Origin of the sequence: Prevotella lacticifex, assembly GCF_019973375.1 — a bacterium.
Lineage (GTDB): Bacteria > Bacteroidota > Bacteroidia > Bacteroidales > Bacteroidaceae > Prevotella > Prevotella lacticifex.
Window position 1 is genome coordinate 352,899 of sequence record NZ_BPTV01000002.1, and the last position, 115,343, is coordinate 468,241.

The 115,343-nt window shown below is 48.0% G+C and carries 88 protein-coding genes, 2 tRNA genes and 1 pseudogene (2 of these 91 cut by a window edge); 44 read left to right on the top strand and 47 right to left on the bottom strand.

Annotated features, from left to right (window positions below; all coding sequences use genetic code 11):
* The 11 genes from LDN30_RS11905 to LDN30_RS11955 all read left to right on the top strand — a co-directional run.
* On the top strand, positions 1–716 hold the 3' portion of the coding sequence (locus LDN30_RS11905) for an anti-sigma factor family protein (RefSeq protein WP_223929611.1). The gene continues 22 nt to the left of window position 1, outside the view; only the last 716 of its 738 coding nucleotides appear in the window; its start codon lies beyond the left edge, outside the window; its stop codon occupies positions 714–716.
* 1 nt (position 717) lies between these two features.
* Complete coding sequence (locus LDN30_RS11910) at positions 718–1,461, top strand: DUF2971 domain-containing protein (protein ID WP_223929612.1); 744 nt, start codon at positions 718–720, stop codon at positions 1,459–1,461.
* Between the two features lie 104 nt (positions 1,462–1,565).
* Complete coding sequence (locus LDN30_RS11915) at positions 1,566–2,198, top strand: hypothetical protein (protein ID WP_223929613.1); 633 nt, start codon at positions 1,566–1,568, stop codon at positions 2,196–2,198.
* Positions 2,185–5,571 (top strand): CHAT domain-containing tetratricopeptide repeat protein, encoded by a 3,387-nt coding sequence (locus LDN30_RS11920; RefSeq protein WP_223929614.1) that lies wholly within the window; start codon positions 2,185–2,187, stop codon positions 5,569–5,571. The genes LDN30_RS11915 and LDN30_RS11920 overlap by 14 nt, the downstream gene beginning before the upstream one ends.
* 6 nt (positions 5,572–5,577) lie before the next feature.
* Entirely contained in the window at positions 5,578–5,880 is a 303-nt protein-coding gene (hxsD, locus tag LDN30_RS11925) for a His-Xaa-Ser system protein HxsD (protein ID WP_223929615.1), read from the top strand.
* Positions 5,877–7,277 (top strand): His-Xaa-Ser system radical SAM maturase HxsB, encoded by a 1,401-nt coding sequence (gene hxsB, locus LDN30_RS11930; protein ID WP_223929616.1) that lies wholly within the window; start codon positions 5,877–5,879, stop codon positions 7,275–7,277. The genes hxsD and hxsB overlap by 4 nt, the downstream gene beginning before the upstream one ends.
* Positions 7,274–8,143, top strand: a complete 870-nt coding sequence (hxsC, locus tag LDN30_RS11935) for a His-Xaa-Ser system radical SAM maturase HxsC (protein WP_223929617.1) — start codon at positions 7,274–7,276, stop codon at positions 8,141–8,143. Before hxsB ends, hxsC begins: the two co-directional genes overlap by 4 nt.
* Before the next feature lie 287 nt (positions 8,144–8,430).
* Positions 8,431–8,961, top strand: a complete 531-nt coding sequence (locus LDN30_RS11940; RefSeq protein WP_223929618.1) for a hypothetical protein — start codon at positions 8,431–8,433, stop codon at positions 8,959–8,961.
* Positions 8,962–9,029: 68 nt separating this feature from the next.
* The gene (locus tag LDN30_RS11945; RefSeq protein WP_223929619.1) at positions 9,030–9,641 is read left to right on the top strand and encodes a hypothetical protein; all 612 of its coding nucleotides are present in this window, start codon (positions 9,030–9,032) and stop codon (positions 9,639–9,641) included.
* 31 nt (positions 9,642–9,672) lie between these two features.
* The gene (locus LDN30_RS11950; protein ID WP_223929620.1) at positions 9,673–11,112 is read left to right on the top strand and encodes a zinc-ribbon domain-containing protein; all 1,440 of its coding nucleotides are present in this window, start codon (positions 9,673–9,675) and stop codon (positions 11,110–11,112) included.
* Entirely contained in the window at positions 11,105–12,223 is a 1,119-nt protein-coding gene (locus LDN30_RS11955; RefSeq protein ID WP_223929621.1) for a DNA polymerase beta superfamily protein, read from the top strand. The genes LDN30_RS11950 and LDN30_RS11955 overlap by 8 nt, the downstream gene beginning before the upstream one ends.
* On the opposite strand, the gene LDN30_RS11960 is transcribed toward LDN30_RS11955, so the two are convergent.
* The gene (locus tag LDN30_RS11960) at positions 12,220–15,312 is read right to left on the bottom strand and encodes a CHAT domain-containing protein (RefSeq protein WP_223929622.1); all 3,093 of its coding nucleotides are present in this window, start codon (positions 15,310–15,312) and stop codon (positions 12,220–12,222) included. The two genes, LDN30_RS11955 and LDN30_RS11960, sit on opposite strands and share 4 nt — an antisense overlap.
* Positions 15,313–15,636: 324 nt before the next feature.
* On the opposite strand from LDN30_RS11960, the gene LDN30_RS11965 reads away from it, so the two are divergent.
* From LDN30_RS11965 to LDN30_RS12005, 9 genes are all read left to right on the top strand, one after another.
* Positions 15,637–15,825 carry a hypothetical protein gene (locus LDN30_RS11965; protein WP_223929623.1) on the top strand — a complete coding sequence of 63 codons (189 nt, stop codon included), beginning with the start codon at positions 15,637–15,639 and terminating at the stop codon, positions 15,823–15,825.
* 89 nt (positions 15,826–15,914) lie between these two features.
* The gene (locus LDN30_RS11970; RefSeq protein ID WP_223929624.1) at positions 15,915–16,148 is read left to right on the top strand and encodes a hypothetical protein; all 234 of its coding nucleotides are present in this window, start codon (positions 15,915–15,917) and stop codon (positions 16,146–16,148) included.
* Positions 16,132–16,998, top strand: coding sequence for a hypothetical protein (locus LDN30_RS11975; protein WP_223929625.1), 867 nt, complete (start codon positions 16,132–16,134; stop codon positions 16,996–16,998). Before LDN30_RS11970 ends, LDN30_RS11975 begins: the two co-directional genes overlap by 17 nt.
* An 8-nt stretch (positions 16,999–17,006) precedes the next feature.
* Positions 17,007–17,480 (top strand): hypothetical protein, encoded by a 474-nt coding sequence (locus LDN30_RS11980; RefSeq protein ID WP_223929626.1) that lies wholly within the window; start codon positions 17,007–17,009, stop codon positions 17,478–17,480.
* Between the two features lie 59 nt (positions 17,481–17,539).
* The gene (locus LDN30_RS11985; protein ID WP_223929627.1) at positions 17,540–18,148 is read left to right on the top strand and encodes a hypothetical protein; all 609 of its coding nucleotides are present in this window, start codon (positions 17,540–17,542) and stop codon (positions 18,146–18,148) included.
* A gap of 11 nt (positions 18,149–18,159) precedes the next feature.
* Positions 18,160–19,146, top strand: coding sequence for a DUF4407 domain-containing protein (locus LDN30_RS11990; RefSeq protein ID WP_223929628.1), 987 nt, complete (start codon positions 18,160–18,162; stop codon positions 19,144–19,146).
* A gap of 213 nt (positions 19,147–19,359) precedes the next feature.
* Complete coding sequence (locus LDN30_RS11995) at positions 19,360–19,830, top strand: hypothetical protein (protein ID WP_223929629.1); 471 nt, start codon at positions 19,360–19,362, stop codon at positions 19,828–19,830.
* A gap of 25 nt (positions 19,831–19,855) precedes the next feature.
* Positions 19,856–21,127 carry an A1S_2505 family phage non-structural protein gene (locus tag LDN30_RS16465; RefSeq protein ID WP_306421522.1) on the top strand — a complete coding sequence of 424 codons (1,272 nt, stop codon included), beginning with the start codon at positions 19,856–19,858 and terminating at the stop codon, positions 21,125–21,127.
* A gap of 83 nt (positions 21,128–21,210) precedes the next feature.
* Positions 21,211–23,799 (top strand): TonB family protein, encoded by a 2,589-nt coding sequence (locus LDN30_RS12005; protein ID WP_223929630.1) that lies wholly within the window; start codon positions 21,211–21,213, stop codon positions 23,797–23,799.
* Positions 23,800–24,031: 232 nt separating this feature from the next.
* Here the strand turns inward: LDN30_RS12005 and LDN30_RS12010 are convergent, their stop codons facing one another.
* The 13 genes and pseudogenes from LDN30_RS12010 to LDN30_RS12070 all read right to left on the bottom strand — a co-directional run bounded on the left by LDN30_RS12010 (position 24,032) and on the right by LDN30_RS12070 (position 35,743).
* On the bottom strand, positions 24,032–24,424 hold the full coding sequence (locus LDN30_RS12010; RefSeq protein ID WP_223929631.1) for a plasmid mobilization protein: 393 nt from the start codon (positions 24,422–24,424) through the stop codon (positions 24,032–24,034).
* 985 nt (positions 24,425–25,409) lie between these two features.
* Positions 25,410–25,805, bottom strand: coding sequence for a helix-turn-helix domain-containing protein (locus LDN30_RS12015; protein WP_223929632.1), 396 nt, complete (start codon positions 25,803–25,805; stop codon positions 25,410–25,412).
* Between the two features lie 145 nt (positions 25,806–25,950).
* Positions 25,951–27,060, bottom strand: coding sequence for a site-specific integrase (locus tag LDN30_RS12020; protein ID WP_223929633.1), 1,110 nt, complete (start codon positions 27,058–27,060; stop codon positions 25,951–25,953).
* Positions 27,061–27,314: 254 nt separating this feature from the next.
* Positions 27,315–28,172 carry a helix-turn-helix transcriptional regulator gene (locus tag LDN30_RS12025; protein WP_223929634.1) on the bottom strand — a complete coding sequence of 286 codons (858 nt, stop codon included), beginning with the start codon at positions 28,170–28,172 and terminating at the stop codon, positions 27,315–27,317.
* A gap of 134 nt (positions 28,173–28,306) precedes the next feature.
* Positions 28,307–29,641, bottom strand: a pseudogene (locus LDN30_RS12030) (TraG/VirB4 family ATPase); the annotation flags it as partial.
* Positions 29,642–29,712: 71 nt separating this feature from the next.
* Entirely contained in the window at positions 29,713–30,000 is a 288-nt protein-coding gene (locus LDN30_RS12035) for a DUF4133 domain-containing protein (RefSeq protein ID WP_223927708.1), read from the bottom strand.
* Between the two features lie 127 nt (positions 30,001–30,127).
* Positions 30,128–30,490 carry a DUF4134 domain-containing protein gene (locus tag LDN30_RS12040; RefSeq protein ID WP_154533216.1) on the bottom strand — a complete coding sequence of 121 codons (363 nt, stop codon included), beginning with the start codon at positions 30,488–30,490 and terminating at the stop codon, positions 30,128–30,130.
* A gap of 191 nt (positions 30,491–30,681) precedes the next feature.
* On the bottom strand, positions 30,682–31,752 hold the full coding sequence (locus tag LDN30_RS12045) for a hypothetical protein (RefSeq protein WP_223927706.1): 1,071 nt from the start codon (positions 31,750–31,752) through the stop codon (positions 30,682–30,684).
* 3 nt (positions 31,753–31,755) lie between these two features.
* Positions 31,756–32,040: a DUF3127 domain-containing protein gene (locus tag LDN30_RS12050; protein ID WP_223927704.1), complete on the bottom strand. Its 285-nt coding sequence runs from the start codon at positions 32,038–32,040 to the stop codon at positions 31,756–31,758.
* Positions 32,041–32,067: 27 nt separating this feature from the next.
* Positions 32,068–32,724: a DNA-binding protein gene (locus tag LDN30_RS12055; protein ID WP_223927702.1), complete on the bottom strand. Its 657-nt coding sequence runs from the start codon at positions 32,722–32,724 to the stop codon at positions 32,068–32,070.
* Between the two features lie 60 nt (positions 32,725–32,784).
* Positions 32,785–33,393 carry a DNA topoisomerase 2-like domain-containing protein gene (locus tag LDN30_RS12060; RefSeq protein ID WP_223927700.1) on the bottom strand — a complete coding sequence of 203 codons (609 nt, stop codon included), beginning with the start codon at positions 33,391–33,393 and terminating at the stop codon, positions 32,785–32,787.
* Complete coding sequence (locus tag LDN30_RS12065) at positions 33,390–34,124, bottom strand: ParA family protein (protein WP_028910151.1); 735 nt, start codon at positions 34,122–34,124, stop codon at positions 33,390–33,392. The genes LDN30_RS12060 and LDN30_RS12065 overlap by 4 nt, the downstream gene beginning before the upstream one ends.
* Positions 34,125–34,630: 506 nt before the next feature.
* Complete coding sequence (locus tag LDN30_RS12070; RefSeq protein WP_223930054.1) at positions 34,631–35,743, bottom strand: transposase; 1,113 nt, start codon at positions 35,741–35,743, stop codon at positions 34,631–34,633.
* A gap of 311 nt (positions 35,744–36,054) precedes the next feature.
* Between LDN30_RS12070 and LDN30_RS12075 the strand changes: the two genes are divergently transcribed.
* Entirely contained in the window at positions 36,055–36,402 is a 348-nt protein-coding gene (locus tag LDN30_RS12075) for an MmcQ/YjbR family DNA-binding protein (RefSeq protein ID WP_223927698.1), read from the top strand.
* 38 nt (positions 36,403–36,440) lie between these two features.
* On the opposite strand, the gene LDN30_RS12080 is transcribed toward LDN30_RS12075, so the two are convergent.
* On the bottom strand, positions 36,441–37,676 hold the full coding sequence (locus LDN30_RS12080) for a peptidoglycan DD-metalloendopeptidase family protein (RefSeq protein WP_223929635.1): 1,236 nt from the start codon (positions 37,674–37,676) through the stop codon (positions 36,441–36,443).
* Positions 37,677–37,729: 53 nt separating this feature from the next.
* Between LDN30_RS12080 and LDN30_RS12085 the strand changes: the two genes are divergently transcribed.
* Complete coding sequence (locus LDN30_RS12085) at positions 37,730–38,137, top strand: DUF4099 domain-containing protein (protein WP_223929637.1); 408 nt, start codon at positions 37,730–37,732, stop codon at positions 38,135–38,137.
* Positions 38,138–38,157: 20 nt separating this feature from the next.
* On the opposite strand, the gene LDN30_RS12090 is transcribed toward LDN30_RS12085, so the two are convergent.
* On the bottom strand, positions 38,158–39,576 hold the full coding sequence (locus tag LDN30_RS12090) for a transposase (RefSeq protein ID WP_223929639.1): 1,419 nt from the start codon (positions 39,574–39,576) through the stop codon (positions 38,158–38,160).
* 204 nt (positions 39,577–39,780) lie between these two features.
* On the opposite strand from LDN30_RS12090, the gene LDN30_RS12095 reads away from it, so the two are divergent.
* From LDN30_RS12095 to LDN30_RS12145, 11 genes are all read left to right on the top strand, one after another.
* Positions 39,781–40,164, top strand: a complete 384-nt coding sequence (locus tag LDN30_RS12095) for a hypothetical protein (RefSeq protein ID WP_373316557.1) — start codon at positions 39,781–39,783, stop codon at positions 40,162–40,164.
* 52 nt (positions 40,165–40,216) lie between these two features.
* Positions 40,217–41,989, top strand: a complete 1,773-nt coding sequence (locus tag LDN30_RS12100; protein ID WP_223927692.1) for a MutS N-terminal domain-containing protein — start codon at positions 40,217–40,219, stop codon at positions 41,987–41,989.
* A gap of 105 nt (positions 41,990–42,094) precedes the next feature.
* Positions 42,095–42,325 carry a hypothetical protein gene (locus tag LDN30_RS12105; RefSeq protein ID WP_223927690.1) on the top strand — a complete coding sequence of 77 codons (231 nt, stop codon included), beginning with the start codon at positions 42,095–42,097 and terminating at the stop codon, positions 42,323–42,325.
* 108 nt (positions 42,326–42,433) lie between these two features.
* Entirely contained in the window at positions 42,434–43,831 is a 1,398-nt protein-coding gene (locus LDN30_RS12110; RefSeq protein WP_223929641.1) for an ArdC family protein, read from the top strand.
* Between the two features lie 69 nt (positions 43,832–43,900).
* Positions 43,901–45,127, top strand: a complete 1,227-nt coding sequence (locus LDN30_RS12115) for a toprim domain-containing protein (protein WP_223927686.1) — start codon at positions 43,901–43,903, stop codon at positions 45,125–45,127.
* A 117-nt stretch (positions 45,128–45,244) separates the two neighbouring features.
* On the top strand, positions 45,245–45,955 hold the full coding sequence (locus LDN30_RS12120; protein WP_223929642.1) for a hypothetical protein: 711 nt from the start codon (positions 45,245–45,247) through the stop codon (positions 45,953–45,955).
* 145 nt (positions 45,956–46,100) lie between these two features.
* The gene (locus LDN30_RS12125; protein ID WP_223929643.1) at positions 46,101–46,817 is read left to right on the top strand and encodes a hypothetical protein; all 717 of its coding nucleotides are present in this window, start codon (positions 46,101–46,103) and stop codon (positions 46,815–46,817) included.
* Between the two features lie 54 nt (positions 46,818–46,871).
* On the top strand, positions 46,872–47,165 hold the full coding sequence (locus LDN30_RS12130) for an HU family DNA-binding protein (RefSeq protein WP_223929644.1): 294 nt from the start codon (positions 46,872–46,874) through the stop codon (positions 47,163–47,165).
* Positions 47,166–47,177: 12 nt separating this feature from the next.
* The gene (locus LDN30_RS12135; RefSeq protein WP_223929645.1) at positions 47,178–47,675 is read left to right on the top strand and encodes a hypothetical protein; all 498 of its coding nucleotides are present in this window, start codon (positions 47,178–47,180) and stop codon (positions 47,673–47,675) included.
* A gap of 50 nt (positions 47,676–47,725) precedes the next feature.
* Positions 47,726–48,643: a hypothetical protein gene (locus LDN30_RS12140; RefSeq protein ID WP_223927676.1), complete on the top strand. Its 918-nt coding sequence runs from the start codon at positions 47,726–47,728 to the stop codon at positions 48,641–48,643.
* Between the two features lie 258 nt (positions 48,644–48,901).
* Positions 48,902–49,186, top strand: a complete 285-nt coding sequence (locus LDN30_RS12145; protein WP_223927674.1) for a GNAT family N-acetyltransferase — start codon at positions 48,902–48,904, stop codon at positions 49,184–49,186.
* A gap of 24 nt (positions 49,187–49,210) precedes the next feature.
* Here the strand turns inward: LDN30_RS12145 and LDN30_RS12150 are convergent, their stop codons facing one another.
* From LDN30_RS12150 to LDN30_RS12230, 17 genes are all read right to left on the bottom strand, one after another.
* Positions 49,211–49,684, bottom strand: a complete 474-nt coding sequence (locus LDN30_RS12150; RefSeq protein WP_223929647.1) for a hypothetical protein — start codon at positions 49,682–49,684, stop codon at positions 49,211–49,213.
* An 8-nt stretch (positions 49,685–49,692) separates the two neighbouring features.
* On the bottom strand, positions 49,693–51,111 hold the full coding sequence (locus LDN30_RS12155; protein ID WP_223925700.1) for a transposase: 1,419 nt from the start codon (positions 51,109–51,111) through the stop codon (positions 49,693–49,695).
* 1,147 nt (positions 51,112–52,258) lie between these two features.
* Positions 52,259–53,566 (bottom strand): site-specific integrase, encoded by a 1,308-nt coding sequence (locus LDN30_RS12160; RefSeq protein ID WP_223927671.1) that lies wholly within the window; start codon positions 53,564–53,566, stop codon positions 52,259–52,261.
* A 392-nt stretch (positions 53,567–53,958) separates the two neighbouring features.
* Positions 53,959–54,043, bottom strand: a tRNA-Ser gene (locus LDN30_RS12165).
* A gap of 573 nt (positions 54,044–54,616) precedes the next feature.
* Entirely contained in the window at positions 54,617–56,521 is a 1,905-nt protein-coding gene (locus LDN30_RS12170; protein WP_223925336.1) for an IS1634 family transposase, read from the bottom strand.
* 997 nt (positions 56,522–57,518) lie between these two features.
* Positions 57,519–58,871: a PP2C family serine/threonine-protein phosphatase gene (locus tag LDN30_RS12175; protein ID WP_223929649.1), complete on the bottom strand. Its 1,353-nt coding sequence runs from the start codon at positions 58,869–58,871 to the stop codon at positions 57,519–57,521.
* A 35-nt stretch (positions 58,872–58,906) separates the two neighbouring features.
* Positions 58,907–59,155 (bottom strand): hypothetical protein, encoded by a 249-nt coding sequence (locus LDN30_RS12180; protein WP_223929651.1) that lies wholly within the window; start codon positions 59,153–59,155, stop codon positions 58,907–58,909.
* Positions 59,156–59,184: 29 nt separating this feature from the next.
* Entirely contained in the window at positions 59,185–60,393 is a 1,209-nt protein-coding gene (locus LDN30_RS12185) for a GDP-L-fucose synthase family protein (protein ID WP_223929653.1), read from the bottom strand.
* Between the two features lie 264 nt (positions 60,394–60,657).
* Positions 60,658–61,050 (bottom strand): endonuclease domain-containing protein, encoded by a 393-nt coding sequence (locus tag LDN30_RS12190; RefSeq protein ID WP_223927665.1) that lies wholly within the window; start codon positions 61,048–61,050, stop codon positions 60,658–60,660.
* 91 nt (positions 61,051–61,141) lie between these two features.
* A complete protein-coding gene (gene gmd / locus LDN30_RS12195; protein ID WP_223927663.1) occupies positions 61,142–62,236 on the bottom strand; it encodes a GDP-mannose 4,6-dehydratase in 1,095 nt (364 codons plus the stop codon).
* A 60-nt stretch (positions 62,237–62,296) separates the two neighbouring features.
* A complete protein-coding gene (locus LDN30_RS12200; RefSeq protein ID WP_223929654.1) occupies positions 62,297–63,352 on the bottom strand; it encodes a mannose-1-phosphate guanylyltransferase in 1,056 nt (351 codons plus the stop codon).
* A 105-nt stretch (positions 63,353–63,457) separates the two neighbouring features.
* A complete protein-coding gene (locus LDN30_RS12205; RefSeq protein ID WP_223927659.1) occupies positions 63,458–64,954 on the bottom strand; it encodes a xylulokinase in 1,497 nt (498 codons plus the stop codon).
* A gap of 120 nt (positions 64,955–65,074) precedes the next feature.
* Entirely contained in the window at positions 65,075–65,395 is a 321-nt protein-coding gene (locus tag LDN30_RS12210) for a hypothetical protein (protein WP_223927657.1), read from the bottom strand.
* Between the two features lie 97 nt (positions 65,396–65,492).
* Entirely contained in the window at positions 65,493–65,777 is a 285-nt protein-coding gene (locus tag LDN30_RS12215) for a winged helix-turn-helix domain-containing protein (protein ID WP_223927655.1), read from the bottom strand.
* Positions 65,778–65,918: 141 nt separating this feature from the next.
* Positions 65,919–67,685 carry an aspartate--tRNA ligase gene (gene aspS, locus LDN30_RS12220; RefSeq protein WP_223927653.1) on the bottom strand — a complete coding sequence of 589 codons (1,767 nt, stop codon included), beginning with the start codon at positions 67,683–67,685 and terminating at the stop codon, positions 65,919–65,921.
* Positions 67,686–67,835: 150 nt separating this feature from the next.
* Positions 67,836–68,540 carry a DnaJ domain-containing protein gene (locus LDN30_RS12225; protein ID WP_223927651.1) on the bottom strand — a complete coding sequence of 235 codons (705 nt, stop codon included), beginning with the start codon at positions 68,538–68,540 and terminating at the stop codon, positions 67,836–67,838.
* Between the two features lie 389 nt (positions 68,541–68,929).
* The gene (locus LDN30_RS12230; protein WP_223927636.1) at positions 68,930–69,550 is read right to left on the bottom strand and encodes a cation diffusion facilitator family transporter; all 621 of its coding nucleotides are present in this window, start codon (positions 69,548–69,550) and stop codon (positions 68,930–68,932) included.
* A gap of 262 nt (positions 69,551–69,812) precedes the next feature.
* Between LDN30_RS12230 and LDN30_RS12235 the strand changes: the two genes are divergently transcribed.
* On the top strand, positions 69,813–70,874 hold the full coding sequence (locus LDN30_RS12235; protein ID WP_223929655.1) for an FMN-binding protein: 1,062 nt from the start codon (positions 69,813–69,815) through the stop codon (positions 70,872–70,874).
* A 724-nt stretch (positions 70,875–71,598) separates the two neighbouring features.
* Here the strand turns inward: LDN30_RS12235 and LDN30_RS12240 are convergent.
* Positions 71,599–72,528: a glucosaminidase domain-containing protein gene (locus LDN30_RS12240; protein WP_223929657.1), complete on the bottom strand. Its 930-nt coding sequence runs from the start codon at positions 72,526–72,528 to the stop codon at positions 71,599–71,601.
* A 26-nt stretch (positions 72,529–72,554) separates the two neighbouring features.
* The gene (locus LDN30_RS12245; protein ID WP_223929659.1) at positions 72,555–73,940 is read right to left on the bottom strand and encodes an IS110 family RNA-guided transposase; all 1,386 of its coding nucleotides are present in this window, start codon (positions 73,938–73,940) and stop codon (positions 72,555–72,557) included.
* A 424-nt stretch (positions 73,941–74,364) separates the two neighbouring features.
* On the opposite strand from LDN30_RS12245, the gene LDN30_RS12250 reads away from it, so the two are divergent.
* From LDN30_RS12250 to LDN30_RS12265, 4 genes are all read left to right on the top strand, one after another.
* Entirely contained in the window at positions 74,365–74,706 is a 342-nt protein-coding gene (locus LDN30_RS12250) for a 2-amino-4-hydroxy-6-hydroxymethyldihydropteridine diphosphokinase (protein WP_223929661.1), read from the top strand.
* 18 nt (positions 74,707–74,724) lie between these two features.
* Positions 74,725–75,420 carry a tetratricopeptide repeat protein gene (locus LDN30_RS12255; protein ID WP_223929663.1) on the top strand — a complete coding sequence of 232 codons (696 nt, stop codon included), beginning with the start codon at positions 74,725–74,727 and terminating at the stop codon, positions 75,418–75,420.
* A 268-nt stretch (positions 75,421–75,688) separates the two neighbouring features.
* Positions 75,689–77,038, top strand: coding sequence for an ATP-binding protein (locus tag LDN30_RS12260; RefSeq protein WP_223929664.1), 1,350 nt, complete (start codon positions 75,689–75,691; stop codon positions 77,036–77,038).
* Between the two features lie 111 nt (positions 77,039–77,149).
* Complete coding sequence (locus LDN30_RS12265) at positions 77,150–77,788, top strand: lactate utilization protein (protein WP_223929665.1); 639 nt, start codon at positions 77,150–77,152, stop codon at positions 77,786–77,788.
* Between the two features lie 62 nt (positions 77,789–77,850).
* Here the strand turns inward: LDN30_RS12265 and LDN30_RS12270 are convergent, their stop codons facing one another.
* From LDN30_RS12270 to LDN30_RS12290, 5 genes are all read right to left on the bottom strand, one after another.
* Complete coding sequence (locus LDN30_RS12270; RefSeq protein WP_223929667.1) at positions 77,851–78,879, bottom strand: Rid family hydrolase; 1,029 nt, start codon at positions 78,877–78,879, stop codon at positions 77,851–77,853.
* A 23-nt stretch (positions 78,880–78,902) separates the two neighbouring features.
* Positions 78,903–81,170, bottom strand: a complete 2,268-nt coding sequence (locus LDN30_RS12275; protein WP_223928316.1) for a cytochrome c biogenesis protein CcsA — start codon at positions 81,168–81,170, stop codon at positions 78,903–78,905.
* A 142-nt stretch (positions 81,171–81,312) separates the two neighbouring features.
* Positions 81,313–83,019, bottom strand: coding sequence for a di-heme oxidoredictase family protein (locus LDN30_RS12280; protein WP_373316556.1), 1,707 nt, complete (start codon positions 83,017–83,019; stop codon positions 81,313–81,315).
* Positions 83,020–83,073: 54 nt separating this feature from the next.
* Entirely contained in the window at positions 83,074–84,318 is a 1,245-nt protein-coding gene (locus LDN30_RS12285) for an imelysin family protein (RefSeq protein WP_223927613.1), read from the bottom strand.
* 35 nt (positions 84,319–84,353) lie between these two features.
* Positions 84,354–85,685, bottom strand: coding sequence for a TonB-dependent receptor (locus LDN30_RS12290; protein WP_223927611.1), 1,332 nt, complete (start codon positions 85,683–85,685; stop codon positions 84,354–84,356).
* 792 nt (positions 85,686–86,477) lie between these two features.
* Between LDN30_RS12290 and LDN30_RS12295 the strand changes: the two genes are divergently transcribed.
* Both LDN30_RS12295 and LDN30_RS12300 read left to right on the top strand, forming a co-directional pair.
* On the top strand, positions 86,478–86,684 hold the full coding sequence (locus LDN30_RS12295; RefSeq protein ID WP_223927609.1) for a hypothetical protein: 207 nt from the start codon (positions 86,478–86,480) through the stop codon (positions 86,682–86,684).
* Between the two features lie 870 nt (positions 86,685–87,554).
* Positions 87,555–87,629 (top strand) — tRNA-Arg (locus LDN30_RS12300).
* Between the two features lie 139 nt (positions 87,630–87,768).
* Here LDN30_RS12300 and LDN30_RS12305 read toward each other — a convergent pair.
* From LDN30_RS12305 to LDN30_RS12330, 6 genes are all read right to left on the bottom strand, one after another.
* A complete protein-coding gene (locus LDN30_RS12305; RefSeq protein ID WP_223928315.1) occupies positions 87,769–88,320 on the bottom strand; it encodes a glutathione peroxidase in 552 nt (183 codons plus the stop codon).
* Positions 88,321–88,742: 422 nt separating this feature from the next.
* Positions 88,743–100,904, bottom strand: a complete 12,162-nt coding sequence (locus LDN30_RS12310) for a right-handed parallel beta-helix repeat-containing protein (RefSeq protein ID WP_223929668.1) — start codon at positions 100,902–100,904, stop codon at positions 88,743–88,745.
* Between the two features lie 51 nt (positions 100,905–100,955).
* Positions 100,956–102,017, bottom strand: a complete 1,062-nt coding sequence (locus tag LDN30_RS12315) for a hypothetical protein (protein WP_223927605.1) — start codon at positions 102,015–102,017, stop codon at positions 100,956–100,958.
* A gap of 63 nt (positions 102,018–102,080) precedes the next feature.
* The gene (locus tag LDN30_RS12320) at positions 102,081–103,091 is read right to left on the bottom strand and encodes a Rossmann-fold NAD(P)-binding domain-containing protein (protein WP_223927603.1); all 1,011 of its coding nucleotides are present in this window, start codon (positions 103,089–103,091) and stop codon (positions 102,081–102,083) included.
* Positions 103,092–103,185: 94 nt separating this feature from the next.
* Positions 103,186–105,045 carry a hypothetical protein gene (locus LDN30_RS12325; RefSeq protein ID WP_223929670.1) on the bottom strand — a complete coding sequence of 620 codons (1,860 nt, stop codon included), beginning with the start codon at positions 105,043–105,045 and terminating at the stop codon, positions 103,186–103,188.
* Between the two features lie 87 nt (positions 105,046–105,132).
* Positions 105,133–105,765, bottom strand: a complete 633-nt coding sequence (locus tag LDN30_RS12330; RefSeq protein ID WP_223927599.1) for a DUF3575 domain-containing protein — start codon at positions 105,763–105,765, stop codon at positions 105,133–105,135.
* 489 nt (positions 105,766–106,254) lie between these two features.
* Between LDN30_RS12330 and LDN30_RS12335 the strand changes: the two genes are divergently transcribed.
* On the top strand, positions 106,255–107,400 hold the full coding sequence (locus LDN30_RS12335) for an ISAs1 family transposase (protein ID WP_223925317.1): 1,146 nt from the start codon (positions 106,255–106,257) through the stop codon (positions 107,398–107,400).
* Positions 107,401–107,604: 204 nt separating this feature from the next.
* Complete coding sequence (locus tag LDN30_RS12340) at positions 107,605–108,705, top strand: ISL3 family transposase (protein WP_223927597.1); 1,101 nt, start codon at positions 107,605–107,607, stop codon at positions 108,703–108,705.
* Between the two features lie 501 nt (positions 108,706–109,206).
* Here LDN30_RS12340 and LDN30_RS12345 read toward each other — a convergent pair.
* Positions 109,207–109,713: a hypothetical protein gene (locus LDN30_RS12345; protein WP_223929671.1), complete on the bottom strand. Its 507-nt coding sequence runs from the start codon at positions 109,711–109,713 to the stop codon at positions 109,207–109,209.
* A 618-nt stretch (positions 109,714–110,331) separates the two neighbouring features.
* On the opposite strand from LDN30_RS12345, the gene LDN30_RS12350 reads away from it, so the two are divergent.
* Positions 110,332–113,817, top strand: coding sequence for an ATP-dependent helicase (locus LDN30_RS12350; protein ID WP_223929672.1), 3,486 nt, complete (start codon positions 110,332–110,334; stop codon positions 113,815–113,817).
* Between the two features lie 403 nt (positions 113,818–114,220).
* Positions 114,221–115,343, top strand: partial view of a DNA repair protein RadA gene (gene radA, locus LDN30_RS12355; RefSeq protein ID WP_223929673.1) — the 5' portion only. It continues 338 nt past the right edge of the window; only the first 1,123 of its 1,461 coding nucleotides appear in the window; its start codon is at positions 114,221–114,223; its stop codon lies beyond the right edge, outside the window.

Below are 115,343 nucleotides of genomic sequence, written 5' to 3' on the forward strand. Positions count from 1 at the left end.
CAGATAAAGAACTCCAGAACGATGAGCGTATATCCGCTTATCTGCGTGGGGAAATGACTGCCGACGAGGAAGCGGCATTCAAGAAAGAACTGGAGACAGATGAAGAGTTGCGTTCTCAGGCTAATGCCGTAGCGCATCTTGCTAAAGCTATGAGGCAAGTCGGTGAGAAGCAGGACGAGGACATTAAGGAGGCATTGCTATCTTCTGACGAGGAAAGCGTTAGGAAGATTGCAGCCGAAGTAACACATAAGGCAAAGGTGATACCTCTGCGCCGACGTTTAGTCAAGATTGTTTCCCTTGCTGCCTGCGTACTCCTATTAGTCGGCGTCGGCTTCCAGTACTACAACTTCCGTACTATTACTGGTTTGGGTGATGAATTTGGTTCTGTCTTTGTCAGCGAGCAGTCTATTTCCCGTGGAGCCGAAAATGAAACTGTTGCGAAAGAGCTTACTTCGCTTTATGTTAATGTTCAGAATGGCAAAGATTTGGACGCAACAATAAAACGTCTTTCTGTCCTTTGGGAGTTGTCAACAATGGACACTTTCAATGACTATACAAACGAAGCTCCCTACATTGGCTGGAACCTCGCTATCGCCAACTTGAAAAACAACGACAAAGACGCTGCAAAAGGAGTGCTGACAAGGTTAATAAGCAAGACAGAGGAAGGCTCTGCTGTTAATGTCAAAGCAAAGGAGTTGTTGGAGAAAATTAAGTAATATGGAAGAAGAATTATTATACCACTATACTTCTTTAGAAGCCCTTTATGCCATCATTAGCAATATAAAGCCAACTTCAGAAAATGAAGCTTATTTCACATTAAGGGCTACTCATGCTTCATTTCTAAATGACTTGAATGATGGTCGTTTGCTTCTTGAGGCTCTAAAAGTGATAGGGATAAATGAAAATAAACTATGGCTTTCTCTTGATAGAACTGGCTATCCTTTTGTTCTGTCATTGTCAGAGCTATGCGATGACCTTAATATGTGGCGTTGCTATGCAGACCAAGGAAGAGGTGTCGCTATTGGACTTGACAAGCCGATACTTGATGAAGAATATCATACATATAGCAAAGGAAAATTGGATATTTGTAAATATGTTAGCAAAGGCGAGCTTGTCGACATATTAAAAGAAGATGGTTCTGAAAAGATTATAACTGACAACAACGTATTATCATTAGATAGACTCATTGTTGACAAACTACTGGTTTATAAAGATAAATCCTTCACAGCTGAACGAGAGTGGAGAATCCATGTGATGGATACAGAGGATAAATTCCGAGTTAATCCAAATTCAGATTTGATAATACCATTCAAAGAGCTTAAGATACCGCTTGCCGCATTAAAAAGTATCACACTTGGACCAAAATGTGAATATGAAAGAAATCATTTCTCACTTTCAAGAATATTATCAAAATATTCTCAAAGAATTAGGATACAGAAATCACTTGTTTCTCTAACCTAAGATAATTGGATAAGGGTTTTAGGAAATAGCTATATCACACAAATTAATGGTGTTTGAGGTCATATTAAAGATTGAAATTGTAAGATTACATCAACAAATATGATATGAAAAATGGTAATCAGAAGATTATTAGAAGCATGTTAATTTCGGCGATGGTTTCATTACTTCATTCGCCGAAAGCCCATGCATTGTCTATTAAGTCTTCTGATAAAGACATCAACCATGATTCTTTAAGAAAGGCAAACAGAAAAGTTTTCAAGAATATTCTTAAAGTGAACAGAGAAGGCCGAACATCACTAATTGCTCAACATAGTTCTCATGCCTCACATGCTTCACACTCATCGCATTATTCTTCTTCGGGGAATGGTTCTTCAACATCACAGAATTACAGCGCACAGTCAGTTTATTCTGCTGGAGGAACTGTAAGGGTAGACAAAAACAAACAGAGTTTTGCACCTGTATCATCAAGAAGAGATGCTTCCCAGTATAAATTAGGCGATAGAAGCCTATCTTTAAATATGTATGGGACAGATGTCGACGAACTGGTTTCAATTCTTGTTAAAATTAAATTGCTTAAAAGGGAAGAGATAACAAAAAAATATGGATTTACTGTCTATAACAAAAAGGTATTCTCTTCAATCAAAAGACTTCAAGAAAAATATAAATTGAGAAGTACAGGCATCGTTGATGACAATACTCTATCAGTTATAAAAAAAGAGAAGAATGCCAAGAAATAAAAGTTTGTTCCTATTTCTATTCCTTTTGTTTGGTTATATTTCGGCCAAAGGGAATAATGGTTCTATTGATTCTTTATATGCCTCTGGTTTAAAGATGATAGAATTAGAAAATATATGTGCAGCCAAATCTTATTTTTTGTCATTTTATGAAAAACGGAAAGGGAAACTAAATAGCCATGAACAGTACTACGCAACTGAGGCTCTAGCATATTGCTATTATCGTCTCTCAGACATAGATTCCGCTTTAATATATAATGATGATTTTAATTTTAAGCCTATAGATTATCATCTTGTGAAAGATGCTGATTCTTTGTACGACGCAGGATTCCAGCATATTCATTTAAAAGAATATAGCAGTGCTTTATCCGATTTCAATGGTTGCTTGTCAATGCAGGCTTCTTTGTTAGGAAATGAACATTTGCTGGTCGGGAGAACTCTTGATCAAATTTCTTATATCTACTCTTTACAAGATAATTATTCATCTGCTATAAGTTACAAGCAAGAAGCCTTGAATATTTATAAGAAATATTACCCTGCCAATGATGCGATAATCATTGGCACAAGGCAAGGTCTCATTAATCTTTATGACTATACTGGGGATTTCAATGATGCTTTGCGTTTGGCTAAAGAAAATCTGTCTTGTATGAATTCTTCCGATAAGATGTTTACTAATACACGTTGGAAGATAAGTAGGTATCTTTCTTATTTAGGGAAATACGAAGAGGCTCTTGAATTTGAAAAAGAAAGTAATAGATTGTGCAAAGATACAATAGATGTTTTGGAAAGTGATTATAACCTATGCGAATATTATTCAGCATTGGGTCAGATAGATGAAGCTTTCAACATAATGGAGAATGCCATTAAACTGTGCCAAAACATTAATGTCTCATTTGAAGAACGTGCTGTCTGTGAAAATCTAATGGCCAATTTATATGCAACGGCTGGAGATTTTAATAAGGCATTAGAATATGGTCTTCATGCATTGTCATTGCGTGAAAAGCTATACACGACACATAGGGATTTAGCACTTTCATATAATAATGTAGCCAGATATTATTCTTCTTTAGGTTTGTTAGACGAAGCCTTATATTATCAAGACAAAACGATGTCTCAGTATATTGCTTTAGGAGATTCAATTAGTCCAGAAGTGGCAGCTTGCCTTAACAACTATTCCGAATACTACGAGCAATTAGGAGATTACCATAAAGCTATTGAACTGCAAGAAAGATCTTTGTCAATTCTTAACACATTATTTGGTACAAGCCATCCCGATTATGCAATATCACTCAATAATCTTGCAAAACTGTATGCAGATATAAAAAATTATCCTAAGGCCATTAGCTTAAATGAGGATGTCTTGGCGATAAGAAAAAGATTATTTGGTAGCCTGCATCCCGACGTTGCTACAACATACAGTAATTTATCATCTTGTTATCTACTATCTAAAGATTACAAACATGCTATTGAATACGAAGTCGCGGCTTTAAACATATACAGAGATTTACTTGGAACATCTAATGCAGACTATGCTGTGTCATTGAGCCAATTGGGGAATATATATAAGGATGAGAACGAATTGGATTCTGCAATAATATCCTTTAAGAACGCTCAGAATATATTTTATCAATTATTTGGTAAAAGAAGCAACCAATATATCGACTGCTCGAAAGAATTAGCAGATCTTTATGTAAAATCTTCAGAATTCGACAAGGCGCAGATTTCTCTTGACGAAGTGTATAGCTTATTGCAAGAACAAGTCCTGACAACTTTTTACGGTATGTCTTCTTATGAGCGTACACAATTTTGGAATAAAAACAAAAAGTGGTTCTATATCACTCTTCCAACGCTTTGCCTTAAGTTAAATAACTCATATGCATATTGTTTGCTATACAATTCAACCTTGATGACAAAGAGTATTCTTTTAGCGGCAGATGTTGAAATAGATAAAATAGTGGAGTCCTCTAATGAAGAATCTTTAATCAATGTTTGGGCCGAACTAAAAAAACTTAAGGCACAGGTTTCTTACCTGTTTACTAAAAATAATAGCAATTCAAAATCAGAAATAGATAGTCTTTATTTCATGATCAGTACAAAAGAACATGAAATTCTAAAGCACATTGACAAATTATCTGATTTCTCACGGAATTTCAAGGTTTCCTGGAAAGATATAGAGGAACGTTTAAGTCCAAACAGCATAGCAATTGAGTTTGTTTTGATTCCATCGGATAATGGAGACGAGAATTACTATGCGCTTACTGTACATAAAGACGTAAAAGAACCTCATTTGGTTAAGCTGTGTCCTTCCTCCACGCTGAAGTCTCTAAACTATAATGCGATTTTGTCTACAGATAGTCTGGCAAAACTTATATGGGGAAAAATAAAACAAGATTTGAAAGATATCGATACTGTCTACTTTGCCCCAACAGGCATGCTATATAATATCCCTATAGAATATCTCGCTTATGATTCAACCCGATTGATGTCTGATGCCTTTTATATGCGTAGGCTATCCTCAACAAGAGAAATATTAATGTCTAAGGCTTTGCCTGACTATCGAACAGTTGCTTTATACGGTGGACTTTTTTATGACTCATCAGAAGATTTGTTAATGGAACAAAACAAGTCAGATGGAGTGGCTTTCTCTCAAAATTATCAGGCAACTCGTTCCTATAATATTCAACAGCGGAGTGGTGTCGATTTCCTGTATGGCTCGCTTGAAGAAATAGATACAATTTCTAATAACATACCCCAAAATATTAATCAATTAATTTACACAAAGGATAGAGGTACTGAAGAATCTTTTAAACACCTCCCACTCAAAAATACAAACTTAATTCATTTGGATACACATGGATTTTATTGGCGAAATTCCATTTCAAGCAATGGCGGAGTCGTTCCTCAAACTCCAAATATGACTTCAATAGGGATGGGCGAAGACCGTATATTATCAAGGACGGGGCTATTAATGTCTGGTGCCAATATCGTTTTAAAAGGCGGCTCTTTGCCTAATAATATGGATGATGGCATATTAACTTCAAGAGAAATATCCAAATTAGATTTTCATAGTGTGGATCTTGTTGTTTTAGCAGCTTGCGAAACAGGATTGGGAGATTTGGAAAGTGATGGAGTTATTGGCTTGCAACGTGCTTTTAAGAAAGCAGGTGTGAAATCGCTGTTAGTTTCATTATGGAAGGTTGATAATAATGCAACAATTTTGATGTTGTCGCAATTTTACAAGAATCTTTTTAATGGTGAAACAAAATCAAATTCTCTTAAAGAAGCAATCAAATATGTAAGGAATTACAAAGATGGTGAAGGGAACTTTTTATTTGACACTCCCTATTATTGGGCTGGCTTTGTTCTAGTAGACTGAAAGAATATGAATTTAGAAGTAAATCGTGATATATACTCTGACAGCGTAATATCCAAAGTGGTGTATTGGCTTTCGGGGAACTATGCCGTTGAGCGAAAACTTAATGGTAATACCGAGATTATGAACATTACCAGTATTAAAGATGAGCCGATTGATGAGAAGACATTGCACCACAAGGTCTTTCAGATGCTCAATGACCAAAAGCTGCGGAACATCATTGAAGACGAGACTAATGACATACGAACCATCCTTTTTGCAAAGGCTTTTGCTGACTTCGATGATTTAACAGAGGAGGACTTGACCGAATGAGAAAATATACGTTGCTACCATTCAATTTCACACGGATTTCTGGCAAAGAGGTTCTTGTGAATGAACTCGGCGATATGATTATCGCCGATAATGGTACTGTGCGTAAAATCATCGACCACACTTTGGATGACAAGGAGTTGTATAAGTCCTTGGTTGCCAATTTCTTCATTTCTGAAGAGACAATTCCGACTCTGCTTGATATATATGCTTCACGTTTGAGGGCAAAGAAGGACTTTCTCGACCAGCGGACAGCGTTACATATTTTCGTCCTAACTCTGCGTTGTAACCAAAATTGTACATATTGCCAAGCATCGAGCCAAGAAGAGTTCAGTAGTCATTGCTCAATGACATTTGACACTATGGAAGCATCGGTAAGGCTGATGTTCAAGTCGCCTTCGCATTACCTAACCATGGAATTCCAAGGTGGAGAGCCAAGTCTTATGCCGGATTTGATGAAGTTCGGGATTGAGAGGGCTGAGGAAATCAACAAGACAGAGAAGCGTAATCTCACATATGTCCTATGTACCAACTGCCGCAGATTGACAGCCGAGTTACTTGCCATCTGCAAGCAGTACCATGTACTTATCTCTACATCCTTGGACGGTCCTGCTTTCATACACAACAAAGACCGTGGCCGTGATGACAGTTATGAAAAAACAATAGCAGGTATAACTAAAGCAAGAGAAGTTCTTGGGCAGGATGCAGTGTCGGTATTGATGACGACATCTGAGCTTTCTCTTGACTATCCCAATGAGATAGTTGATGAATACGTCAATGATGGTTTCCATGACATTTTTCTTCGTGCCTTAAACCCATACGGTTTAGCTGCTCAGAATAACGACTGGAACAAATACAACGATAGGTTTATAGAGTTTTACAAAAAGGCTTTTGAGCATATACTGTCAATTAACAAGCAGGGAACCTTCTTCCGTGAAAACTATGCTTCTATCATTCTACGCAAGATGCTAACTCCTTTCACTACTGGCTTTGTGGACTTACAATCTCCAGCTGGTACTGTCAACTCTGTCCTGGTCTACAACTATGACGGTTATGTCTATGCCTCTGATGAGTCACGCATGCTTGCAGAAATATACGACTATACATTCCGTCTTGGCAATGTCCATGATAAATATGAGAACATTGTTTATGGCAAGAAAGTTCGTAATATGGCAAAGGTATGGGCCAACGAGGCATTGGCAGGCTGTGCTGACTGTGCGTTGAAGCAATTCTGTGGTGCCGACCCTGTACGCCATCACTCCACTCAAGGAGATATGTACGGATTTCGGCCTACATCATTAGTGTGCAAGAAAAACAAGGCTATCATTGAATACTTGATAAGCTTGATAATAACACGTGGGGAAGAAGTTCTCCCCATATTTAGGAGTTGGTTGCGATGAAGAATAAGTTTGAAGCAAATTCCAATAGCAACGTGCTCTTCGTTACCAATCAGTGTAACAACAGATGCATCATGTGTTGTCAGCCACCTCACAACGACGATGACATAGATGCTTTCTATGCCCATAACGAAAGACTTATCAAGACTGCTCCGAAAGATACCAAAGAAGTTTGCATTACAGGAGGTGAACCGACGCTCGCAGGTGACAAACTGATATCGTTGGTTGAGCTTATAAGGCAGGAGTTGCCAAACACAAGCATCCACATCCTCAGTAATGGGCGCAACTTCCAACTCAATGACTATACCCACCGCCTTGCTGTAGCAGGAGGTGACAAATTGATATTTGGTATACCATTCCATTCTGACTATTGTGGAGACCATGACCTAATTGCTGGTGCTAAAGGCGCTTTTAACGAAACAATGCATGGCCTATATAATCTTTCTGAAGAAGGATGCTGCATTGAACTCCGTATCGTCATCAACAAGCTCAACTATCAGCGACTGCCTCAGATAGCAGAGTACATCTTCAAGAATCTTACATTTGTCTCCTGGGTAGCATTGATGGCAATGGAAGACACTGGATATGCCATTAAGAATGACAAAACTATATGGATAGAGCCGGTAGAGTACATCCATCAACTTTGTAAGGCTGTTGACATACTCGACCAATGGCGAATACCTGTCTCTATATACAATCTTCCTTTGTGCTTGTTGCCACCAACTCACCGTAAATTTGCAAAGCAGAGTATATCGGATTGGAAAACAAATTACTTAGATATATGTAAAATTTGTAAGCTAAAGATTGAATGTTGTGGCTTATTCTCTACCTCCAAAAGAAAATTCAAAGGATTAATGCCAGAAAAATGAAATACGTTGTTAACCTTTTACTTCTTTTCGCATAAAGAGTAAATAGACAAAACAAAAAAATGAAAAAGAGCATTTACTTCTTAGCAGTCTTACTCGCATCCGTGATGATGAGTTGTGGTAACAAACAGTCAAGGCCAGTGAACACGTCTGTTCAAAGTCAAGACACATTTGGCGCTTACGACGAGATGTACAAGGATTCTTTCGACATCCTTATACATTCTCGGATTAAGTCACCTTTGACGAAGGTGAATACGATGTACACAGAGATGTATATCGCATTGAAGACAATGGCAAAAGACAAGCGATCTGCGCCAATGGTAATTCGTAAAGTAGATTCACTGGTGGTTATGGACACGGTAAAAGCCAATCAAGTTGAGTACCTCGAATGTAAGCAGATGGCTCTTGCCTCGCTTGGCAGGAAGAAAGAAGCGTATAAACTGGGGTACAGAATATTCAATCTATACCCAGAAAACAGCTATGAGAGGCTGGTAAGTCTTGGCGGCTATTACATCACAATGAATCAAATGGACTCAGCAAATTATTATTTGGAAAGGAGTCTTACGGTTGCACGTTCGTTCCTAAAATCAAATAGTGAAAAAGTGCAAACAGATGGTGCGGTATGTACACTAACTTCACTAATCATGCTTGGACGTGAAAAAGAGGCAAAGTCTTTCATAAAGGAACGGCTTAACTCAAAAACTTCTGCAGAAGAAAAAGAAATGCTTGAGGATGCTGAGCGAGATTTCGATGGACTAAAAAAGTCATTGTTAGAACCTCTTGAGGAAGAACGGAATGTAATGATGGCTGATGAAAAATAGGGTCTGTAGCTAATTGCCAATATACACAATAAACTTACAAAAAGAAGGTTATAATACAAAAAAGAAATATGGAAGCCAACAAACTCGTTATCATAATGCAATCTGTCATGAGTGGGGAAGTAGGCATTGACCTTGTATGGCAGCAGTATCGTAAAGAGCTGGAAGAACCCACCGTCGCAACGACATACGACGAAATGATGTCGCTAATAGCGATTCATTATCAATATGCCACATATCTTTATAATGAAGGGTATACAGCTGATGCGTTGGAACTTGACAACAGAGCCTTAGATATACTAAGACAATACAAGGGCAAACTTGAACCTGTATCATATCACAAGTTTCTGGAAACAATCCTCAAGCATAAGGCCATAGTATGCAATTCGCTTTCCAATTATAATGAAGGCTATAAGACCCTGAAAGAACTTTGCGAAATAGAGCCAAGAAAGGACGAGTACAGGATAGCCAAGAACCATTGTTTCTTCGGCATGGTGAATAAGGCTATAGCTCCTATCTACGTCATCATAATCATAATCTGGGCAATTCTTGTTTTGCAGAAATGGGTGCTTCATGTAACTATTCTGCCGTCAGTGTTGTGGGAAATTGGATTCTGGATATGGATGGTGTTGCTTGTAATCCAGTTCGTCGTGCCATTCGTCGCAAGGAAAATAAAAAGATAGACACTTGTTGCTAAACAAACCCAACTTGAAAATGAAAAGACTATATTCGCTAATTACAATAATCTCTTTTTGTGCTATTGCCTTCGCCCAGCATCCTCATTCTAGAGGAGGCAATCCTTTGTATTGGGGAATAGTTGGTGGTTTGGGCGCACTCATATGTTATTTACTGTATCTGTCAATAGGATCCATCACAGGTTTGATAAAAACACAACTTTCAAAGAAGAAAGATGCTGTAAAAGAGAATTCTGATGAGCCGCAAAGTTTTGGCGAAAGAAAAAACTTCCCAACAAATGTTGATTCTGATGTATCACAAGAAAGAGGTGATGCTAACCAGGTGCCCGATACAAATACAGTCATTAATCAAAATCCAATCTCAGAAAAAAAATATTGCAGATATTGCGGTAAACAGATTCCCGTGGATTCTATCTATTGTAGCTACTGTGGAAGGAAACTAAAAGAGAGTTTGCCAGATGAAAAAGATAAAAGTTTGACAGGTGCTTCCTTATTAACTCGTATAAAAGGGATCTTCAACTCATTTGCTGGAGCTCCTAAAAAAGTAAAAATACCAAAAATGTCGAATGAAAAACGAACCAAGATGCGTAACATAATCAAGAAGATAGGGAAAGTTTTGCTTGTTACCGCAATTATAGGTGTTATTGTTCTTGGATGCATCGGTGGCTACAGCTATTATTATGACGAATATCTTCCAAAAGAACGATTAAATGGAGCGTGCGCAGAAATTATTAATAATCTGCATTCAAGAAACGAAGCACAGCGCATTAAGATTAGTAAAAAGATATTACTGAGCAATGCAAATTGGGGCTATAAGGATGTTGACGATAGTAGAATTAGTTCTGAGATGCGCCCATATAGAAGTGAAGCACTAAAGAACATAGAAAATACTGCGTATAAAGGTGACGCTTCTGTTCAATACTTATTAGGAGAAATTTACATCGGAACAAGAGAATATAAATTTAAAAGTGGTGATACGAAATTTTATGAACCATTATATGTGATAGATCCTGATACTGCTAAAGCAATTTATTGGTGGAACGAAGCTGCCAAACGGAATTATACGCCGGCTTTCAATAATATGGGACTCGCGTATAAATACGGAGTAAGCGTTCCTCAGAATTGGACAAAAGCCATAGAGTTTCTTAAAACAGGTGCAGAAAAAGGTGATGCGAATGCTCAAGTGAACTATGGCATTCTTTATAGGGATGGTGTCAGGGTAAAGTCTGGATCGCATAAAGAAATAAAAAGACAATTTGGATATAGCTGGGAAGGTGAGAAAATTAAGCAATATTATGACACAGATTTAGCAGAAACGGTTATTATTTCAAGGATTGATGTTAATGATTACAAATGGCTCATACCAGAGAACATAGAAGAAGCTAAAAAATGGTGGAGAATGGCAGCAGCACAAGGTAATCAAAAAGCAAAAGAGTTACTGCAAAAAGTATATGAATAGTAAAAGATACACTTTTAAGGCCGAAGAACTTAGTCAATACTTTAATAAGGTAGAAGGGATGACAGCTATTTGTCGTTCTACACGAAACTGGCTTGATGACTATTCCGATGTATTGGAAGTTGGCAAGACGTATAATGTAACCTATATAGGCGTGCAGAGGTCTATAACAATTGTCATGCTTGAAGGATGTGGTTATCGTGGCTTTAGTCATGGATGTTTCGACCTCTACGACAATGGCTTTCGTATAGGCCCAGTTAATGATTTCAGATATTGGGCTCCATACTTGCGTAAAATGTACGATAGCAAATCGCTTGGATGGAGGTCATGTGAAATTCGGAATGACAAAGGAACAATCCGGCCACATATAGAAGACATTGAAAAGGAATTCGGAGTGAAAGTACTCCATGCAAGTCTTTCTGGAAGTCGTTTATGGGGATGGAATTCTCCTGAAAGTGATTTTGATATTTGCTTTGTATATCTTCATTGCCAACAGTGGTATGAAAGCAATGACAACAGCCATGAGACTGTTGTGAAGGCATACGCCGATGGTGTCGATATGTTAGGGTATGATATTAGAAACTTCTTAAGCCAACTTGCAAAGGGCAATCCTATGTGTTTTGAAACACTTCGGTCACAAAAGCTGTTTCGTTACAATTCAAAGTTCTATGAAGAATTGAAAGACATAGCCGATGGTTATTTCAAACCACTAAACGCAATGTACTATTACTTGAATTTATATCTCTCAAATGAACGGTCTATAAAGGATGGTACAGCAACATCTAAGCAACTACTCTATTCTCTGCGTGGTTTGTTGTCATGCATGTGGATAGAGAAGTTCCGAACACTGCCATCCATGAAGATAAGTGCTTTGTCAGAAAGAACGATTGCAGACCCTGAAACGAAGATGTCAATAGCAAGGTTGGTCGGTGCCAAGCAACGCCTAAAGGAGCATGAAAATTACCATACAGAAGAGCGTCTGTCCGAACTAATCGACAAATTGTCGGAACGTTACAAGGGAATCGTCGGCGACTACAAACCCGAGGAAAAGCCTTTAAGCGATTATAAGGAATTGCAGGGCTTATTCAATGACATATTACAAGAAGGCACTTAATCCAACAAAACAAATGAAGCCCAGAAGTAAGGATCTTTGTATTTTGCTCTCATTTCCGAAATGGTCAGCCGATATGAATCTTGCAAGGACTGCCCTACAGCAATGTTCTTGTAGAATAAGGACATGAAATCAGCTGTTGATGCATCGTCTATCTTCCACAAACTCATTAACAGAGATTGAACCCCTGCCTTTTTGAATGCACGCTGAAGCCCACAGATGCCGTCATAGAGATTGTCTCCCAAGCCAGACTCACAAGCAGATAACACGACAAGTTTAACATTATGGAGATCCATTTTTGAAATTTCATAGGAACTGAGAATACCATCATCAGCTGACAAGCTGAACGTCCCATTTTCCCATGCTTTTTGACCGCCAGACATAATGAGTCCAGAGTAGAACATTTCATCTTGAATGGACTGAGTATCATTACTTCTTGTATAATATGGTATATTAGCCCTTTTCGCAGGAGTAATATAGAAACCATGTGACGCTATATGAATGACAGAAACATCAGTTCCATCCAAAGCTTTGAAAGATTTCTCAGTCGCATTCTTGCCAGTAACCGTCCTTACGCTTATAGAATCTTTAGACAATGTTTTCTCGATGCTTTGCACTTCCTTGACTGAGCCAGAAAGGAAAGACCAATTTCCACGAGTATTAAGACTGTCCATCAATGTAGAATGTTCATCAGCCTTCTTGTAGTCAATACCACCAAATGTAACTATTGAATGAATTTGTTCGTTTTGCCTTAAAGAGAGAAGCTGCTTAGTCGAAGAGACCCTATGGAGATTATACTTTTCACAAGCTGTAACACCTGTGCTGTCAGTTAGCATTTCAATATTGATAAGGTTTAGTAAGCCCATTGGCGAAAAGAATACCTCTTTCTTATTGCCAATGAATGGCGACAGTTTTCCCCACACCTTATTATATATGTCACTTCCAACTTCATTCCCATAAGATTTAGGTTGGAAATAATATAAGTCATTTAGCTCATCTTCATCAAATAAATCAACAAGAGTCGGATACTCATGGGTTTTGTCTAATACTAAAGCCATATAATGAGACTTTGTCACAACAGAAGGCATCCAAGTATATTGATTTTTAGTAAACTTAATGAACTCCACACAACACTCATTGTTAAGTAAAGTTCTCTGAATATCACGCCAATGTACCTTTAATTGTTTCTCATCAACAGCTTGTAAGAACTTCCTTTCTTTTTGCTCATACTCTGTTAAGGCCAAAAAACGTCGTTGCTCATCTTGAATCCTATAGATACTATCACGTGCTAAGTCCAAATTCTTCTTGTATGCCAATAGGCCAATGCCCTCATTGACTAAGACAGAAGAAGACTCATACCGAAGAGTAAGTCCTTTTTGAAATAACACGTTATCGTAAGCTATGCCAAGGCAAGTTGTATCTGTAGGATTGTAATAACACCATTCAGGAACTGCATAAAATCTAACTGAACCATTTTTCAAGAATAAACTTGATTCAACAGAACCCAATACAGGCAAAATCTTACATAATTCGCTCTCTAATTCATAATAATAATTTGGTAGAAAAGAGCGAATTCCTTTAGTATCATGAAGCATACATGATAAATATGCCATATCCGCATATTTATAACTACCAGTTTTATTATAGAAGATCTGGTATGCTCGTTGTGCATAGACATAGGCACTGTCCAATATTCCTAAACGCAAATAGTGGTCGGTCATACTATTATAAAGACTACCAATTATATTTATATATTGTTCGTCTTTAAGTTGGTTAAAGTTGGTTTTTATGGAGTTGTACGCCTTTTTATAATAATAAAATGCTGAGTCGTTATAGTTCCTGTTTTCTGTCATCAGCATAGAATAAGCATTGCCAATGTATCCATAAAATGTAGGAACGTCAACTATGTCATGTCGTGAATTTTTTACTATGTCTTTTAAATTTAATACCATTTGGGGATTATCATCAATAACATACATAAAATAAATCAGCCAATCTGATAAAGATGGTTCCCAGTTTAATTTTTCACGTATAGATAACTCTTCTAACTTCAAATTTGCTGCAAGCTTGCGCATATTTGTATGGTAGGCGTTTAAAGACAAGATGTTAAGAATATCACAATAATCAAAATCTTCTATATGACTATTTAAATACTTGTACCCCATGTCGCTGTATTCCTTGCATCTTGCATAGTCTCCTATTTCATAATAGTTTTGGGCCATATTTGCATAGCAAGATGCTATTTTAATAGAGATTTTATCGCTCAAAGATACAAAAGGTTTTAGCCTATCAATAACTGATAAATAAATGGATACCGCCTCTATGTATTTTTCCCATTGTGCACCAATAGAATTAGCCAGCAAACATATTTCCTCTGCCAGAAATAGCTCATAATCTACAATGTCATTTTTATATAAGGTAGTATCGAGCTTTTCAATATAATCAGAGTTCCTTTCATGCCAAGTTTCAATTTCTTTTAATGGAAGCTTCTTTATAAAATGTCCATCAAAACTATTATATATTCTATTCATATAGAAACATTCGCAAAACCATACATAATCATGAACGTTTCTGGAATTAATAGTATCTTTTTTTATCCTGTCTAAGCTCTTTTGAAGGCAATATACAGAGTCTGCAAACTCCTTAGAAGTACAGTCACCGAGTGCTGACGATATGAATTCTGTGTATAAAGCCAATTTCGATGGATTTTCACGCTCGGCTATTAGATACATCTTTAAGTATGTTCTAATAGAATTATCGATTTGTCCTAATTGCCTTTGCAGAAACATCACCATAGTATAATTAGCTAAATACATTTCAGACGTTAATCCGCATTCTTTAAAGTAGTCTAAATGAGCATCTACCAATTTGCAGTTTTCAATTTGATATTCGAGAGCGGAAAGAGAGTCTTTATTATCGAGGACATAATTAGCATATTCAACCATTAGGTTAGAAGCATTAGTATACCACCCCTTATTAACAAAGTCTTCTATTTGTTTGTCTACATCTTCCTTAGTATAATCCTGTGCTTGAAGGAATAAAGGGCAAAGAATGCAAAAAATCAATATATGTATCTTATAGAGATTGGTCATAATCCTTTCGTTTTATGCTTCAAAATTACAAAAAACTTTCTAATCAGGATTGGGAAAGGTTATTTTTTCATCATAGGTTCAATAAAAGTTGCTGGATTTTTTAGTACTTTCTGTTAACCTTTTCATCTCTCTTGCCATAAAGAGAAAACAAAATTAAGGAAATATGTTAGTAGCAGCAATTATCATTTACATCGTGTTAGCGATTCTGTTTGGCCCTATGTGGCCGTTGGATATGTTCGGTCGCGGTGGTTGTCTCGGACAACTAATCGTAGCTGGATGGGTAGCATTATTAATCGCCGGAATGGCTTCATAAAATAGATTGTTATGGATTCAGAAAACACTGCTTCGGGAGTAATAGGATGCCTTATGTATCTCTATCTCATTATAAGCCAGATAGCGACAATCGTGTTCTTTATAGGCTATTGCCGCACAGACTCCATCTTGGAAATCATCTTCATTGACAGCATCCTGTCGGAGATAAAGGGATTACTATGGATATTCTTTATATGGTAGTTAATTCATGAGATTTGTTAACCTTGAACATAAGATTGACATAAAGAGCAAAGACTATAATAATTCACTTATATTAAAAAGAAAATAATATGAAGAAAGTATTTGGAATTCTGTTTTTCATCGTTGGCATCGTAAGCTTGCCAAGTGTTATTGCTCCCAACGCAGCAGAAATGATTGGCCGCCTTATTGGGTTGTCATTATTCTCATTCATTCCAGCTTACTTCTTGTTGCGCAATAGTGGGAAGAAGCAGGAGGATGGCAGCAAGGATAAAGGTGTGAAGCCAAACAATCAAAATAACTCGAACAATGAAGAAGGTCATTAAAATAATTCTTTCATCCATTGGAATTCTATTCCTATGCATGATGATATTTGCTCAAGTTGCAAAGACTGTAATGAAACCTACCATTGCCCAGTCTAATGAAAAGTCTGAATTTGCCGCTGCTGTTGAACGCGCAGACAGAGACTGTCCAATACCTGCCGCCTTAGGCAAAGGTGAAGTAACAGGTATTAAATTGGAGAATGGGTACGTGACATACTATCTCAAGTATGACCATGATTTCCATAACCTTATGAGCAGCCTTGGCAGCGATACTAAAGCTAAGGAGGCCTTGCTTATGTGCTTCCTCTGTATCAATGCACAAGGTGGCAACCAGGGCGACCTTCTGATGGATTTGTTGATAAGACAGAATTGTGGGTTGAAAGTCGTAATAACGGAATCGGCAACAGGACGTTATGAGTGTAAGGCTTCCGTTGAAGACATAAAGAGACTCAGGGAAAGGTATCAGTTAAATCCACATGAGGCATTATACAATCTTCTGTCTCTCAGTATAGAATCACAAAGGGTAAATCTCCCAATGAAGGTGGATGAGGGTATGACAATGACAGACTATAAACTTGAAGGAGACCATATCGTTATCACGATGCAGATTGATGAAAGTCTCTATTCGATTGCAACCATGCGTTCAAACAGGGCTCTTATAAAAACTTCTATGATAGAAGAAGGGCTGAAAGACCCAGAAAGTAAGACGTTGTTTGACATGTGCAAGGTAAGCCATACAGGATTGGTCTATTGTATAGTCGGTAATTACTCTCATGATGAGTTTGTCATAACAATACCGAGTAATGAGATACGTGAGTTTACACAGACTCCATCTAATGTAAACATTCAATAATAGTGAATATGAAACAAAGAAATACAACTTTTACAGAATGTGAGATTAAGGAAACTGTGACTTCATGCCAGACTATTATTATGTGGCTTACCAGTACTAGTCTCTCTGATGGCATCAAGTACAAGCAAATTGATGACAATGTGCGTTCATTGAAGACTATAGAATGTATTTTCGCATACATGTATACGGAAGTTGGCAAATATGGAAACATCGCTGATGTCATTGATACTGGAAATGAAATATATGCTCGGTATACGTTAGCAGCTAGCCTCGTGTTTTCAGAGCCGAAAGCGATGCGGGAGTGTTTGGACAAACTGCCAGTGACTTGGATAGGTATAACGAACTTCGTCAAAGGTTTAGCTGAAAATGAGAAAGAACCCGCTGTGAAGACACTTCACAAAAGTATAACAACTATAGATAATGCCATTAAAGATCTGCTTGTCATGCAAATAGTCCAGGAAAAGAACGAAGTCTGGTGTTAACCAATCATTTCTTTTGAACATAAAGATGCAGAGATAATAACAATAAAAGCTTCAAGAAAATGTCAATATTTAATCTCTTTGGTCGCAAAGACCATCAAACGGACGTTTCTGGCAATGTCTTGGAAATTGCCAGCCCTAATGCTGCCACCAACGAAGAGCCGGTCCTTCCTGTGAGCGAACCCACTATTGAGAACGAGAAGAAGGAAAAAAAGGAAAATGGTGATGGAAGCAAGTATATCACGATAACATGGGGTACTGGCCAGCCTATAGATGTGATATTCAGTTTTATACACAAGAACCGTGAAGAAGAGGGCTATCAAGATGCCCTTATCAACTCTGACTTAAGCTATATGAAGGCTAAAGAGGAGATTATCCGTAATGAGCTCAAAATGCTCTTCAAGAGAATAAGCATTCGTTACAAGGACAACATCCTTGTGCTTGATGTTCAGAAAGCAAAAGCAGAAGCGGCATTCATCTCATCAAGTGTAGCAATACTCCAGGCTCGTCGTGAAATCTATGTTGAGCACCTGGCTGAAATAGAAGAGATGGAGAAGATGCTGGACGCAGACGACCCGAAGATGACAACGATGATAGAAACCTATCGTCGCGGTTTCAACAAAGGTATTGCCGCACAGACGGCTGCATTCATCAATAGTGAGAACCATTAAAAGAAAGACCTATGAACATTTTTGAAAGAATAGGATGTTTTCTTATCGGTTGGAATCCCAACATCTTGAAAGAATGTGGTGAAGCTAGTCAGAGGCAGTTCAGAAAGCTCCTCTCTGCCATATCAATCATGATGATTCTTTGGGGAACTATAGGATACTGTTGTGCTGAGCGGTATATAGGAATACAGACCTTGATTCCGAAGCTGGCGATAGCAATAGTTTTTATGTTTATCATCCTATGTGTCGAGCGTGTCATCATCCTTACGGTGGGTAAGGCAACAATGATGGCGGCAATGCGAATAGCTTTGGCACTATGCATGGCTTTGTTGGGCTCAAGCATTTTCGACCAAATCATATTCAGTAATGACATCCAGCAAGCCATACAAGACCATAGGGAGGATGTAATTCAACAGACGATAAACAAGCGGCTTGCCATTTATGACGCAGACATGAGGAAAATAAATGCTTCAATAGACACCTTGAATGTGAAGAACGAAGCCTTGTATAGGGACTTGGCAGATAATCCAACATCGGTAATAACTACTATATCTACCAGTGAGCAAGTAGCAGGAACTGATGCCAATGGCAACGTGCGCAAGGTTAAGGTACACAATGTCAACAAGACCGTTGTTCCTAACCCTAGGGCAGAGCAGGCAAAGGGGAACGAACAGCAGCTGAAAATCTATAATCAACAGCTTGAGACGCTCAGAAACAACAAGAAAGACATAGACAAGAACACCCGTGCTGAAATACAAGCGAGACCGACCGGATTCATTGAAGAGCTTGAGGCAACCTTGCAAGTTATATCTGACAGTTGGATTTCATTGGTATTCTACGTTATCCTCTTCCTGTTCCTTACATTTCTGGAACTATTTGTCCTAACCATTAAGATGGGAGACAACAAATGTGACTATGAATTGATAGTGGAGCATCAGTTAAACTTGAAGAAGAATATGATAGCAAACACGGAGAACAGATTTAGCAAGATGGCCGTATAAAAAGTTCGAGTCGGATGTTAACCATAAACATGTCTTCGTCATAAAGGGTAAAGAAACAAAAAAAGCAAGACAATGAAAAAGATTTATTTTATCATCATGGTTGCGGTCTTTACCGCTTGCAGTGCAAACAACTCTAAGTCTCATAACGATGAAAATCGTTCTGATAACAGTTCAATCTCATCGCTGGATAGCTCCAAGGGAGTGGCAAGAGACATGGATTATGCCAATTTTACCGGCTATCCATCTACTTCTTCTTCAGACGAATACTATTATGACGACGAAGAGGATGAAGAGGATAATGATTATGAGCAAGAGGAGACTTCGAACTTGAATTTTTATCATGCAACCAGCTCTCCAAGATCCATCTCAGTCCACGATATGAATGGTAACTACGCACATTATACAGTGGATGACTTCGGCAACGTTTCGGGTTACGACAGTAACGGTAATTATTACCATTCTCACACCGACGATTTCGGTAATACGTCAGGTTATGACAGTAATGGTAATTACTATCATTCAAGGACTGATGATTTCGGGAACACCAGTGGCTATGACAGCAATGGCAACTACTATAACCTGCATACTGACGATTTCGGCAACACGACTGGTTATGACAGCAACGGAAACTATTATAGCGCACATACCGATGATTTCGGCAATACGACAATAACAACATATTAATACTAACACATTAAAATCAACGAACATGTCGATTTTCAGTAAACTATTCAGAAAAAAACCAGAAGATGCCGCTCAAGCATCTGCCAAAGGAGGTAAAGAATCCCCTTCTGTTGAAGAGTCACAAGCTCATCAGACTATCGGTAGCAAAGACAACACCAAAGAAGACATGAACAATGATGTAGCGACCAAACCAAAAGGCTGTGGTCAGGAAGAAGCGAAATCGACTTCAGCTGACGAAAAGATTAGTGTCTACCATCTTATTGTTCTTGATGAAAGTGGCTCTATGTCCTGTGTCTGGCAACAGACCATTTCCGGGTGTAATGAAACCATTCAGACTATCCGGCAGATGCAGAAAGACAATCCTGACCAACGGCATTTCGTATCCATCTACCTTTTCTGCACTGGCAACAACCGTTACATTGCAAAGAACGTCAAGGTGGAAAAAGTGAAGGAGATTACGCATTGGGATTACAAGCCCAATTCTTGTACCCCGTTGTTTGATGCACTTGGCTATACATTGACTGAGCTAAAGGCAATCATCAAGCCCAAGAAGTTTCTTGGCTATGTGACTATCATAACGGACGGCTATGAGAATGACTCTCATGAATATACGATTGAGAAGGTACGCCTGCTTATTGACGAACTGAAGAAGATGGATGTTATCTTTACCTTTGTCGGTGCCAATATCGACGCGGCAGATTACGCAAGCCGCCTGAACATCAATAATTCCATGCAGTTCGAGCAGACCCAAGAAGGAATGCATGAAATGTGGGAACAAGAAAAGCAGAGCCGTAGACGTTCAAGCGCACAGATGCGTTTCTTCAGTAAGTTTATGGCTGACGAAATGAACGATTTTGGTGCCAGAGGAAACAGCGGTCATTACTATGACAATGACATTGACGAAAACAGAATAACGCCCAGTAACATCACATCACTTGGAAAAGATGAGGTGTTTGTTTTCGGAAGCAATAAGGATGGTCAGCATAATGGTGGCGCTTCTGCAATGGCAGTGGCAAAGTTCGGTGCAGTAATGGGACAAGCGGAAGGATTACAAGGCCAGTCGTATGCCATCACAACCGATGGCGTAACGGAAGAGGAGATGTATAAATCAATTGACCGATTCTGCGACTTTGCAAAGGATCACCCAGAACTTACTTTCCTTGTTACGACCGTAGGATGTGGCTCTGCAGGATATACTCCTTATGTAGTAGCTCCAATGTTTAGAAAGGCAGTTAACCTGGCAAATGTAAAGCTGCCAAAGGCATTTTGGATATATACTGATAGGGCGTATGTATAACTAATCATGAATGTTGGTGCATCAAAACATGATGCATCAACATCTTTGAAGTTTTACTCATTTAATAATACAGAGTCGCAACAATGAAACAACTGATAATAATCATAATAGTACTATTCCAATCTGTATGTGTATTTGCACAAAGCAAGGAAGAATTACAGAACAGCTACAATTTCAAACGCGGACAGGAACTGCTGTTTGGCAACAATCCTGACCAATCCTCTGCCTTGGACTTCTTCAAAAAAGAACTTGCAGAACATCCTAACAATGGATATGCCCTATATTGCATGGGATTGATTTATGATGACAATGAACAGGAAGGCGACGCTCTTGACTGCTTCAATAAGGCTGTTCCATTGTTGAAGAAAGACAAGAACTGGATTTCATACGCCTATAGGCTCAGAGCGAAAGTGAACCTTAAGCTTGGAAACGATGAGCTTGCATTTAAAGACTGGAAGGCATCGTTGAAGGAGAATCCGGCTGATGAGAATACTTTGTCTGACCGGGCTGAATACTATTACTATAAAGGTGAGTATAACCTTGCCGATGCGGATTATGATGTCTTAATCTCATCTCAACCGGGCAACACTTTGGGATATTTGGGCAAAGGCAGGGACGCCATTAGAAAGAAACAGTATGACGAGGCATTAAGGCTGTTCAACTATAGCCTCACTCTTGACCCCAAATCTTCTCAGGCATACGCTTTCCGTGCTGAGACCTATCTCGAATTGAACAAGAACAATGAAGCTGCCGATGACCTTATAATGGCTCTTAGCATAGACTATAACCGCAAGGCTGTCGGTATGTTGCAAGACATAAAGTCTCCAGCCAAAGAAATATTGCTCGCAAAACTTCGTATCCAACAGGCCAAGGACAAGAACAACGGTTTGTGGTCGTTCCTGCAAGGCGGAATCTATGAAGAAGTGGATGAATACCAAAATGCCATTAAAGCATATGAGGAAGCAAACAATATCAGTACAAGTAGTTCTGTCATTTTCAGATTGTCATTGTGCCATTCTGAACTTGGGGAGTATAATGAGGCTCTTGACTATGTGAACCGCTCTTTGGCTATGGACTCTACAAACACGAGTTATCTCCTTTACAAGGCCAACTTCCTGTATGAATTGGGAAAGACAAAGGAAGCGTTGAATGTATTGACTTCTTACATTGACAAAGAGCCGGATGAGTACTTTGGCTATTACCGTCGTGGCTTTTTCAAATACTGCACAGACGACTTTGACGGGGCAATAGAGGATTTTACCACGGCACTTGTCTTACAGCCACATTATACATACGCACTTGTGGAGCGAGGCGAATGTTACAAACATAAAGGAGACTTGACCGCAGCAAAGGCCGATTTCATAAAGGCACTTGAAGAAAGCATGGTCAGAGATTCTGTGGATGTTAACGGTAATGCAAGAAAGTCTGCTGATATTGAAGTGAATAACAGAGCCAATCTGGATCATATAACTTACGATGATGACTGCAACGCACAGTATGCCTATCTGGGATTGGGCAAGAAGGATTTTGCCATTGCAGTACAGAACAGCATTCTTGCCCATAATGATGACAAAGGAAGCTATTATGACGCAGCTTGCCTATACTCCAAGATGGGTGAATATGACAAGGCAATGGGCTACTTGCGCACCGCTTTGGAAAAGGGTTTCCGCAGGTTTACCCACATCATGAATGACAGAGACCTTGACGGATTGAAAAACCGTGATGACTTCAAAGCAATGATGAAGGAATTCAAGGCGAAGGTTAATGACGCTCCTGCATTAAGCGTGTCCGGATATAAAGGAAGTTTAGGCGATGCCTCTGTTTCTACATCTGCACTAACAAACGTCTCAGAGATTCCATTTACGCGTGAGGCAGGCGGTCTGTGTAAAGTCAAATGCAATATCAACGGACTACCCTTGAACTTTTGGCTTGACACGGGTGCGAGCGATGTGTCATTGTCCATGGTGGAAGCGACATTCATGTTGAAGAACGGCTATCTGACAAAAGATGATGTAGTGGGCAGTTCATACTACTTGGATGCAAATGGCAATGTCAGTGAGGGAACCGTTATCAACCTTCGCAATGTTTCTTTCGGTGATTGCGAGCTGACAAACGTGAAAGCAAGCGTAGTCAGCAATCTCAAAGCACCTTTGCTATTGGGTCAGTCCGTATTGGCACGCCTTGGCTCAGTTGAGATAGACAACCAAAAGCAAGTCTTACGTATCAAGCCATTTCAGCTTCCCGAAGGTGCTATACCAGTTGGAGTGTTGGAAGTTAAGGGCAATGGCTCACCAAGACCAGTTAAGGACTCCGACAACGGCGACATAGAACAACGTGTCTTTGAAGTTGTAGAACAAATGCCGTCTTTCCCCGGAGGTTTGAATGAATTGATGAACTATCTCAGCACCAATATTGTCTATCCGGAAGAGGCATGGAAAAAAGGTGAGGAAGGACTCGTCATCATCAGCTTCATTGTTGAAACAGACGGCTCCGTATCAAATATTTCCGTGTCAAAGTCTGTTTCACCATCACTTGATGCAGAAGCAGTTAGGGTAATCACGGCTATGCCCAAATGGATGCCTGGTAAGAGCAATGGCCATGCGGTGAGAGTAAAGTTCAATGTTCCTATTTCATTCAAGATACCCAAGGAAGAGAAAGATGACAAACAATAATAGAAGAACAACTTAATTGTAAAACCGTCAACAAAATGAGAAATTTACTTTACATTGCAATCGCATTAGTCTAGCATGGGTTTCAGGGCGAATGCCGTCGATGTTCTAGACTTCGAACAGCGTTGCCTGTCTTTTCTCAACTTTCATCTCATTATAGGCGATGGCATGGAAGTTAATGGATGATGGAAGGACGGTGATGATCATGTTAGTTGAATGATTAAGGTGAAACGGATTACATTTTTTCAAGGCTGTCGTGGATGGCATCCAACTCAGCCTTGATGCCTCTGATGGCTTTCAAGGTAGACTGCGCCTCCGGCATGATGACCTTGCGGAAATAGTTTTCGCTGAGCTTGTCATCAATGGCCAGCTCATTGGCACGGTGCATGACTTGGTTGAAGTTGCCACCGAGCCATGAGAGTTGCTGCTGATACTTGTTGTAGAAAGAGAGCAACGTCGCCATTGCTTCTATTCTCCCTCTTGTTCGTTTGTCATCAAAGAGTGTGACAGCATCACGAATCATGGCACTCGTGTTGCCGCCGTAGCTCTGTGCTTTCTTCTGGAAGAGCTGCAGCTCATCATCGCTAAGTCTGACTTTGCAGACGTGGTTTCTGTTGGTGTCGTTCATCTGTTGAAGTTGTAAAAGTGGGTAGTTGTTGAAAATTGAAATTTACATTGGGCAGTCTTTGAGTTCATGGTGTCTTCATCTTTCAAGAGATAATCCGGGAGTTGCGACCGAGATTTCATCCCCAGCTCCGCTGGCAAGTGACTTTTGAGGGCATACGACGGCGACAGCCTAGTGTGGCCACAAAAGTACAACTTGCTATTCCCAATTGACTGCCGTAGCGGTAGGTTTTGCGATATATATGGCATCATGTCTGTTTTAGGTGCTAAACGAGGTATTTCCCATAGTTGTTGAGCGATCGTGATTAGTCGCAGACTCGGTATTTTACTGGCTCAGACTATGCGATTGATTACTTTTATCACGTGATAACCGTGATAAGTATGATTACTTTTATCACGTGATAACCGTGATAAGTATGATTACCTTTATCACGTGATAACCGTGATAAGTATGATAACCTTTATCACGTGATAACCGTGATAAGTATGATTACTTTTATCACGTGATAACCGTGATAAGTATGATAACCTTTATCATGTGATCCAAATAAAACCTAACTCAAAGATGGGGAAAGATAGATTAGATAGATCAGATAGAATCTATCCGCAGATTGCTCTGATAGATCAGATAGAATCTATCCGCGGATTGTTCTGATAGATCAGATAGAATCTATCCGCAGATTGCTCTGATAGATCAGATAGAATCTATCTAAAGATTGCTCTGATAGATCAGATAGAATTTATCTAAAGATTGCTCTGATAGATCAGATAGAATCTATCTAAAGATTGCTCAGATAGAATAGATAGAATCTATCCGCGGATTGCTCTGATAGATCAGATTGATTTAATCCTTCCCCAAACTTTTACGAGTTCTTGAACATAAAGCAATATGTTTGCCCAAGTGAGCTGCTTGCCCGAGTAAGATATTTGCGTAAGTAATATACTTGCTCGGGCAACATACCGGCATTACGCCATTAATCGCCAATTCGTCAGGACATCAATGGTTTCGGTTTTCGCTTGACTTCCGCTTGCAGCGCTTTGAGATGCCTCTCGGCCTTGCGTTCGTCAACGTTAGCCGTGGCTTCGTCCGGATAGTGGGTGTCGCTGTATCCTCCGTCGGTAATCCACTTCATCAGTTCGTCCTGGAAGAAATAGAGCTTGTTGCCACGCTTGTGGAACGGTATCTTCCGCTTGGAGGTCATGTCGTAGATGGTCGACGGACTCTTGCCGAGCAGCTTGCTGGCCTCCGTCATGCCGATAGGTGTGTGCTTGGCTGCAGCGCACGTGCCGCTGGCGATGGACGACAACAGGGCGATGATCGTGTCGCACTTCTCATGGAGGGATGCCAGAGATTCCGGCATCCCGTCAAAGGTAAATGTTCTCATGGTAGTAATTGGTTGTGGGGTAGGTGTTTGGTTTTCCATAGTATCAAAATGTCAGTAGGTTATGATGATGGTTTTCTATTCTAAAAGTATGTGAGAATGTGAGTATGTGAGTATGTGAGAATGTAATAGTATGACACTGTGAGTCTCATTTCAATGAGATCTTGTTCGTTGCGTCACGCTTGAGCGAGCTGACTACGTCTGTATAGACTTGTGTCGTTGACACGTCGCTGTGGGTGAGCAGCTTCGAGATGGTGTATATGTCGGTGCCGGCCGCCAGCTGCAACGTGGCAAAGGTGTGGCGGAAGCAGTGGAAGGTGATGTGCTTCGTGATGCCTGCCGCCTTGAGCCACTTCTTCAGGTGATAGGCCACGATGCCCGTGGTGAAGTCCTTGAACACCTGACCGTCCTTCCGCTCTCCGCACAGCTCTACTGCCTCGTCGCTAACAGGCAGGAAACTCTCCTTATGCGTTTTCTTCGTGCGGAAGTGGAGCATCCAACCGCCATCGGCTGACGGCTCGATGTTGTCCCATTTCAGTCGGATGATGTCGCTGACACGTAGTCCCGTGAGCACTGAGAACAATGCTGCGCGTCTTAGCACCTCGCTCTTGCAGGGAGTAGCCGAGAGATGTTTCACCTCGTCGAGGGTCAGAAACTCCCTTGGCGTACTGTCGTTCTCAGCCTTCTCCAACTTCGTGGCGACATTTTCCTTGAGCTTACCGTCATCGAAGGCGATGCGGAGCACTGCCTTGAGCTTACAAAGACAGTTGTTGGCCGACGAAGCCATCATCCGCTTGCCGTTGCGGGCGCACTTCTCCGACATGAGGTAAGCGAGGAACTTCTGACAATACTCAACGGTGATGTCGTCGAAGCAGCAGCTGCCGCCGCAATAGTCCTTGAAGTGACCGAAAGCCGTCTGCCAGTTGTGGCCGTACTCATTCTCCTGCATCTGCTTCTCGAAATAGTCGAGGAAGCTCTCACGGCCTTTTGCCCGGTCGAGGAAACCAAACTGTTCATTGATTACCGACTCCGTGCGGCGGCACTTGATGAGTTCCGCCTTCTTCATCATCGAGCGGTTGTACTCCTGCTGGAACCGCTCCGTGGGGTTGGCATAGATGTATATGCCCAGATACTCGCGCCGTGTCATCCGTCCCGTCCGGGGATGGCGGATAGCAGGGTAATAGTCAAGGTAGAGTGAGACCTTACCCTTTGCCAGCTTCCGCTGGCGCACTGTTACTTTTGTACAAAGGTTTGTCATAGTTATTTTTCTTTTTTTATGTTTCAATTTAATGGTCCAAATGATACTTGTATCTTGCCGCCGTCTCCATACGGTTAGGCAAATAGATTGCTAAATCTTCTACAAAGTTACGACCGATTACGTCTTGCAACAACTGTTTGCAGTCGTTTGGTCTTGTTGATGCCTTATTTTCCATGTTTTACCCGCTTATTTGCCGTTTTTTCGAAACAATCGGACTCGGATTTGGCCAATAACACATACCCGCTTCTGACTGCTCATGTCGCTCCGACGCGCTTATCCTTGGTTGACGGGCTCTTGTCCTCAGCCTTTCTGCGCTCCGCTTCCCAGTCCTCCTTCAAGTAATAGAGCCGGTTGCCGTTGGCCTTCTTCGTCCTCACATGGTGGGTGTTGGCGAACCGCCTGACCTGTGTCTTGCCGAGTCCGTAGATGCGCATGAGTTCTCCGCAGGTGTACCAATGCTCGCCGAGCGTCCTGCCCAGTCGCTCACGTTCCTCACTGACGGCCTTGTCGACAGCCTCCTTCGGATAGCACGTAGTGCCGAAAGCGTGGATGGACGGAATCTGATACCGCATCCTAAGTGTATAAAGACGACCGTAACTATAGTCGAATTTCGCGCAAATCTCCGCCATAGTATAATGTGTGTCGTGGGTGACACCGACGGGAGCGCGGTCTTTGGCAGCCCGTTTGGACACTCTGCGAGTCTTGGCACCCTCATTCGCCTTTCCCTTGCTGTCCTTTCCCTTACAGTCATGCCCTTTGTCTTTTGAGAAGATCGTCTGTGAGAGCGTCTCCCCAAGTGCCGCCTCTATCATGCTGAGAATCTCCTTCCGTGAGACGACTGTCACGCGCTCCGAGAGTTTGACCGGGTGTAGCTTTCCACGACTGACCATCGTATAATAAGTCCTCAAACTGATGCCGAGCAGTTCAGCCACCTGCTGCGGACGATAGAACTCCTGCCGAGAACTTACGTTGACAACGCTGCCGCCCGAACTGTTAAGTTGTGTTTCGTTTTTCTTTCCCATAGTGCTTGTTCTTGTGAATTTATCCGTTTTCAGCATTGTCTGACAATTTTGGTGCAGCGGCGTTGCATTATCTGCTTTATGGTGCAACATCTTATGTCGTGGCACTTCATAGTCAAGTTCCAAATGCGGTACAAAATTAATCAAAACGGATGGAACCCACAATAGCCATTTAGGAAGACTGCAAACGCTTGTTAACTGATAATCAACCGATTACTTGCAGGCGTTTGCAACCGTTTGCCGACATTAAAGTTCATGTGGAACGACTTTCCGCTTCCGCTTGGGCCTATGCAAAAGAAGTTGGCGTTGTCGGTCATCTTCACCCTGCCTTCCTTGCCGGTGATGTCGATGCATACGGGCAGGCCCTGACGGTCGGTGTAGTAGGTCTTCAGCGGAGTGTCCTCGCTGTGCTTCAGATGTTCCTTGAAGAAGAGGCAGAGGGCTGCGTCGTTGAGCGTCAAGAAGAGGTCGTAGTCGGGGTTGAACGAGTAGGCGTTGCCGGGAAAGGAGTCCATGAAGAGTTCCAACTGGTTGTAGGCACTCTTACTTGCGAAGATGCCGCACTCGTAGAGCTTGGTCTCGATGAAGCTCGTAACGGGGGTCAGCTTCTCGGCCTTGCAGCTGACCAGCAGGTTGAAGTTGGTGTAGACGAGCAGCTTGCTGTCCTGGGCAAGGAGGTTCAGCACGGCTTCGATGTCGGCCTTGGCGATCTTGTTGCTGGGGTCGGGCATGGAGCCGTGGCGCTTGGCCTTGCCCTGGAGTTTTCTCAATAGTTTGCGCTGCTGGGGGATTTGGATGACCTGATTGTAGATGACGCAGTCGGTATCGGGTATCTCGCTGAGGAAGGCCAGCAGGTCGGTGGCGATGACGTAGCCGTTGACGGCAACGGACTGGTAGGGCCTGATGAGCGATGGCAGGTCTATCTCGTCCACGTCGACGATGTCGAAGGATTTTACTACTTTGTCACCCATCTTCAGGCAGTCGTCACCGGCCTTGAAGCTCTGCATGGAGAATGGACCGGTCTTGAAGTGGAACGCCATGAAGCGGTGGAGGTACTCGTTGACCTCGTCCTTCGTGAGCTTGCGGTGCCAGACGCCGCGCTCCTTGAGAATGTCCATGACCTTGCTCACCTTTGTGTGGAAGTCAAGCCAGGACTTGGGGTCGTACTTTACGAAGGCGGACTTGACGGCCTCTTGCGTGATGATGAGGTAGGTGCGGATCTCGGTATAGGGTCGGCCATTGAAGTAGCGGAAGTAGCTTCTGGTGAGGAATTCCATATCATCGGAGATGTCGTGGTGGTAGCTCTGGCGGCACAGTACGTCCTGCTTCTGCAGGGCATAGCCCTCACCGAGCGTCTGGACGATGTTGTTCAGTACGTCGGTGAAGGCGACATACTGCACGGCATCCGTGGCATACTGCTGAACGGGGTTCTCGATCTCGATGATGACGGAGGGATTGCCGTTCTTCGAGAAGAGGACCGTGTTCAGCAGCTTGCCGGAACCATCCTTGATGTCCTGGAGCTGGGCGAAGAGGCCGTCAAGCGGCTTTTTCTTGTTTGCCATGGTAGGTTATGTTTGTAGTAACTGATTTTTGTTTTCTATTTTCTGTATTCTTTTATCTATTTTATTCACGGCTACCGCTCGTACATTTTGTAAAAGAAGTAGATGCCGCGATGGCGTTCCTTGCTGTGCAGTCCGCTGCGCTGCTTGACGTAGATGGAGATGATTCCCACGGCGGCGAGACAGACCATGACGATGAAGCCGACAAGCTTGCCGAAGAGGATGGAGGACAGCAGGAAGCCGAGGAAACTCAGGCCGATGGCTCCGGCTGCGTAGGTCAGGAACCTGCCGCGGATGCCCATAAACTCCAGTGGTTTTTGGAGTCCCTTGAAGACCGGGATGCCGTTGAAATTGATGTCCATTATCTCATAATTTTATTACGAAATAGTTTTACATTATATATTGCATTTGATAGAGTATTCAGAGTTAAAAGGTGTCCGACACCGTTGATTCGGTTAGTCGGACTCCTTGTTTAACCGTAGCTTGTAACTACTTGAAGAACAAAGGCAAAGCCTCGCTCATTGCAAGGAAAGCTACACAACCGCCAATAGTCAACATGATAGCCTTCTTGACATCCTGGTCGCCGTTCTGCATTTTGAAATAAATACTGAAAGCGCCGACGAGTGCAATGACTGCAGCAATGGCCTTCATTAAGTTACTGACGGGGGTTTGGTAGCTCGACACCTCAGTGATGGCTTTCTGGAATCCGCCGGCTCCCTTGCTCTGGGCGAAGGTCATGACGGCACAGAAAAGGAACATTCCGAGGAAGGCGGCTACACGCTTCACGGGGATTCTCTTGCATGCGCTCATGCAGGAGTTCATGATGGTTTTGGTTGAAATGGTTTGTAACATAAGTTTGTTAAGATATTTTATTACGTTACAATTTAAAGACCACATGAAAGTGGAAGATGGGTGAGTGCCACTCACGTGGCCGCCTGATCCCCTTGCCTCACGGCGCAGCCCTCTTCCCGAAGCTGTCTTATAAGAGAAGATATCAATCTATTAATCAATCCAACAAATAAAAGTAAACGAGAGTATTAACATTAAATATTGAATTCTGGCGGAGCCTCACGGTTCGACCGTTCAGATTTTTCTATCGCTTGGAGCTCGTCCTCATCGGGGACGTACTCTGATTCTTTCTTTTCCCATAAATTGTTGATTTGTCTGAGTGTCATCTGAGCTTCGTCGAGAGAAACTTGCTTAGCCTCCTTGCTGACTTGCTCGGCTGTCTGGGCTCCCTGCAGCTTTGTCTGCTGTTTGGAGTCGTCTATCTGAACCTTCAAGATGTCGAAGTAAGCATCACTATGGAACTCCGGTTGCTTTGGGGGCTTCGGAGGTCTGGGCTTTTTTGCATGAGTCGGTTTTGGAGAAGTTCCTTCTTCGGAATTTGACTCTGACGGAATCTTTTCCTTGAAGGCTTCCTCACTTACAGCATCTGACACCTTAGGGGAAACAGTATGCTCAGGACCGACGATGCGGACTTCCGGGGCGAATGACTCTACGTCTTCTGTGGAGGTATCCTTCACCTCCGGTGCGTCTTTGCCTTCCTCTTTTGAAATGGAGTCCTCTGCGTTCTCTTCATTCGATTCCATATTTTCCCTCTCCTTTGACAAGGCTGACATTTCCTCGGAAAGTATCTCTCCACGTCTGAGCTTAACAAGCTCATTAATACGTTTCTGAGTTTCCTCATCAGTTGGTCTTGGGCCTATGTCATCGGAGGGATTTACTTTGGGCTTATCACTATCCACATCGAATGATGTAGCTGAGAGTGGAGGAGGGACCTGTGCTGCTGACTGCTCAGCGGATGCAATGGCTTTCTTCTCTTCCTCACTTGTTTCTCCCGACTCCTCATCATGGATGGGGTGCGCTGTGGCCACCTCGTCATCCGATTTATGGGCGGCGGAGTTCTGAGCGGTAGACTGCTGTGGCTCTGTCTTTCCCACTGCTATGGGCTTGAACTGCCCGGCCTCGTCGGAGATGTCGATGTCTACGTCCTTGGGCTTGGGCATGAACTCCACCGGGTCCTTCTTGATAAAGAGGTCGAAGACTATCATGCCCGCGTAACCAAGGACATAAAGAACAACAATGACAATTACTATACTCGTAAATGCCATAAGCTATTCTGCAAAGGGTTGTGACTCGTCACGCTCGATGCCGGTGACACTGTTCTTGCCGAACACCTTGTCTCCTGTCTCGTGGACTTTGGGGACATAGGTCACAGTCAGCTTCTCACCCTCGGTGATGGCATACTGGTCGATTTCTTTCTGCCCGAAGACTTCAAGGAGGAGTTCTCCGTCGCCGTCGGTATCGAGGACAAACTGCCGGGCGGCCCATGTGCTGCCCTTCTTTGACGTGCCTGTCCTTACGGGCAGGACTTTCTTGATAGTTCCTGTGGTTTTCATAGTCGATAGTTTGGTTATATGGATGGTTTAGTTGATGGTCTGTCCATTTGCCGACACGGCCGGAGATGCTGAATAATCCTCCGTTTCCTCCGTGCACGCTGTCGGCAATGGCAAAAAGGTAAACCCGAGTTCCTTGCCGTTGGCCTCCTTGACGAGGTGGCGAGTAAGGCCGGGATAGTAGAAGAAGGTATGCCCGTCGGTTCCAAGAATGTAACCGATGCGCTTGAGTGAACCGCGAAGACGGATCTTCTGGTTGTTACTCACTACCTTTATATTTGTACGCTGGTCGAGACCGAAGATGATGCGGCGGCGCTCCTTCTGGATGAGTTCCTTGCGTCGGCGGCTCCGGATAGTGCGGAGCTGCTCCGGGGTTCGTGACAGTCCGAGCTCACGGGCTATCTTCACTATCGTGAACCTATGCAGTCCTGTGCGCTCCGCCATTTCCTGATAGGACAAATTGGTGTATTCCATCTCCACAAAGGCACGTGCATCACGGTTGCGGCCAGTCGGATTATCCTTGCGGAGACCGAGTTCGCGGGCATGCTTGGCAACAGAACTAAGCGAGAAGCCAAGATGGGTGGCTATATTGTGGAGATAGTCTGTTTGAAAGCGTTCCTTAAGTATGTCGTCATGCTCCGGTGTCCAGAATATTCGTTTTGTCTTAGGTTGGAAGGTTGTATTCATAGTGTTCAGTTCATTCTTTTGGTTCTTAATCGGTTTTATTATCTCTTTTGCCTGCCCTGCTCAAAACAGGCCGCTGCGGTGGGTGACGAGCCGTCGAAGATCATCCTTGTTGGCATCTATGAAAGACCTGGCAAGGGCTGTGATGATGGCGGAGATGCGATGGCTGCCATAGACTGCCTCAAGGGTGGCCACTATATCGTCGGGCAGGAACACCCAGTGCCGTCGTCCGGTGTCGGAATCACAGGAGAAGTCTTCTATCTGCGAGAGGATGTCGTCTTTTGAGAATGGTGTACGGCTTACATTGGACAAAGACTCTTTTTTACCGTTTCGTTCAGCCTCCTTGGATTCTTTCTTCCTGACAGGCATGGACGGACGTGGCTTGCGCTGTACCTTTTGTGAAAGTTTTTGCCCAGTGCTCTCGGATGGCTTGTTATCAGCGGTTTCCTCTGTGGAACTGAGAGAAGACTCCTTGGGAGAAGGCTCCTTTGCAGGCTTTACGCGTGCCTCGCGGGGCTGCTCTTCATCGACTCTCTGTGCCTCGTCCCCCGTTATCTCTTCCTTGGGCTTGTCACTCTGCCACATATATGCTGGCTCGCTCTCACCGTTGACTTTACGGAGAAGTTCGTGAATATCCCCGAAAACCATTGGTCGAGAAGTGCCGTCAGTCATGCGGATTTGGATTTTTCGTTATAGATGCAGTCATAGAGCGTGTCATAGCACTTGTCAACAATCTCATGTTGCTTATCGGTGAGGTAGAGCGTGCTGTAACGCTGGATCTCGGCGCTGTTGGGTATCTTCGGCAGGACGGTGCCCAGCTTAGCGAAGTAGTCGAGGAACTTCTGCTGCTCGACAAGCTCGTCCTTACGGCCCCAGTTCTTGTTGAACTGGTTGGGCAGGAAGAAGAACGGAGGCAACTTGTCAAGGCCGTTCTCCTTGGCAACCATAGCGGTCATATCAATGAAGCCTGTCGTGCCGTTGATGCTGGTCTTCTCCAACTGGATGGGGGTGATGATGGCATCGGCCTCGAACACCAATGGGAGCAAACCTTGAAGGGTGAGACTGCCCGGAGTGTCGATGATGAAGTCGAAGTCCTCGTTGCGCATGGCTCGGATAAGGTTGAGGGTATCCTTCTCACTGCCAAGCTGGGTACAGGGTACAACCTGATAAAGGGGCTGAAGCTGCGGCCAGCGCTCTCTGTCCTGCTCGTGCTTCTTGACGATGCTGCGCTGCGGGTCAGCATCGAGTACGACGAGACGGCAGTGATGTTTAAGAACGAGTTGGTTGGCAAGAAGCACGCCGAGGGTAGTCTTGCCGCAGCCGCCCTTCTGATTGGCGACGACGAAAATCTTGTTGCGTCTCTTCTCCGGAGACTTTCCGATGTTAAAGAATGGTATGTTCATAAGGTTGGTTGTTGGTAACTCGTGTCATGGAGTATTGGTCACCTCTGTTATGTCCGCCTCATGGCGGCATAAGATATTTCCGTGTGACGGTAAAAGACGCGCTCCTTTTTGGTAGGCCTGTATTCCAAGGGAGCTTGGCCCTGCAAGCTTTCAGGTGCTTGCGGTATGATTTTCTGCAAAGATAAGAACTATTCTGCATTACCGCAACAGTAGCCATATGTAAACTGCTGATTTACCGCCAAATTTGATGAAAAAAGTCGATTTTCTTCAATAAAAGGCATTTTCGTACAAACGATGTTACCTTTAACAATGTCCCAAAGACAATAGGACGGACTAAATGGACATTTTGCATTCGGAGTTCTTGCTATTGCATGGATAAAACACGTATGGCATTATACATTATGGTTAAATGGGCTGAAACATACTGATATTATTCGCAATTTCAGTACTTTTGTAAAATTTCATTTTCCCTTTAAACAATACTTCGTTAATATTTGCCCCATCTTTTAAGCAGCGGCCTCCGATAGAGCCCGCAAGTCTTTTAAGATGAGATTATTTTTCTTCTTGTCAAGTTTGATACCTGACACTTCGATAATTCTTCGATATATGAACATGTTGTGCATCAGCATACTATATGACGCTAAAGACATACCCTTGTATTTGTCATCACGTGCCATTGCCACCTTTGCTGTATTGATTGCGGCGAGCGCGGCGTTGTAAGCAAAGTGCAGTTTCTTTTTGCTTCTGGCCTGACAGTCCTGCAGGCCGGTAAACTGTTTGCCGTCGCGGAAAAGATATTCCTCTTGGAACCTGGCATGATAAATGGCCATGGTATCCTCTCCGCTCATGTCCTTGTCAGTTGAGTAATATAGACGGTAACCGCCGCTCTTAACCCGGGCGAGACCCTCTGGATACCATACCACCAGTCTGACATTCCGCTTGAGGCATTTCACATTTGCAACTATTGTATAGTACTCACCATCATCACCACTCAGACTGTCGATCTTCTGCATTCTGTCCAAATCCGGACTCTCAAAGTCAATGTATCCGTCAAATGTCTTCGGCCGGCCTCTCTTCCCCGTCTTCTTACCTGCGTACAGATATCTGACCGCTGTGTCCTTTCTCAGACGGCTGACGAATGTGAAACCTAACTCTACCATGCTGTCGGTGAAGTGCTTAGTAGAGAACGCCGCATCACCTACCATGTTATGGGTAATCCTCTGCATTCTCTTGGAGTACTTCTTGACTTGTTTGATGTAGAAGTCTGTAAGCGACATCTTGCGTCCGTCAGCTTTACCAGGCGTCTGTATTGCCCGGAAGGCCATCGCGTCTTTCTGTGTCGCATTGACGATGGCCAGCAGGGTAATCTCACAGCCGTGCTTGACGGCCTGTGCACATCCGGACCAGTAATTGCCGATGCCATAAGTCTTTTTCCCGGCCTTACGGATATAGCTCTGGTCTATTGCCACAGCAAGCAGGTCATTCTCTGTGTCAAAAAGTTCCCTGATGAGCTTTGTATTATAGACACACCAGTCGATGCCTTTCCTGAAGGCACTTCTGTATGTGTGCTCGTTGTGTTTACCGTACTTCGCCATCTGCGTAAAATTCTTTTTTCTCATGACCAGCAAAAGAATCATGATCTCAGGGAAAAGATCCTGAAGATTTTTTCGTACCTTTGCACAAGTTGCGAGGAGAGTATCCTTTGCAAGTCCCATATAGTGGCTTATATCTTCTTGATTTGTCATATAACTTCATTATTTTTTCAACTATAAAGTTACTGAAAATCAACGATATAGCCACTATTTTATGTCATAATTAATCTTATCATAATGTTAAACTTTATTATTGATAAGTATCTAATAATCAACACGTTAAATAAACTTTGATGGAGGCGGTTTTCTTACCGAACCATTGTTTAAACTGATTTCAAATGAATATAGAAGAATTGCGAGCTTATTGTCTGTCGTTGGAGACCGTCGAGGAAAAGTTTCCTTTCGCCAAGATTAAAGGAGGCGAGAGTGTGCTGGTGTTTTATGTCTGCAATCATATTTTTGCTATGGTCGACTTGGATGACAGCGACATTGTTAACATAAAGTGCCAGCCGGAGCGAATAGTTGATTTACGGGAGCATTGTGAATGGGCCGGCAAAGCTTCACACATGAACAACAAGTATTGGCTTGGAATGCGTTTAAGTGGTGTACCGGATGATACAGCAAAGGAACTTATCTCAAATTCTTACTCGATAGTCAAAGAGAAATACAGGAAGAAGAAAAGATAGGTTCCTTTGCTGGGATTAGATTTTACTATCATGTCATTCTATAACTGGCTGGCAATCTCCCTTACCTTATTTATATAGTCAGGGGCACTGGCATAACCAATACGTTTAAGGAAAGAGTAGTAGCCTTCTCCGTCACGATGTTTGTACTGCACTTTGTCCCTATAGGCTATAACACTTTCCTCCCAGTTACTGAAGCTATAGTAGCCCTTTGAGTGCCTGAGTCCGAAGAGATTGTTATGCTCGTTGCAGACACGGGAACGGAAGCGTCCTGTTTCAAGGATAGCCTGGGCAAGGACAATCTTAGGATATTTGATGCCGTGTCTCTTTAAGGCGGCGTAAAGGTTCTCAATGGTCAGTTCCTTGCTGTTCGGTTCCACATTATTATATATAGGAGAGTCCTTACCGGTAATTTCCGCAAGACGCTCATTGAAGGACTCCACTTGCTGGTTCAGCGCATGGATGAATGGCAGTGGGTCAACGCTCGTCCACACATTGTTGGTTGACAATCGTTGCAGCTGCAAATGTAGGTGCGGGCCGGTGGAACGGCCAGTGGAGCCCACGATTCCGATAACCGTGCCCGCTTGTAACATCGTTCCCTCCTTTGCGTAGATCTCACCGAGGTGACCATAGAGACAGCGGAGGTTGCCATAATCGATGATGACATAGTTGCCGTAGCCGGTGTTGCCATGGTGTACGGCAGCTACCCTGCCCGGGAGCATGCTATAGGTAAATCCGTTTACACCAATGGCATCTATGCCGTCATGGAACTTCCGGCACTTGGTGAAGGGGTCAAGGCGGTAGCCGTAAGGCGAGGTAACGGTTAAGTAATCAAGTGGCATACAGATATTTAGCCGTTTTTCAAGGATGCTTAAAAGCATGCTGTCAGAGGCACTGAGAAAGGGTAAAACAGGCTGTTTCGCAAACTTTTTGGAAGATTCCTCCAAACTTTTTTCGCCTTTTTCTTGCACTTTTCCTTGGCCGTTGTTGGAAGTTGGCGGTTTGTTTCCTAACTTTGCGGTCAGAAACGAAGGCAAAGGCAGTCGGAAGACGGACTTCTTCTTAGTCTCAGTCTCAACCTTAGGCTTTGGCTTTGTTTCGTGGAGTACGTCACGGACGTAGGGGTCCGTGGAAATGGATAACGTGTCGGCAGCCGGACCGACTTTCTCAGCAGTGTAAAACTGTGCCGGTGATTCCAATACATTCATCGAGAACATAAGGACCACAGCGCACTTCATTGTGTGTTTCATGGTAGTAGTATGTTTAATGTTTGACATGGTTTTTCACCACAAAGTTAGTATAAACCAGTAGAATAACCAAACCATCAACTATGAAAACAGAACCAGTACCATTCGACAAATTTGCCAAAATCGGCATCTATCCCAAGGATCTCATGCGTATGCCCAAGGACTTGCGCGACTCTATCTTGAGCGGTGAGCTCTCGCCGCTGATGCGTGTCAACGTGCCCGTGGGCGATAACTCGGCGGTATCCATTCCGATGAAAATTCAGCTTGCTTACGACAAGTCTGGCAAGCTGCAACTGCTTACGTATCAGACACATCGTGAGCTTGACAACAACTTGAAACTAAATGATACCGAACTGGAGCGCGTAGGCAAAGGTGATGTCATTCAGAAGGAGTTCAAGGAGGACGGCAAACGTAAGATGCGCTACGTACAACTGGACAAGGAGACCAATGCCTTGATGTACCGTGATGTGGCAACTGTTAAATTTGAGTAAAGAAACCTCCATTTGAGACACTATACACCAAGCATAGCAACTAGCTCTTCTATATATTTAAGCATGGTTGCCGTACCCCATTTCCCACCATCTTTGGTTCTCACCTTCTTGTATTTTGAAAGGTATCTGAATATAGCCTTGTAAGAATATTTCTTGTTTAGTCCCAGCTTGACAAACTCATTCTTAACCCTTGTCGTTATGACGACGGAAAGGAAATTTATAAGTTCAGTGGCATATACGCTGTAGTCGGAATGCACGTTTACCGTGTCACGGTCAACGATATTCTTGTATAGCCAGAACAGAGTCTCCACAGACCATCGCTGTGAGTAAGCCAAATAGACGGTCAATGGGTCAAGATCAGCTTTTGACTTGAAGACAATCAGACCGAATAAACCTTTCCTCTCGACATAGCTTTCTGCCTTGAAGTTATCTTTCTTGTTGGCATTCTGCACATATCCAATCTCCTGTTCGGAGGCTGCCTTCGGGTCGCGGAAAGAGTAGAGGAACTTGCCGTTTGACATTTTTTGCTTTTTGTATAGAATCGTTCCGTCCTTATAGTCTTTCAATGGCATTGTCGGCTCATCCATCTTGTAATTCTTTATGAACGCCGAATTCTGCTTCAACGGTATCAGGTATGCCAGTCCTTCCATCTTGTCGACTTTCTCAAAAAGCTTGTCGTTGTAGAAACCCTTGTCGAATACCATCAGACCATTCTTAATCTCATACTCCGCTACAAAGTCGTCTATCGCCGTCTGATCCAGCATGTTGCCTGCGTAAGGCTTTGCCGCTATGGGCTCACGCGTCAATGGGTTGAAAGCATACAGCAAGCTGATATCTTTGGAGCCTTTCTTCGCTCCCTTGCGCGAGAACTCCGACAGACTCCCCGTCTTGGCATTGTAGTCCTTGAGCATGCCATCGATAACCATGTCACCGCCGGTAAAGGTGTTCACCCTATTGCGCATGAACTCACAGATAAGGGAGTACGCCTTGCCTATCTTCACAAGAAACCCGGACACTGCCGTCTCAGACAAATGCACTCCCGGATACATCTCTGATGCAAATGAGCAGAGGTACTGTATCTGCAAGTCACGGTTCATGATGCCTCCATATGAAGCACGGAGCAAGGCAATGACATAGAGGCGCTTTGCATCGTCGAGATTCCAAACCTTGGCGAGTTCTTGAAGAAGTCCACTGCCGTACTTGTCACAGAGAGCCACCTCTCCATAATCTTTAATATCCACTTGATTTTTCTTGCGCATATATGAGCCCTCGACAAACTTGCCGTTTACAATTTCTCCTACCGTTCCTTGGTCTACGGGGATAGGCTTCCCGTTAATTCTTTTACTCGTCCTTTTTATGACGACAAAACGACTGCCTCTCTGTCGGACTATCGTACTTTTGGGGCGGGCGACTGACAATATCTCTTCTGGAATAGCCATAAATATGTATAGTATCTATATAATTAAAAGAACTATACAAAGGTACAAATAAATGGCCATATCTGCAAGAAATTACCAATAATATTGGCAAAAATAATTATGCAGAGACTAAAACAAGGGGAAGTTTAAACGGGCTTTCTACGAAAGAAAGCCCTTGCTAAGCCAGAAACGGCAAAGCAAGGGCCAAATTGTATAGTGTCTCAAATGGAGGTTTCTTTATTTGAGGAAAAACTTCGGGAAGTTGACAAAATCAAGGACATCGGACTCGGAATTGGCCAAAAGGAAGCTCTCGTTTCTGGCAAGCCGGTAGAACTTGAAGTCGGTGACCAGAAGGTTGTCGTGGGCGTTGACCTCCGTGAGCCGGTAGGCTTCAAGGTCATGAATGGAGACATGGAGGAATGGAAGCGTCAGCAGGCCATCCGATATGACGATGCCAACGAGGGTTACATGGGCTATGTGCAGACCGACGAGAACCGGTGGGAGTACAAGCAGGTCGTTGACCGACTGCGCCACGAGGAAAGCGTCCGACTGACCGAGAGGGAAAAGACTGAAAGGAAAGAGGACAAGAAGAGAGGTCTTTCACTCTGAGCCCGTTGTCCTGGTAATCTATTCTACTACACCTTATGAGACTTAATTCACCATGTCAAACAAACAAGAATGTGCGTTCACCTCCGTAGCTCCATATCCTAAGGTGCGTCAGCTGGCGTACGGACTCAAGGACGGTGACTATGCAAGCATCTGCAGGGCAGCGGATATGATGGCGGACGGGATAAGGGGGATGACGACAGGACGCAACTGTGTGCTGGTGCCTATCCCGAACCACCATGGCAGGGCGGTATATACAAAGACGCTCGCCAATGAGATTTCCCGAAGGACGGGCATCCCGACTTGGGACATCCTTTCCTGCCGCCCGCACATGCCACTGCACTACGCAAAGAAGAATGACCTTAAGCCGGAGGGCATATACCTGAAACTCAATCTGTACAGACAAGTGCCGGAGCAGTTCACGCCAATCGTCATAGACAATGTGTTGGACACCGGCTATACCGCAGGGGCCGCCATCAAGGCTGTGGGTCATCCGAACACGATGCTCGCCGTCCTCGGACATACCAAGAACCATCTGACAAACAAGAACTTTCAGTTTAACCAAATTCCTACTAACATGGAAAAGAAGATGCAAGAACAGCCTTCTGATAAGAAGCAATCTGCTGACTCTACGAAGAAGCAAGTGAAGAACAAGACCGACACGCCATTGGCCGTGTATCAGCGGCTCAAGAGCAAGCATCCCGACGCGCTGATCCTTATGCGCAATGGTGATTTCTATCGCTCTTTGAATGATGACGCACAGAAATTGTCGGACACGCTGCGCATCCCGATACAGAAGCCGAAAGCCAAAGGAGAAGGTGAGCTCATGGCTGAGTTTCCGCATCACGCGCTCGACGTCTACCTGCCAAGGCTTATCCGGGCGGGCAATCGTGTGGCGATAGCTGACATGCAGGAGCCGAGCAAGAAGCAAACCACTAACAAAACCAAAAACCAAACTCAAACCGATACTATGGAAAAGAAAACAGAAAAGAAGAAAACTAAGACGAAGGAAGCCAAGGTTGACAAGACTGAGGTGAAGGCAGAGACCAAGAAGAACGACAAAGCCGTTGAACAGTCCGCAGACACCAAGGTTCATAAGCCGCGCGAGCCGCAGATGGTGACGGTCAACGGTGAGAAGGTGACCCACGGCCATGCCTTCCAAAGCAACCAGGATCCGAACAAGTGGTATTTTACCGCACGTATCGACGGACAGCAGCTCCGTCCGCAGCTCATGAAGCCGGAGGATGCCGTTGCCTATCAGAAGAGGGAGACAACGGTTGAAGGGCTCATGCAGACGTACTATCCCTCAAAGCTGGCCAAGAAGGTCACACCGGAGGAGTACAAGGCTGACAACAAGCTCTCTGACGGGCGTGTCATCGACAAGATGGTGGTCTACAAGGAGCATGACGAGCACCGTCAGGATGTTGGCAAGTACAAGCTCTACACGCAGGTGGGCGAGCAGAAGATGTCTCGCACGATGTCGAAGGAGGACTTGAATGCTTACTTCGACCGAGTAACAACGCCTTCCAAGCTCGTGGAGAAGAATTTCGGTGAGCAGCTGCATCTGGCTTCCTTCTACAACCAGTTCAAACTGGAGGATGGTGTCAAGGAGGTGCGCATCGCCAAGAGCCAGCAGGGCGACTGGACGGTGTCGGCGAAGCTCGCTGACGACAGAATGACGAGCAAGGCGGTACTCTCGTGGCACGACAAGCAGGCACTCTTCACGTCAAAGACGGCAACCAAGGAGCAGTTGGCCGCTCGCTATCTCAACACGGAAATCAAGGAGATGAGCGAGAAAGTCAGTGCCAAGCAGTCGTTCAAACGTTAGTGCCAGGACTTAGCTCTATTATAAATATGAGTTGTCTGTCATCCATCACAGCTTACATTTTAGCTATCAACTATTCCAATCATCAATCATTAACACATTACAACTATGAAGAACAATACAATCGAAGAACTCATTCAACTCAAGCAGGACGGCAAGATAGGATGGTGCGAGCTCGCACTGCGCAGTGACCACGGTACGGCATACCTCCAGTGGTGCGACGACCACGGCGTAGAGCCTGACGACAACAACGCTGAGCTCTACCTTGAGGAGACAGAGAGCCGTATCTATGACGACGGCAACGAGTTTGCGGACGCTTTCGCTGAAGCTATCGTGTAGCATATCCGTAGTATTACCTTGAAAAGCACAAACTTATGCCTTCCGCAGTCCGAAGGCTGTGCCATCGGACTGCGGGGGCTATAACCTAACTATTTAGCTACTGACACTATGGAAAACAAAGATTCCAAGTCCAAGAACGGACAGGATTACAAGAGCAGTGGAGACAGGGCCATTGAGAGATTTTGCTCCGCAATGATCGACCGTATGAAGGCAATGAAGGCATCGGACTGGCGGCAGGGATGGACGAACGGCAAGGGCACGATGCTCGGCATGCCGCAGAACCTCAGCGGACGAAACTACTCGGGCTCTAACTCGTTCTTCCTGCAGATGGACACGGCGATGAACGCTTACCGCACGCCGGTGTATCTTACCTTTATGCAGGCGCAGAAGGAGAACATACGCATCAAGAAAGGGGCGCAGTCGATGCCGGTCATCTACTGGGACCTGAATATCAAGGACGACCGGGGCAAGCGTGTCTCCGAGGCTGACTACAGACAGATGAGCCGTGGTGAGCAGAAGAAGTGCGAAGTGCGGCCGTTCCTCCGTGCGTTCTCGGTGTTCAACGTGGATCAGACCAATCTGGAGGAGGTCAACAAGGAGAAGTACGATGCCATCGTGGACCGGTTCAGAGGTCCGCAGCTGCGTGACACGGCCGGCATGTACGAGAACCGTGCCCTCGACCGTATGTTCGAGCGGCAGGAGTGGATATGCCGTGTGCAGACTGATAAGATCGTGGACGGGGCATTCTACTCTCCGGCACGGGACATCGTCATCGTTCCAAAAAAGGAGCAGTTCAACATCGGCAAGAACGCTGAGGAGATATTCAAGGACGGCATGGAGTATTACTCCTCTGCTCTCCACGAGATGACGCACTCCACGGGTACGGCCAACCGGTTGAACCGTGACAAGGGTTCCAAGTTCGGAGATGCTAAGTACGCCAAGGAGGAGCTTGTGGCGGAGCTCACAGCTGCCATGGTGGGCAATGCACTGGGCTTTGACAAGCGCATCCTCAACAACAATGCAGCTTACATGGACGGATGGATAAACGCCTTGCGTGAGGAGCCGAAGTTCATCGTATCGGTCATGGCGGACGTGAACAAGGCCTCGAAGATGATCCTTGAGAAGATTGACGAGCAGAAGATTGCCCTTGGTGAGACACCTATTCTTACTGAGAACCAGCGTAAAGTGGGGCTTGACAAGGGCGTTGAAGCGGCAAAGAAGGAATGGCAGCAGCCGCATGACATTGCGCTGTCGGCGAAGTTCGACAGTGCCTCCATCTACAAGCGGATGGACGGTGGCTATGCTGTGCGTGCTACCTTCGAGGGGCAGGATCTTGGTGTGAAGCCTATCAGCAAGATTACGGGTATCAGATATGAGATGATGCCGACGGGTGCGCTGAAGGACCAAATGCTGCACGACACGGTGGCAAGGAAGTTCGTCGGAGAGGTGCGTGAGATACGTGAGCAGAAGCAGCAGAACAAGGAGAATAAGGGATTGAAATTGTGAGCGTTATGCCAAATTAGGCAACATTTACTATAAGTCAATCATTGTTTCTACCTTCTAACTACTAATGCTATGTCTTACGTATCTTTTCAGGAAATGAAGCCGAGGGTGGGCATCGACGACGTAGCGTTCTCGCTCGGCTACAAGCTCAACAGGCAGGCGGGCGTGGGACGATACATAGAGCTGATCCTGCCCGACGGAAGGGGTGAGAAGCTCGACACCATCGTCATCTCGCATCCGCAGGAGAAGGACCGGCAGAGGTACTTCCACCGAAACACCGGGAAACGGGGAGACGTGGTGGACTTCATCGGTGAGAACCTCAACCGCTTCAACAAGTACGGACGCAACCAGTGGGAGGTCATCGGTAAGGTGATGGCGGACTTTGCCAACATGCCCATCATTGATAACCATGACCATGGCTATGCCGGGGGACTGGGAAGTCTGAATCCGGTGTTCAATCCAAAACGCTACACGGCGCAGTCGCTACAAGGCAACATGGACTATGCCATGGGGATCTTTGAGGACCGTGGTCTGAGTCAGGAGACGGTGCGGCTCTTTGAGAGGCACATTGCCATTGTCACTGACCAGAAGAACAAGAATGGTCTGCCGATGATCGGCTTTCCTTACCGTGAGCCGGGGTTCAGCTCTGATCTGGCCGGCTATGAGCTGCGGGGCGACCGTGGTTTCAAGGGCAAGGCTGCCGGGACGAACTCGACGACGGCGATGTGGACGGCGGGCATCCACTCGGCACTGAACAATCCGCAGATGGTCAGGCATGTCTATTTCTGTGAGTCGGCTTACGATGCCATGTCGTTCTATCAGGCGAACCGGGCGAAGATTGACCTTCCACACTCGGCATTTGTCTCTGTGGGCGGCGCGCTGTCCAACGGGCAGGTGTCGGGACTGATGAAGCACTTCTGCATGGCCAAGGCGGTGGACTGTTTCGACAATGATCTGCCGGGGCGGATCTATGGTATGCGTATGGCGGCACTGCTCGACGGGAAGCGGCTCAGCGTCTTTCAGATGGGGGACAACCTAAGACTGGAGATGGAGAGGAAGTCCTTCGACATGCCGGTGGGGAAGGCCTCTGTGGAAGAGCTTGGGAGGCATGTAAAACTCTCTGACCGCATCGAGGTGATGAAACCGCCGGTGAACTACAAGGACTGGAACGATGTTGTACGCGGCATGCCTTTGGAAGCGTTGCAGCTCAAGACGAAGTTCCAACGGGACGAGAATCTCGCGAGGATCAGGACGGAGCTCAGGGAGCGCAACGAGTGCAAGAGCGGGTTTAAGATGTAAATTCCAGTATCTCTGTATATGGGAAAGTATGAACGAGGTCACGGTCCGTCACTTCCGGCACCGACTTTTCAAGTCCGTACCGTCAGTGATGTCCGTGGCCATAACAACCGGAGAACCATGAAAAGAAAATTCTTTTGTCTGTTGCTGGCCATGTCCTGTTCCGTCTGCGGCTTCGCACAGCAGACAGACCCGCTCCTGACAGGGGCGGTGACCACACAGACGGAAATGCTGAAGAAGCTCTTCAAGAAGCGTGAGAAGACGCAGGAGGCGATCATCGCAACGGAAGCCGGGGTCACGCTGGCCATGGAGCGGATGCACCATTTGGAGGATAAGATGTTGGGCTATCTGCAGAACGCGCAGGGTGCCATGCAGAATATCTATCAGATCAAGCGTGCCGCGGAACTCGTGAGTATGGAGATACCGAAAAACATGGCGTTGCTCCGCAAGTCGTTGCCGGGCAATCTCAAGGGTACTGCCATTGCCGTGATGGTCTCGGAAGAGCTTGTTGATGCCTCGGCACAGATGCTTTCGCTCTATCCGTTCATGAAGCAGCTGGTGACAAGTGGGTCGTACAACGTTACCAATGCGGACGGCAAGACGGAGAAGCACAAGATCAACCTGCTGAACTCGGCGGAGCGGTACTATGTGGCCAATGAGATTGTCACGCGGCTGGAGAGCATCAACACGGACTTGTGGCTGCTGGCCTGGCAAATCCGTACGTTGTCGTGGAATGACCTGTGGTTCGGACTTGACCCGGACGGATGGGCGACGGTGATGTCGGGCAAGGCGGTCGTGGACGGACTGATAATGGACTGGAAGTATCTGTAGGCTTGTATCGTCCGAAGTGGTCACTTGAAACCGCAAGAAAACTTTATGTTTTTAATATAAACAGTTGTATGTCAATTACTAATAAACTTTCATTAATCATTAACTACTAATCATTATTAACCATCAACTATTAACTTTATCAACTATGGAAATCAAGAAATCTATCCGTGGCATACTGATCACGGACGCTGTCAACAAGGAACTGGAGGACACGGGCAGAAGCCGTGTGCTGACATTCAAGGACAAGAAGGGAAAACAGTACATGGCGCACATCGAGATGCAGGACGGCAAGATGGCGGTCGTTCCGGAGGGCAGATACCTGGAGCACCGTTGTCCGCACTGTGGTGGGCGCATCAAGATTACCTCGAAGGGGTACTTCTGTGAGCATTACTTTGACAAAGGTGATGCTTGCAAGTGGCACTGCAACGGCATCCTCTCGCACCGCTTTATCCTGCCGCATGAGATTGAGGCGTTCCTCGACGGGCATCCGACGGTGCTCGACGGCTGTTTCAACTCGCAGGGACGGATCTTCTCGGCCGTGCTGGTGGAGAGTGAGGTCTATGGCATGTCGCTGAGCTCGGTGGTGGGCAAGTGCCCTGTCTGTGGTGAGGACGTGCTGGTGAGTCCGGTGGCGTTCAACTGTTCCTGTCACGAGAAGCTCGGGGAGCCGTACCACCTTACTTTATGGCGGCATATCCGTGGGCATGAGGTGACGCTTGACGAGCTGAAGGAGCTACTGGAGTATGGCGTCACGAAGAATGAGGTGACGCTAATTGACGGCAAGGGATCGCTCTCGAAGGCGTACCTGCGGCTGTCGGATGACCGGAAACGGATCGTGGCGGATTATAACAAGTTAAACTAAACGTTTTCTACTTTGTAATATTCTATTGATTATCAACCATTCAAACCATTAACCATGAGTACTGTGAACAAGAAGAAACTGTTGAGAAAGGCGGCTTTTGAGTCGGGACTTTCAATTAAGGACGTGGAGAAGGCGGTGGATGCCTTCCTCTGCGCGGTGTCGGATATTCTCCGTGAGGACGGGGAGGTCATCATCCCGGACTTCGGGAAGTTCTACATCTACCGGCGCGGTGAGCGTATATGCCGCAATCCGCAGACGGGGGAGAAGTTCGTTGCGCCGCCGATGAAGAAGGTGAAGTTCAAGGCCTTCGGTAACGTGATCAACTACACATTGAAGTACGGACGATAAAGCCTTTAGGACATGAAGAAGTCATTATTACTAATGATGGGTGCCGCACTGATGGTATCGTGCGGCAACTCGGGTGAGAAGATGAAACGGCTGGCAAAGGAGAACCTGGAGCTCAGTGTGGACTACCCTAAGCAGCTGCGTGTGCTGGCGATCTCGGAGCCGGACTCGGCATTTGGAACGGGTTACTTCACGAAGGATGAGGTGAAGGGGATGCTCAGGACGATGCAGGTGGTGACGGACACGATTATGAAGCGCACGGACAACATGAACCGGTTCAACCCGGCCGACCACTATGTCGTCAGTCTTGCCGAAAGGCAGATGCGGAGCATGGCGGAAATCCGCTCGCTCATCATGAAGGGCGACAGGAAGGGGGAGTTCAGCGGATGGAAGGTGAAGATTGACTATGCCTGTGTCGATGCCGCCGGACTGCCGTACCGCTCAGAGCGGTGGTGCTTCATCGACAAGGAGGGCAAGCAGGTGTACAAAGCTTTTGAACTGCCGATACCATGAACAAGGAACAATTCAACTGTGATACAAACCATCTAACACTAAACACTACTATGGAAACATTGAACATGACGTGGGTGAACCTGCTCAGAAAGCAGTTCATCGAAATCCTGGACTACTACGACGAGAACCCGCAGCGGTTCGACTACAAGGAGCTGAAGAAGGCTTACGATGCTTTGCTCTCGGTGAAGAGTGTGGAGGAGTTCAAGCAGTGGCGCAGGCTGCTGAAGGACTATGGTCTGTCGTTCACGGACATGCCTCGCCGCTCACACGATGACAACATGCTGGCTGTCCTCGACGACTATGCGGAGGGTGCCAACGACAAGATCCTCGATGTCTTCATCAGATGGAAGCTGAGCATCAATCCCGCAAAGTGGACGGAGGTCGAGAGATGGAACAGTGATCTCGTGGACATCCTGCTCAAGGCTACAAAGCGTGAGGAGGACGTGCATATCGTCATCTTTCCTTGTGGCAAGCCGAATGCCAAGCGTTGGGCGGCCATCGGGCAGGATGCCGACCGTCTCTTCGAGGTCTTCGGATGGCAGACGGGGCATGTCAATGCGACCTCCGGACCGGTGAGCTGGATGTTCATCAACGGCTATGGGCTTGACGTGCTGCGACAGAGTGGGTACAGCATTCAGATTCGTGACTTCGGGGAGTTCGACATCCTCTCGACGGCCTTTGAGGAGGACAGTGTCGCCTCACTGCAACAGTTTATTGACTACCTAAGGATGATGGATCAGCTCTCCGCTGAGCAGATAGAGTTTCTTAGGAAGATACGGCCTGTTATCTATCCGCATCCCGGTTACTGGGAGCTCACTCATGGAAACCTTGTCTTCGACAAAGACAATGTTGTCGCAGAGTTCGACAATGGAAAGAAGGTCACGCTGGCACAAGGCAAGAACTGGAGAATGCACGAGCTCTTCCGACCGATGTTCTTGGAGATGGGGGCAGAGCTTGGAGAGGCATAGCCCAGTGGGAAGGTAATCAGTGCGCAAGGCAAGTAGCGGAAGAAGCTTCTCAGTTGCACTTCGACACTTCTTCCGCCACACGCCATGCGCACTATCCTTACTTGCTCCACTTCGCGTCTTCCTTCTTTGGTCGTCAGACACGAAGCCGAGCTGTAGAGGGACTTCGCAACCGATAGGAGTATCACTATGATAACCCATCGAACACATACAAGAGTCGTTTTATCAGATAAATATCGTAACTTTGCAACAATTATGGAAATGGAAATAGAAACTACGAACACGGGCGGCAAGGTGCTGGCCTATAATGGGGACGAGCTTGTCGGCCGTCTGGAGTTCTCCTATGAGGGAAATGTCATGAGGATAGACCACACGTATGCCTACAAGGAGGGGATGGGTGTAGGGAGCCTGCTTGTCAGTGCAGCCAATGACTATGCCATCAACAAGGGGCTCCGTGTCCTGCCCGTCTGTTCCTTTGCCGGTGTGTGGTATCAGCGGCATCAGCAGTTCGCGGATATACTTTACAAAGAGGGCAGCCAATCTTAATAGCCTCACACCAGTGCTGCACGACTATTTGCCTTCAAATTCATAAAAGTCGGCATCGGCGAGGGCATTATCTAAGTCTATTCTATTCCTAATCCCAACCCAGTCCGTAAAATAGTCGTCAAGGACATCGTCGATGAGTTCTTGCGGGGCAATGATGTCATAGTCATCAAGACTGTAGGGAAGTTCATGCAGCAGACGGGCAACCAATGCGTCCCTGTTTATTACTGGGTCGGGGGCGGCTGCCGTTTCCGCCACTATCATGTCAATGGCTGTACAGCTGTAGAGATAATCAAGGAGAGCCCACCAGTCTTCATCATAGGAGTCTGGAGCATAGTCCTGGAAAGACTCGAAAGGCACGTCTCTGCCTTCCTTTTTGTAGAAGTTGCGAAGCTCAAGCATCTCCTCCGGCTGGAAGTAGAGACATTTGTCCTCCGGGATAACGGCTTCGGGTACGTTCTCGTTGTCGGGGTCTATACGCTCCAATAAAGAAACCTCCATTTGAGACACTATACACCAAGCATAGCCACTAACTCTTCTATATATTTAAGCATGGTTGCCGTACCCCATTTTCCGCCATCTTTGGTTCTCACCTTCTTGTATTTTGAAAGGTATCTGAATATAGCCTTGTAAGAATATTTCTTGTTTAGTCCCAGCTTGACAAACTCATTCTTAACCCTTGTCGTTATGACGACGGAAAGGAAATTTATCAGTTCAGTGGCATATACGCTGTAGTCGGAATGCACGTTTACCGTGTCACGGTCAACGATATTCTTGTATAGCCAGAACAGAGTCTCCACAGACCATCGCTGGGAATAGGCCAAATAGACGGTCAATGGGTCAAGGTCAGCTTTTGACTTGAAGACAATCAGGCCGAAAAGGCCTTTCTTCTCGGCATAGCTTTCTGCCTTGAAATTATCTTTCTTGTTGGCATTCTGCACATATCCGATCTCCTGTTCGGAAGCAGCTTTCGGGTCGCGGAAAGAGTAGAGGTACTTGCCATTTGACATTTTTTGCTTCTTGTAGAGAATCGTGCCGTCCTTATAGTCTTTCAATGGCATTGTCGGCTCATCCATCTTGTAATTCTTTATGAACGCCGAGTTCTGCTTCAATGGTATCAGGTATGCCAGTCCTTCCATCTTATCGACTTTCTCAAACAACTTGTTGTTGTAGAAGCCCTTGTCGAAGACCATCAGACCGTTCTTAATCTCATACTCCGCTACAAAGTCGTCTATCGCCGTCTGATCCAGCATGTTGCCTGCGTAAGGTTTTGCCGCGATGGGCTCACGCGTCAATGGGTTGAAGGCATACAGCAGGCTGATGTCCTTGGAGCCCTTCTTAGCCCCCTTGCGCGAGAACTCCGAGAGGCTCCCCGTCTTGGCATTGTAGTCCTTGAGCATGCCGTCAATGACCATGTTACCGCCGGTAAATGTATTCACTCTATTGCGCATGAACTCACAGATAAGGGAGTATGCCTTGCCTATCTCCATAAGGAATCCGGACACTGCCGTCTCAGACAAATGCACTCCCGGATACATCTCTGATGCAAATGAGCAGAGGTACTGTACCTGCAAGTCACGGTTCATGATGTCTCCATATGAAGCACGGAGCAAGGCTATGATATAGAGGCACTTCGCATCGTCGAGATTCCAAACCTTGGCGAGTTCTTGAAGAAGTCCACTGCCGTACTTGTCACAGAGAGCCACCTCTCCATAATCTTTTATATCCACTCGATTTTTCTTGCGCATATACGAGCCCTCGACAAACTTTCCGTTTACAATTTCTCCTACCGTTCCTATGTCTACGGGGACAGGCTTCCCGTTAATTCTTTTGCTCGTCCTTTTTATGACGACAAAACGACTGCCTCTCTGTCGGACTATCGTACTTTTGGGGCGGGCGACTGACAATATCTCTTCTGGAATAGCCATAAATATGTATAGTATCTATATAATTAAAAGAACTATACAAAGGTACAAATAAATGGCCATATCTGCAAGAAATTACCAATAATATTGGCAAAAATAATTATGCAGAGACTAAAACAAGGGGAAGTTTAAACGGGCTTTCTACGAAAGAAAGCCCTTGCTAAGCCAGAAACGGCAAAGCAAGGGCCAAATTGTATAGTGTCTCAAATGGAGGTTTCTTTACTCCAACGTGAAGTGGTATGGCTTTTTCTCTATTTCGTCATATCTCATAATGGCGTGACTGTAAGTTATGGTCACAAATTTAGTCATTTTATTCCATATTTTCGTTTCAGAAAGGAAATAATTAAAGTAAAAAGGCTTTTTGTTGGTAGCTTTTGGTGGAAAAATCATTTCATGCGGGACAAACAACGAACCCTTAAAGCCATGCCTTCTAAGGCACCGCTTTAACCGCCGGGATGGGACATACGGCGGCAGGGGAGGGAGGTTGGATTATCTGTTCTTAGGATTGAGTGCCTGTCAATTTCACCTTCGCTGGCGGCAAGCGGCTGCGCCCGGTTTGCCGTGCTTCGTCTGCATTGACGGCACACAATCCATAGAACATTATCGTTAGACAACCGGCTGACAGGAACCATCTCATATGAGAATAAAACGTCCGTGTACCAAGGTTCATTAATCTTTAAAAGTGTGTAAGTGATTGATAAAATCATACTTATATTAGATAAGCAACGTTTGCAAACTTTACTTCGGCTACACATTAAAAATGCCTCGGCTACATTTTGGCTACACTAATCCTTTGCTTATACCAGCAACCTGGTTAGGAATAGAAAAAGAAATACGTCGGCTACACACTAAAAATACGTCGGCTACATTTTGGCTACACTAATCTTTTTGCTTATTCTGGCAACCTGATTAGAAAATGAAATTGACAAATGGCTAAACGGCCTACCATAATCTATATATTATATGTTGCAGTCTTGGCTACACTACGGCCACACGCAGGCTACACTTTGGCTACATGAAATGTCAACTCTTTTTTGTTACGCATTTCAAGTCGTTGATTACTACGTCTATAAAAAAAAGACCCTTGAAGCAGGTACCACTTCAAGAATCTTTTATTTATTCTAAAGGACGAACGTCAGACGAGAAGATGTCAAGCTCTGGCAGAAGCCTGGGCACTACCTTTCGTCTTTCCTTTGGTCTTTGGATCCTCGGCTTCCTTAGAAGTCATGTTTATTGACTCCTTGTCGAAGTCACGTATAGTCTTGTTATTAAAGAACATAGCCATATCATGCTCGATCTTCTTGTTGGTGATTTTGGCGTATACTTGAGTGGTCCGGATGTTCGTGTGGCCGAGCATGCGTGAGACGCTCTCAATGGGCACACCCTTGCTCAGCGTCAGTGTAGCAAAGGTATGGCGGGCCATGTGGAAGGTCAGCTCCTTGTCGATGCCGCAAGCCGTAGCAATCTCCTTCAGATACTGATTGGTCTTCTGGTTAGAGAATACAGGGAACACATATCCCTTTTTCTTCTTGGGGTAGTCCTTGTACTTCTCTATGATGCGCTTTGCACCATCAGAAAGCACGACGTTGATGGGGGTCACGGTCTTGACACGCTTGGATATGATCCAGTCCACATCGGCAAGTCTGACGATTTTATCAAACGTGAGTGCCTTTACGTCGATGTAGGCGAGACCTGTGAAGCAGGAGAAGATGAACAGGTCGCGCACAAGCTCAAGACGCGGAAGGTCGAAGTGCTTGGTCATAATGGCGGAAATCTCTTCATCCGTGAGGAAGCCACGGTCCACCTTTTCCATGTGGAAGTGAACGCCCACGAATGGGTCCTTGTGGATAACACCTAATTTGATGCCATGCAAGATTACGGTACGGAAGGTCTTCATTGTCTTCACGGCTGTGTTGTTGCACATGTTGACATCCGTCATCAGAAAGTTCTTGTAGTCCTGGACCACGACGGGGTTGAGTTCCTTGAGGGACATGTCCTTGCAGTGATACTTCTTCTCAAGCATCTGCGTGAAGCGCTTCTTGCACAGCTCGTATTTGCTTAGGGAAGTTTTGCTCAGACACACGCCCACCTGCTCCTTTACATTCTTGATGTATTTATCCAAGAGTTTTCCGATGGTGTCGTACTCTTCGTCCACTCCCAGGAAGACTGCCTTTACACGGTCAAGTGCAAGTGTTCCCTCGAATTCCAGTTTCTCGGCGATAGCCAAAAGCTCATCACGTATTCCGCCAAGCTTCTTGTTGGTCTGTACCACCTCTGTGTTACGACCTTTGAGCTGTTGACGCTGGCCATCCCACAGCTCCGGTTTGATACTGATCCCTGTCGTTCCTGCTGAGATACGCTCACCGTCCAGAGAGAGCCGGATCATGACGGCACATGTGCCATCCTTGTTCACATGATTTCCACGAATGTAGAAACTAACCTTAAAGATACGTCTCATACGCTTTACATAAATTTAGTGCAACAATGCTCCCGGTCGAATACAACCCGGTTTGATGCCGTTTGGCTACACAAAACCGAAGTTATAATTTCGCTCACCGAGAAATTCATCGGCTGCAAAGTTAAACATAATCGACTGATAGACAATGGTTTCTATGGGGTCTGTGTCGGGTCTGTAGAGGGTCTGTATCGGGTCTTTGGCTACACTTTTTGATTTTTGCGTTTTCGTGTACCGTATGTGTAGCCGAAATATGACCATTTCGAGACCATTCAGAGGTTTTTTAAGTGGTCACTACGAAAAGCGAGGCACAAAAAAAGTGCCGCAAATCGTTGATTTTACGGCACTTAGCTAATTTTGTGAGTTGACTTACTTATTTTGTAAAGTCTTTTCAGCGGAGAGAGAGGGATTCGAACCCCCGGTGCATCTCTGCACGACGGTTTTCAAGACCGTTGTAATCGACCACTCTACCATCTCTCCAAGATAAAAACAGATGCGAACATCCGTGCTTCGGTCGAAAAGCGATGCAAAGGTAGTAGTTTATTTCGACATTACCAAATTTTTGCATCACTTTTTGATTTTTTATTTGAAGAAACTGCAATCTATACATAAGTAGTCGGAATTTCACAAGGTTTAGCACAAACATCAACTCACTTTCTATCAGAGTTTTACAACTAATATTATACGTATAAACGTCAACTGACGAGGGGAACAGGCTATAAGTGTCTAATAGCAACATTCGAATTCAATGGTCAAAAAACTGAAAGAATGAGATAATGACGGAACTGGCTTTAAGCGTCTAATGGCATTATTCGGATTCAATGGTCAAAAAACTGAAAGAATGAGATAATGACGGAACTGGCTTTAAGCGTCTAATAGCAACACTCGGATTCAATGGTCAAAAACTGAAAGAATGAGATAGTGACGAAACAGGCTATAAGCGTCTTATGGCAATATTGGGATTCAATGGTAAGGCTCTTTCATTTAACCCAACTTTGACATCGTATTTTGCTTAGTTGTTCTGTATCAGCAATTTAGTGTTTTTAAAAAGTCCTACTGTGTTCTACAGATTTTTATTTTTTTAAATGGCACTTTACTGATTTTCAACAACTCGTAGATTTCAGCTGCACTATCTGTAGGCACACTGCACAGTCTGGTCTCGACAGCCTCTCCAAGCGCATTTACTGCTGTGGTAGTAACTGCTTTTTGAGTCTTCATGATCCGCATGATCTCCGACCAGTACGGTGTCGAACGCTCCCGCCCATGCTCATCCTTGCCTTGCTTTCGCCGGGCAACCTTCATCTGATGGCGCACGGTGTTTACTATCCAGTAAGCCAGCAGCCCTAAGAAAAGGTGTGCGTCTGCCCTATTGTCAGTCTGGTGGTATATGGGCCTGAGGCTGAGGTCGGTTTTGAGCTGCCGGTTGGAGCATTCTATTTCACGTATAAGATTATAGTAGTTCCAGGTCGTTTCCTCATCTAATTTCTTCACATTGGTTCTGAGGAAGTATGTTCCGTATTCCACCTTGTCCGGGATGTTGACCTCCCATGTCATAGAAGCGACTTTGTCGTGTCCGTCATCCTCAACTTTTATATTGTAATATCGGCTTATAGAGGGATATTTTCCTTGCAGGGCACCGATCCTGTTTTGTACCTTGCCGTAGTTTTTTATCCCGTGTTTTGATTGGGTACTCTTTCTGATTTTTTTCAACCCTTCCTCAAAACGCTCACGGAATTTGCGGTTCATGGATTCTTCCTTCAACGCTTTTGCAGGAGAGTCTATTTTGAGGTAACAGTCGTCATTCTTGGCCGTTGTTACGCGTTGAAGCGTTATCTCGCGCTTCAAGCAATCGCAAACTGTGACTTTGGGAGCATTCTCGGGGGTGGTGTATTCGGTAAGAGCTTTGCGGGATACACAAAGATAGTTGTATCCTTTGTCCCTTATAGTCTTGAGGTTATCTTCAGTTGAGATACCTGCGTCAATGACTACAAGCACTCCCTCGTTATCGGGACATTTGGCCGGATTCTCAGCAATAAGCTCGTCCACCATGTTGGGAAGTGACTTTGGATCGGCGGTATTGCCTTCCAGTACCGCACTGTAACGTATGAAGCCGTCAGTATTGATGCATAGCGCGAGGACAAGCAGCTTGCAGTCGCTGCGTTTCTCCTTTGAACGGCCAAAGGCAGCCTTCTTGCTGCCGGTCTTGCGTCCCTCAAAATAAAAGTTGGTGAGATCGAAGAGCATAATGCGGTTGGTCGGTTTGAAGAGGTCGTCGGTCTTGTGGCAAAGATACTTCTCAAGCTTATCCTTTATGGAATAAAGGTCATCGGCAACTCGATATATCCTCCTTGGAGTTATTTTGGCCATAGGAAGGTCAAGGAGTTCGCACACTGCAGAGTTCTCTTTTATAATGGATATTGACTTTAATTCGGACGGAGTATAGGCCGCCCTCGTAATAAGATGGGCCAAAGTGACCTTCACCTTGTCCTCAGACCATCCCAAAGAACGGAGAAATGTATCCAGACCAAGTTTACGAATCGTTTGCAGGCATAGCCATTCGCAGCCGACTTCCCTTGCGTCTGTATGCCTCATAGTGTCAACATCTATCCGTTTCCTGGCCTTGGACTTGCTTCTCTCGTAGGCGTTGCCCACAATATCAAGTTTTTCCTCCTCGACAAGTCTGGCCCAGTACGCATGCACTCTGTCACGAACCACTTCCGAGTAACCTTGCAGTTTCTCATCCCAAAGTTGGACATCCTTCTGGTGATTGTACAGATACGTCAGTCCACGCGCAACATCTCTTATCTGCTCTGGGGATAGGTCATGTATAAACCAGACATTGAGCAATATCAAAGTACATACCCTACCGCTGGCATCGCGATAGGACTCCTTCAGACGGTAATACTTCTCGTCTTTACACGTCTGTGGGTTGTAACGTATTTGGGACGTAAAATTCATGCCGCAAAGATAAGCAATCCCTACGACATTGCTGTGTTCTACATTGCGATTTTGAGCAGTTTGACCACGCAAACCCCTATAAACACTGGAAAAAATTCTGAAAAAAACATTAGAGCGTCAAACTTGGGTTAAACTCACTATGGAGTACAAAGATTAGTCAATGGCTTAGTACTTTCTCAGGCATCATTATTACTCTGAAAGGACAAAAAGCGGCAAGCGGATATTGAAATATATTTACACTAATTCAATACGTATCATTTCGGCTTCTAAAACGGGCCGTTTCAGCTCGCGAAATGGACCGTTTGGCATCCTGAAACGGACCGTTTTGCAACGCAAAATGATATGTATTAGTAACCAACTGATAATCATCAACATGCAAACGCCGAACAAAGGACACAATAGTTTGAATTGTTTTTACATTTAGCTATTTGTATTCTCTTATCGTTCCAGACCTCTCCATAATATTGTTGGCTTATGAATAAACCATAGCCGCATGCATAAGGGAATCAAAAACTATCGCGATTGGGCGTTGGATGCAAGAATGGGTCAAGATGGCAGAAATGAGACCAAGGCGACAAGAGACTTGGACTATGTGTATGAAATTGTTTATTTCGTAAACCCTATAGCCTCCAATAAAGCATCATAAGCAAAAGCCATGAAAGCGGCGTTCATGGTTCGTCAGTAAAAATATAAATTAAAGAGCGAGAGATTCGATAGGAAAAGACTTGAAAGAATCATACAATAATGAGACAGATTACAATAGGCTAATTGTAACAATCAGATTGCCAAAGGTTAGGAGTAGAAACTCTTCTGATGGAAACTGGAGTGCAGAGAAAATCAATGGATGCAGGGTGTTAGCTTGGGATTGTCCGTAGAAATGATAATCCGACAGCCATTCACCTTGCATCCAATGAACATTGCGTCAAAATTATTGAACTTTATCCGACAACCGTACCGGATTCAGAAGTTCTATAAATTTATCCTCGTTAAGTCAAAGTTATTGAGCCTTATCCGTCGACGATGCCGGTGCGTCAGTGCTCGGAGTTTCCTTTGTGGCCGATTTTGCTGGTTCTGATGTTGTGGAATGCTCCGGCTCTGTTGTGGTAGGCTCATTTGACTCAGTCGGTTCTGTTGTCGTCGACGGCTCAACGTCAGAGTTATAGCTGTTTTCATCAGCTTTCTTATGATGAGTCTCTACCGGCATCGTGCGCTCCGGCTCAGCTATGGCACTGTCGGGAATTATAGCCGAATCGGCAGGTTCCGACACTGGTGTAGCCGTAGTATCTACTTTCTCCGGCTCAACAGCGGTAGTGTCGACGGGTGCTTTCCGCGGCGACGACGAGTTGAAATACCACAGCATTCCGGCGGCTATAGCGAGGACGACGATTGCAGCCACAAGGACGACCATTCGGGTATTTGTCTGTCGGCACTCATCCTCATACTGGCTTATAGGCCGCGGCGAGTGCTTCTTCTGTGCGAGAGGCTTTGCCGGGGTCGCCCGTTTCGGTGTTTCCGGCTGCTTTTTCGGTTTATCTGTCTTTGGCGTTACGGCCTCAGTCTGCGGTTTCTCTACCCCACCCTCGTCGACGGGAGTCCCGACTTCAGCCTCATCATCCTCACTATCAAGGTCATACTGGCTGTTTAGCGGCTTCACCGATTTGATTTCAGGGATTACTATTGTCCGTCGCGCCGATGCCTCACTACCATCATCACCTATGACACTTGCCACCTTTATGAACATTGCGGCATGGTTATCCTTGACATCGGCAGTCGACGACCGCAGGATATTTCGTTTTTTATCATTTGATCCCTCCTCGGAGAAGAACTGGCACACACCGTCGCTATCGTATTTTGCCATCATTCCCTTTGTGCAGAGATAAAGGAAATCGCCTGGCAGGACATCGCTGCTATGATAGATCAGCGGATTGTCGAGGGTTACTTTCTCGCTTCCACTGTTCTCATAAACCACCCGTTTGGCCGATGGTCTTATCTGGAAAGCACGACAGTTGCCTGCACTGACGATAGTCATTCCCTCGGGATGCAAACAAAGCATCACCAGACTGATACCGTTCGGCAGGGCATTAGTGTCGGCTGCGCGGCATGTGTCAATAGCAGCGCGAATGTCATCATCTGAAATCTCACCACTTGCCGAGCGATAGCGTCTGAAGTATCCCGAGATACTCTTTATGACATCTTTACTTGTCAGCCCATTATCGGCTTTTCCGCTACTTACGATAAAGATTCTGTCGGCCTGGTCGCCCTCCCCTTTTGGCGGATAGATATTATCGAGTTGAGCAGCCTGCTGTCCGTTTTCCCAAATAGCCTGGGGTTCATTAATCTCTATTCTCATTTCTGTAAAATTTCAAATTATTAGTCGTAAGCCCGTCAGTTCATCACGCCCGGGTATGCTTTTTCAAACTTTATTATGCTGTCCTTTGGGAAACAGATCTTGCACGGATGGAGTCCAATCTCCATGGCGTCAGGTATTGTTATCTCGCCCAGTTCACCGTCGCAGTCGCTAAGTCCCTTGCACTGAGGTGTCCGGTGGAATGCATCACCCTTCAGCCCCGTGCAGATATATACGCTGGTAGGCTGTTTGGTCGATGCACATCCACAGAGGAGTAACAAGCTCAAGATCAATATGTTTCTACGTTTCAAGGACATTATTCTTTCAGTGAGTTCTGGTACCACCGATACAGTTTCTCTACGCCCTCCTCAATCTCGACCTTATGATGCCATCCGAGGCTATGGAGTTTCGAGACATCGATGAGTTTCCGCGGGGTGCCGTTAGGTTTCGACTTATCCCATGCCAGTTCGCCCTCGAAACCCACTGTGCGTATGACGAGGTTGGCTATCTCCTTGATAGTCATTTCCTTTCCGGTTCCGACGTTGATATGGCAGTTGCGAATTTCTCCGAGCGAAGGTATTGCCCCACCCCGTCCTTCGGAGTTGTTGCGGTTCACCTCACCGTCGGTTCGTACGCCATAGAATACGCTCGAATATTTCTCTATACCAATAATATCGGAGAAGTCGACATTAAGCAGGATATGCACTGATGCATCGGCCATATCCTCACTCCACAAGAACTCTCTCAGCGGTGATCCGTCGCCCCAGAGAGTCACCTTATTATTCTCTATGCCGTAGTAAGCTAAAGCCTTGAGAATGCGGTCTTTATCGCTGTTTCCGTCAACATTTCCGTCGCCGACGATTTCCTGTAGTTTAGCCGGTGGATTTATCGGCCGTTTGTTCATGTCGACCCGGATAGCATCCCAGTTGTCGTCGTGGATGAGTTTCGAGAGATAAACCTTTCGCATCATTGCCGGCAGTACGTGACTGTTCTCAAGATGGAAGTTATCGTTAGGCCCGTAGAGGTTTGTCGGCATCACGGCGATGTAATTGGTGCCATACTGCAAATTGTAGCTTTCGCACATTTTCAGTCCCGCAATCTTTGCTATGGCATATTCCTCATTGGTGTATTCGAGGGGCGAAGTAAGCAGAGCATCCTCCTTCATCGGTTGTGGCGCATTCTTAGGGTAGATGCACGTAGAGCCGAGGAAGAGCAGTTTTTTCACATGATGCTTATACGCCTGTTCTATCACGTTACACTGGATCTTCATGTTCTGCATGATGAAGTCGGCGCGATAGAGCGAGTTGGCCATTATTCCTCCCACGAACGCAGCCGCGAGAACGACGGAGTCGGGGTTCTCCTCGTCGAAGAATTTCTTCACTGCCAGTTGGTCAGTGAGGTCGAGTTCCTTATGTGTGCGACCTACAAGATTATTGTAGCCGCGTTGTTTCAAGTTATTCCAAATCGCCGAGCCCACAAGTCCGTGGTGTCCGGCAACGTAAATCTTCGAATTCTTACTAAGCATAATCTGAAGACCCTCTAAATCCCCCTTAGGGGGACTTGGTGTTACCCAAGACATGATTTGAGGGTCGTTTTAATTTTATTAAGACCCTCTAAATCCCCCTTAGGGGGACTTGGTGTTACCCAAGACACGATTTGAGGGTCGTTTTAATTTTATTAAGACCCTCTAAATCCCCCTTAGGGGGGACTTGGTGTTACCCAAGACACGATTTGAGGGTCGTTTTAATTTTATTAAGACCCTCTAAATCCCCCTTAGGGGGACTTGGTGTTACCCAAGACATGATTTGAGGGTCGTGTTAATCTTATTATATGTATTTTTTATATCGTAAAGTACCTCTTCGTTAGTGAAGCGGAGAACTTTGAAGCCTTGCAACTCAAGCCACGCCTGACGAGCAGCATCATCATCTATTTGTCTTGGCTCGGAATGGTATCCGCCATCAACCTCTATGATAAGTTTTTTCTCTAAGCAAATGAAATCAACGATATACATTCCGATAATGTATTGTCTTCGGAATTTAACGCCAAGAGAGCCTCCTTTGAGAAATGTCCATAAAACATTCTCAGCCTCTGTCATATTATTGCGGTTTTCTTTGGCAAATTGCTTAAGCAGACCATAATAATACGGATCGGCCAATTGTGGATATGGACTTTTCCCCTTCATAGAACAGGCTGATTGTAGCAAGAATCTTATAATAGTCTATATAGCTTTTCGGTGGGCTCAAAGTCCCCCTAAGGGGGATTTAGAGGGTCTTCTACTTGACGATTCCTTTCTCAAGATATTCCTCAAGGTTCACTCGAACTTTAGCAGCGGCATCGTCGGCAGCAACTTTCTTCATATCGCTGTCGACCATAATCTTTACGAGCTCCTCAAAGCTGGTCTTGTTTGGATTCCAGTTCAGCTGCGCCTTTGCCTTTGTCGGGTCACCCCAGAGGTTTACGACATCTGTGGGACGGTAGAAATCGGGCGACACCTCGACGAGCACCTTTCCCGTGGCCTTGTCGATGCCTTTCTCGTCAGCCCCTTCGCCCTTCCACTCCAGCTCGATGCCCACATCGTGGAAAGCGAGAGTGGCAAACTCACGTACGGTGTGCTGCACGCCCGTAGCAATAACGAAATCGTCGGGTTTGTCGTTCTGCAGAATCAGCCACATACACTCCACGTAATCCTTGGCGTAACCCCAGTCGCGGCGGCTTGAGAGGTTGCCGAGGAAGAGTTTATCCTGTTTTCCCTGCTTGATACGTGCGGCAGCAAGGGTAATTTTCCGCGTTACGAACGTCTCACCTCTGCGCTCACTCTCATGATTGAAGAGTATGCCGTTGCATGCGAACATATTGTATGCGTCGCGATATTCCTTAACAATCCAGAAACCGTACTGCTTGGCTACAGCGTAGGGACTGTATGGATGGAACGGTGTGTTCTCGTTCTGAGGCACTTCCTCCACCTTTCCGTAGAGTTCCGAAGTGGAAGCCTGATAAATACGGCAGGAGTCGGTGAGACCGCACACGCGTACAGCCTCCAGGATGCGCAACACGCCGACAGCGTCGACATCAGCGGTGAACTCCGGTGAGTCGAACGACACCTGCACATGGCTCTGGGCCGCAAGATTATATATTTCGGTCGGTCTCACCTTGTCGATGACACCTACTATCGACATCGAGTCGCCGAGGTCGGCATAATGAAGATGGAAGCCTTTCTGTCCCTCCAGATGGGCTATGCGCGGTCTGAAGTCGACCGACGACCGCCTAATGATGCCATGCACGTCATAGCCTTTCGAGAGGAGGAGCTCCGAGAGGTAGCTTCCGTCCTGTCCTGTGACACCAGTGATGAGTGCAACTTTTCTTTCCATTTCTCAGTGAATGTCTATTTCGAGTTATAATATTGTTTTGGCGGGTGACCGCCACGATATTTAATTTTCGTTAGAGAACTGCTTAATACGCTGTTCCTCCGACAGTTTGCATATCAGCAGCACACCGTCGTGCTCAGCCACGATATATCCGTCAAGTCCCTGAACGACAACCTTTTTCGCGCTCTGTACGTTGATGATTGAATTCTTCGTGTCGTAAACATCGACTTTCGAGCTGATGACGGCATTGCCATAGAGGTCCTTCTTACTCTGAATGAGCAGTGAGCCCCACGTTCCAAGGTCACTCCATCCGAAGCTTGCCGGACAGACGTAAATCTCGTCGGCCTTCTCCATGATGGCATAGTCGACGGAGATATTCTCACAATCGGGATAAACCTCATTGATGACGGCCTGCTCCTCCGGTGTTCCGAGCTTGTCGCGAATCTTGTCGAAGATACGTGCTATCGATGGCTCGTAGACGCGGAAAGCATTGATAATCGTCGATGCGCTCCAGATGAATATTCCCGAGTTCCACAGGAAGTTACGCTGCTGGATGTACTTTATTGCCACATCGAGGGCAGGTTTTTCCCTGAATTTCACCACACGGAAAATCTCCTTGTTGCGTGCGCACGGTGCCGACAGGTCGGCCTCAATGTATCCGTAGCCGGTTTCGGGCCTTGTAGGCTTCATGCCAAGAGTTACAATAGCGTCGCTCTCGCCGGTGAACTTCAGGCACTGCGCTACGACACGGCGGAACTCCACCGGGTCGGTGACGAGATGGTCGCTCGGTGCCACAACGATATTTGCTTTCGGGTCCATGGCCTTTATCCTCCAGCTCACATAAGCGATGCACGGGGCGGTATTGCGGCGGCACGGTTCCTTGAGAATATTGTTCTCAGGAATTTCCGGCAGCTGTTCGTGGACCAGTTTGGCGTATCTCTCATTGGTCACGACCCATACGTTCTCCGGACTACATATTCCTTCAAAACGGTCATAGGTCAACTGGAAAAGCGTACGTCCGACGCCTAACACATCAATAAACTGCTTTGGCAACTCGGCAGTGCTCATCGGCCAGAAACGACTGCCTACGCCGCCGGCCATTATTACGAGGTGATTCATATTTCCTTTTTATTCAACTGATAAGTGTGGCAAAGTTAATAAAAAAAAACAAAAAGATGGCATCATCTGTCACCTTTTTGTTTTTTTATATGTTCAACCGTTTGATTATGCCTGCTCAGCGACTTTCAGCAGTTTCTTCCAGCGCTCATAGGCTTCGAGATACTTGTCTCTGTTCTTTGCGTCAGGCTCTACGACGGCAAGCTTCTTCAGGGTGCCGAATGCCTCATCATTGTCCTTGTATAGTCCGCACCCCATCCCAGCAGCCTTGGCGGCTCCGGCAGCGCCATCGGTGTCGTAAAGTTCTATTGTTGCTCCACTGACACTTGCGAGGGTATCGCAGAACAGCGGACTGAGGAACATATTGGCATGACCGGCATGTATCTTCCTGATATCCATGCCCATAGCCTTCATTATCTCCATGCCGTAGCAGAACGAGAATACTATGCCCTCCTGAGCGGCACGAACGATGTGGGCCCGGTTGTGCTTGTTGAAATTCAGGCCATGGATGGAGCAGTTCACCTCCTTGTTTTCCAGCACCCTCTCTGCACCGTTGCCAAACGGTATAACTGTCACTCCGTCAGCACCTATGGGCACCGTGGCCGCAAGGTCGTTCATCTCGGGGTACGACAGGTCGGGAACCACATTGCGGTGCACCCATGCGTTGAGGATGCCCGTGCCGTTGATGCAGAGCAGGACGCCGAGACGGTTGGTATCGGTAGTATAGTTTACATGGGCGAAAGTATTCACCCTCGATTTCGGGTCGTAGTTGACATCGCCGAGAACGCCGTACACTACCCCACTCGTTCCTGCCGTCGAAGCTATCTCGCCGGGGTTAAAGACGTTGAGCGACACTGCGTTATTAGGCTGATCACCAGCACGATACGACACAGGAGTGCCCTCCTTCAGTCCGAGTTCCTCAGCGGCAGCCGCCGTCACACGTCCCTGGACGCTGAACGTAGGCACCACATCGGGCAGCAGACTCTCGTCGAAACCGAAGTAGTCGAGGAGGAATTTGGCTGTCTTTTTATCCTTAAAATCCCACGCGATACCCTCCGAGAGGCCTTCAATAGTGGTCGTTATATCGCCCGTAAGCTTCATGGCGATATAGTCGCCGGGCAGCATAACCTTGTATATCTTAGAATATAGTTCGGGCTCATTGTCCTTCACCCACGCAAGCTTGGCGAGGGTGAAATTGCCCGGCGAGTTCAGCAGATGACCGAGACAGCGGTCGGCACCCAACTCGTTGAAAGCTTTCTCGCCATAGCCAACGGCACGTGAGTCGCACCAGATGATGCTTGGGCGCAGCACGTTCTTATCCTTGTCGACACACACCAGCCCGTGCATCTGGTACGAGATGCCTATGGCCACCACGTCGTCGGCGGTGGCGCCAGTGCGCTTCATGATGTCGGCCAACGACCGCTTGGCGTTATCCCACCACATCTGAGGGTCCTGCTCGGCCCATCCGGCCTTGACAGCGGTTATAGGAGCCTCACTTTCAGGATAATGGGCATCGGCAGCCACCACACCCGTAGCGGCATCAACAAGGGACGCTTTCACACTGCTGCTCCCGACATCGAGTCCTAATAAATATCTTTTAGACATAGAAATAAGTAGTTATTTGGTTAAGTAATTAAGTTGTTTTAATCAGTTTTAGAGTTGAGTTAGCAGAAAAATAATACGAGAGAGCGAGAAGATTAGATACAACTTCGAAGGCACCGTCACTCAAAAGAGGCTCAGACTCCGGTCCTCGACCTTCTTCGTTTTTTCCTCATTAGTGTCAGAGAATTTCAGGCGGAGCTCCTTCACGGCTTTCGACCTCGTATTCAGCCGATAAGTGGCGTACCCCACTTTCTCCACCGTATCGTCGGAGCGGCGGCTGTGGTAGGTCAGATAGCGTTGCACGGCCCGGCTGATAGTCTCCTTACTTTCAGTATCGAAAAAGGAATTGCGGGCGTTGAAAACGTGGCGCGCAATCTTGCGTACAGAAAGTCCGCTGTCGCCGGCCTCCTGCAACACAATGAATATATCCTTCTCGTACTTCATATTTATCTTCCAAACATATTGTAAGAAAAAAAAGAGCTCGTCCCTATAACCAGAACGGCTCTTTTTTTATCTTCTTGCAAAAGATGCTGACGCGAGGTTAAGCGAGTGTTACCTTGCCGTCCTCATCCTTGATCTTGCCCTCCTTGAAGAGCCATCCAATACCAACGAGGACCTCATCCTCAGAGATATTTTCATTCTTTGCAATCTCAGCAACTGTCAGAGGTCCCTGAGCAGCAGCAAGAGCCTGATAAACATCACCAGCCTTTGAACCGGCGTTTGCCCATGTCAACTCGACAGCCTTTACAGCTTTCTTTGCGGCAGTCTTTCTTGGAGCAGCCTTGCGAGCTGTCGTTGTCGTTGCTTTTGTTCTCTTCTCTGTCATAACTTTACTAATTTTTATTGTATAAATAATATAAAATTATTATTCTTTATTTGGATTGCTGCAAAATTAATGAATTTGTTTCAAAAATCAGCATCTAATAATGAATATTATCACAGAAATTTACGACAAAAGCAACATCTGTCAATTTTCTTGATGTAAGTCAACCTTTATTTGCAGTTCGTCGAGCTGTTTCTGGTCGAGTTCGGCCGGAGCGTCGAGCATGACATCACGTCCCGAATTGTTCTTCGGGAATGCAATGCAGTCGCGAATGCTGTCGAGACCGGCGAGGATGCTCACGAAGCGGTCGAGACCGAAGGCCAGACCAGCGTGAGGTGGTGCTCCGTACTTGAAGGCGTTCATAAGGAATCCGAACTGTGCCTCGGCTCTCTCGGGAGTGAATCCGAGCACCTCGAACATCTTCTCCTGCAATTTGGTGTCGTGGATACGCAGCGATCCGCCACCCACTTCGATACCGTTGCACACGAAGTCGTAGGCCTTAGCGCGCACGCGCTCCGGATGCTCGTCGAGCAGTGGAATATCGTCGGGATTAGGCATGGTGAACGGATGGTGGGTAGCCATCAGCCGCTGTTCCTCATCGCTCCACTCGAAGAGTGGGAAGTCGATGATCCACAGGCACTTAAAGGTATTCTTGTCGCGCAGTCCGAGACGGTCGCCCATCTCCAGACGCAGCGAGCAGAGCTGCACGCGGGTCTTGTTGGCGTTGTCGCCCGAGAGGATGAGCACGAGGTCGCCGTCGTTGGCGCCCGTCACCTTCTTCACCTCAGCGAGGGTTTCGGCCGAGTAGAACTTGTCGATGGAACTCTTCACGGTGCCATCGGCGTTGTACTTGATGTACACGAGGCCCTTGGCGCCAATCTGCGGGCGCTTGACGAAGTCGGTGAGCTCGTTGAGCTGCTTACGGCTGTAGCCGGCACAGCCCGGCACGACGATACCGCCGATATATTTGGCCTCATTGAACACCGAGAAGTCGCCCTTGCCGTCGAAGGTGTCCTTCAGTTCGACGAATTCCATACCGAAGCGCAGGTCTGGCTTGTCGCTGCCGAAACGGCGCATAGCCTCGGCCCATGTCATCTGCTGCAACGGCTTTGGCAGGTCTACACCACGAATCTCCTTGAAGAGCATGCGGCACATCTCCTCGAAGAGTCCTATGACATCCTCCTGGTCGACGAACGACATCTCGCAGTCGACCTGGGTGAACTCCGGCTGACGGTCGGCACGCAGGTCCTCGTCGCGGAAGCACTTCACAATCTGGAAGTAACGGTCCATGCCGGCCACCATGAGCAACTGCTTCAGGGTCTGCGGACTCTGCGGCAGGGCGTAGAACTGACCCGGATTCATGCGCGAGGGCACAACGAAGTCGCGTGCTCCCTCCGGTGTCGACCCGATGAGCATCGGGGTCTCAATCTCCATAAACTGGCGTGCGTCGAGGAAGTTACGGATGAGGATTGTCATCCGGTGGCGCAGTTCGAGGTTCTTTCTCACGCATGTGCGGCGCAGGTCGAGATAACGGTATTTCATCCTCAGGTCGTCGCCGCCGTCGGTATTATCCTCGATGGTGAACGGTGGTGTGAGCGACGGGCTGAGCACGTTGAGTTCCTTGGCCACAATCTCAATGTCGCCGGTAGGCATCTTGTCGTTCTTGCTCTGGCGCTCGCTGACCGTGCCCTTGACCTGAATGCAATATTCACGTCCAAGGGTGTTGGCCTTCTCAAAGAGAGGCTTGTCCACGGCTTCGTTGAAAGCCAACTGTGTTATTCCGTAACGGTCGCGGAGGTCGACGAAAGTCATTCCTCCCATCTTACGCAGGCGCTGCACCCATCCGGCGAGGGTTACCTCCTTGCCGGCATCGCTGAGTCGCAGCTCTCCACAAGTATTAGTACGATACATATTATATATATATAATGTATTATTTTATATTCGAATGCTGTCAGTACAATTTGCAAAGGTAGTGATTATTTTCAAGAGGACAAAATAAAAAAACGGAAATAACAAAGCTTAATTTTCTTCTCTGTTATTTCCGCTTACTGCTGACAGCCGTCATCCGGCCGCCTTCATCTGCTCGAGGAGCTCGCGCTGACGGTCGTTGAGCTGTGTGGGCAGGGTGACATTAAACGAGATGATAAGGTCGCCGTATGTGCCGTCGCCCCTGTCGTAGCCTTTGCCGCGCAGGCGAACCTTAGTGCCGTTCTGGGTGCACGGTTTAACCTTCAGCTTGAACTTATGACCGGTGCTGAGCTGGATTATTATCTCGCCGCCGAGGAGTGCCGTATAGAGGTCGATGTTCACCTTGGCGTCCATCTGCCCCGTACTGCGCCGCCCGCCACCGAAGTGGAAGCTGCTGCCATGGGGCGAACCCGCATTGCCGAAGAGGTCCTCAAAGAAACTCGAGAAGCCGCTGCCACCATGTGAGAAACTGCCGAAGTCGAATCCGCCGAATGGATCGCCTCCGCCACCGGCACCACCGAAGCCGCCAAATCCGCCGCCCTGACCGCCACCGGCCTGCTCGAAGGCCTCGGCGTCGCGCCAGCGCTCACCATACTTGTCATATTTAGCTCGCTTGTCGGGGTCGCCGATGACGGCATAGGCCTCGTTGAGAGCCTGGAATTTCGCCTTGGCCTTCGGGTCGTTAGGATGAAGGTCGGGGTGAAACTGTTTCGCACGTTTCCTGTACGCCGCCTTGACATCCTTCTGCGGAATATCGCGGCTGACGCCCAAAATCTTGTAATAATCAATGAATGCCATAATCAATCCTCCTTGTCATTTTTTTATTCATCCCACAACAAAAAGTGTGCCGAGCAAGGCCCGTGGCAGAAATATATGCAATTATCTCGACGAGGCAAGCTGATGCAGATCGCGCAAGAGCTACATCGTGACCGCCAACCCGCCACGGATTGAATCCTAATGAGATAGATTCAGCATGGGGAGAGCCCTAACAAACATGTAAAAATAATTCAGAACAGAATTCGTTTCCATCCCCGACTCTTATCCACTGATATTCAACGACTTACCAATAAGGGCCATTTCGCATTGCAAAACAGGCCGAATGAGGACGCAAAACGGTCCGTTTCACGCTGCGAAACGGACCGTTTTAGAAGCCCGAATGGTCCATACCAGAATGGTGTAAAAATATTTCACTGTTTTGTTATCAGCGCCACAGCCGTCTGGTGGAGGAGTTTCCATGCCCAGCGTATGACGACGCAGGCGGCAATGAGGGCCACGGCGGCATCAATGAAGGTGATGTCCCAGAGCATGGCACAGACGAGTCCGATGATGACACCGAGCTCAGTGAGCAGGTCGGAGAGGATATGAAGGTAGGCGGCGTGGCTGTTCAGGTCGGCATGATGATGGTGGAGGGCCGAGGCACAGATGCCGTTGGCCACCAAGCCGACGGCAGCTACGGCGAGGGCCTGACCGGTGGCGATGTCGACATGCGGACCACGGAGGCGCTCGACGGCCTCACCGATGATGAAGAAAGCCATGAGAAGGAGGAAGATGCCGCTCGTCCACGCACTGAGCGAGAGAATCTTATCACCGTCGTAATGGTCGTTGCCCTTCTTCTGCAGGCGGCGGACAAGGACGTAAGCACCCCAGTTAAGACCGAGAACAAGGACGTGGGAACCCATGTGGACACCATCGGCGGTGAGAGCCATAGAATGGGAGTAGAGGCCTACACCCAACTCAGCCACCATGACGATGAACGTAAACACGACAACGAATGCCGTGCGCTTCTCACTCATTTTCCTCTGATTCATTTCCATGTTATCCGTTGCGATATATTTATAAAAGGAGGACAAAGGTAATAAAAAGTCGTGGAACCACAAAGATAATTGCTTGTAAAATGTTCATTATTGGAATGTTAAACAACCAAAAGGTCGAATAACAAACGTTACACCGACCGTACCAAAGTACAGCCGACGGCAATTTTTTTTGTAATTTTGCACTCGGGACGACGAAATTACGCCCCCATACAATTACACATTATTATATATAGGATAACAACAGGAACGAACGACAATGAAGAAACTCCAACAGATACTCATCATCCTCACCGCCTTCGCCGTGATGGCCGTGGCAGCATACAACCGCAACGGAAAGGTGTGGGGACACGATTTCAATACTGCCGACACGGCCACGAAAGCTGCCGCCGCCGACACCATGCGCACGCTCGCCGACGGCACCATCGTCGTCAACACCACGGGTCTGGCTAAGGACGTCAGCGGATTCGGCGGACCGGTGCCCCTCGAGATCTACATCCGGAACGGGAAGGTCAGCAAGGTGGTGGCACTGAAAAACTCGGAGACGCCCGATTTCTTCAGCCATGCATCGTCGCTGCTCACCCGGTGGAACGGCAAGAGCATCGACGAGGCCGCGAAGATGAAGGTCGACGGGGTCAGCGGGGCCACTTTCTCATCGCGTGGCATCATCGGTAACATGCAGCGCGGACTGCAATATGCTGCGAAGAACGCCAAGGAGCCGTCGCCGTTCGACGCGATGGACCACAGCGCCAAGGGCATCGCAGCCCTGATAGTGGTTCTCCTCGCTGCCATCGTACCGCTTTTCTACCGCAACAGACGCTGGCGGACGGTGCAGCTCGTGCTCAATGTCGGTATCCTCGGACTGTGGTGCGGAACGTTCTTGAGCTGGGCCACATTCCTGAACTTCGCGGCTAACGGCATCGACGTGCTCGCGGCACTTGTGCCCGTGGTCATGCTCATCACGGCTTTCGTCTATCCACTCTTTGGGAAACGGCAATTCTACTGCACCCACGTTTGTCCTTTCGGGTCGCTGCAGGAGCTCGCCGGACGGACAAACAGCAGAAAATGGAAGATGAGTCCGACGCTGATTCGCCGACTGAACTTCTTCCGTGAACTTCTCTTTGCCGTCCTCATGGTCCTCATGGCGACGGGAGTCTTTGCCGAATGGGCTGACTATGAACTCTTTACAGCTTTCGCATTCCAGTCGGCAAGCATCGTGGTCATAGTCCTTGCCGTGGTGTTCGTGGTGCTGTCGGTGTTCGTGCCGAGACCCTACTGCCGCTTTGTCTGTCCCACGGGATCGCTCTTCAAGCTCTTCTGACGACGGCTTTTCTCTCTGTTTCAGGAAGGATTGCCATTGTCAGAGCCGATCTTCAAACTCTACAAACGGCATAAGGCACTCTATTTCTTGGTCCCATTTATGAGAGAGTTTGTATCCTTTTGCAGTATTCGGATAGGCTTAGTTTGGAACCGCCGCGACCAACTAACATAAAACGATGTAGTCGTGGACGGCCACAAGGGCCGCACCCTGCAAGTGGATCATTAACGTACGCCCGCTGTTCAAAATTCAAGCTGCAACGTTATGAACAATCTTTTAGGCTCATTGAATATTTTCCGTGGGACCAAGTTGAGAGGAAATATAAATCTTTATACTGTCATTATCGCTCTGGCATTTACAAACGGAAAAGAGGAAAGATAGTTCATAGCGTATAGAGAGTCTGCTATGCTGCTTGTGTTCTGCTGAGCGGTACAATATTTATGCGCCTTGGCGCAATTGATTTTATGCGCTTAGACGCAATTTTATGCAAGGCAATTTTCGTCATAGGTAGGCTTTAACCCCGTTAGGGGTGGGTGTGGAAGTGATGGGACAGACTGCGAGCTTGCTCGCAAAGGCTGCCCCATCACTCCCACACCATAGCTCCATCGGGAGCTAAAGTCTGCCTATGACTATTTTCCTTGAGTTTTGGACCTCGCTAACCAATTAAAAATCCGTAACCAGAAAGATTACAAATATCGGCCCACGGGAAATATCCAGTGCGGCGGCATCAGTAAACGCGTATCTCGTCGCCGACATGCACTTGATACTGGCTGCGCGCGAGTTGTGGGTTCTTCTTTATCAGACTCTTCAGCCGGACACCGTAGAACTGGGCTATGCCGTAGAGGCTGTCGCCGGGACGGACGTAGTGGGGATGGTTTTTATACTGCTTGGGAGCACGCTTGCGCTTCTTCTTCAGCCATATAATCTCGCCCACCTGGAGGTTGTCGCGGTATTTCCGCTCGTTCCATTTTGCTATCTTCCGACCAGAGATTCCTATCTCCTTGCCGATGGCCTCGAAGGTGTCGCCGCGACGGACCTTGATATAGTAGTTGTCGTTATACCTGCTGATGGAGTGGAGAACGCCCTGCGGAGTGGCGGGCCGGTCCTTCTCGGCCCGTTTGACCATGAACTTATCGTAATTATGGGCCTGGTCGTACTGATAGAGCTTATAGAGCTCAATGATGTCGATGAGCTGCTGGGCATAGCGTGGATTAGTGGCATAGCCGGCAGCCTTCAGGCCGTGGGCCCAAGCGCGATAGTCGGTGCGATCGAGGGTGAACAGGCTGCTGTAGCGGCGGCCACCACGAAGGAACAGGCAGTGGTCCTCGTAGCTCTGCTGAGCATTGTCGTAGGCACGGAAACACTCGCCCACGGCATCATCGTTATGATATACCGTGCGCCCCGTCCAGCCGTGACACTTTATGCCGAAGTGGTTGTTGCCCTTGAGGGTCAACTCGCTGAAGCCCGCGCCACTCTCCAGTACGCCCTGGGCAAGGGTGATACTCGCCGGAACGCCATACTGTAACATCTCCTGAATGGCAAGGTCCTTATACTGGTCTATATAATTCTGATATCTCGAGTTCCAACGATACTTCGGACCTGCCACAACATGTGTCACGAGCGCAAGCAGAAGAATCACTGAAATTTGTCTTTTCATCCAATTTATATTTTTCTTCTATATAACTAATCAGTGCCATCCGTTACCTTGAGCCCAGATTGAGCTTGCTCATTCTGTAGGCGAAGAATCTTTGCTTGAAGCTTTTTAATTCTTCTTTCAAGAGTTTTCTCCTTGCTTTTGGCATATATTGACACGTCATATTCTTTTTTGTTTTTGACCATCGTATAGAAGATTCCCGCCATTTTCTTGCCTGTAGCAACCATTGCCTGTAAATGGCCGCTTCTTGCCTTGATGTGGCGGAAGTAATCTCCCAACGGTTCGTTTGATCTCCATAGCGCATTGGCGCACTGTCTGAACACCTGTCCCACAGGATTGTTCTTGTTGGGGACTTTGCTCGAAAGCAGCTTCCCACCGGAGATTTTATTGTTCGGCACCAGATTCGCCCAACTTTCGAAGTGCCTTGCGTCAGGAAATTTCTCCACGAAGTCCGGCCCAAGTTCCGCAAGCAGCCGAAGTGCGGAGTTCTTACTCATCCCCGGCATGCGCATTACATTGACCCCCCAGGCGTTGTAGGCATACTGCTCTATGTCAAAGCTGACATCGTTGTGCAGCTGCTTCTGCTTCTTGCTGCGTTCCATAGCCGCAGCCTTGTCCGCATCCACGCTTGCAGAGTAACGGTTGACCAATTCCTCTATCTTTGCCTCGGTGTCCTTGATGAGGTTTTTGTAGTAATGGTACAGGTCATCGCTCTGCTTCATGATGAAGAGGTGGTCCTCGTCCCATGTCGCCTGGAGGGATGCCTTTATCTCCTCCTTGCTCTTCTTGCACCGCCAGTCTGCCAGCCCCGCAAGCCTCTCGGGGTCACGCTCGCCGTCAAGTATTGCCTTGATGATTGCCTGGCCGGACTTGCCCAGTATGTCGCTGAAGGCGTTGTCCAGCTTCAGGTTCATCTGCTCCATCTCCTTCTGCAGGTGCAGCACCTCACGGCTGCATGACTGTATCAGGTTGTCCCTGTGCCTTACCAAGTTCCGAATCTCACGGGTTACATTGTCAGGCTGGAAACAGGCTTTCAACAGACCGTAAGTATGGAGCGTCATCAACCAATGGGCGTCAGCCTCGTCGGTCTTCTTGCCCGCATAGTTCTTGGCTTCACGGGGATTTACCAGTATCACATCGAACCCGTCACCCTTTAGGACTCGGAACAGGGGAAGCCAGTATACTCCGGTCGACTCCATTACCACCGTGTCTATGCCGCACTTCTTCAGCCATGCGGATATTTCATGCAGGTCTTTCGTGTACACACCGAACGTGCGGTTGCACTTCTCGTCGCGGTCGCTTGGAACACACACCTGCATTTCCTTTGGGGATACATCTACACCTGCAGCGTTAAGATGGACAACTTTGAACTCGCGATCCTTGCCGATTCCATTTTTTCTTCTTACCTTTGTCATCGTGATTGGCTTTTGTTGTAAAACATTGCCAGACCCGACTCCTCTGGACAGAAGTATTCTTCTATAAGGCCTCCTACGGCACAATCGTTTGTCTACTAGGAGACGGAGCCACGCTGCAAATTAGGGTCTGAGCCCTACTAAGAAACTGGCTTTAGCTTGTCTGGCGCAACAAAGCTAATCACTTTTTAGTGAAAATCGTAATGTTTGAGCGCTTTTTCAAATGCGTTCGAAGAACGCATCCCCCAGTTATATCGTGCCTTTGTTTTAAAGACCTCTAAAAGTTTGCTGCAAAAATACAGCAATTGATTTAAAATACAAAATAATATCATGATTTTTAATACAATATATTCAATGGTGAAATATTGTGAAAATAAAAGCACAAAATACCTTTGTGATGTCTTATTTTTCTACTAACTTTGCAACCATGAAAGTAATAATATCCCTCGGTTCAAACTTGAATCAAGAGGCGAACATACAACGTGCACGAGAAATATTAAGTCATCTGATTCCGGATGCTGTATTCACCGATCCTGAATGGACCGACCCCATAGCTGAGAAAGACCGTCCCGCGGGAACGGAGAAATATCTCAACTGCCTCGTCGAGGGTCACGTCCACCTCACGGAGCGCCGCATCATCGCCAAACTCAAACAGCTCGAGATGTCGATGGGCGACAACCACGAAAACCATGTCAAGGGACTGGTGAGCATCGACCTCGACCTCATACAGTATGGCGACCACAAGGTAAGGGAACTTATCTGGAAATAAATGCGCCGGCGGAATGTCTTGCATTTCCTCGTTTTATCACTGACAGTGGCAGTGCTGATGGCACTTTGCCCGTCGCAGGCAGCGGCACAGCAGAAAGCTACCGATGCCGACAGGCTCGGTATGGCTCTCGAATACTTCCAAAGTGCTAAGTATCACGAGGCTTTGCTGATTTTCCAGAAACTTGACAAACAGTATAAACTGAACCCACGGTTCAAGGCGTATATGGCCTTGTGCTACTATTATGAGTGGGATTATAAGAAGGCGGTGGGCTATTTCGAAAAGGTGCTCCCACTGCTCGGGGGGCTCTCGCCGCAAGAGCTCAGCGTCTACCACTACGCTGCCGGCGAAAGCTATTTCCAGCTCCACATCTACGATAAAGCCTTGGCTTATTTCTCCCGCGACCTCAAACTCTGCTATGACCGTGAGAAAGGCGATATTTACTACCGCATCGGCCTTTGCCACATGTTTCGCGAGGAATGGCAGGAAGCCTACGACAGCTATTCCCTCGCCGAGGATTATTACCTCCGCTACCGCGACACCACCACCCTCAAGGCCCGCCTCGCGCAGATAGCTAACATGAAGCGGGGCTGTCAGCCGGGGATAGCACGTGATATCGACAAGATTCGCAGCGGCATCCTCAAGCAGCACCCATCCACCACCGCTCCCGTCGTGTCGCCCTGGCCCGCAACAGTCGACGACAGCCTCTGGCAGTAAGAAGCTTCCCTGTAGCTTTATAGTTCTCATATAACCCCCTATAGTTTCTATAGCCTGACAGCCACCCACCTACCTAATATTCTCCCTATAGTTTGTATAGCTACTATAGCCCCTATAGTTTCCTATAGCCCCTATAGTCCCCTATAATTGCCTATAGCCACAACCACAACAGATGCCCCCTCAATGGAAAAATGTGATTATTTAGCCAAAAACATTTGGAAAAATGTGATAAAAGTACTATTTTTGCATGGAAAAATGTGATGCAACTATGAAATTACTCAGACGAAAGATAGACAGATTTCTTGAACAATGGAAGGCTGATGCGAACCATAAACCTCTGATAGTTAGAGGTGCACGGCAAATTGGCAAGACCGAATCCATCCGACAGTTTGCCCGCACTCACTATGCTAATGTCGTTGAAATCAACTTTGTATTTCAAAAACAATATAAGCAGATCTTCAGCGACGGCTATGAAGTGGACCAAATTATCAAGAATATATCACTGATAGACCCTTCGATTACTTTTCCCGACGGCACGCTATTTTTCTTCGACGAGATCCAAGACTGCCCCGACTGCGCCACAGCTTTGAAATCGTTCCGGTTGGACGGACGCTATGATGTCATCTGCTCAGGTTCGCTTATGGGACTGTATTACAAGCAGATAGAATCAAATAGCGTAGGCTACAAGCAGGACTATGAAATGCATTCTATGGATTTCGAGGAGTTTCTTTGGGCCAAAGGGTACAATGAGACGCTGACAGCCGATTTGTTACAGCACATGATAGAGGTGAAGCCTCTTTCCGAGACGCAGATGAAAGTACTGATGGACATCTTCAAGGACTATATGATCGTAGGAGGCATGCCCGAAGTCGTCAGCACTTACATCCGCCAGGGCAATTTCAGCGGTACACTTGAGCTCCAACGCCAGCTGCTCTTGGACTATGAAGAGGACATCACAAAATATGCGAAGGAAGGTATAGAACGCGCCCGGATTCTGAGCGTTTTCAGACACATATCCGTATTCTTGGCCAAAAACAACAAAAAATTTCAAGTTTCAAAGATTGCTACAGGAGCACGGAATAGAGAATATATCGGCAGCGTGGAGTGGCTGGCAAATGCCGGAATCATAAATCCCTGCTACTGCATGGAAATACCGGAATTGCCGCTAAAGGGCAACTACAATCCCGCACAATACAAAATTTACTTCAAGGACACTGGCTTGCTGATTGCCTCGCTCGACGAGGAATCGCAGGAGGACCTTCGTGGGAACCGCAACTTCGGCACATACAAAGGTGCAATCTATGAGAACATTGTCGGCGATATGCTGGTTAAAGCCGGATACGGCTTGTATTATTACCGCAATGAGAAAAGTACTTTAGAGATGGACTTCTTCATCAGGGATGCCCGCACGCTCATACCCGTGGAGGTAAAATCGCAAGACAGCAGCACTAAGTCGCTCGTAAAACTCATTGAGAGCGAGCGTTATCCGGATATCCACTACGGCATAAAACTGGGCTATCGTAATATTGGATTCAACGGTCAGTTCTATACTTTTCCCTACTTCCTCACTTTCCTGTTCAAACCTTTCCTGCGAGAAAGAGGGAACGCAAACCAATAGCCAGACATCCGGAGCAGATCAATTTTTTTAGTGTTTACAAAAGAGGGGGATAGTTACAAGGCACATGGATAATCTCAATAATCGTTAAAAGAAAAAACAGAGAAGAAAGTCATGAGTACGGCAAAGGAATCAAGGAACGAGAAACTTGCGGCAACACTCATCCGCAACCTGAGACAAAGACATTATAAGGCTTGCTACTGCCGGGACACGAAGGAACTACTTGACACAGTAGCAACGATAATACCAGAAGGTAGTACCATCACATGGGGAGGTTCGGATTCTATCCGAACCTCAGGAGTGACGACAATGCTCAAGAATGGCAACTACAAGGTTTATGACCGCGACGATGCGAAAACGGAAGAGGAGAAGATTGCCATCTACAGAAAAGCATTTGAGTGTGACTACTACCTTGCCAGCGTGAATGCCATAAGTGAAGAGGGGGTCATCGTGAATGTCGACGGCAACGGAAATCGCGTGGCGGCAATCACGTGGGGACCAAAACACGTAGTCCTGGTTGTCGGACTGAACAAGGTGTGCAGGGACGTGGAGTCAGCAATAAAACGGGCACGATGCATGGCAGCACCGACAAACATGGCACGCTTCAACCTCAATACACCTTGTACGAGGGACGGTGTCTGCCATGACTGCAAGTCCACCGACAGTATCTGCAATTATGTCTCCATACAACGTATGAGTCATCCTGCCGAACGGCATATAATAATACTCGTCGGTGAAGAGCTCGGCTACTAAACGCATTAAAACTCGCAGATGAACAGCGTGGACTGCAATCGAATACAAGGAATTTCGGAATGCTATTGTTCCGTGTTTTTCTCGGCAATGCACTCCATTTCTACCAACCATTGCGAACGGCACACTTTAGCGTGTAGCAGTACGTAGGGAATGCCGGGATAGTGGCTGTCGAGATAGCGTCCCACTGTCGCGCGGTCGGCGAAGTCGCGCAGGTAAACGATGAAGTAGCGGATATCGCTCATCAGTGCTCCACCATCGGCAAGCAACGCACGGATGTTGTCTAACAGTCGCACGGTCTGCCGCTCCACATCGCCGAGGTATAGCACCTGCCCCAGCTTGTCAATGCTGGCAGTACCCGATATGTAGTATTTCTTACTGTCGGGCAGAGTCAGACGCGTGCCGCGCTCAAAGGCTACACCGTACTCACGGGTGGGATTGAGATGGTCGAGAGCCTGGAGATACTTCAGCTGGTCGGACTTCACGCCTGGCAGCGAGAGAAAGTCGATGGCTACGGTGGCATGACGCGTATTGGAATAACCGCCGATGCCCGTACTGGCAACATAATGGGTGTCGGCAGTGAGACCATAGCGGCGGAATACATCGTTGCGCGCACGCACTACACCATTGTAGTTCACGTCGATGTCGGCAACGTAAATCCACGTGCGTACAAGGTTGTCACGAATGGTCATCGCACTGTCTTGCAGACTGTTGATGTATTGCTCGAAGAGAGTGAGCGTCTGCAGATAACTGCTCTGACCCTTAGCTTCATCATCGCTGAGGCGCAGACTTTGAAACAGAAATCCGTGGTCGGCAGACCCTGCTTCAACAAGCAGTGCAATCTTACTGCCATCGGCAGGTGCCTGTCCTATAATGGTGCAAGGGTGCTGGGCGAGACAGTCGCGATAGAGAGAGGAGGTCTTCAGCGTGTCGTACTGGTTGAGGATATCGCTGAGAAAGACTTTGCAATAGCGAAGTTCGCCGACGGTCAGCTGGTTGTCGTGCAGCCAACAGTCGAGTTGTTGCTTTATGTCGGCTGTCTGTTGTTCAAAACGGCCTTGTTGTTTTACCTTAAAGATTTTGTATTGATTCATAATTCTAAGATTTTCTTATTGCTTTATGCATAGCTGTGCATGCCGCTGAGCAGATAGTTCACACCGAAATATGTCATCAGAATGCTCAGGAAGCACAGCACCATATATATATGGTAGGCACGCGGTCGGGACAGCCACGGCAGACTCTGTGTGTGCAGGGCGATGGCGTAGAGCATGAAGGTGATGAGAGCCCACGTCTCTTTCGGATCCCAGCTCCAGTAGCTGCCCCAGCTGACATTAGCCCAGATGGCTCCGAGGAAGATGCCGATGCCTAAGGTGACGATGGCTGGATAGAGGAACACGCGGCTGACCACCTGCAAAGTCCCGGCCATGCGGGGATGTACCAGTGCCGCAAGTCCGCAGAAGAAGGTGATGGCGAGAAAAGCATAGCTCATCATCATGAAACTCACGTGGATGCTAAGAAGCGGGGAGTTGAGAACGGGCATCAGAGGTCCGATGGCAGGATCCATGAGACTAATATTGCTCACGAGAAGAAAGAAGCCTGAGATGAGGAAGCCGAAGGCGCACATGAGTTGGATGAGATTACTGGCATTGGCGTGGCGGGCAGAATGCACGGATGCAAAGACGAGCACAAAGAGCTGGGCCATCCAGGCCACGGCGAGCGTCGTCTCGTAGCCATTGCCCAAGGGAATGGTGCCGGATATGATCCAACGGAGAGCAAGGACAAAGGTCAAGAGCAGTAAAGAGAGCGACAGCAGGATATGAAGAGGGCGAGTAGCCTTTGCGAATCGCAGCGTCATACATACCAGGGTCACCAGTCCCAGTATGAGGTTGAAAATAAAGAGAATAGTGGTATAAGGCAGATAGTTGTATATCTTCTCTGCTGTGAGTTTTCCCTTTGACGGCAGACTGTTGCCACCGTTGTGCTGCTGATACTCAGCAATGGTGTCGAGAATGCTGTTGGCTGTTTCGAAGTCGCCGCGACGAGCCGCCACAAAGAGCGAAGCAAAGGACCTTCCGATGTAATCGGCATCCTCCTTGGGCATCTCTTTGGGGAACCGTTCAAAAGGTGAGAACCACAGTGTGCGCTGATGAGGGAATGTGTAGGGATAGAGCGTGAAGGGCGTGCCCTGGCGCAGAGTCATCATCATCTGCAGCTTTCCGTCTATGTCGGCGCAGGCCTTATGAAAGGCATCTTTGTTAGTACCTTGGGCATAGTCGTAGGCAGGCTGCCCCAAAATGTATTCGCCGTCGCGGAAGAAAGCGTTCACACTGGCATACTTTCCTATCCCTAACTGCTGACGCATCTCACTGCTTTTGATTCGAATGAACGGCTCGCCCGACCAATCCTCGGGGAAGAGGGTCCAGCCAAGGAGTACCTGCTCGGCGGTATAGTCCCCATAACTACGACTGCCGTAAATCTTCTGCACGAAGTCGAGGGCATAGGTCTCTACTGGACAGATGCGGTCGTTATACTCCATGAGCAACTTACCAAAGCGGTCGGCAGTCTCACGCGGCACAGTGGTCTGGGCACGAGAAGAAGAGGGAATAAGTATGAGCAGAAACAGTATTATCCTGACGAGAACCGTTTTGCGACTTCTCTTCGATGCGCCCTTTTCCAATTTATTATCTGCATCATCAAGATGCGACAACTGTCGCAGACAGTGGCGGAAGGTGCCTTTGGAATCAATGAGCAGACAAAACAAGGAGAAGAACAGCAGGGCATAGCCCGTATAGGTCACGGGGATACCCCATCGGTCGCTGCTGACGCTGAGAATAGAGCCGAGGTTGTCGGAGTCGTAACTGGCTTGGTAGAAGCGGACACCACAGTAGACGAATATTTTGTTCATTGACACTTGGGCTTTGATGACGGCATTGCCATCGATGATGGAGAAACGGGTGATGTAGTCAGAGGCGGCTGTGGTGCCGGGGTTATTGACGACATCGAAGCGGTCGAGTCGAACGACGAAAGGTAGCGATTCGTTCTTGGATTCGGTCATAGACACCATCTCACTGTAGCTGTTCACGGATTCACCCTGCCGTAGGTGAATGGTGCCACTGAACGAGGTTAGATGGGTGAGAAGGGCTCCTGATAATATAACAAGGAGTGAGAGATGGAGCAGTACGGTGTTCCATTTCCTCATGTGCCGCCTGACAATATAGATGATGCCCATTGCGGCCAGCGAAGCCCACAGAAGAGTGAACCACCATGCGCCATAGATATGCTCACTGACAAACGGTGTACTGGTACAATGCTCTACAATGGTGGCAACCGCCATCACACCGATAAGAAAAACGTAAATAAAAAAAAGGGCTTTCTTGAAAAACATCATGTTCTATTGAGAAAAGTTAAAACGAAGATAATTATATTGGGATTGTGATGCGCATCATGTATTGTAAAAAGAGAAGTCATGCAGCATGGCTCAGGATCTCACGACTCTGGGTCATGACCGCATGACAATAAACATGATGTTATATGGCTCGCAAGAATTTCACGACACAGTCGCGGTCCTTCTTACTGAGTTGATAGAACTTCGAGGCAGCGTAGTAAGCCTGACTGTTCTTACTGTAGGCATGCCACATGATAGCCTCAACCTCGTTGCGTGCCCGACAGTCGTGCAATCGGTCTTCAGCGCCGGTGTTGGCCAGCGACAGCCCGCGTCCCCATAATGGTGTGGTGCGGCACCAGCTGCCGTGGATATCATTCTTCATGCACAGTTTATGCTGCACGAAGTCGGAGTAAGGATATATCTTCTGATGAGGATATTTTGGCAGCGGCTTCAGATTGATATTGTTCGGACTCCAGTAGTTGTCGTCACCTGTAGTCCACTGAGGACGGTGACAGTGAGCACAGCCCATGCTGACGAAGAGTTCCTTGCCACGCTGCACGTCGGCATCGTTGAGGTCACGTGCACGCGGAATAGAGAGTCCGCGGTGCCACACCATGAAGTTATAGAACTGGTCGTCGCTCATCTCAGCCTGAGACTTATGCCAGGGATTGTCAAACTGGTTGGTGCCCGGACGCAGAAGGTTGTAGACCATATTCTGCACGCTGTCGCGAGAACCGTCACCATAGTAAGGCGATGTCGGGTCGGACATAATCGCCTTCAGCACGTTCTCGTTCTCCGACATAGCCTTTGCCCATGCATTGGTGGTGTAGAGATAAGGACGGTCGGAGCGCGTTACATTGGTGATATTCCATACGGCATTGGCACCTGGGCCATCCTGCAGTGATGCACGGGTGAGGGCATAGGTGAAACGCTTGAGCATCTTCTCGACAGGCTGGCCTTCAGAGTCGGTGCCGGGCACAGTGAACTTATACCAGGCAGTAGATGCCATGTCGTTGGCACCCTTGTCCCAAAAGTTAGGGTTCAGCTCCACACCGGCAGCAGCTTCTTTCTTATATTGTGCAATGATAGAATCTTGCGGGATGGCATCGATGAGGCCGGTACCAATGACACCGATAGTCGACTCCAGTCTGACGGCATAGTTGGTAGGCTTCGGGTCGGTATTGAAGGCACTCTCCGGGATTGTCACCTCAGGATAGATAAGATCGTAGGTCTCGCCGTCAGGGAACTTCATAGGCAGTCCCGACTCCATGGCCGTGACGTGCTTCCACTCTATCTTTATCTGACTTCCGTCGACAGGTGGCAGGAAGGGAGAACTGGCAAGTGTCTGCGGCATGCCCGTGACCTCAGAGATATAGGCTCCATCGTTGCTGCCATCAGATAAAGGATGGTAGATAGCCAACAAATAGCCGTTGCCATAGGTCGAGGGATAAGAGGTCTGTCGCTTGCCGTGACCGTAGCCAGGGTGACAGTCGATGCACGACGAGCGCAGATAGGCAGGTCCAAGACCTTTGAAAGGAGCAGTATTGTCAGTGAAGTTGCGCTCAAAGACAGCCTCACCGAGTTTGAATGCGAGCTCCAGCTTCTCATTGTTCACTACGACAGGTGTCTCGTCTTCATAGCAACCAGCAGTAACATTGTCGGTGGTTCCGAGTTTACCGCCCGGGTACCACTCATCGGCTGAGAAGTTGCCCACGGCCTTTCCAACAAATTCAGCGTCTTCCACATTGGTCTGACTGCTGACATCAAGGTCATCATCCTTACAGGAAGACAGTCCCAGGGTCATCAGTCCTGCAAGGAAAAAGAGAAATTTATTCGTACTTTTGTTCATTGTCATGAGATTAATTCTTTCCTCTCGCTTTTTGGAGAGGAAAGAGAATACACTTTATTGTTTCGACATCCATTCACCGGCCTTGGTGAGGTCGGCATCGAGAGCCTGTATAGCTTTCTGTGCTACGCCCACCTTGGGGTCGTGGATATTGTTGACGAATCCGCCTTTCAGCGTCTTGCAATCGTCTAAAGCTGCAATAGAGGCCTGCAGGTCGCTTTCGAGTTGTGCAAGTCCCTCATAGTTGTGGTTCTTCATAAACTGGATGAGCGACTTGCTGGTGTCGCGGCTGTTATCATCGGCACGTCCGCCGTAGAGGCTGTTCTCTATAGAGCGGATATTGTCCTGGAAGTCATAGAACGAGCGCTCACTGTAAGGCGACTCGATATAGTTTTCATCCTCACCTGAATATGGATTACCGATTTTCGTATTGGCTACCTCGTCGCAAATATTCTCACAACCAGCGATGAGGATAGCGTTCATGGCTGCCTGCCATGTGCGGTAGGTACTGCCGGCGTTGCCTGCTGCCAGGAAATTCTGACCATACGAATATTCACCGCCGTTGACGGTTGTAGCATATTCGAGTTCCTCCATACGGGCCTTGTGTCCCTGGGGAGCATTCTCGTTCCAGGCCACTTCCATCTGCCAGCATTTGTCGCGAAGGTCAAGAGCTACGACCTTGGCGAAGACAAGTTCCTCCTCACCGGTGACATTGGCATTGATCTTTGTGAATTCATTGTCAGTCTCGTTGGCCTTCAGGGCGTCGAGTGTACGGTTGGCACCATTGCGGAAGAGCACGAATTCGATGCCATGAAAACCTAACTGGGTCTCACCGAGCACAGTGACGTCGTTATCCTCTTCCATCTGCTTCACCTGTTCCTTGTTCTTCAGTGTCGTGGCGAGTTTGCTCACGTTGAGCGGCCAAGTGTCGATATGCGGATCGATACCAAAATCTGTAGCTGCACCGAAGAGGAAGGCCTCGCTACTCTCGTAGTACGAACGGGCTTTCTTGAAGGTCTCACAAGTCTGGTCGATATCGCTCTGCGTGAGTGTACCGGCGCGGAACTTATTCAGGTCGTTGTCGAGTTGGGTATAAAGGTTAGCCGTCTCCTCGGCGAGATACTTGTAGGTGCTGTTCACAGTGTTGGCGACATACTGCTCGCCAATGGCTTTCATCTCTTTCTGCGTGTTGGTGAGTCCGGCGGTTACGCCATCGTTGTTGTCGTCACTGCACGAGGACAGTCCAGACGTGATAAGGAGAGCTGCCGAAAAGAGCAGCGCATACTTAGTAAATTTACTCATTGTTGTGTATTTGTTAGTTACGTAAATATAATTCTTTAAAGGAAGAAAGCCTCGTAGGCGATACCTATGTTCAGGCTCGGCTCGTTGTTGTACTGACTTTTAAGAAAGCGGTAAGAATAGTCGGCCTTAACGGCAATCTGCTTGATGGGGTAATAGTTGAATCCAAAGGTCACTGCCTGCTTCTTCGTATAGTCATAGGTCGGTTCACCCTTGGCCGGGATGTACGAGTTGTAGTAGTCGTAACGGCCGAAAAGATAGAACTTCTGCTGGTCGGCATGCAACTTCTGAATCTGTGAGAAAATGTCATAGCCGACTTCCACACCTATGGCTACGGCATTCTTTCCGACATAGCTCTTGTCATAGGGGGCATTGTTCGAAGTGCGGTTGATCTTCACAGTGCTCAATGTCCTGGCATCGCTTAGATAACCGTAATCAGCCTGACCGCGTACAATCCAGTTATATTTATTAAAGGTAAAATCGAATGAGCCGATATATACACTGCCCTTGATGTTATCGTAGGTCTTCGTGCCAATCTTCTCGCCCTGGGTGTTATAGTTGTCGCCCTCCATGTCGTGTGGGAAGGTATTGTGCATCGAGCGTCCGTAGTATCCACTCAGTCCCAAACGCAAACCGTCTGTAACGTAGTAGTCGAGGCGTGTGGCAAAGCCATATTTGTTGGCAACCTTATATTCAAAGGGACTTCCGGCCCCCGCATTTATCCATCCGTCACGGCTAAACTTAAATCCGTCGAGTCCGGCTAACATCTGTAATTCGTAGCGGAACTTTCCAGAGTGTCCCCAGAAGCTTATACCAGTATCATGCCATGTAGAAGGCAGAATGGTGTATTCGCCTTGAGGACGATAGACGGTGAAGAAATTGAGTGGCTCGTGGTGGGCGTTGAGAAGGCCCACAGGCACAACGATATGACCGGCGCGGATGTTAGCCCATCGTGCAAAGCTCTTTTGCAACCAGAACTGTTCTAATTCTACCTCACCGCCCTTTTCTGTCTCGGTCTCCCATTCTCCGCTCTCTTCATATTCCTGCTCTACCGACGAACCGGTGCCGGTATGCTCAAACTCTATCTCAGAGCCCATCGTCCATCCCTTGCCGAAGTCATAACCTAAATAGATGACTGCGTGGGGAATGTCGAAGCGACCATGACTCGGGTCTTTCTTGTACTGACTTGCACGCGAATAACGGTAGACGTTGTCGCTGTAAAAATTGCGGCTGTAAGCAGCCTCACCATATCCGCCTATGCTCAGGCGGTGACCGCCGGCGTGAGACATCACCGAGTCAGCGGCATTGATTTGAGCCTGGACAGGCATGGCAGCAAAAGCCAATGCCAAAGAAAACAGGCTTGTAGACATCTTTTTTTTCATCATCTTATTATATTTATCTTTGTTGATAATTGGTTATTTGACACTAATTTGTACTTGGAACGATGTTCTTTGCTTTCCGGGTGCAAAGTTAAAAAACATGTAAAATATTGGCAATACCTAAAAATTATGAAATAAAAACATAACTTTAATATACTTATTATTGGGGATACACATAGTGCCGCACTGTTAAAACACTTTGGCTATCAGTGGATTATCAAAGTGATTACAGCACTCGGCCAGTAGGGGTGGGGTTATCCCCGCCCTCGCTGCTGCGGGGCATTTGCTTTTTCCTGACTTCGTCACTTTTTTATTGAGACCAAATACTTTCCTTGATAATCATACATTGATCGCATTTACCCACTGCAGGGATAAATCAATAGTAGAGAGTTTTCGCTATCATACTTGCAGACAGTAAAATCCAATGCTACAACAAAGCAATACTGAAATATCTTTACACCATTCCCAAACATACCATTTCGGCTTCCCAAACGGTCCGTTTCAGCGTGCGAAATGGACCGTTTTGCGTCCTAAAACGGACCGTTTTAGAACGCGAAATGGCATGTATTATTAACCCATTGAAAATCAATGTTGTACAGAGGCGGCGCAATAGACGGAATAATATGAATTATCTTAACAACTTGTTATCGGCGAACTCTCTCCATGACCCTACTAAATGAAAAGAACTATAGCATCTACACCATGGCATGCAATGATCATCTGTCAGAGGCAACCAATGCAGCAATTATGCCATGTCAGTCAGAATTTAAATGAAGGAGCCGTATGAACAAGCAGATAGTAGCCATCAGCACAGCCAGTCTGAGCAACGGAGAAAAGATTGCAGTAAGAAAATGCAGCGGGCCGGAAGATGATTTACTACAGATATACGACACGCCGAAGGTCGGCCATATTCCGATAAAGGCAAGAAAATTTGTGTGGACCCAAAATACGGATATCAGGAAAAACGAATCCTGGAAATCAGAGGGTTAGCTGAAATATAGCTGCAATGTGGGATAAAATATGTAGCGTGGGTAAATGGAAATAATTACTGGCATGGGTGTTAGGGTGGGGATAATCGGCGCATTGGATATTTCCCGTGGCGATATGTTCATAATTGGTTAGAGAGGTCCATAACTCAAGGAAAATAGTCATAGGCAGGCTTAAGCTCCCTATAGAGTACCCCCTGACGGGGTTAAAGCCAGCCTATGACGAAAATTGCCTTGGCATAAAATTGTGCATAAGCGCATAAAATATTATGCCGCACAACAGAACACAAGCAGCATAGCAGACTTTCAAGACGCTATGGACTATCTTTCGGCCGCAGGATTTTATGCCCAAGGGGCAATTTTACGCGTTAGCGATTTTCGTCATGGGCAGGCTTGACACCAAAGGTGTGGGGCTAAAGCTATGGGGTAGGCGGCGAACTTGCTCGCAAGACTACCCCATAGCTTTAGACCCATTGCTCCTTGGGGAGCATAAGCATGACCATGATTTTCTTTGCTCTTTTCCGTTTGAAAATGCCAAAGCGATAGGAAGTCTGATGAAGGCTTCCTTTTTTCGTTTATACTCTGCTTATATTCGTATAGTTGGCACTAATTCTAAGCCGCCGCCATCGTGTCATGTATTTGTCACGATCGTGCCTTGTATGTGGGGTCATGCTCTACATCTGTGAAACGGGTGACGAAAAGCAGTCTATGAGAAATCCATAGGAAAAGACGATCATTTGGTCTTTATCGGAGCAAATGGCAGTCGCCAAAAGATAAAAAATCATAAATAATACCCAAAAATTTGGATTTGGCTGAAAATTTTTATATCTTTGCAGTCCGAAAATCACGGGCACGTATTTGCACAACGATTTTTGGTTCCGTAGCTCAGTTGGATTAGAGCAACGGCCTTCTAAGCCGTGGGTCAAGGGTTCGAACCCCTTCGGAATCACCGAAGAAGCACTACGCACGAGCGCAGTGCTTCTATCATATAAGTCCTATATCTTGCAGTTTAGCCGCACGGAGCGACCGAGCCATTATTCAAACAAACCCTGTGTTTTGCAAGTCAGCCGCTCGGAGCGGCTGAGTCTTTATTCAGCGAGGGCAGCCTCGACCTGTTTCTTCACTTCCTTCATATCGACGGTAGGCTCGAAACGGGCGATGACCTCACCATTGCGGTTGATGAGGAACTTTGTGAAATTCCACTGAATATCGTCTTTCTTGCGCGGCTCAGGATTGGCCTCGTTGTAGAGTTTCTCCATGACGGCGGCGAGTTTAGCGTCGTAACCACCGAGACATGGCTTCTGACTCTTCAGCCAAGTGTAGAGAGGGAGCTCGTTGGCACCGTTGACATCACTCTTCTTGAACTGTGGGAAGTCAGCGCCAAACTTTAGGGTGCAGAACTCCTTGATCTCGGTGTCGGTACCGGGAGCCTGATGACCGAACTGGTTGCATGGAACATCGAGAATCTCCAGACCCTTGTCCTTGAGACTGTGATACATAGCTTCGAGATCCTCATACTGAGGTGTGAAACCGCAACCTGTAGCGGTGTTGACGATGAGCAGTACCTTGCCCTTATACTGTGAAAGACTTAACTCGTTGCCACTCTTGTCATTGAGACTGAAATCATAAACTGTCTTCATATCTTTTGTATTGTTTTGCGCCATGCCTACGAATGTCAGCATCAGCAGCACGGCTATTGTTAATGTTCTCTTCATATTGACATTCGTTATTTGTAAACATTACAAAGATATACTATTTATCTCGGACGACAAGCGATAGCGTCTCATATTTATAATGTCTTAACCTTTGGCACATCCAAGGACGAGTACATTTTAAATACGTTAACGCTACAGGCACGAGCAGCATTGAGTAAGGAGCTATCCGCCGCCAAGTGGTGTCAGCGGTTTTCAAGGTTTTCTTGCCGTGATGCAAGCCTGAGCGACGAAAGCTCTTTCTTCCCGGGGCCGCTTGCCGAAGCTTGCTTCGGGGCAAAGCGACACCAGGAAGAGACATAGGGCGCAGCCCCTGCATCACGGCAAAGGTGTTACTTATTTTTGTCAGGCTACCTACCAAGTCGGAGGGAAACTTTCTTGCTGCTGCCGTTGACGCGGACGATGTAGACACCCTGGTCGAGGGCACGCGACGTATAGGTTGCGCCTGAGGCACTACCCCGCTCCACCATTGCTCCGCCGACGGAATAGATGGTCACGGCATCGCCGTCGCTGATACCTCTGACGACAAGATGTCCGTCATCAGCACTGACCGTCCACGAAGAGCCGCTGTCGCTACTGCTGTCGGATGAGCCGTAGGGCCGCACACCACCGATGGTGAGTGTGAGACGGTTGTCGTTATATCCCGGTGCCACATTCAGCGAATAGGATGCTTGTGTCAGGTCGGTGACCTCACCGGTAGCCTTGTCCTTCAGCCATACACTCTTTCCGTCGAAGGCAGCGACATCGGGGAGAGCCACCGTCAGCCGACCGCCCACAGAGCGGTAGCCCATGGCCATCTCAACACCGACGGGAGCCTTTCCGGCCAACGACAGTGCCACGCCATTGCCGTCGAGGAGGTAGACCTGCGGCACACTGTCGTTGAAGCTCTGCCACTTCACACCATCGGAACCGATATTGAAGGCGAGACCCTTAGCCTCATCGTCGACATCAACCTCCACGTTATCCGTCCGCCCGTCCTCATCGGAGAGAGCTACAAACGGTTTGGCTGGTGCCACAAAATTGTCTGATGCCACCGGAATGGCAAAGGTCACTGTCTCCTTATCCCCGATGATTGCCGTCTGGGTGAAGAAGGCCGAACCAAAGTCGAGCGTAGAGCCGTCGGTCCAACTCTGTTGCGTATTGAAATTATTGCCGTCAGCAGAGACAGTATACAGTACGTGTGGCACGTTCATATCGCATGTACCATTAGTGACCCGATACGTCTTATACCCACTGACCAGCCACGGCATGCCTTTGAGGTTCCAGCCCATATTCTCGAGTTTCGTGAAGTGGGCCGAACCGTCGGTGGTCTTGGTAGTATTATACTGTGTCAGCGTCACCGTCTTGGCGTTTTGGTCCTCAGAGTAGACATATTCGCCGTTCTGACTGCCGAAGCCTGTAAAGCGCACGGTAGTCTCAGCGGCGAGTGGCTGGTCGAAGTGCAGCAGCCAGCCCTCGCAGGCCTTCATAGCCTTCGACGGCAGTTCCTCCCAACACTCCGAGTTGGCATCGTGGAAACTGTAGTCCCATGCCGAGCGTTTCTCGCCGTTGTAGGTCTTGCCAAGAGGAATGTCGTATTTCGTCTCCGTGAGTGATCCGTCTGCATTGGGTGTCGTCGTCAGCGCATTGGAGTAGTCGTAGGGGAACGGCATCGACATCAGCGTGTACTGCATATCCTTGGGGAACGAGCGCTCGGCGGCGACATAGGACGCATGGATCACGTTGCCGTTGCCATAGAGCGAGGCTCCCGGCTTCAGCAGCAAGTAGCCCGGCATGAAGGCGTTCTCACTCGTGAAGATCTGGGTGCCGCCCTTCGTACTGCCCAACGACAGCGACGCATCCTTGCCAATGTACACCACACTGCCCTCGTGCGGATAGCGGTTGCCGTCGGCCGTGGCATAGCGTGAGTCGCCGTCGGCGATGCTCCACGTCTCGAAACAGCCCATATCGACAGTGCCACCGAGAGTGCGCGGGTTGCCGAGGATGTCGCGGTCATTCGCCAAGTCGACGAAAGATGCCAACTCCGTCGACAGCGTGAACTCCTTCGTTCCCGCATTGATGGCCTTACTGTTCTCATGCAACTGATAGTAATACGGCACGTGACTCGTGAGATAATCCGGCAGCGTGTAGACATTGTCTGCCCGCAGATAGGGCGCGAAGGGATTACCCGTAGCGGCGTAACAAGAGGTATAGCTGCCACTGCCATTCTCGTCAGCGGCCTTGTCAGCACTGTTATAGTCGAGGCAGTTAATGACCTTTCCGGCGTTGCTGACCGTTCTCTGCCCAGCAGCATCAGCCACCACGGTGCAGTTAAGCATCGTACCATTACTGCCCACACTAACGATGGGCTGGCCGCCAGCCACCTTGTTGCCATAGACGAGAGCATTATACAGCAGGCCGTGCTCAAGGTTCACAACGGGATGTCCCTTACCTTGGTCGTCGGCATTCACCGTGTTGCCGTCGATCATCATATTGCGGAGAACGAGATTACTGATATCGTCGGTGATGTCAATGGCCGGTGCCGTGAGCTCTTTGTCGCTGCGCACCTCCACACCGTCGACGAGGGCACCGAAACCATAGCCCGTCTTCATGGTGATGGTGCTGATGCCCGCGACGCGTGTGCGGTTCGTCGTCTTTGCCGCCAAACCCGGACGGCCGGCCTTCACCTTATCTATATATTCTGTGATTGCTTTATTCTCAAATGAACGCGCGCCATTATTGTACTGCACTTCACCGGTGTTCGAGTCCTTTACAGCGTCCGGCTCAGCGGTATAGCCCGGGGCGATACTGCCATAGACGCTCACGCCGTTGCGCAGGGTGATAGCCTCCGGCGTGGTATTACCCTCGGAGCCCTTGATAAAGACATACGACTTGGCAACTGTCGGATCATCAGCGTTCCTATTAAAATAGGTATACACCGCCGCGGCATCGATGGCACGCTGCACCATACCACTGCCGTAGGCATTCTCCCACGACAGACCCGACATCGTGCCCGCCACCTTGCTCGGGTTGACGAAGAGCACACGCTGCATGGCCGACGAGCACTCGTAGGCACCGCGCTCCATGCTGCCGTCGTAGAGACGCACCTTGTTGGCGAGGTCCTTGGTGTAGACAGTATCAGCGAGAAGCTCCTTGATTTTATCATCAGTAAGCGTAATCTCGTTGCCGTCCTTATCTTTTATGGTCTTGCCATCAACCCATCCGAGCACATTGCGTGCATAGAGCAGATAGTTGGCGCGGGTCAGCGTGCGCACACCCGGATTGATATGGTAGTCACGCTTGCTGATGTCGCTGCCGTCGCCATTGACGAAGTTCGGACCCTCCATGGCATTGTAGTTGCGGTCGTCGAGGCCCACGTTATGATAGTTGTTCTCTTCTTCCGTGTTCTCAATGCCCGTTATGGCGTTATACTGCATGGAGTCGCCAATAGCGATACCCTCGTACTGCGTCGTCATGCTGTTGTTCTGGTCATCCTTCCAGATGAGGGAGTTGTAGAGGCTCGACGTGCCCGTGGCAGCGTCGCTAAGCTTGATATGTCCGCCGTTCATGGCGAAGGTGCAGTTGACGATGCTCACCTGGTCGGTGCACTCGAGCGGATTGCCCGACCCGGAGTGGAAGACACTATTATATATAAGTGTGCGTCCGCCACCCTGCTCTATGCGTACCGCCGGAACAGATGTAGCAGTGTTCTCGCCGTTCTGCTGGAAGATACAGTTCTTGATGGTCAGTTTCGGCACACCGATAGCGTCCAGATGTGTTTCCGTCTTCTTCTTGGTATTCTCATCCGACTTGAACTGTTCCTTATAATATATGGCCGCACCGCCGATGGCAGTGCCCTTCGACTCTGTATGGGCATTGGAAGCATAATTGTTTATGAATGTCAGACCATCGAAGGTTATCGGCATCACCTGTCCTGTTGTTGTCGACGACTTATTGATGCCGCCTGTTGTCACATCAATAGTCTCGCCTATTGTTCCGCCGCTACCTCTGTTGCCTTGCGTTTTCCACTGTTCGGCATCGGAGATAAGGAAAAGATGAGCCATATTGTCGGGTGTCGACGTCGACTTCTTCGCCATCTCCAAGACGGTAGGATACTGTTCTATGTCGCGTGCCCCTTCGATGTCCTTACTGTATCCGCCCTCTATGGTCAGGCTCTCTGCCATATAATCATGACCGGAGATAATCTTCTTCTTCAGCGCTACCATACCGTTATTCTCGCCGGTATGTATCTGGAAGCCGTTGTTGTTCTCGTCGAGGGTATATGTCGGCGAGTAGGTACCGCCCATAATCTTGACCACCTTCGGGCGGTCGTTACGGCTGAGGAGCAGTGTCTCGATGGCTCGCTGAAGGTCGCTCGTCGGAGTGTCCCACGAGCGTCCGTCGGCGGCACCGGTAGTCTCCTCATTCGACACCCACATCACGTCGATGCTGTCGCCGTCGGCCACGGTGAGCTGCGAGTGCTGATACTCGTACACGCCGATGTCGATATAATCCTTAGTAACGTTGCCGAGCGGGTCGGCAGAGATACGGTTCATATTCTCCGTGCTCTCCTCGTTCTTGTCGTTGGCATAGCTCATATACTTTTCGTCGCCTAAGGGCAGGAGGGTGAGCTTGAAACCATTCTTATAGAACTTCGACAACAGGGGATAGATACCATGCGCCTTGAATTCGCCCGAAGCATCATCCTTCTCGAATTTTCCAGCCGTAGTCTGTTCTATCTCACCCCATCCAGCATCGACGAGTTGGTTGACGCGCGACAGCAGCCAGTCGGCGCTCGACATATATCCGTCGATGCCGGCCTTTGTCGACGGTTGGATGAAGTTCGGTCCGTCGACGGCATCGTTATTACCGTTAATGATGACGTTGTTATTCTTGTTACCAAGGAAAGCATAAAGATTCGTCAGATCGCCATACGTAACGTCCTTCGCTCTAAGGTCCTCACTTGAGGTCTTCACCGTCTGACCATGCCCATCCTCATAAGCGCAGAAGAACAGAGCCTCATCATTGTCGCTACCGAAGTTGGCAAGTCGTTTATCGCCGTCCGTATCGACCTCATTACCCCAGAAGATGCTGTTCACGGCGATGTGTATGTGGTTCGACTTTGAGTTTGGCAGCGTGTTATAGATAGACGGATAGCTGTGAGCCTTGTTGCGCACTGAGTTGCAGTTGACAAGCGCTATCGACGAGTTGTCGCCGGCCCAGAGCACACCACCATAGCCCAACGTCTCGTTGTTTGTCTTGCCATTACTGTCGGTATAGGTTTTGTTCAATGTGCCCGTACCCTTGATGGCCTCGTTGTTGGCGAAGATACTGTTGACGATGGTCACCTCATCGTTAGTGGCTATAGCTCCGCCACCCGACCACGTAACAAAGTCGCGGTCGTAGTCATCGGCTGTAACGTCATCCGGGCTCTTCGTATAGTTCTGCACAAAGGAACATCCCACGACATCGAGCTGTCCGTTGGTGAAGATGGCTCCGCCAAGGCGTGCCCTGTTGTTCTGGAACAGCGTGTTGGCCACCACCATAGGTATGCTTCGCTTCGGTGCTCCCACGCCGTCCTCGTATTTATCATCAGAAACCTCCGTACCGTCGACCATGATTCCACCACCGCGGAAATACCAGAGCTTATTCTGTACCGAAGTCTCATAGCCCATTGCCGAACCGTCGCGGATAACGAGTCCGTCGAGGAGGATAGTCCGGTTCAGGCGTGATGTCGTCGTTTCCTTAGCAGCGTCTGTCGTTACCGTGGTCAGATTGTTATCGCTGAAATATTCCGGGAGCTTACCCACCGACTTCTCGTCGGCGTTACAGTTGATGACATGGTAGACATTCTTCACCTGCAGGTCGCTGCCCACAGAGAGCCCGGAGAGTATGGTCTGGTTCTCCATCTCCCACGGCTCGACGACAGAGTTCTTGTTAATATCGTAGCGCACACGCTCAGCACGGATGTCGTCGGTACTCTTGCCATAGAGTGTTACACCGTTGACAGTCACCGTTCCTGACGTAGCCTGACAATACATGTGGTCGCCCTTGCTGACGTCGATACCGCCGATGACGGCCACGCCCTCCGGGATATTAAAGGTATTGGTACGCACGGCACCCTGCTCACCATACATATTAGTATAAGGATAATACGTGCCTCCGGCGACGAAGACCTCAAAGCGGTGGTTGCGCGGTTTGTCCTTTTCCGGGGTCGTGTCGCCAGACGACTCTTCGCGCTGCCGCACGTGCATGATATAGTCGAAGGCATCGCCGAGGCGTTGGAACGGGTTGGCAAACGATGATCCCACCTGCTTGTAAATCTCATCATCGCTGTCGAGGAGCTTGTTTGCCTTGTCGTTCGACACACTCGACGGATGTACAACAAAGAGGCGGTAGAATACCTTTGCCACCGCAACATCATAGCTGGCGTTGATGGCACGGGCACCGATATCAGTAGAGACGTTATCCTTCACGACGAGACTTGTACCGTCATAAGCTGTTTCATCGTTGGCAGTCTGCGACATACGTTTCACGCCCGCGATATCCACTGAGTCGATACCTGGGAAGAACCGTATCATACTGCGCATCGTCTGATAAGGCAGTGCCGCACGAGCTAAAACCGACGACTTCTGCATAGCATAGTACTGGTACACTCTCTCTTCAGTCTTCAGCTTATCGTCGGCTTGCCAGCGCAAGCCCTGATCCGACATACCGCTGACGCTGATGTTGTTCACTCCGGCCTCACGGACATTGGTAACGGCGGTGTAGTTGACCGGGAAGTTCCACACGTCCTGCACGGCATCGACATTGACGACACCGGCGATATCGCTCTGGTCACTGCTCTTGTTCATCCACACCACGTTACCAATGGAGCGCAGATTGGTGTTGAAGAAGATGCCGCCCCCGTTCTTCGTTGAGGTCTCATTACCATTATATACGATGGTGTTATAAGCGAGAATGGACCATGTTGAGAGTCCGGACGTATCCGGTTCCTCAATGGCTATGCCGGCACCATAGGCCGCATTATTGTCCTGGATGATACATCCCGAGACAATTCCCGACGACTGCACATAGAGTCCGCCGCCGTATCCAGAGGCACTGTTGTTCTGTATCACGCAGTTGGAAATATCGGCAAAGTCCGTCACCACTGCAGCACCGCCGCGCTGGTTCTCCTCCAACACGCCGTCGGCCTCGCCTCCCTCAATGAAACAGCCGTTGAGCAGAGAACGCGAGAAGAGGTTATCGCCAGGTGTCTGCTCCCACGTCGCCTTATAGGTAGTAATAACGTCGCTGAGCTTCTCGTATATCGGCAGACCGTCGTCGCCGGTCTTTCCCGTGGCTATACGGTTGCCGTTCTCATCGAAGACATAATCGGTGAACGTCACCACATGGTAAGCTGTAGAGGTACCTTCATCGTAGTTGAAGCCACCTTTCAGCAGTGTCTTTTTGTTCAGCGGGTCGCGCTCTTTGAATTCGTCGTTCCAACCACCCTGCACCTCCACGCCGTGAGGAATCTGTATGCTGTACTGTCGCGGGTTCACGTCGAGGTTGGTGTTGTAGTCGGTGGTCCGCGACGGCTCATAACCGCCACCCGGGACGGCGGCGAGCTTCACTATGACATGCGCCTTAGGGTTAGCATACTTATATCGTCCGGCAGCATCGAGCACCTGCTGCAGCTTTCCGTTACAAGCAGCGTTAGCGGCGTTGCTGGCATTGGCCACACCGCCACCGTTTTGCGAAACATAATAGGTAGCAACATTAAAATCCTTTTCCGTTCCCGTCAAATCATCCACAGTACTGTACACCCGATGCTTCTCCGTACCCGTCTCCGGCTTAATCTCATTGGAGCCGTTATACTCGTAAGCGCCCTTGTCGATACGGCAGTCCTGGATGCGGTCGGCACCGGCGATGTCCTCAGTCACATTCAGCGTCTGCGTAAGCTCCGTGCCATATACCTCCGAGCCCATATTGATGCAGAACTTGGCAAGGTCAGAAGCCGGGTTGATGCTGTAGGGGTTGTCGGTGAAGAAATACCGCTTGCCATCATAAGAAGAGACAGACGTTCCATCTTTCAACTTATATTTGCTTTCGCTGAAAAGATCTTTTGAAGCACACTGATCAATATATCTTGTTGGGTATGGATCCTTATTATATGCGCTACCACTCCCAGGAATGACATCATTATTATCGAAGATATTAAAATTATATAGATATTGCTGGTACTTATAAACTGTAGGATTCGTACTGACGACAGTCTTGTCGAGCGTATGGGTTCCCTTTACTACGCCTTCATTCGCAAATTTTGGACAAGGAATAGAATGATAACAGTCATAAAGTATTCCAGGCAGCCCAATTTTATCAGTCCAATAATGACGGCAAACCGTATTATAGTTCTCACCGGTGTTGCCATATCCTGTGTTTCCCCAGAAAATGCAGTTATAGAATCTTGCCATTCCCTTAGCTGTTTCATCTGTGGTATAATCATTAAAATCCCAGATACTCGGAGAAATGGCACCACTGGACTTTGTCCATCCTATATTGTATGCAAAGGTACAATTATAGAGTTTATTGTATTTTGTATTATCTGCCTTGATTGCCAAAGCCAACCCCAATATGTTACTTGAATTATTTCTGTTTGCATAATCAGAGGCATTCTCTACTATCATCGTATTAATGACAGTGCCTCCGTACATATAGATACCGGCACTTGATCCTTTTGGGTTGGCATAAATAATGTTGTTTCGAACAATACAATCAATTACTTTACCACCACTTAAATAGATGCCTGCTCCTCCATGCTCAAAAACAGATGTAGTGAGATAATTGTTACGGACTAAGCAGTTCTTCAGTGTAATGCCAGTTCCTCCAAGATAAGCACCTACACCGCCAGCATTCGTGGTTGTATTATTAGCTGTAAATTTTCCATTTTGCATCGTCAGGCCTTCCCACATGGTGGCCGTAGTGATGCCTGATCCATACACCACCCGCTTGTTCCCACTACCGTCCAGTATCGTCTGATAGGTGGCATCAAGGTTGGAGATATCTCGTTCACCCTCACGCTTTCCCGGATTACCGTAAGCCTTGAAGCCGCCATAGACGTTGACACCTGCCACCATATTGACAGTTTGTCCTTCCTTGTAGGTACCTGCCGCAATCCAGATATTCTTTACTCCATTGTTTTTTGCCTGCTGCAAGGCATAGGTCAGCGTCTTGAACGCCTTCGACCATGATAAGCCATTATTACTGTTGCTACCGTTTGTCCGCACATAGTATGTCGAGCCGTTCTCTGGCTGGCGCGTGTTCTCGATGGCACCGATGTCCGGTGCACCACCATAGGCACGGTAATGCAGGGCAAAGTCAGTCTCCTTCGACGGGTCCTCGCTGGTCGCCACCGTTGCGGCGTTGACCATCGGGTTCATATCCATCGGGGTATAATCGACGAGACCGCCGTAGAGCGTCGGGTCGTCGGCGTTCTGCTGCACGAAGATCGTACGCACGGGGTTGGCAAAGCGCGGATAGGTATGGTCGTCGGTGCGTGAGTTGCCAAAGGTAGGCACATAGTCGCTGGTACTAACAGTGCCCATACCCTTATCAGAATAGAGCAGGTCCACCTGATTACCCCTTCCAGCGACAGCGACGCCACTGCTGCCACTATAGTACAGCGACGCGAGGTTCGAGCCGTCGGCCTTCAGTTCCGAACGGTCACCAAGCGAGTCAGTGGCATTGGCGTAGATGGCCGAGTTTGTCACCGTGATGGTCGGCGTAACATTACCATTATGCTTTACTGCCGCGAACACATTACCTACATTATTCACCACGGTGCAGTGGTTCAGCGTTATCGAGGCGTTGCTAACGGCCTGGATGATACCCGCCGAGGCGCGCCATTGGTTCACCGTGTTCTTGTCCTGCTTGTTGCGTACGGCATTGTTATGGATAACACAGTTCTCCATTGTCAACGCAGCTTTCTGCAACTGAGTTGGGTTGTCCGACATGTAGTTGTCACCACTGACGAAGACAGCGGCACCACCCATCGGTGCCCAGCAGTTGGAGATGACACAGTTGCGCACGATATTCCCCGTCATATCCTGCGTTCGCTCAGCACGTGAGCGTGCACCGATAAAGATACCTGAGCCATAGCCATAGGCCTGACGGTAGGTATAGGAGTCCTCGGCATCGTTACCATTGTAGGTAGGGTCGTCCGGTTTCTCGGCGTTACCATAGGAGATATAGAATCCGTCAAGGACCGCATCGTGGACGTTCGGGAAGATGACACAGTGGACACTGTTGTACTTATAGTCGTCAACGATGTTACCCGTGATACGCGTAACATTCTCCTTCGGGTTGCGGGCGACAATTTTCTCACCAGTTCCTTCCACGGTATAATCGGTAACTTGCGTGCCGGTCAGCTTCGAGGAGTATCCGCCATACATCAGCATATTGCTGAGCAGATGGAGAGCCGCACTCTGCAGGTCGGCCTCACCGGACTGAAGGTCATAGAGGTACGAGCTCGGTCCGGCTGCGGTTACGAGTCCCTGCTTGACGAGGATCTGCGTCTTACCGGTCCAGCTTTTATTGCTACTTAAATATTTCTCCATGTCATAGACGGCCTCACTGACATTATCCAACGGTGTGTCCCAACTGTTACCGGTCTTTCCTTCAAGACTATTGATGACACGGTTCGGGTCGACGAAGAGTGTTGGGATATTTGTTGACGGATCAGAACCGTCGACAGCCGGCAGCATGGCAATCTCGTAATCCTCCTCATCAGCCGCGACGGCACCGAGAGCCGACACGGGGTTGAAGACAGCCCCGAAGATGTCGCGGGCGGAATGGCTCTTGGTAATCATATTACCGAAGGCCGTCAGCTGCGACACCTGTACACCCTTCATCTCCAGATAGCTCTTTGAGTTGAGTTTCCATTGCGTAGGACTGTACAGAAGAGCATCGTTGACACCGGCCGTTTTCGACGGTACCTCGAAGATAGGATAGTTACCGGCCTTGCTCGCAGTGAAATTGCTTTTATCGAGTTGGAAGACATTACTGCGCAAGGAGTTTCCCCAGTCGGTGATATCGTAATTGCTGAAGGCCATATAGCTCAGTCGCGGCCGCTGTGCCGTGGCCAGTTTGAAGATGTTCGAGGCATTGTTGTATCCGAACTGTATATCGTTGTTGGCGGCACAGGTGTTACCCCACACCACGCTGTTGAACGCCGAACCGGCACCGTAGACATAGAGTCCGCCGGTACGGCCGTAGCGGATGTTGTTGATGGTAATATCGGTACCCGTACACTCGTTATTGGTGATGGTACAGTGGTTCAGTACACCACCTTTATATAATGCCACGCCACCGCCTTCGGTATTGGCGTTGTTATTGTTAATGATACATGTCGAGGCATAGGGGTCGAAGCCATCCTTGGTGTATTTGCTTGTGGAATAAGGATGCTCCTCCGGTGTATAGACAATCATCAGTCCACCACCGACACGCGCCATGTTATTCGTGATAACGCTCTTGCGCAAGGCTCCGTTATTCTCCATGCACACACCACCGCCGTATCCGTCGGTGACACCGATGCCAAGGGTCTGACACTGATAGATATAGCAATGCTTGACCGTTCCGCCACGGTCCATATATATGCCGCCGCCACGCCGTGATGCCGAGCAACGGCGTACGACGCAATTACTTAGCGTGGCATGCTGCACCATATACGCGCCACCGCCAAAGGCCGTCAGGTCGCGTTCAGTCGTTGTACGTCCTGAGGCGTTGCCGTCCTCGATGACGCAGCCGTCGACGCTGGCACCGTATACAAGGGAGTCGGCAAAGAGCGTCTCCTTGCCGGCGTCGTCCTTACAGAAACCGTTGGTAGCGAACCACAGCACATGGTAGGAGTTGCCTGGGAAACGGGTATCATACTGCTTTTTATTGTTGTTCCAGTCGAACTTTCCCATGACCGTAGAGTGGTTGCCCGAAAGGATGGTGGCATACTTGAAGTCATAGGACATGATGGTGTCATTGGCCGCCATGCCGATGGGCCTGTCTGTCTCAGAGCCAGTGGGTTTGTTCTTCGCTTTGGGGTCGTCAGCCTTCCATTGGGGAGCTGAAGATAGTTTACGCTGGTCAGGTGTAGCCTCCGGATTCTTGGGGTTGAACCCGCCATAGAGGTGTATGCCGTCGTAGATTTTGAATGATGTCGACAGGACCGACGATCCGCTGCCGGTGCTCTCCGACGGATAATATTTACCCGCTGCCACATACACGCTGCCGGAGTGGAGGTTGTTGCGCTGCATGTAGTCGTAGAGGTCGTTGATGGCGTCCTGAACGTTATCCTTGGCCTTGTCCCACGATTTGCCGTCGTTGGCATATTTGCCGGTCTGGGCATTGACGTAGCGGATGGTGTCGGTCTGGGCAGAGGCAGAAAACGGCAGGAGAAAGAAGAGGAAGAGCAATATAAAGACCAGACCCTCTCCAAGTCCCTCTAAGAGAGAGACGAAGGGGCTACTAAACTTGGCTCGTTTTGTTTTATCCTCTTTCATTCTATGTATCTTATTGCATATGAGCATACTTACATATATTTTTTACCATTATCACCACGACGTTTTCACCGTCACCGTCCCGAGCATCCATGGAACGAATGGCTGACTTTTATCGATGCTGCCGGCATCAATGTCATTCGTTTTTGTGGACTCATTATTCGACATTGTCAGCGAGAACTTGTAATGACTGTTATCGTCTGTCACCGGAATCACATATCTATAGTCGCGTCCGTACCATTGGCTGCCAGCATCGAGTTGTATACTTTCAGAGTGAGTATCTGTAGCCGTATTCTCTAATGGCTTGAAAATAAAGCACTTCTGCGGCTGCGGTGTTTTCAGTGTGATATTTGTCAGCTTCACCGACGACTGGATGTCGGTTGCTACATTCCACTGAATGTCGAGTTTCGAGGCGATATGATAGAGCACGATGTTTATCGACGGGTTCACCGTGTTCATATTGTTCAACGTACCATAATAGGTGCTGTTTATTTTATAGTTATATGGTGTGGAATAAATATTTTGTATTTCCTTCTGAATATCATCGCTCATGGTGAACTGCTGATCCACTATGTCGGCCGTCTTGAGGGCGTTGACGGTACTCTCGTTGCCCTTGGTCAGACCTGGCAGTTCCACGGCCGACAGGGCCGCATAGACGGCACCTACCGGCTGACGGTAGTCGGGCAGATAGACGTCGATGTATCCCTCATAGCGGTATACAGAGTCGTTAGCAGTAGCGAGGGCACCCTGATAGCGTTCTTTCTTCCATGTTCCCTTTAGTTGTGTGGAAGAAAGCGTAACATAATCATTTCCGTTTTTGTCTTTCGTAATGATATAGATATACGACCAGGTTGGCAATTTGAATTTCTCATACGTTCCCGGATCACCGTAAGTTCTTGTAGCCCTTGCATCCGTTGTCGTACTGACGAGGCTGGCATCGGTAGCCGGAATATAAAGGTTTACCGGCATACGGGTGGTGGCTACGTCATCGGTGTCGGACGATGAGCAGGAAGAGAAGAAGAGTACCGTTAATAGAAGTACCGCTCCTGTCCCCCATAAAAAGGTAAGAGAGAGGCCACTGACAGTAATCCGATGTATGATGTGCCTTATTTTCATGTCTGTAAAAAGTATTCGATAATATTAAGACCTCAGAGTTTCCCCTTTATCGGAGAGCCCCTTCTACAGTTCCGGATTATACTCACCGCCCTTTTTCCAGTCAAGGGTGACGCTGGCGCCGACATTGCTGTCGGTGGTGGAGATGCCACCGTTGTCGTTGACACGTACGCGGATGACGCGTATGTCACCGGCGCGGAGGGCATCGGAGAGCGAGAGGACGGTGCGTGTGACGGTACCGTCGGGCATATCGGCGAGGATGACGACATGCCATAGGGCGTTGTCGTCAGCACGGGTAGCGGCGGGGACGAGGGCCTTGGCGGCTGTCGTAGCGGCATGCGACGGGAAGGCCACCCCGCAGTAGGCTGTCGAGTCGGTACCGCTGACGTCGACGGGCACGGTCCTCACCAGTGATGCGTGGTCCCAGTGCCATGTGCTGTCGTCGGGAGTGAAACTCGTGGCGAGGTCGGCGAGGAATACGCGCAGCCGCTGTACCTTCGCGTTGCGTTTCATCACCACGGCGACCCCGGCATCGGCAGGATAGAGGTCTACCTGCCAGCTCTGGTTCTGATTGCCGAGGACATTCATATCGAGTGTTCCGGCCATCACCGCCTGGACATGGCTGTCGACGGTATCACGGAGGAACTGTGTCAGTCGGACTGTCGAGGCCTTGGCAGAGTCGGTGAGGAATATCGACGGGTCGCTCTGTCCTATCACCGCGATATGGCGATAGTTGTTGGCTGGAATGGCGATGGAGAAAGCCGTACGCTGTCCCTCGATGTCACGGTTGAAGAATATCGGATTACCACCGATGGGATAGAATCCGAGTCGTGCCTCCGTTGTCGTGGGCTGGAGAACCGACTGGAAGTATTTGTCGAGCGTCTTCAAGGTCATGGACCCAGCATCCACTTTCAGCTGTTCACTGAGTTGCATGTTGATATTGCTGACCACCTCCAGCTGATAGGTCAGCGAGTAAGTGTTCTCGCAGTCTGAGCGGTCGTCATCAATATAAGAGCAGCTCTGCATCGTGAGCAGAAGGAGCAGGGCCGTGGCCCAGAACTTGAATTGTCGTGTCATAATAAAAAATTGATAAAGAGAGAATTTTGATGTAGGGGCATCCTTTTTATTCATGTTGGATAAGCCGATTACCCCTACATCAAAATTTTATTTATTATTTGAATTCCTCTTCGAATGTCATACCTGTCTGCCAGTTAAGGTCAACGCTCATACCGAGCGAGAGCTTCGGGGTACGCAGGTCAGGAAGAACATTGTAAGCATTGGCAAGACCCTTGTCATAGACGGTAGAGCCACCTGATGTAGTGCCCGTATTGGTATTGATGGTCAACTTAGCCGTTGTAGTGAAGTCCTGCTTAAATACCTGAGAACCAGTTTTTGCCTTTTCTGTTTCCGTTGCTGATGACGGGTCGAGGGTAGCGAGGAGATAGAACTTGGCACCTTTACCGATGATACCATCCTTACCCACGAACTCAGTGCCAGAGTTGTTTGTGAACTCAACAGCGATGTTCACAGAGGTGCTTGCTGCATTGGCGAGAACGAGCGTGTGGTTAACAGTAGAAGGATCAGTAGCTACACCGGTAGTGCCCCATGCTGCAGGTACGGCATTGTCGTAAATGGTATATTCCTTAGCATCAGTAGTTGTTGTCGGAGTGAAGTCATAGACCACCTGCTTCTGTCCACCCACGAGAACGGCGCTGATTGGGAAGCTCGGTTTAGAGCCATTAGTAAGGCTGATAGCCTTGCCCTCACGATCGTTGAGTGTAGATGCACCAGCCTTCACGGTCACGTCGAGACGGCCCACGGCATACTGAATCTGATCTTTCAGAGCGACACTGCGTGTGGTAGGACCGACAGCAGTACCGGTGGTGTACTTTTCAAGAATCCGTGTCCATGTGTTGGAGCCATCATAAGCGCTGCTCTGATCTGTATCCGATGTCTTCAGTGTCGTATTGGCATAGTACTGCAGGTTTGCAGGATAAACCAGGTCGGCAGGCCTCTGCGTCATCTGTCCGCTTGTGGATGTTCCGCTGAGGTTAGCCTCAAACTTATTATTTGTGGTATTCCACTTCACGAGAGCGCAACCGTCAGGGATAGGAGTAGAGAGGTTGCCCGGGAAACCCTGAAGAGCTTCATTCAGTGTAACGACGCCATCATCAGATACAGAAGCCTTAGCTTTAATTGAAGTAATGACAGCCTTCGACATAGCGTCGGTGTTATTCTTCAAGCTCTCGTAGATGGTCTGAAGGGCAGCACGCACGCTGGCACTTGAACCTGTCTCAATCTTTATAAACTGCTGATAGAGAGGATAGATAGTGTTGTTAGCGTTATCGGTAGCACTCCAAGCGACATCAGCACCATCGACTGTAATCTTTGTGCTTGCAATCGATGTCAGATAATCGGCCAAAGTGGTAGCCTTATCATCGGCTTTTCCGGCAGTGTAGATCTGAACCGGCGAGAACTTGATAGCTGCGGGCTCGCCGGTAAGGCCTTCTGAAGTCAGCGTACCGAACTTATGCTTGTCAGCATCTGATGTGATTGCCGTAGCAGCTGTGTTGTCGATAGCCTTACCATAGAAGAGGAATGAAGCAGTACCTACTGGAACGCTGACGTTGGCATAGACGGTAGCATGGTCGGTACCCTTAGCGGCAGAGCTCTCATAAACGTTGTTTTGACCATTAGTAGCCGATGAAGGCAATGTGATGTTACTACCGAGACGAACATCTGTACTGGCAATTGCCGATGTCTTGGCAAACGGAATGAGGTTGATGTTGTCGATACCGCGGAAGTTACCCGTACTCTGCACCTCTGTATCGCTCATTCTCGTCGACGGCTTGGCATTGGAGCTTGAACCGCCGGGTAGGCCGACGGATAAGGTGAAGGACGTCTTGACAGCCTCGCCGGTAGTATTGCCGGGATTATCAGCGATATCATCCGACGACGAGCAAGAGGAAAGGAAGAGCGGGGTTGCGAGCACCATGGCTCCCATCCCAATAAAAAATAGATTTCTCTTCATAACTTAAAGATTTAAATGTTGAAATAATATATTCTCGACTATTATGCTTTCTTCCGCCTTATTGCCGGCGGAAGGTTTGTGTTGTTATCAGAACCGCCAGCTGACGTCGACGGCAACCTTTGGCAGGAGGTAGACGCGGTTCTTTCGCGCCACGGGACTGCCGCAGTGTACGCAGTCGTACATCCGGTAGTGGGTCCACGCGAGGTCGGCACCTCCCTGCACGTCAATGCCGAATCCGCTGCCGAGGTCCCAGGCATATCCGCCGAAGGATCCCACGCCGATGACGTTGCCCTGGATGCGGTGGTGGCGAGCGTCGCCGAACATTCCAAAGTATCTCATCTTGAGGTTGGAGAGGTTATAGTGCACCCACAGTGCATCGTAACCGTAGTACCATCCTCGCCACGGTGTTCCTTCCGTCCACTTGCGGCCATAGAGGTCGACGCTGAAGTGGCGGTACTTGCGCTGTGCCGTGTCGTCGGTGGGCCATGGACGGAAACCGCCGGCGATACCGAGAGTCCACGAACTGTCGAGGCGTGTCTCAAGACTGAGATTGGGTGTCATTGTGGCGGAATAGACAAGATTATTCCCCACGGCGAACTGCTGCGCCCTCATGGCGACCTGAAACATGAGAGCCACAAAGCAGAGCACTGCTATGCGATGTTTTATGGTTCTTCCGCTTTTCTCGTTGGTAGGACCGATTTTTGTAGGTCCTAAATACAAAAAGAAGCCTAATTCCGTTTATATATTTGTATTCACCACAAATCAAATATATAGCACATGGAACTAAGCTTCTTATATCATGGTTTCGGTATAGACCGCAGTTATCATTACCACGCTACTGAGTACAAAGATAACTCAATTATTCTAAAACTAAGGGCTCTTTCATTTAAGCCGACATAGAAGACAATATGTCACAATGTAATCCGTTTAAATGAATGTGACGATAGGCACAAACGCCCGAAGGCGGTTTCTCAACCGCCAGGCTCTTAATACCTTTTGTCATATATTTTTATTTTTGAAGAGGGGGTTTATGGTATTTGTGCGATTAGTGCACTTTGTGCCCCCTCTTCTTTTTACACTGCAAAGATACAAAATAATTAGCTAATAACCAAACAATTACGCACTTTTATCATCTCGGATGCAACTTTTTCTTCCCTATAAGGGATTAAGAGTTTGGCGGTTGAAAAACCGCATTTGCTGAGCCGAGATTTGTTAAATTTTATCCACTCAGTACCAGATTATCGTAGGATGAACAAAGGCAACTGTAAACACAAGTTGTCCGACATGCTTCTGCTGGTTATTTTGGCCAGGGCATGCGGCTGCGAGACTCGCAAGGACATTGTGGCCTTTGGAACGATCCATTTGAGCTACTTGCAAGACCACCTCGGCATTCTTGCTAAGGGATGTCCGTCCGAGCCCACACTTTGCAGGATGGAAGGTGGAATCGACGACATTACTTTGGCCTCTTTGGTTTCGACATTATCACGAAAATACGTGTCGGAGCATGATGGAGCAAACAGACGGCACATTGCAATTGACGGCAAGTTCATGCTGGGTACGAAAATTGGCGACGGACGCTCTCCTGATGTTGTGACTGCTTTCAGCGTGACCGACCGGTTGCCGCTTGACACTGAAATGTGTGAGGTGAAAAGCAATGAGATAAAGGCTGTGCCCAAAATCATAGAGCGGGCTGACTACATGAATGGATGCGTTATAACTGCGGATGCCATGTCGTGCCAAAGTTCTATCATCAAAGGCATCGTCGGGAAGGGAGCTGACTATCTTATTGCGCTGAAAGCCAACCAGAAAGCAGCAAGATGGTCGGTAGAGGACGCTGTGCCTACGCTGCATCCTAACGACGAATGGAAGACGGAGTGGGAACTTGCCCACGGGAGGCTGTACCAACGCCGATGCCGTGTATATTCAGACATATCCGGTATCAAGGCGCTTGAAAAATTCCTCAATGTCAAGGCTGTGATTGCCATAGACACGCATACGATTGAAAAGAAAAGCGGAACGGAACAAAAACAGACGAGGTACTATATAACCAGTTTGGAAGAAAGGGCACAGACTTTGGATCGAATCAGCCGCATGCACTGGGGAATCGAGAACAATCTCCATTGGACGCTGGATGCAAGAATGCGCCAGGACCGCACAAAGAGAAAAGAAACAAAGTCGGCCAGAAACTTGGACTCGATCCAGAAGCTTGTTTATATCATCTACACCATAGCCTCCAAAAAGCACCTGCCAGAGACCATCAGAAAGAGGAAAGAACTCTTTAAAGTCAAGTTCTCAGCCATTGCATCTTACGCCAAGAACAGCTTGGCCTATGCTATTTCTCTTCTCAGTCTGTAGAGGTCGTTAATTTTGAGGGATATATAATAAGCCCTAAGCTACATCCAGCTTGGGTAGGGGATACTTTATCCATTGGTCATCAGACCTTTACTACAAATAGCATTTCTGCGGTAAAGCGGAGACTGAGCAACAATCATGCCATGTCAGTCTAAATTTAAATGAAAGAACCGTATTCTAAAACTCAAAAGTATTCCAATAAAAAAAGTGACTTGCCCTCATTGTGGTTGTACTGAAGTTATACGGTATGGTGTTATTCACCGCATGATACACAACCTTCCTATAGGCAGCAAGAGGACGTTCCTTTATCTTACAGTCCAGAGATACCAGTGTAAGGCGTGTGGAAAGGTTCATCAGTCAGACATACCTTTCACCCGCGGAAATGTCAGTTATACATACAGATTTCAGCGTTATGTATTGGACTTGCTAAGGCTTGGTGGCACCATTACAGACGTTGCGAAGCATCTTGGCGTTGGCTGGGATATGGTAAAGGACATACACAAGGATTATCTCAAAAAGAAATATTCCCATCCTGACATATCAAAAGTAACGAAGATTGGAATAGATGAGTTTGCCGTCAGGAAGGGTCATGTATATAAGACCATCGTCGTAGACCTTGATACAGGACGGATAATACATGTGGGTGACGGCAAAGGAAGTGACTCTCTTACAGCGTTTTGGAAAAAGGTTAAGCGCAATAATATCAAGATAGAACTCGTTACCTCTGACATGTCTGCCGCCTACATTTCATCTGTGGCACAGAATGCTCCTCAGGCCAAGCATGTATATGACAAGTTCCATGTCGTAGAACTCGTCAACGACGCTGTTGACAAAGTTCGCCGCAGCGTATGGAATCAGGAAAATGACATAGAGAAGAGAAAGCTAATAAAGGGCACGAGATGGATGCTGCTGTCAAAGTCATTGGACAAGTTCGATGAGGAGTCAAGAAAACGTTTTGACAATATTCTGAATACGAACAAGCCTCTCTTTGAGGCATACTATCTGAAGGAGGACTTATGCCAAATATGGATGCAGAAAAGCAAGGCTGAAGGAGAAGAGCAACTTGAGTACTGGTGCGCCAGAGCAAGAGAAAGCAAACTGACGGCTATGATTAAAGTGGCTAATACGCTACTGGCGAAAAGAACTGGAATACTCGCATGGTATGACTGCAAAATGACCAATGCGGTTCTTGAGGGGACAAACAACAAGGTGAAAGTGTTGAAGAGGAAAGCGTTTGGTTACAGAGATGACGAATACTTCAAATTACTATTACTTGGCATGAAAGACGAGACAGTCAAAACTGAATAGACAGGCATACCTACCAACGGGAAAAGCGGAAGAACCTGTTTTATGATGGTATTCATTGTAATCATAACCTGTATTTTATATAATGTATATATTCGACTCAAACTCTCTAACCTGTCGGGATTACGGAGACCGCTACTTTCCCCCCAGAAAAGAACTTAACTACATAAACTTCAAAGGATTCCGAAATCCCTTGTTTTGCCAAAGTTTTACTACTGCAAAGATATGAAGTTTCTTTATTGAACACAAAGGAGGGGTGGTAATTTTAAATAACTTTAACCAAAGATGTTTCAAATGCGTTAAGGATAGAGCAAAAATGAACACAAGCCCGCAGTAAAAGGACACACGCGGTGGTGCACTTAGAGCGGGCTGCCGGAACCGGGGGGGATGGTGGGGACGGCGAATTGTAATTCGCCGAACTCGACGGCGCAGACGAGAGAGAGGCTGCGGGCAAGACGAGAAAGAGGCTGCGGGCAAGCTGAGAGCGGGGCTGCGGGGTGCCACCTACTCCTTCATATCGAGGGCCATGGGGTTTCGTATGCCGGCGTTGACGGCGAGGGCGAGGTAGCGGTTGATGACGGAGGTGCCTGTGATGCCCTTCCTGTTGGCTGCGCGCCGCACAAAGTTGTATGGATTGGCGACGGGATGGCAGTGGAGGACGATGAACACATGTCGCACCATGTCGATGAACCGCATCGCATGCCCGCGCCGGTCGGTGTAGCGTTGCGACATCCATACGATATGGACGAGTTCTATGAGGTCAATCATCGTTCCCGACCACGCCCTTGCCGATGGCCCGTCGGCGGTCATGATGCGGTCGAAGACGGAGTAGATACCATGCAGGACCTTCTCGCGCTCGGCCGCCAACTCCTTAGCGGTGAGGTCGGCAACGTTGCGATAGTGATTCTCAGAGGAAAAGTACCGGGAGGTTTCACTCCCGGCACACGCTGAAACCTCGAACCCGGAATCCAGCGATTTTGTTGTGTCTTTCCTGATATTAATTGAATTCATAATTTAATAGAGTTTCGTTTTCAGTCTCCGATGACTTTCATCAGATTACGAATGCAAAGATAATAAATTTCATAGGGCAAATGCAAGTTTTACGTGGGGTATTTTAACAGTTACCCCTCGGTTTTACGAACTATTAACACTGTTGTGAAAAGATAGTGCACAGAAAAGAATAAAACTTTACAAATTAAGCGGCGATTAGGTAAGATTATTGAGTGAGGAGAGGGCGGAGCGCAGATACGGCGGAGGAGCACAACGATAGCGAACGGACGAAAGCTGTAAAAATTTTTCAGAGGACGGCTATGGAGGAAACTGCTATCGCACCGCACTGATTATCAACGTGATAGCGAGGTATGCCGTTTTGCGTTGCGAAACGAGCCGTTTCAAGATCCAAAACAGGCCGAATGAGATTACGAAACGGGCCGTTTCGGAGGACGAAATGGGAAGGATGGGGAGGATGTAAAGAAATTTACAGCTCGGAAGAAAGGAGCATAAGGAGCTATAGAAGCTATAGAGGCTATAGCGGCTGCAGCCCCCGGGGAAAAATAAAAAACCTGGCGCGGCTATTGCGAGAGCGAAGAAAAAGCAGTACCTTTGGGGGAAAATAGACTATAGAAACGAATGGAAAAGAATAACGAAGAGGAGGGAAACCGCAGCAGCCACGTGGACAACGGCACCCGCTTCACGGCCGATGCCAACCGCTACGCCCCGGAAGATGCGGCGTCGTTCTTCGATGAGCTGATAATGACGATGGCCGACACGAGCGACATCAGGCGCGTGTACCGTCGCTACGGCCATGTGCTGTGGCGCTTTCTCGATGCCCGCACGGCGCTGACGGAGATAACCTTCGCAGGTCCGTTCGCAAAGATGGACTACCTCCTGAAGGAGCACGGTGCCAAATGGTGGCTGCGGCGTGCCGCCAACGACGCCCGTGTGAGGATAAGGAAGAGCTACGACGAGAGCGAGAGCCGTCTGCGTGCCACCGCCGGCCACGACCTCAAAGCACTGTGCCAGTTTATTGCCTTCGTCGACGACACCACAATCCCCGAGGTACTCATCAGTCTGTTTCCCGCCGACGACGGCACGGTGGCTCCCGCGCGCGCCCTCACGGCGAGCATGCGGATGATTGTGGCGGCATGGGACGACGATTACGTCTACGGCGTCATCGACGGCTACAGCACCGACGGCTACAGTAAGGTTGCCTACACCGCCACCCACCCCACCTTTCCCACCGACTGGGGCTACCTCCGCGACCTCTTCCGCCGTGGGTCGCAGCTGAACCTCATCCGTCCTCATGCCGACAGCGACGGCATCCTCCGGCCAGAAATGATAATCTTCGAGCCCGACTATCTCGTCAATGTCACGACGATAGCCCGCTGTATGACCCATTATGCCGACGCGCCGGAGGTGGAACTGATAAACAAGATTGAGCCCTCGCCCGACAACTGGCCGATAATCCTCGGAAACTTCGCCGGACAGCTCCTCGACGAGGAACTGGCGGGGAAGAGCTGCATCCGCGACGGCCACCTCGACCGCCGGCGCTATGCGGCGAGCGTGCGGAAGTTCTTCAGTGCCAACGCGTTAAGCATGCTCACGGCGAAGGCTAAACCCGGTTGGAACTTCCACGACGAGGCGGCGTGGCAGGCCGCACATATCCATAAAGCCGTCAGCGAGACACTGCCACGCGTGGTCGGCGACTTCAACGCCTGGGAGGGTATCGTCGAGCCGTCGTTCTTCTCGCCGATGCTCGGTATCCAGGGACGTATGGACTTCCTGCAGATGGACTACCACTTCCTCGTGGAGCAGAAATCGGGCAACGGCGCGTTTCCCTACGACCACTTCGTCTTCCCCCGTATGACCGACAGCCACTTTGCGCAGCTGCTGCTGTATATGCTTCTCTTCCGTTTCAACTACCGGCAACGGGGCTCCGACGCGTCGCTGACGCCAATGCTGATGTACTCGAAATACGAGCAGAGCATGCTGCGCGTGACGATGGTTCCCGAGCGTGCCTTCGAGGCCATGCGAATCCGCAACGGCATCGTGGCCCGCGAGCTCGCCCTCGCCCGTCACGGCGGCTACCGCGTCTACGATGAGCTGTCGGCCGAGAAACTGAATATGAAAGGTGTCGGCGACAGGCTGTGGAACGACTGGGAACGTCCCCGCATCGACGGCATCCTCGATGTCATCCACAACGCGAGCGCCTTGGAGCGCAGCTATTTCTTCCGGTTCATGGAGTTTATCAGCAACGAGCACGTCATGGCCAAGCTCGGCAACAAGACAAAGGAGTGTTCGGGATTCGCCTCAACATGGTATGACTCGCTCGACGCCAAGCGGTTAGCGGGAAACATCTACGACAATCTGACGCTCGTGAAACCCGACAGCACTACGGAGGGCGAGATTGACGAGGTAACGCTGGCCTACGGCGACGACATCGACTGCGATATGTCGAACTTCCGGCAGGGCGACATCGTCATCCTCTACCCTTACGACCGTGACCGCGAGCCCGATGCCACCGCCGGTCCTGTGGTGCGCTGCAAGATTCGCGACATCACTAAGGACAACCGTCTCGTGCTCACCCTCCGCCACCCGCAGGCCGACCGCCGCCTCTTCGACTACAACCGCGGCCGCGTGTGGGCCATCGAGCACGACTTCATGGAGGCATCGTTCAGCGGACTCTATCAGGGCATGTTCTCCCTCCTCACAGCCCCTAAGGAGCGACGCGACCTGCTGCTCTTCGAGCGTGAGCCAAAAGTCGACGTAAGTCGCAAGCTGAAAGGCGATTACGGCAGTTTCAACACTATGATGCTGAAGGTGAAGAGGGCCCGCGACTTCTTCCTTATCATCGGTCCGCCGGGAACTGGAAAGACATCGTTCGGACTGCTGAACACGCTGAAGGAGGAGCTCTGCGAGGACGGCAGCACCGTACTGCTGATGTCGTACACCAACCGTGCCGTCGACGAGATATGCAGTAAGCTGAAAGGCGCCGGCATCGACTTCATACGCATCGGGGGTGAGACAACAGCACAGGAAGCCTACGCCAACAACCTCATCAGCAGGAAGATAGAGCAGACGGCAAACATCGCCGAGGCACGGCAGATGATTGTCAGCAGCCGCGTGTTCGTGGGAACGACGACGGCCATAAGCTCACACCTCAACCTCTTCGAAATAAAGCAGTTCGACCTGGCCATCATCGACGAGGCGTCGCAGATTCTCGAGCCCCATCTGATGGGCATCCTCAGCGCGCAACACGAGGGTCGGGCGGCGATACGAAAGTTCGTGATGATTGGCGACGAGAAACAGCTGCCAGCGGTCGTCCAGCAGTCGGCGGCAACATCGGCGGTGGAGGAGCCTGAGCTGCGCGCCATCATGCTCACCGACTGCCGTAACTCGCTGTTCGAAAGGCTCTTACGCCGCTACCATGACAACGGTGACGTGGTGGCGATGCTCGACCATCAGGGACGCATGCACCCGGCGATAGCGGAGTTCCCGAATATCGCCTTCTACCACGGACAGCTGAAGGCGGTGCCGTTGGCGCATCAGGAGGCTACGCTGCCCGAACACGGCAACAGCGGCGACCTGCTCACCGACATGCTGCTGACACGGCGTGTGGCGTTCATCGATGCCGCCAAACCGGCGACGACGACCTCCGACAAGGTGAACATCATCGAAGCCGAGATTATCGCTGGTCTCGTCCGCCGCATCTACGACATCGAGAAAGCCACCTTCGACGCCGACGAGACAGTGGGTGTCATCGTGCCGTACCGCAACCAGACGGCAACGGTGCGAAAACTCATCGACCGCTACGGCATCGACATCCTCCACAATATCACTATCGACACGGTGGAGCGTTTCCAGGGCAGTCAGCGAAAGTATATCATCTATGGGTTCACCGTCCAGGAGTACTATCAGCTCAACTTCCTGACCAGCAACGTATACGAGGAGTCCGACGGCACCGTCATCGACCGCAAGCTCAACGTGGCCATGACGCGCGCCGAGGAGCATCTTGTGATGGTCGGCCATGCCCCGCTGTTGGAGAAGAACCCAACCTTCCGCCGCCTCATCGACTTCGTGAAGGAGAGGGAGGGGTATATAAAGATGGAGGGCTGAGGAGCCGGGGCTGCTGAGGCCCGGCTTTGGCTGCCCGTGGGCTCTTCTCTGCGCTGCCCAGCGCTCGGCTCTGGCTGTCCGTGGGCCCGGCTTTAGGCTGCCCGTGGGCCTTGCTCTGGGCTGCCCGTTGGCCCGTCTCTGGGCTCTGTTGTCGGGTTCGGCGAATTATAATTCGCCGCACTTAACAGCACAGCCAAGAGAGAGGAGAAACGAGGCAGCGAAGCGCGGAGAGGGCTGGCTACATTGAAAAAAGGGGGCGGAAAATTTGGAAAAGGAAGGAGATTTTATTAACTTTGCGATAGAGAAAAGGAGGAAACAAGCTAAAAGGGAGGAAGCAAAAAAGGAGGAAACAGAAGAAAGGAAAGATAGGACATAAAAAAGGAGGACAAAACCAGACAACGAAATGGCAAAAGACAAGATAGCATACGTTTGTGAGAACTGCGGGTACGACTCGCCGAAATGGATTGGGAAATGCCCTAACTGCGGTCAGTGGAACACTTTTAAGGAGATTCGCGTGGCTGCTAACCAGCCCGTGGGCCTCAGCAGCAGGAGGGACGCCGCGCTGACGGCAGCAGCGTCGTTCACGAGTGTCGGCGGCCGTCAGGCTAACCGTCCGTACCGTCTCAGTGAGATTCCCGCAGCCGACGAGCCCCGTATCGACATGCTCGACGGTGAGCTGAACCGTGTCCTCGGTGGCGGTCTCGTCCCAGGGAGCATCGTCCTCCTCGGGGGTGAACCCGGCATCGGCAAGAGCACGCTTATCCTCCAGACCGTCCTCCGCCTCCGCGAGCGCGTCCTCTACGTTAGCGGCGAGGAGAGTCCCCATCAGATAAAGATGCGCGCCGAGCGCCTCGCCGACGGTCAGGGCACACAGCCGCCGACAGCCCAGGGCCCTACTGCCGCCGCCCCTCAATCGGCCGGTGACCACATGCTCCTGCTCAGCGAGACCTCCCTTGAGACTATCTTCGAGAATATCAAGAAGATAGAGCCGCAGATTGTCGTCATCGACTCCATCCAGACCATTGCCACGAGCAGCGTGGAGTCGTCGCCGGGCAGCATCAGTCAGGTGCGCGAGTGTGCCTCCGCCCTACTCCGTTTTGCCAAGACGAGCGGTGTGCCGGTAATCCTCATCGGACATATCAATAAGGAGGGTACCCTCGCCGGACCGAAGATTCTCGAGCATATCGTCGATACCGTCATCCAGTTTGAGGGCGACCAGCACTATATGTACCGCATCCTGCGATGCATAAAAAACCGCTTCGGGTCGACGAGCGAACTCGGCATCTACGAGATGCAGTCGGGGGGGCTGCGGCAGGTCAGTAATCCGTCGGAACTCCTTCTCACTCAGGACCATGAGGGCTTGTCGGGGATAGCCATCTCGAGTGCCATCGAGGGTATCCGTCCGTTCCTCGTCGAGACGCAGGCCCTGGTGTCGTCGGCGGCTTACGGCACCCCCCAGCGGTCGGCTACGGGTTTCGACCAGCGGCGGCTGAACATGCTTTTGGCTGTCCTCGAGAAGCGCGTCG

What these genes read in the sequence shown, in the direction of transcription:
- LDN30_RS11915 (WP_223929613.1), top strand. Translation starts at nt 1,566, where the DNA reads ATGAAAAATGGTAATCAGAAGATTATTAGAAGCATGTTAATTTCGGCG.
- LDN30_RS12170 (WP_223925336.1), bottom strand. Translation starts at nt 56,521, where the DNA reads ATGAATTTTACGTCCCAAATACGTTACAACCCACAGACGTGTAAAGAC.
- LDN30_RS11995 (WP_223929629.1), top strand. Translation starts at nt 19,360, where the DNA reads ATGGATTATGCCAATTTTACCGGCTATCCATCTACTTCTTCTTCAGAC.
- LDN30_RS12190 (WP_223927665.1), bottom strand. Translation starts at nt 61,050, where the DNA reads ATGAAGGGGAAAAGTCCATATCCACAATTGGCCGATCCGTATTATTAT.
- LDN30_RS12145 (WP_223927674.1), top strand. Translation starts at nt 48,902, where the DNA reads ATGGAAATAGAAACTACGAACACGGGCGGCAAGGTGCTGGCCTATAAT.
- LDN30_RS12250 (WP_223929661.1), top strand. Translation starts at nt 74,365, where the DNA reads ATGAAAGTAATAATATCCCTCGGTTCAAACTTGAATCAAGAGGCGAAC.
- LDN30_RS11950 (WP_223929620.1), top strand. Translation starts at nt 9,673, where the DNA reads ATGAAAAGACTATATTCGCTAATTACAATAATCTCTTTTTGTGCTATT.
- LDN30_RS11910 (WP_223929612.1), top strand. Translation starts at nt 718, where the DNA reads ATGGAAGAAGAATTATTATACCACTATACTTCTTTAGAAGCCCTTTAT.
- LDN30_RS12295 (WP_223927609.1), top strand. Translation starts at nt 86,478, where the DNA reads ATGAACAAGCAGATAGTAGCCATCAGCACAGCCAGTCTGAGCAACGGA.
- LDN30_RS12105 (WP_223927690.1), top strand. Translation starts at nt 42,095, where the DNA reads ATGAAGAACAATACAATCGAAGAACTCATTCAACTCAAGCAGGACGGC.
- LDN30_RS12140 (WP_223927676.1), top strand. Translation starts at nt 47,726, where the DNA reads ATGGAAACATTGAACATGACGTGGGTGAACCTGCTCAGAAAGCAGTTC.
- LDN30_RS12150 (WP_223929647.1), bottom strand. Translation starts at nt 49,684, where the DNA reads ATGGAGGTTTCTTTATTGGAGCGTATAGACCCCGACAACGAGAACGTA.
- LDN30_RS12115 (WP_223927686.1), top strand. Translation starts at nt 43,901, where the DNA reads ATGTCTTACGTATCTTTTCAGGAAATGAAGCCGAGGGTGGGCATCGAC.
- LDN30_RS12080 (WP_223929635.1), bottom strand. Translation starts at nt 37,676, where the DNA reads ATGTCAAACATTAAACATACTACTACCATGAAACACACAATGAAGTGC.
- LDN30_RS12285 (WP_223927613.1), bottom strand. Translation starts at nt 84,318, where the DNA reads ATGAGTAAATTTACTAAGTATGCGCTGCTCTTTTCGGCAGCTCTCCTT.
- LDN30_RS16465 (WP_306421522.1), top strand. Translation starts at nt 19,856, where the DNA reads ATGTCGATTTTCAGTAAACTATTCAGAAAAAAACCAGAAGATGCCGCT.
- LDN30_RS12055 (WP_223927702.1), bottom strand. Translation starts at nt 32,724, where the DNA reads ATGAATACAACCTTCCAACCTAAGACAAAACGAATATTCTGGACACCG.
- LDN30_RS11960 (WP_223929622.1), bottom strand. Translation starts at nt 15,312, where the DNA reads ATGACCAATCTCTATAAGATACATATATTGATTTTTTGCATTCTTTGC.
- LDN30_RS11970 (WP_223929624.1), top strand. Translation starts at nt 15,915, where the DNA reads ATGAAGAAAGTATTTGGAATTCTGTTTTTCATCGTTGGCATCGTAAGC.
- LDN30_RS12260 (WP_223929664.1), top strand. Translation starts at nt 75,689, where the DNA reads ATGAAATTACTCAGACGAAAGATAGACAGATTTCTTGAACAATGGAAG.
- LDN30_RS12325 (WP_223929670.1), bottom strand. Translation starts at nt 105,045, where the DNA reads ATGAAGAGAAATCTATTTTTTATTGGGATGGGAGCCATGGTGCTCGCA.
- LDN30_RS11985 (WP_223929627.1), top strand. Translation starts at nt 17,540, where the DNA reads ATGTCAATATTTAATCTCTTTGGTCGCAAAGACCATCAAACGGACGTT.
- LDN30_RS12040 (WP_154533216.1), bottom strand. Translation starts at nt 30,490, where the DNA reads ATGTTACAAACCATTTCAACCAAAACCATCATGAACTCCTGCATGAGC.
- LDN30_RS12160 (WP_223927671.1), bottom strand. Translation starts at nt 53,566, where the DNA reads ATGAGACGTATCTTTAAGGTTAGTTTCTACATTCGTGGAAATCATGTG.
- LDN30_RS12125 (WP_223929643.1), top strand. Translation starts at nt 46,101, where the DNA reads ATGGAAATCAAGAAATCTATCCGTGGCATACTGATCACGGACGCTGTC.
- LDN30_RS11975 (WP_223929625.1), top strand. Translation starts at nt 16,132, where the DNA reads ATGAAGAAGGTCATTAAAATAATTCTTTCATCCATTGGAATTCTATTC.
- LDN30_RS12205 (WP_223927659.1), bottom strand. Translation starts at nt 64,954, where the DNA reads ATGTCTAAAAGATATTTATTAGGACTCGATGTCGGGAGCAGCAGTGTG.
- LDN30_RS12135 (WP_223929645.1), top strand. Translation starts at nt 47,178, where the DNA reads ATGAAGAAGTCATTATTACTAATGATGGGTGCCGCACTGATGGTATCG.
- LDN30_RS12045 (WP_223927706.1), bottom strand. Translation starts at nt 31,752, where the DNA reads ATGGCATTTACGAGTATAGTAATTGTCATTGTTGTTCTTTATGTCCTT.
- LDN30_RS11990 (WP_223929628.1), top strand. Translation starts at nt 18,160, where the DNA reads ATGAACATTTTTGAAAGAATAGGATGTTTTCTTATCGGTTGGAATCCC.
- hxsB (WP_223929616.1), top strand. Translation starts at nt 5,877, where the DNA reads ATGAGAAAATATACGTTGCTACCATTCAATTTCACACGGATTTCTGGC.
- LDN30_RS12065 (WP_028910151.1), bottom strand. Translation starts at nt 34,124, where the DNA reads ATGAACATACCATTCTTTAACATCGGAAAGTCTCCGGAGAAGAGACGC.
- LDN30_RS11980 (WP_223929626.1), top strand. Translation starts at nt 17,007, where the DNA reads ATGAAACAAAGAAATACAACTTTTACAGAATGTGAGATTAAGGAAACT.
- LDN30_RS12015 (WP_223929632.1), bottom strand. Translation starts at nt 25,805, where the DNA reads ATGAGAACATTTACCTTTGACGGGATGCCGGAATCTCTGGCATCCCTC.
- LDN30_RS11920 (WP_223929614.1), top strand. Translation starts at nt 2,185, where the DNA reads ATGCCAAGAAATAAAAGTTTGTTCCTATTTCTATTCCTTTTGTTTGGT.
- hxsD (WP_223929615.1), top strand. Translation starts at nt 5,578, where the DNA reads ATGAATTTAGAAGTAAATCGTGATATATACTCTGACAGCGTAATATCC.
- LDN30_RS12090 (WP_223929639.1), bottom strand. Translation starts at nt 39,576, where the DNA reads ATGGCTATTCCAGAAGAGATATTGTCAGTCGCCCGCCCCAAAAGTACG.
- LDN30_RS11940 (WP_223929618.1), top strand. Translation starts at nt 8,431, where the DNA reads ATGGCAAAAGACAAGCGATCTGCGCCAATGGTAATTCGTAAAGTAGAT.
- LDN30_RS12245 (WP_223929659.1), bottom strand. Translation starts at nt 73,940, where the DNA reads ATGACAAAGGTAAGAAGAAAAAATGGAATCGGCAAGGATCGCGAGTTC.
- LDN30_RS12290 (WP_223927611.1), bottom strand. Translation starts at nt 85,685, where the DNA reads ATGTCTACAAGCCTGTTTTCTTTGGCATTGGCTTTTGCTGCCATGCCT.
- LDN30_RS12020 (WP_223929633.1), bottom strand. Translation starts at nt 27,060, where the DNA reads ATGACAAACCTTTGTACAAAAGTAACAGTGCGCCAGCGGAAGCTGGCA.
- LDN30_RS12155 (WP_223925700.1), bottom strand. Translation starts at nt 51,111, where the DNA reads ATGGCTATTCCAGAAGAGATATTGTCAGTCGCCCGCCCCAAAAGTACG.
- LDN30_RS12315 (WP_223927605.1), bottom strand. Translation starts at nt 102,017, where the DNA reads ATGAAAATAAGGCACATCATACATCGGATTACTGTCAGTGGCCTCTCT.
- LDN30_RS12270 (WP_223929667.1), bottom strand. Translation starts at nt 78,879, where the DNA reads ATGAATCAATACAAAATCTTTAAGGTAAAACAACAAGGCCGTTTTGAA.
- LDN30_RS12350 (WP_223929672.1), top strand. Translation starts at nt 110,332, where the DNA reads ATGGAAAAGAATAACGAAGAGGAGGGAAACCGCAGCAGCCACGTGGAC.
- LDN30_RS11965 (WP_223929623.1), top strand. Translation starts at nt 15,637, where the DNA reads ATGGATTCAGAAAACACTGCTTCGGGAGTAATAGGATGCCTTATGTAT.
- LDN30_RS12275 (WP_223928316.1), bottom strand. Translation starts at nt 81,170, where the DNA reads ATGTTTTTCAAGAAAGCCCTTTTTTTTATTTACGTTTTTCTTATCGGT.
- LDN30_RS12175 (WP_223929649.1), bottom strand. Translation starts at nt 58,871, where the DNA reads ATGAGAATAGAGATTAATGAACCCCAGGCTATTTGGGAAAACGGACAG.
- LDN30_RS12050 (WP_223927704.1), bottom strand. Translation starts at nt 32,040, where the DNA reads ATGAAAACCACAGGAACTATCAAGAAAGTCCTGCCCGTAAGGACAGGC.
- LDN30_RS12230 (WP_223927636.1), bottom strand. Translation starts at nt 69,550, where the DNA reads ATGAATCAGAGGAAAATGAGTGAGAAGCGCACGGCATTCGTTGTCGTG.
- hxsC (WP_223929617.1), top strand. Translation starts at nt 7,274, where the DNA reads ATGAAGAATAAGTTTGAAGCAAATTCCAATAGCAACGTGCTCTTCGTT.
- LDN30_RS12025 (WP_223929634.1), bottom strand. Translation starts at nt 28,172, where the DNA reads ATGTTGCACCATAAAGCAGATAATGCAACGCCGCTGCACCAAAATTGT.
- LDN30_RS12110 (WP_223929641.1), top strand. Translation starts at nt 42,434, where the DNA reads ATGGAAAACAAAGATTCCAAGTCCAAGAACGGACAGGATTACAAGAGC.
- LDN30_RS12310 (WP_223929668.1), bottom strand. Translation starts at nt 100,904, where the DNA reads ATGAAAGAGGATAAAACAAAACGAGCCAAGTTTAGTAGCCCCTTCGTC.
- LDN30_RS12060 (WP_223927700.1), bottom strand. Translation starts at nt 33,393, where the DNA reads ATGACTGACGGCACTTCTCGACCAATGGTTTTCGGGGATATTCACGAA.
- LDN30_RS11945 (WP_223929619.1), top strand. Translation starts at nt 9,030, where the DNA reads ATGGAAGCCAACAAACTCGTTATCATAATGCAATCTGTCATGAGTGGG.
- LDN30_RS12130 (WP_223929644.1), top strand. Translation starts at nt 46,872, where the DNA reads ATGAGTACTGTGAACAAGAAGAAACTGTTGAGAAAGGCGGCTTTTGAG.
- aspS (WP_223927653.1), bottom strand. Translation starts at nt 67,685, where the DNA reads ATGTATCGTACTAATACTTGTGGAGAGCTGCGACTCAGCGATGCCGGC.
- LDN30_RS12280 (WP_373316556.1), bottom strand. Translation starts at nt 83,019, where the DNA reads ATGAACAAAAGTACGAATAAATTTCTCTTTTTCCTTGCAGGACTGATG.
- LDN30_RS12225 (WP_223927651.1), bottom strand. Translation starts at nt 68,540, where the DNA reads ATGGCATTCATTGATTATTACAAGATTTTGGGCGTCAGCCGCGATATT.
- LDN30_RS12215 (WP_223927655.1), bottom strand. Translation starts at nt 65,777, where the DNA reads ATGACAGAGAAGAGAACAAAAGCAACGACAACGACAGCTCGCAAGGCT.
- LDN30_RS11955 (WP_223929621.1), top strand. Translation starts at nt 11,105, where the DNA reads ATGAATAGTAAAAGATACACTTTTAAGGCCGAAGAACTTAGTCAATAC.
- LDN30_RS12240 (WP_223929657.1), bottom strand. Translation starts at nt 72,528, where the DNA reads ATGAAAAGACAAATTTCAGTGATTCTTCTGCTTGCGCTCGTGACACAT.
- LDN30_RS12185 (WP_223929653.1), bottom strand. Translation starts at nt 60,393, where the DNA reads ATGCTTAGTAAGAATTCGAAGATTTACGTTGCCGGACACCACGGACTT.
- LDN30_RS12345 (WP_223929671.1), bottom strand. Translation starts at nt 109,713, where the DNA reads ATGAATTCAATTAATATCAGGAAAGACACAACAAAATCGCTGGATTCC.
- LDN30_RS12070 (WP_223930054.1), bottom strand. Translation starts at nt 35,743, where the DNA reads ATGAGAAAAAAGAATTTTACGCAGATGGCGAAGTACGGTAAACACAAC.
- LDN30_RS12005 (WP_223929630.1), top strand. Translation starts at nt 21,211, where the DNA reads ATGAAACAACTGATAATAATCATAATAGTACTATTCCAATCTGTATGT.
- LDN30_RS12235 (WP_223929655.1), top strand. Translation starts at nt 69,813, where the DNA reads ATGAAGAAACTCCAACAGATACTCATCATCCTCACCGCCTTCGCCGTG.
- LDN30_RS12210 (WP_223927657.1), bottom strand. Translation starts at nt 65,395, where the DNA reads ATGAAGTACGAGAAGGATATATTCATTGTGTTGCAGGAGGCCGGCGAC.
- LDN30_RS12085 (WP_223929637.1), top strand. Translation starts at nt 37,730, where the DNA reads ATGAAAACAGAACCAGTACCATTCGACAAATTTGCCAAAATCGGCATC.
- LDN30_RS12120 (WP_223929642.1), top strand. Translation starts at nt 45,245, where the DNA reads ATGAAAAGAAAATTCTTTTGTCTGTTGCTGGCCATGTCCTGTTCCGTC.
- LDN30_RS12100 (WP_223927692.1), top strand. Translation starts at nt 40,217, where the DNA reads ATGTCAAACAAACAAGAATGTGCGTTCACCTCCGTAGCTCCATATCCT.
- LDN30_RS12075 (WP_223927698.1), top strand. Translation starts at nt 36,055, where the DNA reads ATGAATATAGAAGAATTGCGAGCTTATTGTCTGTCGTTGGAGACCGTC.
- LDN30_RS12035 (WP_223927708.1), bottom strand. Translation starts at nt 30,000, where the DNA reads ATGGACATCAATTTCAACGGCATCCCGGTCTTCAAGGGACTCCAAAAA.
- LDN30_RS12305 (WP_223928315.1), bottom strand. Translation starts at nt 88,320, where the DNA reads ATGAAGACAGTTTATGATTTCAGTCTCAATGACAAGAGTGGCAACGAG.
- LDN30_RS12200 (WP_223929654.1), bottom strand. Translation starts at nt 63,352, where the DNA reads ATGAATCACCTCGTAATAATGGCCGGCGGCGTAGGCAGTCGTTTCTGG.
- LDN30_RS12320 (WP_223927603.1), bottom strand. Translation starts at nt 103,091, where the DNA reads ATGACACGACAATTCAAGTTCTGGGCCACGGCCCTGCTCCTTCTGCTC.
- LDN30_RS12095 (WP_373316557.1), top strand. Translation starts at nt 39,781, where the DNA reads ATGGAGGTTTCTTTATTTGAGGAAAAACTTCGGGAAGTTGACAAAATC.
- LDN30_RS12265 (WP_223929665.1), top strand. Translation starts at nt 77,150, where the DNA reads ATGAGTACGGCAAAGGAATCAAGGAACGAGAAACTTGCGGCAACACTC.
- gmd (WP_223927663.1), bottom strand. Translation starts at nt 62,236, where the DNA reads ATGGAAAGAAAAGTTGCACTCATCACTGGTGTCACAGGACAGGACGGA.
- LDN30_RS12010 (WP_223929631.1), bottom strand. Translation starts at nt 24,424, where the DNA reads ATGAACGACACCAACAGAAACCACGTCTGCAAAGTCAGACTTAGCGAT.